At 62.9% G+C, this 111,353-nt stretch carries 114 protein-coding genes and 1 riboswitch (2 of these 115 cut by a window edge); of the genes, 39 read left to right on the top strand and 75 right to left on the bottom strand.

The features are described from left to right. The 7 genes from ACSBOX_RS03760 to ACSBOX_RS03730 form a co-directional block, all read right to left on the bottom strand. Positions 1 to 1,248 carry the 5' portion of an oligosaccharide flippase family protein gene (locus tag ACSBOX_RS03760; protein ID WP_442544872.1) on the bottom strand. Its footprint begins 144 nt before the window's first position, so 1,248 of the gene's 1,392 nt are visible here — the first part of the coding sequence; its start codon is at positions 1,246 to 1,248; its stop codon lies off the left edge, out of view. Positions 1,249 to 1,473: 225 nt separating this feature from the next. Then, positions 1,474 to 2,463, bottom strand: coding sequence for a glycosyltransferase family protein (locus tag ACSBOX_RS03755; protein ID WP_442544871.1), 990 nt, complete (start codon positions 2,461 to 2,463; stop codon positions 1,474 to 1,476). A 166-nt stretch (positions 2,464 to 2,629) separates the two neighbouring features. Continuing rightward, positions 2,630 to 3,184: an acyltransferase gene (locus ACSBOX_RS03750; RefSeq protein ID WP_442544870.1), complete on the bottom strand. Its 555-nt coding sequence runs from the start codon at positions 3,182 to 3,184 to the stop codon at positions 2,630 to 2,632. After that, the gene (locus tag ACSBOX_RS03745; protein WP_442544869.1) at positions 3,168 to 4,229 is read right to left on the bottom strand and encodes a glycosyltransferase family 4 protein; all 1,062 of its coding nucleotides are present in this window, start codon (positions 4,227 to 4,229) and stop codon (positions 3,168 to 3,170) included. The genes ACSBOX_RS03750 and ACSBOX_RS03745 overlap by 17 nt, the downstream gene beginning before the upstream one ends. Positions 4,230 to 4,273: 44 nt before the next feature. After that, a complete protein-coding gene (locus ACSBOX_RS03740; protein ID WP_442544868.1) occupies positions 4,274 to 5,608 on the bottom strand; it encodes an O-antigen ligase family protein in 1,335 nt (444 codons plus the stop codon). Further along, positions 5,605 to 6,459 (bottom strand): glycosyltransferase family 2 protein, encoded by an 855-nt coding sequence (locus ACSBOX_RS03735; RefSeq protein WP_442544867.1) that lies wholly within the window; start codon positions 6,457 to 6,459, stop codon positions 5,605 to 5,607. Before ACSBOX_RS03735 ends, ACSBOX_RS03740 begins: the two co-directional genes overlap by 4 nt. Positions 6,460 to 6,749: 290 nt before the next feature. Then, positions 6,750 to 7,580, bottom strand: a complete 831-nt coding sequence (locus ACSBOX_RS03730) for a WecB/TagA/CpsF family glycosyltransferase (protein WP_442544866.1) — start codon at positions 7,578 to 7,580, stop codon at positions 6,750 to 6,752. Positions 7,581 to 7,965: 385 nt separating this feature from the next. On the opposite strand from ACSBOX_RS03730, the gene gmd reads away from it, so the two are divergent. The 7 genes from gmd (at position 7,966) to ACSBOX_RS03695 (ending at position 16,407) form a co-directional block, all read left to right on the top strand. Continuing rightward, on the top strand, positions 7,966 to 8,994 hold the full coding sequence (gmd, locus tag ACSBOX_RS03725; protein WP_442544865.1) for a GDP-mannose 4,6-dehydratase: 1,029 nt from the start codon (positions 7,966 to 7,968) through the stop codon (positions 8,992 to 8,994). Beyond that, positions 8,994 to 9,968, top strand: a complete 975-nt coding sequence (locus ACSBOX_RS03720; protein ID WP_442544864.1) for a GDP-L-fucose synthase family protein — start codon at positions 8,994 to 8,996, stop codon at positions 9,966 to 9,968. Before gmd ends, ACSBOX_RS03720 begins: the two co-directional genes overlap by 1 nt. Before the next feature lie 26 nt (positions 9,969 to 9,994). Continuing rightward, entirely contained in the window at positions 9,995 to 11,443 is a 1,449-nt protein-coding gene (locus tag ACSBOX_RS03715) for a sugar transferase (protein WP_442544863.1), read from the top strand. 43 nt (positions 11,444 to 11,486) lie between these two features. Continuing rightward, entirely contained in the window at positions 11,487 to 12,800 is a 1,314-nt protein-coding gene (locus tag ACSBOX_RS03710) for a UDP-glucose dehydrogenase family protein (RefSeq protein ID WP_442544862.1), read from the top strand. 431 nt (positions 12,801 to 13,231) lie between these two features. After that, positions 13,232 to 14,689, top strand: coding sequence for a DUF4012 domain-containing protein (locus ACSBOX_RS03705; RefSeq protein WP_442544861.1), 1,458 nt, complete (start codon positions 13,232 to 13,234; stop codon positions 14,687 to 14,689). A 186-nt stretch (positions 14,690 to 14,875) separates the two neighbouring features. Next, positions 14,876 to 15,487, top strand: coding sequence for an LPXTG cell wall anchor domain-containing protein (locus ACSBOX_RS03700; protein ID WP_442544860.1), 612 nt, complete (start codon positions 14,876 to 14,878; stop codon positions 15,485 to 15,487). Between the two features lie 317 nt (positions 15,488 to 15,804). Further along, a complete protein-coding gene (locus ACSBOX_RS03695) occupies positions 15,805 to 16,407 on the top strand; it encodes an arsenate reductase/protein-tyrosine-phosphatase family protein (RefSeq protein ID WP_442544859.1) in 603 nt (200 codons plus the stop codon). Here ACSBOX_RS03695 and galU read toward each other — a convergent pair. Both galU and ACSBOX_RS03685 read right to left on the bottom strand, forming a co-directional pair. Then, the gene (gene galU / locus ACSBOX_RS03690) at positions 16,404 to 17,294 is read right to left on the bottom strand and encodes a UTP--glucose-1-phosphate uridylyltransferase GalU (RefSeq protein ID WP_442545952.1); all 891 of its coding nucleotides are present in this window, start codon (positions 17,292 to 17,294) and stop codon (positions 16,404 to 16,406) included. The genes ACSBOX_RS03695 and galU overlap by 4 nt on opposite strands. 76 nt (positions 17,295 to 17,370) lie before the next feature. Continuing rightward, the gene (locus tag ACSBOX_RS03685; protein WP_442544858.1) at positions 17,371 to 17,508 is read right to left on the bottom strand and encodes a hypothetical protein; all 138 of its coding nucleotides are present in this window, start codon (positions 17,506 to 17,508) and stop codon (positions 17,371 to 17,373) included. Positions 17,509 to 17,912: 404 nt separating this feature from the next. Here ACSBOX_RS03685 and ACSBOX_RS03680 point away from each other — a divergent pair, with 404 nt between their 5' ends. Next, on the top strand, positions 17,913 to 18,146 hold the full coding sequence (locus ACSBOX_RS03680; RefSeq protein WP_442544857.1) for a hypothetical protein: 234 nt from the start codon (positions 17,913 to 17,915) through the stop codon (positions 18,144 to 18,146). A 406-nt stretch (positions 18,147 to 18,552) separates the two neighbouring features. Here ACSBOX_RS03680 and ACSBOX_RS03675 read toward each other — a convergent pair whose 3' ends face one another. From ACSBOX_RS03675 to ACSBOX_RS03665, 3 genes are all read right to left on the bottom strand, one after another. Further along, entirely contained in the window at positions 18,553 to 19,035 is a 483-nt protein-coding gene (locus ACSBOX_RS03675) for a carboxymuconolactone decarboxylase family protein (RefSeq protein WP_442544856.1), read from the bottom strand. 62 nt (positions 19,036 to 19,097) lie between these two features. Further along, positions 19,098 to 20,390: an LCP family protein gene (locus ACSBOX_RS03670; protein ID WP_442544855.1), complete on the bottom strand. Its 1,293-nt coding sequence runs from the start codon at positions 20,388 to 20,390 to the stop codon at positions 19,098 to 19,100. Positions 20,391 to 20,546: 156 nt separating this feature from the next. After that, positions 20,547 to 22,226 (bottom strand): NRAMP family divalent metal transporter, encoded by a 1,680-nt coding sequence (locus ACSBOX_RS03665; RefSeq protein ID WP_442544854.1) that lies wholly within the window; start codon positions 22,224 to 22,226, stop codon positions 20,547 to 20,549. Positions 22,227 to 22,487: 261 nt separating this feature from the next. After that, positions 22,488 to 22,662: riboswitch (M-box (ykoK) riboswitch) on the bottom strand. A gap of 47 nt (positions 22,663 to 22,709) precedes the next feature. Between ACSBOX_RS03665 and ACSBOX_RS03660 the strand changes: the two genes are divergently transcribed. Beyond that, positions 22,710 to 23,069, top strand: a complete 360-nt coding sequence (locus tag ACSBOX_RS03660) for an ArsR/SmtB family transcription factor (protein WP_442544853.1) — start codon at positions 22,710 to 22,712, stop codon at positions 23,067 to 23,069. A gap of 52 nt (positions 23,070 to 23,121) precedes the next feature. Here the strand turns inward: ACSBOX_RS03660 and ACSBOX_RS03655 are convergent, their stop codons facing one another. Genes ACSBOX_RS03655 through ACSBOX_RS03645 form a run of 3 tightly spaced genes read right to left on the bottom strand, consistent with a single transcriptional unit; the run spans position 23,122 to position 25,537 of the window. After that, positions 23,122 to 23,805 (bottom strand): hypothetical protein, encoded by a 684-nt coding sequence (locus ACSBOX_RS03655; RefSeq protein ID WP_442544852.1) that lies wholly within the window; start codon positions 23,803 to 23,805, stop codon positions 23,122 to 23,124. Continuing rightward, positions 23,802 to 24,611, bottom strand: a complete 810-nt coding sequence (locus ACSBOX_RS03650; RefSeq protein ID WP_442544851.1) for an ABC transporter permease — start codon at positions 24,609 to 24,611, stop codon at positions 23,802 to 23,804. The genes ACSBOX_RS03655 and ACSBOX_RS03650 overlap by 4 nt, the downstream gene beginning before the upstream one ends. Continuing rightward, positions 24,608 to 25,537, bottom strand: a complete 930-nt coding sequence (locus ACSBOX_RS03645; protein WP_442544850.1) for an ABC transporter ATP-binding protein — start codon at positions 25,535 to 25,537, stop codon at positions 24,608 to 24,610. The genes ACSBOX_RS03650 and ACSBOX_RS03645 overlap by 4 nt, the downstream gene beginning before the upstream one ends. 38 nt (positions 25,538 to 25,575) lie before the next feature. Between ACSBOX_RS03645 and ACSBOX_RS03640 the strand changes: the two genes are divergently transcribed. Next, positions 25,576 to 26,091, top strand: coding sequence for a DUF2127 domain-containing protein (locus tag ACSBOX_RS03640; protein ID WP_442544849.1), 516 nt, complete (start codon positions 25,576 to 25,578; stop codon positions 26,089 to 26,091). 105 nt (positions 26,092 to 26,196) lie between these two features. Here the strand turns inward: ACSBOX_RS03640 and ACSBOX_RS03635 are convergent, their stop codons facing one another. Then, positions 26,197 to 26,862, bottom strand: coding sequence for a cation diffusion facilitator family transporter (locus ACSBOX_RS03635; RefSeq protein WP_442544848.1), 666 nt, complete (start codon positions 26,860 to 26,862; stop codon positions 26,197 to 26,199). 248 nt (positions 26,863 to 27,110) lie between these two features. Here ACSBOX_RS03635 and ACSBOX_RS03630 point away from each other — a divergent pair, with 248 nt between their 5' ends. Continuing rightward, positions 27,111 to 28,763 carry a DUF222 domain-containing protein gene (locus ACSBOX_RS03630; protein WP_442544847.1) on the top strand — a complete coding sequence of 551 codons (1,653 nt, stop codon included), beginning with the start codon at positions 27,111 to 27,113 and terminating at the stop codon, positions 28,761 to 28,763. A 97-nt stretch (positions 28,764 to 28,860) separates the two neighbouring features. Here ACSBOX_RS03630 and ACSBOX_RS03625 read toward each other — a convergent pair whose 3' ends face one another. From ACSBOX_RS03625 to ACSBOX_RS03570, 12 genes are all read right to left on the bottom strand, one after another. After that, positions 28,861 to 29,187 carry a hypothetical protein gene (locus ACSBOX_RS03625; RefSeq protein WP_442544846.1) on the bottom strand — a complete coding sequence of 109 codons (327 nt, stop codon included), beginning with the start codon at positions 29,185 to 29,187 and terminating at the stop codon, positions 28,861 to 28,863. A gap of 79 nt (positions 29,188 to 29,266) precedes the next feature. Beyond that, complete coding sequence (locus ACSBOX_RS03620; RefSeq protein WP_442544845.1) at positions 29,267 to 30,094, bottom strand: class I SAM-dependent methyltransferase; 828 nt, start codon at positions 30,092 to 30,094, stop codon at positions 29,267 to 29,269. A gap of 9 nt (positions 30,095 to 30,103) precedes the next feature. Next, the gene (locus ACSBOX_RS03615) at positions 30,104 to 30,934 is read right to left on the bottom strand and encodes a permease prefix domain 1-containing protein (protein WP_442544844.1); all 831 of its coding nucleotides are present in this window, start codon (positions 30,932 to 30,934) and stop codon (positions 30,104 to 30,106) included. Further along, positions 30,883 to 31,206 (bottom strand): PadR family transcriptional regulator, encoded by a 324-nt coding sequence (locus ACSBOX_RS03610; protein WP_442544843.1) that lies wholly within the window; start codon positions 31,204 to 31,206, stop codon positions 30,883 to 30,885. Before ACSBOX_RS03610 ends, ACSBOX_RS03615 begins: the two co-directional genes overlap by 52 nt. 78 nt (positions 31,207 to 31,284) lie before the next feature. Further along, complete coding sequence (locus tag ACSBOX_RS03605) at positions 31,285 to 32,064, bottom strand: enoyl-CoA hydratase/isomerase family protein (RefSeq protein WP_442544842.1); 780 nt, start codon at positions 32,062 to 32,064, stop codon at positions 31,285 to 31,287. Positions 32,065 to 32,075: 11 nt separating this feature from the next. After that, the gene (gene paaE / locus ACSBOX_RS03600; protein ID WP_442544841.1) at positions 32,076 to 33,311 is read right to left on the bottom strand and encodes a 1,2-phenylacetyl-CoA epoxidase subunit PaaE; all 1,236 of its coding nucleotides are present in this window, start codon (positions 33,309 to 33,311) and stop codon (positions 32,076 to 32,078) included. A gap of 10 nt (positions 33,312 to 33,321) precedes the next feature. Then, a complete protein-coding gene (paaD, locus tag ACSBOX_RS03595) occupies positions 33,322 to 33,861 on the bottom strand; it encodes a 1,2-phenylacetyl-CoA epoxidase subunit PaaD (protein WP_442545951.1) in 540 nt (179 codons plus the stop codon). Between the two features lie 8 nt (positions 33,862 to 33,869). Further along, a complete protein-coding gene (paaC, locus tag ACSBOX_RS03590) occupies positions 33,870 to 34,823 on the bottom strand; it encodes a 1,2-phenylacetyl-CoA epoxidase subunit PaaC (RefSeq protein WP_442544840.1) in 954 nt (317 codons plus the stop codon). Further along, on the bottom strand, positions 34,820 to 35,146 hold the full coding sequence (gene paaB, locus ACSBOX_RS03585) for a 1,2-phenylacetyl-CoA epoxidase subunit PaaB (RefSeq protein ID WP_442544839.1): 327 nt from the start codon (positions 35,144 to 35,146) through the stop codon (positions 34,820 to 34,822). The genes paaC and paaB overlap by 4 nt, the downstream gene beginning before the upstream one ends. Beyond that, on the bottom strand, positions 35,143 to 36,138 hold the full coding sequence (gene paaA, locus ACSBOX_RS03580; protein WP_442544838.1) for a 1,2-phenylacetyl-CoA epoxidase subunit PaaA: 996 nt from the start codon (positions 36,136 to 36,138) through the stop codon (positions 35,143 to 35,145). The genes paaB and paaA overlap by 4 nt, the downstream gene beginning before the upstream one ends. Before the next feature lie 896 nt (positions 36,139 to 37,034). After that, on the bottom strand, positions 37,035 to 37,427 hold the full coding sequence (locus ACSBOX_RS03575) for a hypothetical protein (RefSeq protein ID WP_442544837.1): 393 nt from the start codon (positions 37,425 to 37,427) through the stop codon (positions 37,035 to 37,037). A 250-nt stretch (positions 37,428 to 37,677) separates the two neighbouring features. After that, a complete protein-coding gene (locus ACSBOX_RS03570; protein ID WP_442544836.1) occupies positions 37,678 to 38,877 on the bottom strand; it encodes a sensor histidine kinase in 1,200 nt (399 codons plus the stop codon). A 755-nt stretch (positions 38,878 to 39,632) separates the two neighbouring features. Here ACSBOX_RS03570 and ACSBOX_RS03565 point away from each other — a divergent pair. After that, entirely contained in the window at positions 39,633 to 40,526 is an 894-nt protein-coding gene (locus ACSBOX_RS03565; protein WP_442544835.1) for a response regulator transcription factor, read from the top strand. Between the two features lie 10 nt (positions 40,527 to 40,536). Here the strand turns inward: ACSBOX_RS03565 and ACSBOX_RS03560 are convergent, their stop codons facing one another. The 12 genes from ACSBOX_RS03560 to ACSBOX_RS03505 form a co-directional block, all read right to left on the bottom strand. Beyond that, positions 40,537 to 40,992 (bottom strand): Hpt domain-containing protein, encoded by a 456-nt coding sequence (locus ACSBOX_RS03560; RefSeq protein WP_442544834.1) that lies wholly within the window; start codon positions 40,990 to 40,992, stop codon positions 40,537 to 40,539. Positions 40,993 to 41,118: 126 nt separating this feature from the next. After that, positions 41,119 to 42,003: a type II secretion system F family protein gene (locus ACSBOX_RS03555; RefSeq protein WP_442544833.1), complete on the bottom strand. Its 885-nt coding sequence runs from the start codon at positions 42,001 to 42,003 to the stop codon at positions 41,119 to 41,121. 8 nt (positions 42,004 to 42,011) lie between these two features. Beyond that, positions 42,012 to 42,944 carry a type II secretion system F family protein gene (locus ACSBOX_RS03550; protein ID WP_442544832.1) on the bottom strand — a complete coding sequence of 311 codons (933 nt, stop codon included), beginning with the start codon at positions 42,942 to 42,944 and terminating at the stop codon, positions 42,012 to 42,014. Between the two features lie 7 nt (positions 42,945 to 42,951). Then, the gene (locus ACSBOX_RS03545) at positions 42,952 to 44,478 is read right to left on the bottom strand and encodes a CpaF family protein (RefSeq protein ID WP_442544831.1); all 1,527 of its coding nucleotides are present in this window, start codon (positions 44,476 to 44,478) and stop codon (positions 42,952 to 42,954) included. Continuing rightward, a complete protein-coding gene (locus ACSBOX_RS03540) occupies positions 44,478 to 45,671 on the bottom strand; it encodes an AAA family ATPase (protein ID WP_415988049.1) in 1,194 nt (397 codons plus the stop codon). The genes ACSBOX_RS03545 and ACSBOX_RS03540 overlap by 1 nt, the downstream gene beginning before the upstream one ends. Further along, a complete protein-coding gene (gene cpaB / locus ACSBOX_RS03535) occupies positions 45,668 to 46,438 on the bottom strand; it encodes a Flp pilus assembly protein CpaB (RefSeq protein ID WP_442544830.1) in 771 nt (256 codons plus the stop codon). Before cpaB ends, ACSBOX_RS03540 begins: the two co-directional genes overlap by 4 nt. Positions 46,439 to 46,491: 53 nt before the next feature. After that, positions 46,492 to 46,869, bottom strand: coding sequence for a TadE/TadG family type IV pilus assembly protein (locus tag ACSBOX_RS03530; RefSeq protein WP_442544829.1), 378 nt, complete (start codon positions 46,867 to 46,869; stop codon positions 46,492 to 46,494). 101 nt (positions 46,870 to 46,970) lie between these two features. Continuing rightward, positions 46,971 to 47,201 carry a Flp family type IVb pilin gene (locus tag ACSBOX_RS03525; RefSeq protein WP_442544828.1) on the bottom strand — a complete coding sequence of 77 codons (231 nt, stop codon included), beginning with the start codon at positions 47,199 to 47,201 and terminating at the stop codon, positions 46,971 to 46,973. A 47-nt stretch (positions 47,202 to 47,248) separates the two neighbouring features. Beyond that, on the bottom strand, positions 47,249 to 47,476 hold the full coding sequence (locus ACSBOX_RS03520) for a Flp family type IVb pilin (RefSeq protein WP_442544827.1): 228 nt from the start codon (positions 47,474 to 47,476) through the stop codon (positions 47,249 to 47,251). Positions 47,477 to 47,932: 456 nt separating this feature from the next. Beyond that, positions 47,933 to 50,734 carry a PEP/pyruvate-binding domain-containing protein gene (locus ACSBOX_RS03515; protein WP_442544826.1) on the bottom strand — a complete coding sequence of 934 codons (2,802 nt, stop codon included), beginning with the start codon at positions 50,732 to 50,734 and terminating at the stop codon, positions 47,933 to 47,935. Between the two features lie 99 nt (positions 50,735 to 50,833). Then, the gene (locus ACSBOX_RS03510) at positions 50,834 to 51,514 is read right to left on the bottom strand and encodes a PAS and ANTAR domain-containing protein (protein ID WP_442544825.1); all 681 of its coding nucleotides are present in this window, start codon (positions 51,512 to 51,514) and stop codon (positions 50,834 to 50,836) included. Positions 51,515 to 51,739: 225 nt separating this feature from the next. Then, entirely contained in the window at positions 51,740 to 52,702 is a 963-nt protein-coding gene (locus ACSBOX_RS03505) for a plastocyanin/azurin family copper-binding protein (protein ID WP_442544824.1), read from the bottom strand. 416 nt (positions 52,703 to 53,118) lie between these two features. On the opposite strand from ACSBOX_RS03505, the gene ACSBOX_RS03500 reads away from it, so the two are divergent. The 7 genes from ACSBOX_RS03500 to ACSBOX_RS03470 all read left to right on the top strand — a co-directional run bounded on the left by ACSBOX_RS03500 (position 53,119) and on the right by ACSBOX_RS03470 (position 60,614). Further along, on the top strand, positions 53,119 to 53,442 hold the full coding sequence (locus ACSBOX_RS03500) for a hypothetical protein (RefSeq protein WP_442544823.1): 324 nt from the start codon (positions 53,119 to 53,121) through the stop codon (positions 53,440 to 53,442). A 24-nt stretch (positions 53,443 to 53,466) separates the two neighbouring features. Beyond that, positions 53,467 to 54,174 (top strand): LCP family protein, encoded by a 708-nt coding sequence (locus ACSBOX_RS03495; RefSeq protein ID WP_442544822.1) that lies wholly within the window; start codon positions 53,467 to 53,469, stop codon positions 54,172 to 54,174. Positions 54,175 to 54,343: 169 nt separating this feature from the next. After that, a complete protein-coding gene (locus ACSBOX_RS03490; RefSeq protein WP_442544821.1) occupies positions 54,344 to 54,964 on the top strand; it encodes a TasA family protein in 621 nt (206 codons plus the stop codon). Positions 54,965 to 55,042: 78 nt separating this feature from the next. Then, positions 55,043 to 56,065: a signal peptidase I gene (locus tag ACSBOX_RS03485; RefSeq protein ID WP_442544820.1), complete on the top strand. Its 1,023-nt coding sequence runs from the start codon at positions 55,043 to 55,045 to the stop codon at positions 56,063 to 56,065. A 97-nt stretch (positions 56,066 to 56,162) separates the two neighbouring features. Then, on the top strand, positions 56,163 to 56,615 hold the full coding sequence (locus tag ACSBOX_RS03480) for a hypothetical protein (protein WP_442544819.1): 453 nt from the start codon (positions 56,163 to 56,165) through the stop codon (positions 56,613 to 56,615). A gap of 66 nt (positions 56,616 to 56,681) precedes the next feature. Further along, positions 56,682 to 58,901, top strand: coding sequence for a S9 family peptidase (locus ACSBOX_RS03475; protein WP_442544818.1), 2,220 nt, complete (start codon positions 56,682 to 56,684; stop codon positions 58,899 to 58,901). A 54-nt stretch (positions 58,902 to 58,955) separates the two neighbouring features. Beyond that, positions 58,956 to 60,614, top strand: coding sequence for a sensor histidine kinase (locus ACSBOX_RS03470; protein ID WP_442544817.1), 1,659 nt, complete (start codon positions 58,956 to 58,958; stop codon positions 60,612 to 60,614). Between the two features lie 237 nt (positions 60,615 to 60,851). Here the strand turns inward: ACSBOX_RS03470 and ACSBOX_RS03465 are convergent, their stop codons facing one another. The 3 genes from ACSBOX_RS03465 to ACSBOX_RS03455 form a co-directional block, all read right to left on the bottom strand. Further along, a complete protein-coding gene (locus ACSBOX_RS03465; RefSeq protein WP_442544816.1) occupies positions 60,852 to 61,028 on the bottom strand; it encodes a hypothetical protein in 177 nt (58 codons plus the stop codon). Between the two features lie 82 nt (positions 61,029 to 61,110). Beyond that, positions 61,111 to 61,911, bottom strand: coding sequence for a response regulator transcription factor (locus ACSBOX_RS03460; protein ID WP_442544815.1), 801 nt, complete (start codon positions 61,909 to 61,911; stop codon positions 61,111 to 61,113). A 119-nt stretch (positions 61,912 to 62,030) separates the two neighbouring features. Continuing rightward, positions 62,031 to 62,585: a GNAT family N-acetyltransferase gene (locus tag ACSBOX_RS03455; RefSeq protein ID WP_442544814.1), complete on the bottom strand. Its 555-nt coding sequence runs from the start codon at positions 62,583 to 62,585 to the stop codon at positions 62,031 to 62,033. Between the two features lie 118 nt (positions 62,586 to 62,703). Between ACSBOX_RS03455 and ACSBOX_RS03450 the strand changes: the two genes are divergently transcribed. The 3 genes from ACSBOX_RS03450 to ACSBOX_RS03440 are packed head-to-tail and all read left to right on the top strand — an operon-like array spanning position 62,704 to position 65,202. Beyond that, positions 62,704 to 63,186 (top strand): hotdog fold thioesterase, encoded by a 483-nt coding sequence (locus ACSBOX_RS03450; protein ID WP_442544813.1) that lies wholly within the window; start codon positions 62,704 to 62,706, stop codon positions 63,184 to 63,186. Between the two features lie 7 nt (positions 63,187 to 63,193). Then, a complete protein-coding gene (gene paaK / locus ACSBOX_RS03445) occupies positions 63,194 to 64,546 on the top strand; it encodes a phenylacetate--CoA ligase PaaK (RefSeq protein ID WP_306959145.1) in 1,353 nt (450 codons plus the stop codon). A gap of 53 nt (positions 64,547 to 64,599) precedes the next feature. Beyond that, a complete protein-coding gene (locus ACSBOX_RS03440) occupies positions 64,600 to 65,202 on the top strand; it encodes a TetR/AcrR family transcriptional regulator (protein WP_059389547.1) in 603 nt (200 codons plus the stop codon). A 217-nt stretch (positions 65,203 to 65,419) separates the two neighbouring features. On the opposite strand, the gene ACSBOX_RS03435 is transcribed toward ACSBOX_RS03440, so the two are convergent. Next, positions 65,420 to 65,827, bottom strand: coding sequence for a VOC family protein (locus ACSBOX_RS03435; RefSeq protein WP_442544812.1), 408 nt, complete (start codon positions 65,825 to 65,827; stop codon positions 65,420 to 65,422). Between the two features lie 210 nt (positions 65,828 to 66,037). Between ACSBOX_RS03435 and ACSBOX_RS03430 the strand changes: the two genes are divergently transcribed. After that, positions 66,038 to 66,358, top strand: coding sequence for a GYD domain-containing protein (locus tag ACSBOX_RS03430; protein ID WP_442544811.1), 321 nt, complete (start codon positions 66,038 to 66,040; stop codon positions 66,356 to 66,358). 147 nt (positions 66,359 to 66,505) lie between these two features. Here the strand turns inward: ACSBOX_RS03430 and paaZ are convergent, their stop codons facing one another. From paaZ to ACSBOX_RS03410, 4 genes are all read right to left on the bottom strand, one after another. Continuing rightward, positions 66,506 to 68,608: a phenylacetic acid degradation bifunctional protein PaaZ gene (paaZ, locus tag ACSBOX_RS03425; protein ID WP_442544810.1), complete on the bottom strand. Its 2,103-nt coding sequence runs from the start codon at positions 68,606 to 68,608 to the stop codon at positions 66,506 to 66,508. 138 nt (positions 68,609 to 68,746) lie between these two features. After that, positions 68,747 to 69,472 carry a tyrosine-protein phosphatase gene (locus ACSBOX_RS03420; RefSeq protein ID WP_442544809.1) on the bottom strand — a complete coding sequence of 242 codons (726 nt, stop codon included), beginning with the start codon at positions 69,470 to 69,472 and terminating at the stop codon, positions 68,747 to 68,749. A gap of 104 nt (positions 69,473 to 69,576) precedes the next feature. Next, positions 69,577 to 70,215, bottom strand: a complete 639-nt coding sequence (locus tag ACSBOX_RS03415; protein WP_442544808.1) for a LysE family translocator — start codon at positions 70,213 to 70,215, stop codon at positions 69,577 to 69,579. A gap of 153 nt (positions 70,216 to 70,368) precedes the next feature. After that, positions 70,369 to 70,968, bottom strand: a complete 600-nt coding sequence (locus ACSBOX_RS03410; RefSeq protein ID WP_442544807.1) for a GNAT family N-acetyltransferase — start codon at positions 70,966 to 70,968, stop codon at positions 70,369 to 70,371. A 406-nt stretch (positions 70,969 to 71,374) separates the two neighbouring features. Here ACSBOX_RS03410 and ACSBOX_RS03405 point away from each other — a divergent pair, with 406 nt between their 5' ends. Next, complete coding sequence (locus tag ACSBOX_RS03405) at positions 71,375 to 72,058, top strand: endonuclease domain-containing protein (RefSeq protein ID WP_442544806.1); 684 nt, start codon at positions 71,375 to 71,377, stop codon at positions 72,056 to 72,058. Positions 72,059 to 72,129: 71 nt separating this feature from the next. Here the strand turns inward: ACSBOX_RS03405 and ACSBOX_RS03400 are convergent, their stop codons facing one another. From ACSBOX_RS03400 to ACSBOX_RS03380, 5 genes are all read right to left on the bottom strand, one after another. Beyond that, positions 72,130 to 72,993: a 3-hydroxyacyl-CoA dehydrogenase family protein gene (locus tag ACSBOX_RS03400; RefSeq protein WP_442544805.1), complete on the bottom strand. Its 864-nt coding sequence runs from the start codon at positions 72,991 to 72,993 to the stop codon at positions 72,130 to 72,132. Then, complete coding sequence (locus tag ACSBOX_RS03395) at positions 72,990 to 73,811, bottom strand: enoyl-CoA hydratase/isomerase family protein (protein WP_442544804.1); 822 nt, start codon at positions 73,809 to 73,811, stop codon at positions 72,990 to 72,992. Before ACSBOX_RS03395 ends, ACSBOX_RS03400 begins: the two co-directional genes overlap by 4 nt. Next, positions 73,811 to 75,034, bottom strand: coding sequence for a thiolase family protein (locus ACSBOX_RS03390; RefSeq protein WP_442544803.1), 1,224 nt, complete (start codon positions 75,032 to 75,034; stop codon positions 73,811 to 73,813). The genes ACSBOX_RS03395 and ACSBOX_RS03390 overlap by 1 nt, the downstream gene beginning before the upstream one ends. A 127-nt stretch (positions 75,035 to 75,161) precedes the next feature. Next, entirely contained in the window at positions 75,162 to 75,818 is a 657-nt protein-coding gene (locus ACSBOX_RS03385; RefSeq protein WP_442544802.1) for a pentapeptide repeat-containing protein, read from the bottom strand. Continuing rightward, complete coding sequence (locus tag ACSBOX_RS03380; RefSeq protein WP_442544801.1) at positions 75,818 to 76,276, bottom strand: SRPBCC family protein; 459 nt, start codon at positions 76,274 to 76,276, stop codon at positions 75,818 to 75,820. The genes ACSBOX_RS03385 and ACSBOX_RS03380 overlap by 1 nt, the downstream gene beginning before the upstream one ends. 73 nt (positions 76,277 to 76,349) lie before the next feature. Here ACSBOX_RS03380 and ACSBOX_RS03375 point away from each other — a divergent pair, with 73 nt between their 5' ends. After that, positions 76,350 to 77,075 carry a dienelactone hydrolase family protein gene (locus tag ACSBOX_RS03375; RefSeq protein ID WP_442544800.1) on the top strand — a complete coding sequence of 242 codons (726 nt, stop codon included), beginning with the start codon at positions 76,350 to 76,352 and terminating at the stop codon, positions 77,073 to 77,075. A gap of 83 nt (positions 77,076 to 77,158) precedes the next feature. On the opposite strand, the gene ACSBOX_RS03370 is transcribed toward ACSBOX_RS03375, so the two are convergent. Then, complete coding sequence (locus ACSBOX_RS03370) at positions 77,159 to 78,637, bottom strand: amino acid permease (RefSeq protein ID WP_442544799.1); 1,479 nt, start codon at positions 78,635 to 78,637, stop codon at positions 77,159 to 77,161. 202 nt (positions 78,638 to 78,839) lie between these two features. Between ACSBOX_RS03370 and ACSBOX_RS03365 the strand changes: the two genes are divergently transcribed. The 5 genes from ACSBOX_RS03365 (at position 78,840) to ACSBOX_RS03345 (ending at position 83,253) form a co-directional block, all read left to right on the top strand. Then, positions 78,840 to 79,568, top strand: coding sequence for a CPBP family intramembrane glutamic endopeptidase (locus ACSBOX_RS03365; protein WP_442544798.1), 729 nt, complete (start codon positions 78,840 to 78,842; stop codon positions 79,566 to 79,568). A 187-nt stretch (positions 79,569 to 79,755) separates the two neighbouring features. Then, complete coding sequence (locus tag ACSBOX_RS03360; RefSeq protein WP_442544797.1) at positions 79,756 to 80,193, top strand: VOC family protein; 438 nt, start codon at positions 79,756 to 79,758, stop codon at positions 80,191 to 80,193. A gap of 21 nt (positions 80,194 to 80,214) precedes the next feature. Next, entirely contained in the window at positions 80,215 to 81,168 is a 954-nt protein-coding gene (locus ACSBOX_RS03355) for a 1,4-dihydroxy-2-naphthoyl-CoA synthase (protein ID WP_442544796.1), read from the top strand. Between the two features lie 9 nt (positions 81,169 to 81,177). Beyond that, the gene (locus tag ACSBOX_RS03350) at positions 81,178 to 82,311 is read left to right on the top strand and encodes an AMP-binding protein (RefSeq protein WP_442544795.1); all 1,134 of its coding nucleotides are present in this window, start codon (positions 81,178 to 81,180) and stop codon (positions 82,309 to 82,311) included. A gap of 60 nt (positions 82,312 to 82,371) precedes the next feature. Next, positions 82,372 to 83,253 carry a 1,4-dihydroxy-2-naphthoate polyprenyltransferase gene (locus ACSBOX_RS03345; RefSeq protein WP_442544794.1) on the top strand — a complete coding sequence of 294 codons (882 nt, stop codon included), beginning with the start codon at positions 82,372 to 82,374 and terminating at the stop codon, positions 83,251 to 83,253. A gap of 195 nt (positions 83,254 to 83,448) precedes the next feature. Here the strand turns inward: ACSBOX_RS03345 and ACSBOX_RS03340 are convergent, their stop codons facing one another. Further along, positions 83,449 to 83,757 carry a DUF4229 domain-containing protein gene (locus ACSBOX_RS03340; protein ID WP_442544793.1) on the bottom strand — a complete coding sequence of 103 codons (309 nt, stop codon included), beginning with the start codon at positions 83,755 to 83,757 and terminating at the stop codon, positions 83,449 to 83,451. A gap of 81 nt (positions 83,758 to 83,838) precedes the next feature. On the opposite strand from ACSBOX_RS03340, the gene ACSBOX_RS03335 reads away from it, so the two are divergent. Then, a complete protein-coding gene (locus ACSBOX_RS03335) occupies positions 83,839 to 84,216 on the top strand; it encodes a PLD nuclease N-terminal domain-containing protein (RefSeq protein WP_442544792.1) in 378 nt (125 codons plus the stop codon). 142 nt (positions 84,217 to 84,358) lie between these two features. On the opposite strand, the gene ccsB is transcribed toward ACSBOX_RS03335, so the two are convergent. From ccsB to ACSBOX_RS03310, 5 genes are all read right to left on the bottom strand, one after another. Further along, the gene (gene ccsB / locus ACSBOX_RS03330; protein WP_442544791.1) at positions 84,359 to 85,423 is read right to left on the bottom strand and encodes a c-type cytochrome biogenesis protein CcsB; all 1,065 of its coding nucleotides are present in this window, start codon (positions 85,421 to 85,423) and stop codon (positions 84,359 to 84,361) included. Beyond that, on the bottom strand, positions 85,423 to 87,138 hold the full coding sequence (resB, locus tag ACSBOX_RS03325) for a cytochrome c biogenesis protein ResB (RefSeq protein ID WP_442544790.1): 1,716 nt from the start codon (positions 87,136 to 87,138) through the stop codon (positions 85,423 to 85,425). The genes ccsB and resB overlap by 1 nt, the downstream gene beginning before the upstream one ends. Continuing rightward, entirely contained in the window at positions 87,138 to 87,893 is a 756-nt protein-coding gene (locus ACSBOX_RS03320; RefSeq protein WP_442544789.1) for a cytochrome c biogenesis CcdA family protein, read from the bottom strand. Before ACSBOX_RS03320 ends, resB begins: the two co-directional genes overlap by 1 nt. Positions 87,894 to 87,907: 14 nt before the next feature. Then, the gene (locus tag ACSBOX_RS03315; protein ID WP_345449084.1) at positions 87,908 to 88,447 is read right to left on the bottom strand and encodes a TlpA family protein disulfide reductase; all 540 of its coding nucleotides are present in this window, start codon (positions 88,445 to 88,447) and stop codon (positions 87,908 to 87,910) included. Positions 88,448 to 88,578: 131 nt separating this feature from the next. Continuing rightward, the gene (locus tag ACSBOX_RS03310) at positions 88,579 to 89,241 is read right to left on the bottom strand and encodes a histidine phosphatase family protein (protein WP_442544788.1); all 663 of its coding nucleotides are present in this window, start codon (positions 89,239 to 89,241) and stop codon (positions 88,579 to 88,581) included. Between the two features lie 203 nt (positions 89,242 to 89,444). Here ACSBOX_RS03310 and ACSBOX_RS03305 point away from each other — a divergent pair, with 203 nt between their 5' ends. The 3 genes from ACSBOX_RS03305 to ACSBOX_RS03295 all read left to right on the top strand — a co-directional run bounded on the left by ACSBOX_RS03305 (position 89,445) and on the right by ACSBOX_RS03295 (position 91,901). Next, positions 89,445 to 89,993 carry a YceI family protein gene (locus ACSBOX_RS03305; protein ID WP_078107679.1) on the top strand — a complete coding sequence of 183 codons (549 nt, stop codon included), beginning with the start codon at positions 89,445 to 89,447 and terminating at the stop codon, positions 89,991 to 89,993. A gap of 184 nt (positions 89,994 to 90,177) precedes the next feature. Then, positions 90,178 to 90,849: a hypothetical protein gene (locus tag ACSBOX_RS03300; protein WP_442544787.1), complete on the top strand. Its 672-nt coding sequence runs from the start codon at positions 90,178 to 90,180 to the stop codon at positions 90,847 to 90,849. 233 nt (positions 90,850 to 91,082) lie between these two features. Further along, on the top strand, positions 91,083 to 91,901 hold the full coding sequence (locus ACSBOX_RS03295) for a hypothetical protein (protein ID WP_442544786.1): 819 nt from the start codon (positions 91,083 to 91,085) through the stop codon (positions 91,899 to 91,901). A gap of 62 nt (positions 91,902 to 91,963) precedes the next feature. Here the strand turns inward: ACSBOX_RS03295 and ACSBOX_RS03290 are convergent, their stop codons facing one another. Both ACSBOX_RS03290 and ACSBOX_RS03285 read right to left on the bottom strand, forming a co-directional pair. Next, positions 91,964 to 92,671 carry a redox-sensing transcriptional repressor Rex gene (locus ACSBOX_RS03290; protein ID WP_078107676.1) on the bottom strand — a complete coding sequence of 236 codons (708 nt, stop codon included), beginning with the start codon at positions 92,669 to 92,671 and terminating at the stop codon, positions 91,964 to 91,966. Positions 92,672 to 92,722: 51 nt separating this feature from the next. Next, positions 92,723 to 92,977 (bottom strand): glutaredoxin family protein, encoded by a 255-nt coding sequence (locus ACSBOX_RS03285; protein WP_442544785.1) that lies wholly within the window; start codon positions 92,975 to 92,977, stop codon positions 92,723 to 92,725. 77 nt (positions 92,978 to 93,054) lie between these two features. Between ACSBOX_RS03285 and ACSBOX_RS03280 the strand changes: the two genes are divergently transcribed. Then, entirely contained in the window at positions 93,055 to 93,873 is an 819-nt protein-coding gene (locus ACSBOX_RS03280; protein ID WP_442544784.1) for an HAD family hydrolase, read from the top strand. A 540-nt stretch (positions 93,874 to 94,413) separates the two neighbouring features. Here ACSBOX_RS03280 and ACSBOX_RS03275 read toward each other — a convergent pair. The 3 genes from ACSBOX_RS03275 to ACSBOX_RS03265 all read right to left on the bottom strand — a co-directional run bounded on the left by ACSBOX_RS03275 (position 94,414) and on the right by ACSBOX_RS03265 (position 96,199). After that, positions 94,414 to 94,512: a 30S ribosomal protein bS22 gene (locus ACSBOX_RS03275; RefSeq protein WP_003792170.1), complete on the bottom strand. Its 99-nt coding sequence runs from the start codon at positions 94,510 to 94,512 to the stop codon at positions 94,414 to 94,416. Positions 94,513 to 94,685: 173 nt separating this feature from the next. Beyond that, a complete protein-coding gene (locus ACSBOX_RS03270) occupies positions 94,686 to 94,898 on the bottom strand; it encodes a helix-turn-helix domain-containing protein (protein WP_078107672.1) in 213 nt (70 codons plus the stop codon). A 158-nt stretch (positions 94,899 to 95,056) separates the two neighbouring features. After that, entirely contained in the window at positions 95,057 to 96,199 is a 1,143-nt protein-coding gene (locus ACSBOX_RS03265; protein WP_442544783.1) for a 3-deoxy-7-phosphoheptulonate synthase, read from the bottom strand. Positions 96,200 to 96,523: 324 nt separating this feature from the next. On the opposite strand from ACSBOX_RS03265, the gene ACSBOX_RS03260 reads away from it, so the two are divergent. Beyond that, complete coding sequence (locus ACSBOX_RS03260) at positions 96,524 to 97,537, top strand: LacI family DNA-binding transcriptional regulator (protein WP_442544782.1); 1,014 nt, start codon at positions 96,524 to 96,526, stop codon at positions 97,535 to 97,537. Here ACSBOX_RS03260 and ACSBOX_RS03255 read toward each other — a convergent pair. Beyond that, the gene (locus ACSBOX_RS03255; RefSeq protein WP_442544781.1) at positions 97,527 to 98,231 is read right to left on the bottom strand and encodes a FadR/GntR family transcriptional regulator; all 705 of its coding nucleotides are present in this window, start codon (positions 98,229 to 98,231) and stop codon (positions 97,527 to 97,529) included. The genes ACSBOX_RS03260 and ACSBOX_RS03255 overlap by 11 nt on opposite strands. Before the next feature lie 79 nt (positions 98,232 to 98,310). Here ACSBOX_RS03255 and ACSBOX_RS03250 point away from each other — a divergent pair, with 79 nt between their 5' ends. Further along, positions 98,311 to 99,615, top strand: coding sequence for an alpha-hydroxy acid oxidase (locus tag ACSBOX_RS03250; protein ID WP_442544780.1), 1,305 nt, complete (start codon positions 98,311 to 98,313; stop codon positions 99,613 to 99,615). Between the two features lie 107 nt (positions 99,616 to 99,722). On the opposite strand, the gene gdhA is transcribed toward ACSBOX_RS03250, so the two are convergent. The 4 genes from gdhA to ACSBOX_RS03230 form a co-directional block, all read right to left on the bottom strand. Further along, the gene (gene gdhA / locus ACSBOX_RS03245; protein ID WP_442544779.1) at positions 99,723 to 101,060 is read right to left on the bottom strand and encodes an NADP-specific glutamate dehydrogenase; all 1,338 of its coding nucleotides are present in this window, start codon (positions 101,058 to 101,060) and stop codon (positions 99,723 to 99,725) included. Positions 101,061 to 101,321: 261 nt separating this feature from the next. Beyond that, positions 101,322 to 101,696 carry a hypothetical protein gene (locus tag ACSBOX_RS03240; protein ID WP_442544778.1) on the bottom strand — a complete coding sequence of 125 codons (375 nt, stop codon included), beginning with the start codon at positions 101,694 to 101,696 and terminating at the stop codon, positions 101,322 to 101,324. Positions 101,697 to 101,767: 71 nt separating this feature from the next. Then, the gene (locus tag ACSBOX_RS03235; RefSeq protein ID WP_442544777.1) at positions 101,768 to 102,355 is read right to left on the bottom strand and encodes an ArsR/SmtB family transcription factor; all 588 of its coding nucleotides are present in this window, start codon (positions 102,353 to 102,355) and stop codon (positions 101,768 to 101,770) included. A 96-nt stretch (positions 102,356 to 102,451) separates the two neighbouring features. After that, on the bottom strand, positions 102,452 to 103,663 hold the full coding sequence (locus ACSBOX_RS03230; RefSeq protein ID WP_442544776.1) for an acetoin utilization protein AcuC: 1,212 nt from the start codon (positions 103,661 to 103,663) through the stop codon (positions 102,452 to 102,454). A 110-nt stretch (positions 103,664 to 103,773) separates the two neighbouring features. Here ACSBOX_RS03230 and ACSBOX_RS03225 point away from each other — a divergent pair, with 110 nt between their 5' ends. Together ACSBOX_RS03225 and ACSBOX_RS03220 are read left to right on the top strand one after the other, a co-directional pair. Continuing rightward, positions 103,774 to 105,207, top strand: coding sequence for a TrkH family potassium uptake protein (locus tag ACSBOX_RS03225; protein ID WP_442544775.1), 1,434 nt, complete (start codon positions 103,774 to 103,776; stop codon positions 105,205 to 105,207). Positions 105,208 to 105,247: 40 nt separating this feature from the next. Beyond that, a complete protein-coding gene (locus tag ACSBOX_RS03220; protein ID WP_171983496.1) occupies positions 105,248 to 105,886 on the top strand; it encodes a potassium channel family protein in 639 nt (212 codons plus the stop codon). Between the two features lie 51 nt (positions 105,887 to 105,937). Here the strand turns inward: ACSBOX_RS03220 and proC are convergent, their stop codons facing one another. The 5 genes from proC to topA form a co-directional block, all read right to left on the bottom strand. Then, on the bottom strand, positions 105,938 to 106,768 hold the full coding sequence (gene proC, locus ACSBOX_RS03215) for a pyrroline-5-carboxylate reductase (RefSeq protein WP_442544774.1): 831 nt from the start codon (positions 106,766 to 106,768) through the stop codon (positions 105,938 to 105,940). 485 nt (positions 106,769 to 107,253) lie between these two features. Then, positions 107,254 to 108,090, bottom strand: coding sequence for a sugar phosphate isomerase/epimerase family protein (locus ACSBOX_RS03210; protein WP_078107659.1), 837 nt, complete (start codon positions 108,088 to 108,090; stop codon positions 107,254 to 107,256). Position 108,091: 1 nt separating this feature from the next. Next, complete coding sequence (locus ACSBOX_RS03205) at positions 108,092 to 109,156, bottom strand: Ppx/GppA phosphatase family protein (protein WP_442544773.1); 1,065 nt, start codon at positions 109,154 to 109,156, stop codon at positions 108,092 to 108,094. Between the two features lie 71 nt (positions 109,157 to 109,227). After that, entirely contained in the window at positions 109,228 to 109,743 is a 516-nt protein-coding gene (locus tag ACSBOX_RS03200; RefSeq protein WP_442544772.1) for an SseB family protein, read from the bottom strand. Positions 109,744 to 109,922: 179 nt separating this feature from the next. Further along, positions 109,923 to 111,353, bottom strand: partial view of a type I DNA topoisomerase gene (gene topA, locus ACSBOX_RS03195; protein WP_442544771.1) — the 3' portion only. It continues 1,296 nt past the right edge of the window; 1,431 of the gene's 2,727 nt are visible here — the last part of the coding sequence; its start codon lies beyond the right edge, outside the window; its stop codon occupies positions 109,923 to 109,925.

Raw genomic sequence — 111,353 nt, 5'->3', positions numbered from 1 at the left:
ACACTGGAGTGAAAACCAGAATGCTAGTGCTATGGAAGTGGAGAATCCTCCAGCAATAGCGTAGTGCCGCAGAAGTCTCCGTGCGTCGAGATACCCATGCCGGCTAAGCAAGAAAATATGCCAACCATGTCGTATCAAATTGGTTGCAATGAGCGCCCCGAGAGCCACCCAAATATCGCGGGCGACAAGGATCAGGCCGGCCGCAATAACCTGGATCAATATTAGAATGACTTCGGTTGACACCATCCACCGAAAACGCCCAAGGGCTTCCACACCGCTGCCTAGTAGCGTGGCAAGGATCTGTAGGCCGCCGACAACCGCAAGGGGTCCTGCGATTGTGGCCGCCATTCCCCAACCGTCACCGAAAAGTATCGGTATTATGGGGGGAACGAGGACGAGTGCAATAGCGCTTAACGTCATCGAAACCCATGCCGCGAGAATCAGCATATCCGTCCACACAGTCCTCGCTCGGGAAGACCCTTCGATGTCGTGTCGAAACTCGGGGTATACCGCACGGATCAGAGCGCTTTGTACTTGTTGCATGGGAATCAAAGTGAGCACCTCGGCCCGGTTCCAATGCCCGAGAATGGATGGGTCGATCCCTCTGGCGAGTGTGAACTTCACTATATTACCCGTGAGATAGGAGAGCATACTCGTAGAAACTAGTTTGCCGCTATATGAGATGTCCTTTCGACCTCCCCGAAGGTTCGCAAAGCCGAACAATTGACGATCGGTACCAAGCATCGCCCCGATCAATATAAACAACTGCGCCAAGGAAGCGGAGACGACAAGTGAGCTCGCCGAGTGCCAAACGATCACTGCAATGGCACCAATAGCCATTCCGATAATATTGCTCAGAGCGGTGATAACCGCCAGCCGCCGGAATTTTCCAGTTCGTGCCATCAGCCCAGTTGCGAGTCCAACAAGGGGGCTCAGCGACGCGCTTATCGTCAACCAACGAATCGGCTCGGACGCGGCTTCAGCTCCCCAAAGCGAGGCCCATAGGGGCGCGCTCAGTAGGAGGACGGTGCCTGAAACTGCCCCAAGAATCAATGCATAGCCAACTAGGGCTCGAATACGATAACGGTCGATCTCTAACATCCTAGAGACGGTCTGCCCCAACCCTCCGGAGGACAGGAGGGAAATCAATCCCGTCACGGTCAGGGCGATGGCGTACGCTCCAAATCCGCTAGGTGATACCGCCCTCGACGTCACTGCCGCGTAGAAGAATTGAACGACTACGGTCACGAGCTGGGCCCCGTATACCCATGAAGCCCCCGCCAACAGGCTGCGCGCACTTGTCATCATTGTTCCTGGTGTTGTAGTTGATCGCGGTGACTATTCGTGGGCCCGGTACCGGGACTCAATCCGAAAGACTCGCCGCGGCGCAGATCGCAAAACGCAATCCTCCCGAGACGATTTGGTGGTAGTTCATGAGATTAGTGAGCAAACCATGAAAGAACCCAGCCCAAGTCAAAGAGCCGAAAGCGAGTTTTCGTCAAGGTCCCAGGCTTCAGATGCTGCGATGGGATTCAGTCTAGGTCCTCGATAGTTGAAAAAGCTGACGAGCTGATCATCTTGCCGATAATGCCTGTACGCAAATTCCTGTCCACGAATGCCTGCTTGAATTCGTTCCTCTGGCGTCGTAGCGGATAACAGCTCTTCGATTGCATCAATCAAGCCGCTGCGCGAGTCCCGGTACAGTAGAAACTGCTTCGTCTCTTCCTGGAACAGATCCTCATAACCAGGATGCCAGGAGGTTGCATGAATAGATCCGGCCGCCAATGATATCGGCAATCGGTTGGAAAAATATTGGGGTTCGTGCGCGTAGTGATCCCAGTTTGCGCTCACCCAGGCCGAACGTATCGCTTCGTTCTGACGAGAGAACTCGATGGGTCCCATCGCGCCCACTCCGGTCCAGCCATGACCGTAGATTGCTAGTCGGTCGCCGAATCTTTCCTGCAGTCGCGTTACGAAATCAATTCGATCCCGCCAGTTCGGATGTCCCCTAAACCTGGGCCTGTTTCGATTGGCTACGACCACGACGTCGTGCTCCCTGAAGCTTGCATTCGACACAGGCGAGTACCTGTACCTGTCTGGTTCAAACACATGTGGGGACCAGCGCACGTCGTGGGAACCAGCCCTGCGGAAATTCTCGGCGAACACCCCTGAACCGACGGTAAATGTGACGTCAGCGGACCGTCCCGCAGCTCGGGCCGGTCCAGGCAAAGGGTGGAGGAATCGACTATACGGATCCGCCTCGTGGTAGATAAACTCAAATTTTGCTGCGGATCTCATCGCCCGAAAGTGTCCATCGGTGAGACCCGTCGACCCCAAATGCTGCATCAGTACGAAATTTGGCTGGAAATCCCGAAAATGTTCCACCATGTCCTGGCGATGCTGTTCGGGCTCGCCTCCATTACGAATACGCCATTGCAAACTGAATACGCTAACTTCATCCACCAACCCAGCGCTTAGAAGATTGGCAAGAGGGCGCCTAAACCCCAGCTGTCGAAAGTCATTAGCTTCATTTGGAACATACAGAAGTCGAATACCCAACGCGGCTACCTTCTATTCTCGGCGATTGCCCGGCAATACTCAGTCTCGGAAGGGTGGAAATACAAAGACACTACTCATCCCCGATATCGCCAGTTATACGCCTGATCCCACTCTGCGACAATATTCTCCAATGTTCTTCAAAAACCTTTGTTTCGAAACGGGTTCCTATGACGCGCCCCGGGTTTCCAACAACGATTGAGTTTTCAGGCACATCCTTGGTTACCACAGCGCCAGCTCCGATGACGGCGCTGTTACCAATGCTTACGCCAGACAAGACGATCGCCCCGTAGCCGATCCAGACGTCCGAGCCAATAGACACCGGGCGACTCAGTCGCTCCGGGAATCGACCGACCCATTCAGCATCGGGTATCGGAATTCCAACGTCAGTCGCTGCATGATCATCGCGCCCGACTATACCCGCCGAGTTTGCAATCAAAACCGAGTCACCGATAACTCCGTCCACCTCGACACGCACATTTGAACCCAAGTGGACACTATTTCCAATCCGAAGTTTCCTTGGAGCCCAAACAAACGAATTAAGACCAACGCGGAAATCCGAACCAACGGCAACATTTCTGGTTAAAGTTCTGCGCAGTTTGAGCTTTTCCCTAAGCCAAATTATCATTCACCCCTCCTTTAGAGAACAGCTTCCGGAAGGTCGAATCTGAGGCGATTGCTCCGCGATAAACATCGGCATACTCTTTTGCGCCTCTGGCGGCGGAGAAATCCACCTCACCTGAACCAACGCCCCTCCGGGTGCCGGGCCAATTGCGAACTGCTGATGACCAAGCGTCCTGCTCAGTCACCACTACCGAGACTCCTTCCATCGATCTCGCCCATCGAAGTCCAGGAGTATCGTTGACGATGGCCGGAACCCCAGCCACCAGCGCTTCGGCCAAGGCCACCGGCATCCCTTCGTGCCGGCTCGGCATCATAAAGTAGGAAGCCGTCAGCAGCGCATCCTGTGGTGGCTTGACCCCTCTATCTACAAGCCGTCCGTCATCTTCCAAAATACGCAAAAGCTCCAACTCCTCAGGACTCGCGTGGCTCTCGCTTCCTAAGTGAACTAGTTTGTGATCGGAATCAACGACAGCTCTCAGTGCTAGTTCGTGTTGTTTAATCGTGGAACAATTCCCGACGATTAGAGCAGTAAAATTATTGTTGCTAGGTTCTTCAGCTACTTGCCGCCGCTTACGTACCTCGAAGAATACATCGTCCACCCAATTGAAGATCACTCGGGCCTTACGAAGGAGCTTCTTCTCATTTTCGGCGACTTCCGGGGATGGTGCAATCAATGCATAAACTAGACGGTCGGCAATCTGTGCTTGAATAAATCGTTTAGCCCGCCAAAGGCCTCGCGCCTGAAAGACATTGTGCACCGTTCGAACCACCGCACCTTTTCGACCAACTGCCCACCTTGATGCAAGCGCTGTCCGAAGATAATCCCCCTCCGTGTGAATGTGAATAACATCAACCCGAAGCTGCTTAGATAGTTTTCGGAGGTCGCGCGCAGCCGCGATTGACCCGCCAACAAACGGAAGGATTCTCACGTCGTATCCAGCCGCACGAAGTTCCGATTCAAACGAGTGATCGCTGCCTTGACCAACGACAGTGCTGCGGATACTTTCTTCGGTAAAATATTCCGACGCAGTCGCGAGCATCCGTTCCATTCCGCTCGGCCTAAGCGGACCTAGTAAATGCAAGACGTGAACAGTCAACGCCAGTTCCTCCTTTCTGTAATTACTCCATTTTCCATTGCCTCAGGTCTTCGAGATTCGACATGCTGCATCTCATGCAAAGAAGATGGCTTATTCAATGCCTGTGAAATCCCCCATCCCAAAAAGGCACAGATGTACCAAGTCCACGAGTAGCTCCAGCCATAAACGATAAGAGCAGAAACGACGCCCAAAGCACCCATATTCTGACGCTGTTTTAAGAGCCTAAACATAACGATAAGGAGAAACATCAAAAATAAGGCCAAGCCTATAACACCGGTCCTGAGATACAGCGTTACGTACCAATTGTGTGGAGCAAATACGACCCAGCGACCCACACCCTCGAAACGGCCGAACCCGCTGCCCATGGGTTCCCCAAAGATCACGCTGACGGGCCCGTGAAATACGGACTGGTCGATGAGGTTACTCCAACTTGTTACCCTCGCGTCATAAGTGCCGCTGTTCGCGAGAGCGGACTCGAGTTCGGTGACTACCTGCGGCAGCAACTGCGCAGACAATATGATTCCGACAATCCATGCGGCTACCAGGCCGGATACGGCAATCACAGCCTTCGTTCCTGCCCTCGCGGCGATAAACACAATTAATAGGGCCGCAACTCCAACTGCCCACACCGTCCGCTGCTGGCTAACAATAACTACGGTTAGAAATGCCACGGCACTGATAAGCAAGGATTTGTGTCGGAGCCGCCGCCAATACCACATACACATCATTCCACAAAGAAGAACCATCAACGCCTGCCCGGAAACGAGTGGCCTGGTCGTTTGTTCAAGTCCGGTGCCAGCATCAACAAGTTCCGATGCCGTACCTAGTCCATGCAAGGAAAAATGATACGCAGCAACAATGGTTAGAGACCAGCCTAGAACCAGAGACGATCGCCTAATGAGTAGGTCTGTTGTTTCTTGATTCCAATTAAGGCACATGGCCCAGGTCAACGTTGCATACGGCTGAAGGAATGGCCTAAATTCATTCATCGTAGTTCCAAATGGATTAATTAATAGTCCGCTAACCAACGAAAAGACTAATAAGGCCCCTATGCCAATCCAGGCCCAGAGCGCTCCCTTTAGGCGACGAGCCAACACTGGGAAGCGCATCACCGCTATCACGAGCGCGGCAAAAGAGAAGATGTCCAAGAAATAGACACTAAATCCGCCGACATTTACAAGGGGAGGGACGTAGGGAATCTCCCAAGCGACGAGCACATTGGCTGCAATAGAAATAGCAGCAACGACAGGCCACCGCTTCAGTGCTAAGACGAAAAACGTGACCGCGGTTGCAGCGGCTAGTACGAGAAAGAAAATCCACAGGCCACTCATTTTATGACTCGACCGCTTCGAACGGCTCCTGACAGGCGCCGCAGCCACCATAGTCCGTAGGTAACGGCAATCGTCAACCACCAACTTAGTGGGTGGCTCTTTCGAAGAATCCGTCTAAGGGATGAATAATTGCCGCCGCCCTTCGGTCCGAGGAACCGCCGCCAGTCCTCGTTGATTCGCCCGATTCCCTGCGGCTCGTTGCGCCTGCACGTTCCGTATGTGCCTGCGCCGAGAATTATTGGAATTCCGGCTCGACCCAATCGAAGACCATAGTCAATGTCGGCGAATGCGTGCGCGAAGCCCCCATCGATTCCACCAAGTCTTCTGGCAACACCGACAGGAACCACCACGAGATTGCCGTTGAACGTTTCGACCGGCTGTGGAAGATCCGAAGGCGGAACCATTTCGAAGCTGAGGGGATGTAACCCGCTTCTTCGCATGCCCGAGTACGTGGTTTCTCCGGTCTCGGGGTCCCTCATCGCCCCGACGATGACCGATCCAGGCGCAAGGGCAATCGACGCCGCCAAAGAACTGAATGATTCCTTGTCAAGCACGACGTCATCATTGAGCCAAACTATTAGATCTTCTTCCAGATCGGACAGTTCTTCGAGCAGGGCCGCCTCTGCTTGCGCCATCCCGCTAGCCCAATATGCCGAACCATCGCCCCGTAGAGTCTGTATCGAGAACGGCAATTCAGCGACCGCTTCGGACGTGCCATCGGTTGACCCGTCGTCAAACACGGTGAATGCAATTGTGGCACCTGCGTGGACCGCCGCGGACCGTGCAGACTCAATGCATCGGAGCGTTAACTCTTTCCGGTTGTGGCATGCGATGAGTACAGATATTTTCATGGCTTCCTGAGTGAAAACGGGGCTCTGAGAAATAGTTCGAACCGGAGGATTACGGAGTTTTCGGTCATTCGTTCAGAATGCGGAGCGGCGGTCGCGGGGCCGGTCTCGCTGCGAGAATGCAAGATCCACGAACCGCTTGAACTGATCTATCCTCCCGACATCTCCCGCACACTCCTCTGTTCCGGTTGAGCAACGCGCGCAACGGTGTCTGACCAAACTGGCCGAAATTGCATCGAAAGAACATCAAAACAGGACCCGATTGAGTGAGGAGCAGCGGTCAAGTGTCCTCCTCATGTGACCCGTCCGGATGGTTTGCGGGGCTCACGGTTGGAATGACGCGAGAGAGACACCGCGAGTAGGAATCGCAGGTTGCCAAACAGGTACCGCCGCCAAAGACGCCGTGGTTCACTAGACAAGCGGAAGAGCCATTCAAGGCCGATGGCGGACATCCAGCTCGGGGCTTCCTTCGCGGAACCGGCTGCAAAATCGAAGGCCGCACCTATTGCCACAGCGACAGCCCGGTGCCGCAGCGCTAAGCGTTGGGCTTCAAAGTCTTGCTTTGGCGTACCAAGTCCAACCCACACGATGTCCGCACCGCTTGCCTGAATACGGCTGTCTTGCGCGTCAATTTCATTGGCCGAGAGGGGTCGGAACGGAGGACTTTCTGCACCTGCAATGATGATGCCAGGGAACCGCGCTTTCAAGTTGGTTTCAAGTGCTGTCAATACCTCAGGGGTTGAACCAAGAAGAAAGTGTTTGATTCCGTAGTGGCGACCCTGGTCAAAAGTGTCTAGGAAGAGTTGCGGACCTCGGATTTGTTCTAGCCGTGGTATTTGACGGCTGATGGCAGAGATCCAGCTGATCGGCTTGCCGTCCGGAAAGTTAAGAGCTGGCCGTGCCAGAACTCCTCTATAATTCGCCGACTTGTCTGCTAGTGCGACCGTGTATGCATTAGCCAAATGGACGTGCCGGCCAACATTTTGTGTCGCCCACTTGACAATCAGCCTCGCCGCCTCGTGACGATCGCTGGAAATGAACTCAATAGGACCCACCCATTGAGTAGCTTCATTCGAAGTCGCCACACGCTCAGTGCTGCTTCCCGCATCCGATTTCTCACTCAACAGCAGGCCCCCATGCATAGTTAATGTTCTAGTCGAGAACGCGATGCGCAGTCGGTTCGCGGAACCCGTCCGTTAAGAGGGACGACAGCTACCACCCGAGATTGGACCGCCGATCGCAATGATATCAGGACGCAACTCCTGCCGAGCCTCAGCCCCAACCTCCAGATTCTGCGCTCGTTCCTGTCGGTCGCTCCCCATTCTTCCGCCAGAACTTCAAGAAGAATTTAAACCGAAGCCGGATCATAGTCTTTCCGAACGCTCGACGACACACATTCGATCAGCTTGAGCTTCCGCACTATGATGTCCTCATCTTCTGCACGCCATCACTAGGTGGTTGAGGCGGAGAGTGCGATCGATATTACATTTCATGAAGCATGGGGGCAAAGTGACTAAGCGCGCGCTGATTACAGGCATTACAGGGCAGGATGGGTCATATTTGGCCGAACTGCTTCTCAAGAAGGGCTACGAAGTCCACGGGCTCATCCGCAGGGCTTCCACCTTCAATACTGCCCGCATCGATCACCTATACGTGGACCCGCACGACCCGCAGGCAAAGCTCTTCCTTCACTACGGGGACCTAAGCGATGGGGCCCGTCTCGTGACCCTGATCGCCCAAATCAGACCCGACGAGGTCTACAACCTGGCGGCACAGTCGCACGTGCGTGTGTCTTTCGACGAGCCCGAGCACACTGGAGACACAACTGGCGTCGGGTCCATTCGCCTGCTTGAGGCCGTTCGGATGTCTGGCATTGAGACCAAGTTCTACCAAGCGTCTTCCTCGGAGATGTTCGGTGCCACCCCGCCTCCGCAGAACGAAGAGACCCCGTTTTACCCCCGTTCCCCATATGGTGCCGCGAAGGTCTACAGCTACTGGGTGACTAAGAATTACCGTGAGGCATACGGAATGTTTGCCGTCAACGGAATCTTGTTCAACCACGAGTCACCCAGACGCGGTGAAACATTTGTAACGCGCAAGATCACCAGGGCCGTTGCAGCCATCAAGGCTGGCAAACAGGATCTGCTCTACATGGGCAACCTGGACGCGGTTCGTGACTGGGGCTACGCAGCCGAGTACGTGGAGGGCATGTGGCGCATGCTGCAAGTTGATGAGCCGGACGACTTCGTCTTGGCTACGGGCGGCGACTACACTGTTCGAGATTTCCTCCAAATTTCCTTTGAGCACGCTGGCCTGAACTGGGAGAACCACGTCCGCTTTGACGAGCGCTACCTCCGTCCAACGGAGGTTGACGCTCTGGTGGGTGATGCTTCGAAAGCCCAGGAGAAACTTGGCTGGAAGGCCACCGTCCACACTCCGGAGCTCGCTCGAATCATGGTGGATGCTGACATGGAGGCATTGAAGCACGCCGGAAACAACTGGATCGATGGCGTCGATCTCGATAGCTGGGACAACTGATGTCAGAGTCAGTCACTTTCACCCCGGGCAAGCTTGACCGTAACTCAGCCTTCTACGTGGCCGGACACCGCGGGTTGGTAGGCTCCGCTATCTGGCGCAAGTTTGAAAGCGAAGGCTTCACCGAACTCGTAGGCAAGACTTCCGCGGAGCTGGACCTCAAGGACCGCGACGCCGTCTTTGGGTTCTTTGCGCGGAGCAAGCCCCGCTACGTTGTGCTTGCCGCCGCGAAAGTGGGCGGCATTCTCGCCAACAAAACCTATCCTGTGGACTTCCTCAGCGACAATTTGCGTATCCAGGTGAATGTTCTGGACGCGGCCCGCGAACACGGCGTCGAACGCCTCCTCTTTCTTGGGTCATCCTGTATCTATCCGAAGTTCGCAGAGCAACCAATCCGCGAGGATTCGCTACTCACCGGTCACCTTGAACCCACCAATGATGCCTATGCGATCGCGAAAATCGCAGGCATCATGCAGGTGCAAGCAGTTCGCCGACAGTATGGGCTCCCGTGGATATCAGCCATGCCCACCAACCTCTATGGGCCTGGCGACAATTTCTCGCCGGAAGGTTCACACGTTTTGCCTGCGCTGATTCGTCGGTACGACGAAGCGGCCAGATCTAGTACCCCCGTCGTCACAAACTGGGGTACAGGGTCGCCACGGAGGGAATTCCTGCACGTGGACGACATGGCCGCCGCTTGCCTTCATCTGCTGGAGAACTACGACGGCCCGGAACAAGTGAACGTTGGAACCGGCACCGATGTGACTATCAAGGAACTGGCCGAGATCGTGGCAAAATCCGTCGGCTTCTCCGGTGCCATCGAATGGGACACTTCCAAGCCCGACGGTACGCCACGAAAACTGCTAGACGTTTCCAAGCTCTCCGACGCTGGATGGTCTGCTTCCATTGGTCTGGAAGAAGGCATCAAGGCCACCGTGGACTGGTACAGATCAAATTTGTCTGAAATCCGTAACTGAGAAGTCCAAGCGGCGCTCAAGGTGAAATGGGGGACTCTTTGAGTCAGGAGGCAAATTGGAGGGTACGCACGTCGCGCACTCTTCGACTAGTGGACGCCTTTGTCATTGTGTGGGCGGTGGCTGGTGCCTACAGCATTCGGTTCGGTCTGGACTCGAGCGTCACCACTTCCAGTCACGATTCGAGCTACGTTTGGCTCTCGGTCCTCCTGGCCATCATCTGGTGGCTCATGCTTGGGGCATGGGGCACCAGACAGAGTCGAATCCTCGGGTCTGGCCCCGATGAATACAAGCGGGTAGCGGCCGCATCACTTTGGCTGTTTGGTTTTGTCGCCATCTTCTCCTATGTATTCCGTGTGGATACCGCACGCGGTTACGTGGGAATCGCTTTGCCGGCCGGAGTTAGCGGACTGCTATTGGGCCGCTGGCTACTCCGCCAGCATTTGAGTGTCCACCGACAAAAAGGCCGGCGTATGTCCAGACTTATGCTTCTTGGTGGTCCGAGTGCAATCCTCCATCTGGCCGCAACCCTTGTGAGCGAGAAGCACGCGGGCTATTTACCCGTTGCCGCGTACACGCCCGGCAACGCATCCCCTTCCCAGGGATTGACTGATGTCGGGCTTTCCGTACTTGGCCATGAGCCGGAAACGCAGTCAATTCTTGCGGCGATCGAGCTATGCCAAGCAGATGCCGTGGCTATCTCAGCAGGCGTACAGCTAGATCCCAGGACCCTCCGCCAGCTCGGCTGGGAGTTAGCCAACCGGAACGTCGGGCTCATCATGGCCCCCGCCCTCACGGACATCGCGGGTCCACGCATCCACACACAGCAAGTTGCTGGGCTGCCCCTGATTCATGTCACGACACCAACACTCGAGGCCGGGCAGCGCGTCGCCAAACGCCTGTTCGACATTGTAGTTTCAACCGGGCTGATCACAGTGTTTTCGCCTCTGCTGGCGGTCCTGGCCTTACTTGTAAAGCTCGATAGCCCCGGCCCCGTCCTATTTAGGCAGGAACGAGTGGGGTTTGAAGGTACCCCGTTCAAGATGTTCAAATTCCGCTCTATGGTGGCTGATGCCGAAGCGCAGCTCGCTGAGCACGCCGACCGGAACGAAGGCAACGGGCTCCTCTTTAAGATCAGAAATGATCCGCGAATCACCCGCATAGGAGGCTTCCTGCGCAGGTACAGCCTTGATGAGCTTCCTCAGCTCTTCAATGTCCTGTCTGGCTCGATGAGTCTGGTAGGCCCGCGTCCTCCACTCCCGAGGGAAGTGGAGGCTTACGAACAGGATGTGCGCCGACGTCTGCTGGTCAAGCCCGGAGTGACCGGGCTCTGGCAGGTCAGCGGAAGATCGAATCTGTCCTGGCAAGACTCCGTCCGCTTGGATCTCTACTACGTGGAAAACTGGTCTTTGGCTGGGGACCTCATCATCTTGCTTCGTACCGCTAGGGCCGTCCTCGCCGGCCATGGCGCCTACTAACCACCTCTGAAGCAGAAACGACCCTCTTGGGGAAGGCAACACAATGCGCATTTCAGTCATCGGCTGCGGCTACCTGGGAGCCGTGCACGCCGCCTGCATGGCCAAACTGGGCCACGAGGTGGTTGGCATCGACGTGGACGAGCGGAAGATCAGCAGTCTCTCCGCTGCTCGTGCCCCGTTCTTCGAACCCGGTTTAGATGAACTCCTTCGAGACGTGCAGGAAACTGGCCAGCTGTCATTCACCACGGAAATGTCCGCAGCCGCAGGGAGCGATGTCCATTTCATCTGTGTGGGGACCCCCCAAAAGAAAGGCGAAAACGGCGCGGACCTCCGCCATGTGGACGCTGCAATGGAAGAGTTGCTTCCCCACGTGCGGCCGGGCGACATTGTGGTCGGCAAGTCCACGGTCCCCGTGGGAACTGCGGCCCGCCTCTCTGAAATCTTGTCCGAGCGCGAACCCAGCGCCCATCTCGTATGGAATCCTGAGTTCCTTCGCGAAGGGCACGCCGTCAAAGACACGCTTTCTCCGGACAGATTGGTCTACGGCGTGGCAGATGGCTCAGAAGATAACGCCGCCGTTTCAGTGTTGGACGAGGTCTATCTTTCTCCTCTCTCAGGGGGAACCCCTCGATTGGTCACCGACCACCCCACCGCGGAACTGGTCAAAGCCGCCGCCAACTCTTTCCTCGCCACCAAAATCTCCTTCATCAACGCTATGGCCGAGGTTTGCGAGGCTGCGGGCGCGGACGTGACCCGGCTTGCGGATGCCATCGGAATGGACGATAGGATCGGCCGGAAATTCCTTAATGCGGGAATCGGTTTTGGTGGTGGATGCCTCCCCAAGGACATCCGGGCCTTCATGGCGAGGGCCGGCGAACTCGGCGCCGACCAAGCTTTGACCTTCCTGCGAGAAGTGGATTCCATCAACATGCGCCGCCGCACGCGCGTTGTTGAGCTCACCCGCGAGCTCTGCGGAGGCAGCCTGCTGGGACACCGCGTCACAGTGCTCGGTGCTGCTTTCAAGCCCGAGAGCGACGATGTCCGGGACTCGCCTGCGCTAAGCATCGCTGCACAGCTCCAACTCCAGGGCGCGGTTGTTACTGTCACGGATCCGAAGGCACTGGAGAATGCCGCCAAGCGATTCCCCGAACTGCAGTATGAGCCGGACTTCGATACCGCGATCGCAGGAGCCGATACACTCCTCCTGCTCACCGAATGGCGGCAATATAAAGAACTCGACCCATTTGAAGTGAGCACCGGCGTTGCCGGTCTTCGGATCTTGGACGGAAGAAACGTACTGGACCCCGCAAAATGGCGTGCTGCCGGATGGCAGTACCGAGGACTCGGAAGGCCCTAGGCGTGACGGAATACGAAGTGTCCGAAACCGTCCCGCGCGAAGCCGAGCTGCGCCGGGGTACGGGGAAATCGCAACCACGCAATCGCCGTCGTCGCCTGTTGGCAGCCGGAATCTGCATTGGAGCCGGCTTGGTGGTCGCCGGTGGCGCCGCCCTGTGGCTAGGCGCGAAGGCTTCCACCATCAAGACTGAGCTTGAGGCATCCACCCAGTTGGTGCCTAAACTTAAAGAAGACATACTCCAGAACCGCCCCGCAGATGCCACAGCTGTTGCTGACGAACTTCGGCATCACACCGCAACAGCTCGCGACGCCGCCTCCGATCCGCTTTGGTCCTTGGCCTCGGCCACCCCGTGGCTCGGCGCGAATTTCTCTGCCACCGCCGAAATAGCCCGCTCAGCTGACGACGTAGCCACGATGGGGGTCGCTCCCCTTGTGAAGGTTTACGAATCCCTGAAATGGGACAAGCTGATGCCGAGCGCTGGCGGCACAGACCTAGCGCCAATCCGCAATGCCGCCCCCGCGGTGTCGTCCGCCGCTCAAGCCGTGCGCGCCTCGGCCCAGCGCCTAAACGGCATTGATGCCAGCGGGCTGCTACCCCAGATCGCAGGGCCCCTGACACAGGCCAGACAACAACTTAGCTCTGTCGTAGACGAGCTGGACACTGCGTCCGATGCTGCAAGCCTAGCCCCGGCCATGTTGGGCTCGGACAAGCCGCGGCGCTACCTGCTGCTCGTCCAGAACAACGCCGAGGCACGAGCCACGGGCGGCATCCCAGGCGCCCTAGTGGTTCTTACTGCGGACAACGGCAAAATCAGCATTTCCGCTGAAACCAGTGCTACAGAGCTTGGCCGTTTCATTCCCCCGGTATCGGTGGATGACGAGCAGCAACGTATTTACACCGACCGCATGGGCACCTTCATGCAGGACGTCAACTTCACACCGGACTTCCCGACATCCGCCACTACGGCGCTGGAAATGTGGCGACAAAAGAAGGGTGAGCAGCTGGACGGAGCGATTTCAATCGATCCGGTGGCTCTGGGCTACATCCTGGATGCCACGGGGCCTGTCAGCCTCCAGGACCCGCCGGTGCTTGCACTGACTGCAGGGAAACTTCCGAACCAGCTCTCCGGCAAGAACGTTGTAAAAACCCTGCTTTCGGATGTCTACGCACAAATCAAGGATCCAAAGGCGCAGGACATCTACTTCGCTAGTGTGGCCAAGGAGATCTTCGGGGCTCTCTCGTCCGGCAAAGGTGAGGCCAAAAGCCTTCTTGCCGGAGTCGGAAAAGGCGTAGAAGAACACAGGGTTCTGGTCTGGTCTGCAGATAACACAGAACAAACCGTTCTCGCGAAGTACACGCTCAGCGGTTCAATTTCCGGTCCTAGCGTGCCCGCAGCCCAATTCGGCGCCTACTTCAATGACGGCACTGGTGCGAAAATGGATTACTACGTGAAACGCACAGTTCAGCTTATCGAGCCGTGCACTGCTGCCGATGGTTACCGGACCGTCAAGGTTCGAATCACCAGCACCAATACCGCGCCTGCTGATGCGGCTACCTCCCTGCCCGCCTACGTCACGGGAGGCGGAGACTTCGGGGTGCCGCCGGGAACCGCACAAAGCAATGTGATCGCCTACGGGCCTGCCCAGTCTCAGGTGGTAACTGCTACCCAAGATGGGAACAAAGTCCCCTTCGGCGCACAGCAACACGACAATAGGCCGGTTGCAACCCTTTCAGTGCGGCTGGCACCTGGACAAAGCAGCACCGTGGAATTCGACTTTGGAAAAATCGTGCAGCACACCCAGCCCCAAGTGGTAGTGACACCAACCGTCGAATCCGTTGACAAGGTGGTTCTCCCTACCAAATCGGAGACCTGTGGGGCCGCCGGATAGACAGCGTGTTAACCCTTTGTAACGAGTTTGGATTTACTTTGCAGTAAGCACCCTTAGGATGATAGCTTCTCTCTTGGGTAGGTCTCAGATTTCAGTTCACGTGTTCGTGGTGAATGAAATCACATCATCACAATGAATTTCGTATCAGGTCTCAAGCACGTACCAAAGGTCTCAGGGGGACAAAAATTGAAGAAATCACTTGCAGTGCTCGCGCTTGCGGGCACCATTGCTCTTGGCGCTTCGGCACCAGCTATGGCCGTCAATTACCCGGCGCCGTCCCCGGGAACCGTTTCTAGCGGAACCGTGACTGTAGGCGGATTCGTAACGTTCTCCGGAACCGGCTTCACGCCCGGCGAAACCATCACCATCACCATTACCTTCACCGTTGCTCCTCAGGGCGCGGCAGCACCCGGCACGAGCAATGGCATCGCCATGGCAGTACCAGGCGCTCTTCACCTGGCACCCACCACGGTGACCGCCGTTGCCAACAGCTCCGGCGCTTTCTCCACCAACGTCTCGCTGAGCGCGGCAGGCACTTACCAACTGACCGCAGTCGGCGCAACGTCCGGCCACTCTGTCACGGCAACCGTGGTTGCTGCCGGAGTCAGCGGCGCGGGTCTTGCAAACACTGGCGGCACCGGCCTGGCCAACACCGGTGGTACCGGCCTGGCTAACACCGGTGTTGACTCGAGCCTGATCCTTTGGGGCCTGGTTGGCGCTGGCGCACTCGTAGCCGGCACGGCCTCTGTTGTGGTGGTTCGCCGCCGCGCAAAGAACGAAACCGTAGCAGCAGCGTAAACGCAACACAAGGGAGGGGTTGTTTCCGGTAATCCGGAAACAACCCCTCCTTGTTTGCGCGTACGGTAATTTATGAACATGGGGAGACATTGGCGACGCCGCAAGCGGCTGAGCTTCAGGGTGGAGTTGCCAGCGATTCCACGAATTCCAGGGATTCCGAGTCAAGCCTGGCCCGTCATTTTTCTGATCCTGCTGGCCGTGGTTTCCTTTGGCGTGGCTGCCTTCGCCCTCCTGAGGCACTAGTGATTATGACTCTCGTGTAACTTATAAAACACAGGTGTCACGCGCGCCTGCCAGCTAGTGAAAGAGCTATACCTTTGGAATCGCTCCACCCCGTTCGGATACTGACCGTTTGCACCGGCAACATCTGCCGCTCCCCCGTCGCCGAACGGTTGCTCCAGGCAGGCTTGGACCAGGTTCTCCCCGGAGGCTTTGAGGTTCGCAGTGCCGGCACCCGCGCCATGGTGGGCAGCCCCATTCAACCGCTGTCAGCAGACATCATCCGCACGTACGGCGGAACACCTGATGATTTTGCCGCGCGCCAGCTCACCTCGAAAATCCTCAGGGAAGCGGACCTGGTACTCACCATGGCGTCCCACCATCGCGGGGAAGTCCTTCAGCTGGACGCCTCCCTGCTCAAACGCACGTTCACCATCCGCGAGTTCGCGCGGATGGTGACGGCCCTTGAAGAACGAGGCGACGCGCCGCCGTCGGGCTCTGACTACACCCAACTATGGCGGGAACTGCCGGCACGGGCATCCTCCGTGCGCCACCTCGTCCTGGCGGCAAAATCCTCGGACAACGACGTCGCCGACCCCTACAAACAGGGCGCCGAGGCGTACCTGCGGATGGAAGACGAGCTGGCGCCCGCCATCCTCAGGATTCTTCGCTACGCCCGGCTAAGCATGCAGCCGTCCTAGCCCAGGAATTCCTTCATCCAAGTTTTGAGGTCCTCGCCGAACTCGGCCCGCTCGGACGCCAGCGTGATGACGGCCTTCAAGTAGCTGAGCTTGTCCCCGGTATCGTAGCGACGTCCGCGGAAGACGACCCCGTAAACGCCTGCGCCTTCACCTTCGCCCTTGGCGAGTGTCTGAAGGGCATCGGTCAGCTGGATCTCGCCACCGCGCCCTGGCCCGGTCTCTTCGAGGACATCGAACACAGCCGGGTGCAGGACGTAGCGCCCAATGACAGCCAAGTTTGATGGCGCTTCATCAACAGAAGGCTTCTCCACAAGGCTGTTGACCCGGACGTAGTCCTCCCCCGCGATCGGCGTAATGTCGGCGCAGCCATACGCGCTGATTTGCGACGGCTCCACCTCGATGAGAGCAATCACCGAACCGCCGGTCTTCGCCTGGACGTCGATCATGGTTGACAGGAGCTGCTCGCTCTCGTCAATCAGGTCGTCACCCAAAAGCACAGCAAAAGGTTCATCGCCAACGTGCTGCTTCGCGCACAGCACGGCGTGACCCAAGCCCTTCGGTTCGCCCTGCCGCACATAGTGGATAGGCCCAAGCCCGGAGGCATGCTGCACCGCGTCCAAGCGAGCTTCGTCGCCTTTCAGCTCCAGAGAGCGTTCAAGATCAGGTGCACGGTCGAAGTGGTCTTCAAGGGCGCGCTTGTTGCGGCCTGTAATCATGAGCACGTCGGTGAGGCCCGCTTTCACGGCTTCCTCAACCACATATTGGATGGCCGGTTGATCCACTACCGGCAACATTTCCTTCGGCATAGCCTTGGTGGCAGGCAAGAAGCGCGTGCCCAATCCGGCTGCCGGAATAACTGCTTTACGAACTAATCTCCCCATAGACATATGCAAATCCTACGAATGGATTATCGGAAGCACGAATCCTGAGGGCAAGATTGCGACATTTCCGGCCAAGAAGTCGTTAGCTCCGGGCCTTGCGCACCCGGTGCTCGCTCAGGATGGACAGGCGGTTGAAGGCGTTGATGCCGATGCACGCCATGCACAGCACGCTGATCTGCTCCTCGGCACGCCAGGTTAGGGTCACGTTCGGGGTCAACATGGCTCGTGACGCAACGCATCGGATCTGACACAAAACAAGTTCCAGTCGACCTATGCTCGCCTAAGAACAGGCAACGCTTCTTGAATCGGCCAAGTGAAATCATCGAGCGAGAGCCGTGCATCCGAGTCTCAACCTTCGCGAGTATATGATTCAGGCACTACTAAATAAGGGACGTCTAATTGAGAACAAAGGCTGTTGTCCTGGGTTTGTCGTGCGCCGTATTTCTCACCGCCTGCAGCGGCCAAGTGGGTGCGTCGGCACCGGCATCGACAATAACCCATACGGTCACCGCCCAGGCGTCCCCGGCCCCGACGGTAACCGTGACCGCAAGCGTGACGAGAAGGACGCTCACACCGGCTATGCAGAAAGACATGGTTGCGGCCATACAGGATCACCGTCCAAACATGGCCATGCTGCCCGACGTAGCCATTGTCGACTTCGTTGAGAAGATTTGCCAGAAGATGGATCAAGGGCAGTCTGCCAAGCAGGTCAGGATGGACCTTGTCGCAAAGACTGTGGGCCTGCCAGTTTCCGCAGCCTCGGAATTTCTGCATCTGATGGATCGGGGCACCCAGTACGCGTGCCCGGACCACAACGTGGAAGTCCTTGAAGACCTTGCTGCGGGTGGTTACAACTGACCCGCGGGGAAAAAATAGTTTCTAGCCCGTACGCACTAAGGTTCGCTAACCACTACCGGGGCGAAAGTAGGGCATCGGGCGTTACCCCCCGGGCCGTCTGATGCGTGGCCTTGAACGAGTTTCTCAGACACATGCCTTAACGTCGCGTTTGCTGACGTCCAAAGCGGCGCACCGTTCTCATAGCGCTTCCATCGCTCGCCCCTTCTCCTGCTTGTTTCGGCGTGCCGCCCGGGAAGGCCCGCAGGACGAAGCAACAATCCGCAGTTCCTGTCAGCCGCCTCCGGTCTCCGGACTCATCTACGGGCTCCAACCGCGCCAAGTCAACCCGGGGTCACCGGGCGACCACAGAACTTCCTCCATCCATAGCGAATGAACTCATGTGAGTAGCTCTCAAACCTCGCACGCGTCATCCCGACGAACGGGCCTTGCGCACCGGGTGCTCGCTCAGGATGGACAGGCGGTTGAAGGCGTTGATGCCGATGCACGCCATGCACAGCACGCTGATCTGTTCCTCGGTGTAGACCTTCCGCGCACGGGAAAACAACTCGGCGGTGGGACGGGCTGTGCTCATCCGCGTGATCTGTTCGGCAAGCTCAAGCGCCACCTGTTCGGCCTCATCGAAGAGCCCCACCTCGCCATGCACGGACACCAGGGAAAGCCGCTGCTCAGTCTCTCCGTAGCCGATGGCCCTACGGTGATGCAGATCCAGGCAGAAGGCGCAGCCGTTGATCTGCGAAGCCCGGTAGTTCAACAACTCGAGGGTGCGACGCGGGATCCCGGTCCTGTCCGCCTCCGCAGTGACCTGGCCCGCGTAGTCGGACAGGGCTTGATAAAGTCCGGGCTGTTGCTTGTCCAAGTAGCCAGCGAGTTTCGGGGTAGTTTCACTCATTCGCCGAGCCTATCGGAGGAACCTTCCTACTTTCTGGAGACCGCTTGCGCCATTTCGCTGCGCTACTTCACGCAGGCGATCGCACCGCCTTGGAGGGCCCCCGTGGAATCCGCATAGACGTTGCTTGCGGGTGCAGACGGAGTGGCTGAGGCTGCCGCTTCCGAGGCGGGTGGCGCTTCGGGTGCCGCTGCCGTAGGTGAGGCGGCCGCCGTCGTCGCCGGCGCCGTCGTCGTCGGTGTGGGAGCCGGCGGGACCGGGGTGAGAAGTTCCTTGACGGTGGCCTGGACCTGGTTGACGTCCACGGTGTTGATGGACGCGCCATCCGGGGACCAGCCGAAGCCCGTGATCGGCAGGGTGCTGAAGGAGATGTTGCCCCCGGTCAGGGACGTCGCCTGCTGGGCAAGCTGGATCAGGTTCAATTCCGAGTCCACCACGATGTTCTTGCTCACCGCGTCCAGGACACCCTGCATTTTCCCGATGTCGGTGAAGGTCCCGGCGTCTTTGAGCTGGTGGGAGACCGAGGCGATGAATGCCTGCTGGCGACGTTCGCGGTCCAGGTCCGAGAAGAGGTACGTCGGATCGGTGGTGTCCCGCCGCTGCCGCACGAAGGCCATCGCCTGTTTGGCGTCGATTTGCTGCATGCCCGCTTTGAAGTCGGCCCCGGAGAAGGTGTCCTGCGTTGCCCGGTTCACACACACCGTGATGGGCGCGATGGCCTGGGCCGTCTGGTAGAACGCGGCCATGGTGACTTCGAGGAAGTGATCGATGTGCACGCTGCCCAGGAACTTGGTCACCGTCGCAATTTCGGCTTTGCGCCCGGCGTCGCGCGCCGACTGGTAGGTCGCGTCGTCGTCGGGCTTTCCCGCGTTGATCAAGGAGGTCTTCTCCGCCGCGAAACCGTAGCCGTACGCCTCCTTGATTTTCGCTTTGAAGGGGCCGCTCCCGGGTATGCCGTCCACCTGGACGTAGTCATCCCGGGGAATCGAGATTCCCGTGGCTTTGGACCCGTCGGCGGGGATGTGGATGAGCATCAGGACGTTGGAGTTGTAGCCGCCGATATTCTCATCGCCCGCGTGCAAGGCGTCATACATCTCCGGAGGAAGAGGCTTGCCCTTCTCGTCAACTCTGGTGTCCAGGCCCATGATCAGGATGTTCGTATCCTGGCTCAGCTTCGGCACCGCTTGGGGCAGTGTTTTCAGATCCTTGAGGACATCCGAACGATGGACGTTGTTGTTGACCGCAACCGCCGTCGCGCCCACATACGTGACCGCGACGGCGACCGCCAGAGCCACGGTGGCAGCGACCGCCGTCGCCGAGATCAGGATGACGGACTTGCGCCGGGACTTGGGGCGCATATGGCGGGGACCTTGAGAGCTTGTGCGGTGCCCATCATTCATGAAATTCTCCTGTCCCCGCCGCGGTTGGCGTGGTGGCTGGGTCCGCGGCGCGACCAGCGGGTAAGCAGATTGTAATCGGCCATCCGGGTAATGGCCTCGATGACGCGGAATCCATCAGGCGCCAAGCGCGAGTTGGACCACCCGGACGATGACCAAGATCATCGCGATCAGGAGGTACGTTCGCAGAACCGTCAGGCCGATCCGATGCCCCGTGGACAGTTTCGGTGCCGTGAGCAGGGCAAGCGGGGGCATGCGCCAGGTGGACCGCTGAGACCGGTCGACTGCATCGGGGCTCGGCGCCGCGGGACGGATCCTGCGGTAGACTAGGAACACAACGCCCGCGACGGCGGAAACCGCGCCTCCTCCGATGAGGATGCCGAGGATGGCGTCCGAGCCCATGTCCGGGAACAACACCCCGGCGGTCAGGACCAAGGAAAGGATCACCAGGACCGCGATCACGGCCGAGGTGAAGAAGTTCATGAACCGCCCGTTCACCCAGGGTCCCAGCACTTGCTTCTCATTGCAGAGCAGCAGCAGGAACACCGTGGCAGAGGGAAGCAGAACCCCGGCCAGCACCTGGACACCAACCGTGAGCAAACCCAAAGGGCTGCCCGGGATCAGGACCACAATGGCCGAGAGGAGCAGGACTCCGGCGAACACTGCATAGAAGCCTTTGGCGTCGGACACTTTGCGGTGCAGGGAGTGCTTGAGCCCCAAAACGTCACCGAGCGCATAAGACGTGGAAAGCCCGACGGCGGCGGCTCCGATAATCGAGGCATCGATCAGTGCCAGCGCGAACAGGACGCCGGCAACTTTTCCGACGTGCTGTTCGAGCCCGACGGCGACACCGCCGGCGTCGGTGAAGTTGCCGAACTCGGGGGTACCGGCAAATGTGGCCGCCGTGAAGGAAATGATCGCTGCGGCGCCCACGATGACGATGGTGATTCCGAGCCAGAGATCTGCCTTCTCGTACTTCAGGAAGCGAGGGGTGATGCGCTTGTCGATGATGTACGACTGCTGGAAGAACAGCTGCCAAGGCGCCACGGTGGTTCCGACAATCCCGATGATCAGCAAAGTCACCGTTGACAGGTCCGCGCCTTTGGGCATGCCGGGTACGACGAAGTCGTGGGCGACTTGTCCGACGTCGGGATGGACCATGAAGATGATCGGCACCAGCAGCAGAGACCCGGCTACCAGGGTCAGGCAGACGCGCTCGAACCGCTTGAAGGAGCCAGTGCTCGCGGCGCCCACGATCACGGCTGTGGCCAGGAGAATTCCCGGGATCTTGGGGATGCCCAGGTAGTCCAGGCCCAGGCTGATGCCGATGAATTCGGTGACGATGGTCAGCGCGTTAAGGATGAACAGATCGATGACGCTGAACGCACCCCAGAACTTGCCGAAGCGCTCTAGGATCAGGCGGGCATGTCCCACGCCGGAGACGACCCCCAGGCGCAGCACCATTTCTTGGTTCACATACAGCACGGGCACCAGGAGCAGCAGTGTCCACAGGAGCGAGGTGCCATAGTTCTGTCCGGCCTCGGTGTACGTGCCGAACGCACCGGCGTCGTTGTCGCCGACCATGACGATCAGCCCGGGTCCGATGATCGCCAGCAGGGTCTTGAGGCGTGCTTTGAAGCCCGAGCGCGGCTTTTCGTCATTGACGCGGATGGTGCCAAATGCACCTTTGATGTCGCCGATGTGGGCGGTGTCGAGGGCTGCGGAGGGCGCTAGCAGGGTCTTGGTTTCGGTCATGATGTACCGGCCTTCTGCCCGGAAACGGGCACAAAAAGTCATGGATTAGCCTCGCCGGGGCGCGTGGCATGGGCGGGCGTTGTTGCGTTGCGTAGAGGGGGCACGTTGCGTGCCGCGTGGATCAGGCTCCGGCGTACTCAGGCTCCGGCGCGCCGGACGGAATCAGCGCGGGGCTTCAGGACGCTGAAGCGAAATCCGGAAAACGGGACGGGAGACTGGGTTTATGACCATCGTTCATGATGGAACCGTCACCTCCTGCTGCTGTTGGACGTGCCGCGGGGAGAGCGGGCATAGATGCCCGCACATGCCCCTCCTCGTAAGACCTTTGGCACTTCGCGGCGTGAACCCGGACTACGTCCAGGAGCCAATCGGGACCACCCCTTAATGCCGGGGCGGCCTGTCCTGACCCGGGGCGTCTCTCGACGTTGGGGGTCGCTGGCATGTTTCCGCGAAGGAGCCTCAGCTAACGAACGGCACCTTGCACAGTATATATACCTCATTTTATCCGTATGAAACAATATAAGCATGGATGCAGATAACGCTGTGTGCGGCCGGGAGCCTGACAGTCAGTACGTCGAACTCGCTGTCGAGGTCTTTGCGATGCTCGCCGACGCCACCCGGGTCCGCATCATTCTGGCGCTGCGCGACGGCGAATTGCCCGTCAACCAGCTGGCGGAACTGGTCCATAAATCCCAGGCAGCAGTCTCCCAGCATCTGGCCAAACTACGTCTCGGGCGAGTGGTCACCACAAGGCAGGCCGGAACCCGCGTGTACTACCGCCTCGCGAACGAGCATGTCCGCCAACTCGTCACCGATGCGATCTTCCAGGCCGAACACTCCCTTGACGGAACCCCGCGCCACCACCACGCCGACGTCACTGACTAGGTGTGAGCCGGGCGCCCGCACGGGCGAGCCGCACCGCCGTCGTAATTTTTCTCTAGCGGCGCTTGAGCAGCACCGCGACCGCGGTCCCGATGCACACCGCGACGGCGAGGACCCCAGGTCCGGTCACGGCCTGGCCACGCCATCCTTCCCATGGTGCAGCTGTCGGCAGAAGCAGCACCGCTGCGATCGCGGCCAGCACGAGCACCGCAATGTTGACCGCAACGCGCATTCCGCGTCCCGACGGCTCCGATCTCACGTGCTCCTGCAGCTCGGTGCGACGCCGCCAGTCCTCGGCTATGAGCCTCGGTACCCGCCTCGCGTACGCAAAGACGTGCACCGCGAGGGTGGCGAGCCAGATGAGGAAGCTGACAACGTGCACCCGGATCAGGATCTCGGGGGCAGGTCCGGTGATGGCCAACGCAATGCCGCTGGCGATGAGCACGAGCGTCGAGACCACCAGCAACGGGGCGATCACGCGCAGAAACGGCCGGGGCGGGCCCTTGCGGCGGTAGTCGGGATCCCGCGAGTAGTAGCGGATGAATCGCCACCCGGTACTGGCCGTCTTGGCCACCACCGGGCCGGCCAGGAGCACACCAACGAAAAAGTGCGCCACGATGAGGCTGCCCAAGGTCGGAACGGTGGCGATCTCGGCCACCGACAGCACCAGCACCACGGCCCCCGTCAGTGCGGTCAGGCGCTCGTTGCCGACGACGTCGGAGCGTGCTCTTTGTGTCACGCTTTGATGTCCTGGCGGGGGAAGACGACGGCGGTCACCACAACGAAGCCGACCATCCACAGCAGTGCTGCGCCCAAGGCCGCCGGATAACCTTGGAGGGGCGTCGGGCCAACCAGGGGCACGGCGGTGCCCACAATGGTGTTGAACACCCGGCCCGGGAACCACTGGCTGACCTGCGGCAATACCACCGCGATGATGCCTTCGACCACCAGGATGTACGCCAGAGCGATCCCGACGCTGGCCGCGACCGAACGGGTGAGCACGGCGATGACCATGCCCAGGGCGCTCACCCCGATGAGGCACAACACCTCATTGCCCAAGAACGCCAGGAAGACCTGCAGCCCGTCCGGAGAGGTCCAGGCATCCGTCTGGATCCCCTGGCCTTGAGCAACGACAAGGATGAATGTGCCGCCGATGAGCAGGGTGAGCAGCATCGAGAGAAGTACAAAAAGCACCAGCGCCAGCATTTTGCCCGCCAACCACCGCAGGCGGCGCGGCTCACAGACCAACAGGTTGCGCAGCGTCCCTTGGGACCATTCCGCGGCGAGATTCGCTGTCACCATCACCAGCGCGATCGCAATGATCACGGAGCGGGCCTGGCCAATGATCGAGACCAATCCCTGAGGCGTAGGGAACGCTGCAATAAGGCCGGTCATCTCACGGCCCGTGGCTCCGGATGCGATCTGGTGGAACGTCAGATAAGCGATAAAGGTGCTCACCACCAGCATCGCCCCCGCGACCGCCAAAACGCTCCAGCGGCGGAACTTGAGCACTTCGCTGCGAAACGCACGGATCACGGAAATCATGCGAGGTTTCCTTTCAACAAAGCCAGGAACAACTGCTCGAGGCTGGCTTCCCTTACTCGGATAGTCAGGTTCGAGGCGCCGGCTTCCTTGGCCTGCCGGTTCAGGGTCTCGGCAAAACCGGCAGAGCAGGCGATGCGCAAGAGCTGGTCCTCCCTCGCGACCGCATAGCCGGCGTCGCCCGCGATCCGGGCCACCACATCCAGTTGGAGCGCATCCTTGGCTTCGACAAGTACCTCGACGCGTTGGGCCAACAGCTCCCGCGCCGGCCCGCAGAACAGGGCCTTCCCCTGATTGAGCATGATCAGCCAGTCGGCGAGCTGTTCCAACTCGCCGAGCAAGTGACTGCTGAGCAGGATGGTCTTCCCTTGGCCGGCCAAGCGGCGCAACATCTCGCGCATTTCAATGATGCCGAGGGGATCAAGGCCATTAGCTGGCTCGTCGAGAATGAGCAGCTCAGGATCGGGCAGCAGGGCCATCGCCACCCCAAGGCGCTGCTTCATGCCCAGCGAATACGTTCCCACCCGGTCACGCGCCCGATCGGAGAGTCCCACCACCTCCAGCAGTTCGCCCACGCGGGAACCGGGATAGCCTCCAAGCCGGGCGAGTACCTCCAGATTGGTCCGCCCTGAAAGCCCCGGATAGAACGCCGGCGCCTCGACCAGTGCCCCGACGCGCGGCAGGTAGTGCTCGAATTCCGTGAGTGAGTGGCCCAGGACCGTGGCGCTGCCCGCGTCCGGCCGCACCAGCCCCAGAAGGAGGCGGATGGTGGTCGTCTTGCCTGCCCCATTGGGACCGATGAAACCGGCAATAGCTCCCGCAGGCACGCGCATGGTCAGGCCCTCGACGGCGGTATGGCCGCCAAAGCGCTTGCTCAGGCCATGTGTTTCAATGGCGAACACTCGTGCGGGCTCAGGAGAGAGGGACATAGGAAAGAATGTATCTTGAGGTACCGAAGGGAAGTGTCATGACAACGAAACCGGCGGAAACAACCCTGCTCGACCGGACATTTCGCGTGAGCCTCGTCCTGAAGGGGCTGGACGGTGTCCTGGAACTGATCGGCGGCGTCCTTCTTTTGCTCGTGACGCCCAAACAGATCAGTGATCTGGTCAGGTTCCTGACCCAGCACGAGCTCGCCCAGGATCCCCACGACTTCGTGGCGAACAGCCTGGTGCACATGAGCTCCAACCTTTCGGTATCCGCGTCGCTGTTCGGCGCGATCTACCTGCTACTCCACGGCCTGGTCAAAATCGTCCTGGTCTGGGCTGTCCTCAAGGACAAGCTCTGGGCCTACCCGTGGATGATCGCGTTCCTCCTGGTCTTCATCCTGTATCAGGGCTACCGGATCGCCGTCGCTTTCTCCTGGGGCCTTGTCCTCCTTACCGCCTTCGACATCTTCATCGTCTGGATCACCGCCCGCGAATACCGGCTCCACAAGGCGCGAAGTCAAGAGTCCTCCGCTGCGGCCGAGCCGACAGAGTAAGGCACCTTCTCCCTTTTTGTCACCTTCGGTTCGTGGGTGCAGGCCGTGGGCTGGGTTCCGGAACGCAGCGCTCGGACCTCCCCCACGATTTCAACAGACGCGGGCTCACGGTCGCGACACACTGCGCCGATGAGCGCGCAGGGCCTGGAAGATTTCGATCAGCAAGCGGACCGCGTGATATCCCACCACAAGGGCAATGATTGCCGCGACAACCGGATCAAGCCAGTAAAGGCCATGCGCCACATAGATGACGGCACCAGCCACGGCGACTCCGGCCGCAGCCGCTGCGTCGCCGGCGGTATCAAGAAGGACGGCACGCATGTTCAGGTCACCGCCGGCTTTGTTGTCGCCGTCGCCTTTGTTGTCGCCGTCGCTGCCGTCGCGGAGGATGAGGGCGCCGACGAACATCACGACGGCGGCAATCCCGCTGACGATGAGCACCGGCAGCCCGTGAACCTCACTGGTGCGGGTGACGAGCCGTACGGCCGCGCCAACCAGAATCGCGGTGCTCAAGACGAGCAACCAGCCGGCATTTACCCCTGCGGCCCACGTGGTGGCCATCGGATACCCCTGTGGACGCTTGGGGGTCGGCGGCAACTTCGACACACGGACAGCCAACAAGGACACCCCGATGGCCGCAGCATCGGCAAGGTAGTCCGCGCCCTCCGCGAGCACGCCCAACGAATTCGCCGAGATTCCCACAACAAGCAACCCGGCCACCAGCACCAGGTTCAAGACCAGGACGACGCTCAGCCGACGAGTACGAGTCACCCCTTCAGGGTAGCCATTAGAGACGGCGGCTCCTTGGAGACCGGCGAGGCTGTGGCCCGTCAAGGTGCCCAGGATCGACCCTTGGTCCCCACCCCCTGGCCTCCCGCATCTTGGTCCCCCGCTGAGGGGGTTCGATCCACAACGCTTACATCAGCGGTCCCGAAAAAAGTTCTAATAATTTTCCTACTTTTCGACGGGAGGGGCTTCTTGAGCCCAGAAATGTCAGACCCCCGTGACAGGGTTTAGTCATGGAAGGCATCGGTCAACTCGCGGCACGCCGGGCAGCCGCGCCCGACGGCGGGATCCCGTCGCCGGGGCGTGTTGCCCGCCGCCTGAAACCCGTCGCTGCCCGGCATGCCGAGCTGCAAAGCCGGGCCGCCGCCGCGCCGTCCCCCGCTGGTGGCCTTGACCGGGCCGTGGCGGTGATGGGTGCGCTGCGTTCAACCGCTCTCGCCGACGCCCGCCTGTTCGGCTTCCCTGAAGCCGCGGATTTCGCCGGCAAGGTCGAGGAGATCGCCCGGACGGTGGAGTTCCTGCAGATCGTCGCGGCGCAGGCTGTGGAACGGACGCGAAGCGAAGCGCAAGCGGCACGGCGGCCATCCCCGGCGCCGGGCTGGAGGACCGGCTGGACCGAGCCCGCGGAAACGGCGTCTGTCCTGGTGGCCGCGGCCGGCACGGAAATCCGGGAGGTCCCTGACGTCCCGGTCCCGGCTTCTGCCGCCAGCCTTACGTGCGCAGCCGATGCGGTCGACGACGGCTACCGGAACGCCGCCGAATTCCTGCGCGCCAGGCTGCGGATCGGCATCAGCGAAGCCAGGCGCCGGCTCACCCTGGCCTCAAGCGTGCTCCCGCAGACAGGAATCACCGGACAAGACGTCCCCGCACGGCACCCGGTCCTCGCCGCCGCCCTCGCCGCGGCGGCCGTGCCGTCCCGCTCGGCCACCCTCATCAGCATCGCCCTGGACCAGGTACGCCACCACGCCGACCCGGACACCGCCGCGCAGATGGAACACTCCCTGACCCGGACCGCCACGGAAAGCGATCCCGACTTCGTGCACCGGATGGTCAAACGCTGGGTCGACGCGATCGACCAGGACGGAACTGAACCCAGCGAAGAAGAACTCCGCCACCGCCAAGGCGCATTCATCCGCAAACCGCGCCACGGCCTGCACCACCTGGAAATCTTCGCCACTGCCGAACAATTCGAAACCCTCACCACCGCCATGAACACCGCCGCCAACCCCCGCCTCCAACACCCCGCCGGCACCGACACCGACACCGGCCCCGAACTGGACCGCCGCTCCCGTCCCCAGAAACTCCTCGACGGACTCACCGGGGCCTGCGCGGTGGCCCTGGCCACCGGCGAACTGCCTGCCAACGGCGGCCTCCGCCCCCAGGTCATGGTCACCATCGACTACCAAGACCTGCTCAACCGCCTCCAACACGCCCCCGGCACCACAAACGCCCGGCCCGGTACCGGAACCGCCACGTTCCAGGGCCCGATCCACCCCACGGCCATCCGCAAAATCGCCTGCGACGCGGACATCATCCCCGTCCTGCTCGGAAGCGAGGGCCGCGTCCTGGACATCGGCCGCACCACCCGCATCTTCCCGCCCCACATCCGCAAAGCCATCATCGCGCGCGACCAAGGCTGCGCCTTCCCCGACTGCACCATCCCCGCACCCTGGTGCGAAGCCCACCACATCACCTACTGGTCACAGGGCGGAACCACCGGCACCGACAACGGCGTCCTGCTCTGCAGCCACCACCACCACGTCATCCACAAAGAACACTGGACCATCACCCTGGACAACGGCACGGCATGGTTCAAACCACCACCCCACCTCGACCCCCGCCAAACACCCCGACGCAACCACTACTTCAGACCCACCCGCACATAAACCAGGACATAAACCAGGACATAAACCAGCCGAGGATGGGACACAGGGGTTGAGCGCCGTTGTGCAAGAGCAGGGCCGGTTGCGGGGCGATCACCGGCTAGGCGGGCGTCCCGCCGTCGACGTCTGCCATCGCCTGTCCACGGACGGCCGCCATCTTCTGGACGACTGTGACCGCGCTGGCGGCGGCGAGGACGACAAGGGTCACCAGCAAGGCGCCGACCACGATAACGGCGTCGGCCGAGACGTCCTCGACATCCGCACCCCCACCGGACACCACTACCGATCCACAGCACCACCCCTGCCAGGCACCGAGCCACCAGGAACCGGGCCACCAGGCACCGATCCACCTGTCTCCGCGCCACCACATTCCAGGCACCACCGGAGGCGACTCCGCCACCAAGCCAAGGCGCTGAAATACGCCCATCTCGCGGAACTCCAGTCCGCTTGAGACTCCGGCCCGATTGAGGAACGCCGCCAATGCGTCCCGGCGTTCGGCCGCGTCGTCAAAGGGTCGCGGTCACCAAATGGGTGCGGAGATTGCTTTGCTGCCCGGCGTCCCTGGCTTCCGGGGGCCTGGTCAGCCGGCCGAAGTTTGCTGCGGGCTGTCCTGCCTGGACCACCACGGCGTTCCTCCATCCGCCGGCTTGGAAGAGTGCCTCGGGGGAATCCGTACAGAACGGCAGCGGGCGGCCGGCACTGCTGCGGGCGGCGACCAGTGGGGCCATGCCCTCAAGCGTCAGAAGCCCGGTGCCAAAGATATCCGCCAGGAAGGTGGACCGTCCCGCGGAGAGGGCTGCGGCGTCGTGGACCACGGACTCGGCATCGGACGCGGTCAGGTAGAAGAAGAGTCCCTCCGCTACCCAGATGGTTGGTGCGCGTCGGTTAAAGCCTGCGTCGAGAAGGGCCTCGGTCCAGGGGCCGGTCAGGTCGGCGTGGACGCATCTTCGTTCACATCGGGCCCGCGTGGTGCCCAGAATGGATTCCTTGTCCGGGAACGCTTCTGCGTGGTCGATCTCGAACACCGTGCAGGAATCCGGGAGCGGCAACCGGAAGGCCCTGGTATCCAGACCCGCGCCAAGCAGGACGAGCTGCGAGTCCGGGCGTGCGGCTTCCATGATGCGGTCGTCAAAATATCGTGTCCGGACTGGCAAGAACGGGTTATAGTCCGCCGCCTCAAGGGCTGCCTTGCCGCTTTCTCCCGCCAGTAACTCGGCCCAGGGATCGCTGAAAAGCCGGTCCGGGCGGGCAGTCTCAAGTGCTCTTGCGGCGGCAATCCACCGGCCGGTGCCTACAACGGCTGCCCGTGCCCGGGCGTCATCAAACACCTCCACCGTGCGGCCTCAGGAACCCACGGGCTTCATGCGCATCCTGCGCAGGGCGGCTACCGCGAACACGACGGCGAGCGGCAAGGCGACGACGACGGCGCTCAGCCACGCGCCCGTGCCTTGCCAGCCTTGGACGGCGGCGTTGAGGGCCTGGACGCCTGTCGCCGCGGCGGCGAGCAGGAAAGCCGCGGCCGCGAGAGACGGTGCGAGGCCGGCTGGGAGAGCGGCGTCGCGCGGCAGGAGCCGCCATACGAGCAGAAGGACAAGGCCCAACACCCCGAGGACTACGCGGTATTCGACCACCTCGCCCCAGTGGTGCTCGGCGGCGGCCTGGGTACAGTCGAGGCCAGCATAGGGTGCCTGCAGAACCGCACATCTGGCGGCCGTGTAGGCGACGCTAGGGAGGTCGCCCGACACGAAGCCCGCGCCCCAGATCCGGCCGAACAGCTCCGACACGACGCCGCTCACGCCGACGGCGATCGCGCCCACAGCCGCAAGGCCAAGCAAGGGTCGCACGAACGCCCGCAACGGCAGCCGGGCGACGTCGCGAAGTGATGGGCGCAGGACCGGCGTCACGGTGCCGACCGGGCCGAATCGGCGGACAGCCTCGCGTTCGGCGTCCTCCACGTTCAAGCCTTGCCCACGAAGCCGGGCGGCGCATTCGCGCAAATGCGCCTCGGTCTCAGCGAGGAGCCTGCGGGCGGCAGCGGGGTCGCCGTCGCGCGCAGCTACGAACAGCTCATCGAGGTATGTGTCGATGGGTCCTTCTTCGGTTCCGGCGTCGTTCCCCGCGTTCACGATGCCGCCCCAAGAACGCCCCGCACCGCCGCCGAGAAGCCTTTCCACTCCTCCACCTTGCGGGCAAGTTCGGCGTGTCCGGCCCCGGTGAGCGCATAGACGCGACGTCGGCCGCCGTCGTCGTCCGCCCAGCGGCTCGCGACGCACCCCGCCGCCTCGAGCTTGTGCAGCGCGGGGTAGACCGAGCCCTCCTGAAGCTCAATCCGCGCGCCGCTGCGCTCGTGAATGCGGGCGATCAGCGCGTAGCCGTGTGCCTCGCCCGCTCCGAGCGAGCCAAGCAACAGCAGGTCAAGCTGTCCGTTCACTGAACTTCGTCCCATACCTAGAGAGTCTAGGTACGGGACGGGACGCTGACAAGATCAAACGGCCGGAATTTGGGCGAAAGCCACTGGCCCCTGCTACCCCTTGAAGATCGGCGCCCGCTTCTCTTGGAACGCCCGGAATCCTTCGGCGTAGTCCTCGGTCTTGCACAGCCGCGCTTGTTCGTCGTTCTCTTCGGACATGGCGGCCCACAGGCCAAGGCGCTGGTCGCGGATGTGGGCCACGAGCTCCTTGCTGGCCGTGAATGCACCGGTGGCCCCCGCGGCTACCCGCTCGACGATGATCCGTGTGGCCTCGAGCAAGGCATCATCGGGCATGACGCGGCTGAACATGCCCTGCGCCACGGCCTCGGCACCGCTGATCAGGTCCGCGGTGTAGATAAGGTCCAGGGTCCGGTGCATGCCCAGGCGTTCCGTGAAGTACCAGTGCCCGCCCGAGTCCAAAGTGGCGCCCAGCTTGGCGAACGGCGAACCGAACTTCGCGTTCTCCGCCACGTACACCACGTCCGTGGCGAGCAACAAGCCGAGCCCGACGCCGAGGCACGCGCCGTGCGCTGCCGCGAAGGTCGGGGCGGGGAAGGCTGCCATTTTCTTGAGAAGCGGCTCGACGAGACCGTTCAAGTACGCCTTCGCGTCGTCGCTCTCCGGCGTCACACCGGCAATGTCGCGTCCCGCGCAAAAGGCGCGGCCCTCTCCGCGGAGGAGCAGGGCCCGGACCATCCCGCGGGAGGCGGCGGCAGCGGCGTCGTCGTACGCCCTGTCCAGTTCCGCAAGCGCTGCCTCGTCCAGCGAGTTCAACTTTTCCGGGGCGTTCAGGACAACTTCGGCGATGCCGTTGGCGATGGAGAGCTCGATCATTCGTTTATTCCTTAGACGTCGAAATCGACCGTGACGGATTCACTGGTGGGGTGGGCCTGGCACGTGAGCACGTAGCCCTTGTCCAACTCATCCTGCTCCAAGGCATAGTTCTCGTCCATGCTGACCGTCCCCGTGACCAGTTTGGCGCGGCACGTGCCGCACACGCCACCGGCGCACGCGAACGGAACATCCGGGCGGACGCGCAACGCCGCGTTGAGGATGGATTCCCGCGCATGGGTGGGGCTGGCGACATCGCCGGTCAAGCCATCCAGCGTGAAGGTGATCTTGAAGGTGTCCTTCGAGTCGTCCTCCACAACGGGCCGGCCGGCGTTGCCCTCGGGGCGATCGGGGCGGCCGGTGGTGAAGAGCTCAAACCGCACGTGCTCGGGCTCAACGCCACGGGCAGCGAGGGTATCGCGGCACAACTGGACCAGTTCGAACGGCCCGCACAGGAACCATTCGTCCACATCCTGCGCATGGATGGCGGTGCCGAGCAGTTGCTGGAGCTTCTCGGCGTCGATGCGTCCCGTCATGAGCGGCGCGATACGCTGCTCGCGCGACAACACATGGTGCAGCGCCAGTCGCGAGGGGTACTTGTCCTTCAGGTCGGCCAGTTCCTCGAGGAACATGACGTCCATCGCGGCTTTGTTGGCGTAGATCAGGTCGAAGCGCGTGTCCGGGTTGGCGGCCAGCAGCGTGCGGGCGATCGCGATCACCGGGGTGATGCCCGAGCCCGCGGCGATGGCCACGAAAGAACCGGCGTCGCCGAACTCCCCCGCCATGTTCTGCGGATTGTTCATGGAGTTCATGACGTTCTGCTGGACAGTCTTGCCGTCCTTGCCATGCTTGGAAATGAACGCGCCCATGGGGCTCATGACGTCCAGGGTGTCGCCGGCTTTGAGTTCCGCGTTCGCCCACGTGGAGAAGATGCCGCCGAGGTCCTTCTTGATGGCCACGCGGATCTCGCTGCTGCCGTCCGCGAAGCTGCGCGGCTCTGCGCAGATGGAGTAGCTGCGACGGACCTCGTGCGGTTCCCCGCTTTCGTCGGGGAGCGTCGTCCGGAGCGCCACGTACTGGCCGGGAAGGTAGTCGTACTGGCCGGAAAGCTCTTCCGGAACACCGAACGTGACCTCGATGGCGTCTTCAGTCAGGCGGCGGACTTCCGAGACGCTGAGGGAATGAAAAGACGCACGACGGCGGCCGGTGGCCTGCGCTTGTTCGGCTGCGGTCTGGCGGACAACGGGCATGTCGGATTCCTTACAGGACTTTGAAGTAGTCGAACGGTTCCTTGCAGTCCTGGCAGACGAAGAGCGCCTTGCAGGACGTGGAACCAAAGCGGGTGAGTTCCTTGGTGTTCAGCGACGAACACTGGGGGCATTTCACGGCGAGGTTGAGCCTTACCGGGCCTGAGTGGCCGCCGGCTGCTGCCCTTCCGGACGGCGGCGCGATGCCGTATTCCTGCAGCTTGGCCTTTCCGTGCTCCGTCATCCAGTCCGTGGTCCAGGCCGGAGCGAGGACGAGCTCGACGTAGACGCTCGGGTACCCCTCTTTGTGGAACGCGGTCTTGAGGTCGTCGCGGATGGCGTCCATCGCGGGGCAGCCCGAGTAGGTCGGCGTAATGGTGACCTGGACCGCGGGGACCAGCCCGCCGTCGTCGAACAGTTGGACGTTACGAAGGATCCCCAGATCCTCGATGGTGAGGACGGGAATCTCCGGATCGCAGACCGTGGCTGCAATCCCCCAGGCCTTCTGCTCGGCGGTTTGCTTGGTCTTGGTTCTGGTTTCCTGAACGAACATGTCCACCGTCACCAGCTTGCGCCGGGATGTTCGCGTGCCAGCACCTGCATCTCGGCGAGCAGGTAACCCAAGTGCTCGGAATGCTTGCCCTGGCGGCCGCCCCCCAAGGATTGCGGGATGCGTTCGAGGCTGAGTTCTGTGTCCAGCCCGGCTTCGGCGAGGATCTCGCCCGTGAGCTGGTCGAAGTCCGCGCGGAGGCTGGAGGGCTGCACGCCCGCGCCGCTTTCGGCGAGGCGTTTGGTCAATTCGTCATCTTCGAAGAGTTCTTCCACGTACGGCCAGACGAGCTTGAACGCCTGGACAATACGACGGCGGGACTCTTCCGTACCGCCGGCAAGCCTGAGGACCCACTGGGCGCTGTGGTCGCGGTGGTAGTCGACCTCTTTGAGGGCCTTCGCGGCGATGGCCGCGATGGTTTTGTCGCTCGAGCCCATCAGCCGCTTGTAGAGCTCGAACTGGTAGTAGCTCACAATGAACTGCCGGGCGATGGTGACGGCGAAGTCCCCGTTCGGCTGCTCGAACAGGTGCGCGGAGCGGAACTCGTGCTCGCGGCGGAAGTACGCCAGATCGTCCTCGGACTTGTCCCACGCCGCACCGGCGTAGGTGAGGAAGGAACGCGCGTGGCCCAGCTGGTCGAGCGCGATATTGCCCAGGGCGACGTCTTCCTCAAGCTCGGGGGCGCGGGAGATCCAGTGGCCCAGGCGCTGGGCGAGGATCAGGCCGTCGTCGCCGATGCGCAGGGCGTATTCCGCGACGTCTTCGCTGGGCTTGACTTGTCCCTTGCGAATTTCAAGGGCAATGTCCTCGGGGCGCAAGGCGTTTCCGGGGGTAATGCGCGTGGCGCTTGCCGAACCGTCTCCGGAGGCACCCGCACCCTTGACGCCCACGGAGATGTCGCCGTGGCCCTCAATGGCGAAGTCTTTGATTTCGTTTTCGTTTGCGGGGTTTTCGGGGGCGGTCACAGGTGCTTCACGCCTTCGCTCTTGGTGTAGTACGTCGCGTGGCGGTAGTCCTTGCCCTGCGGGGATTCGAAGAAGGAGCCCTTGGAATCCGGGTCGCTCGAGGAAATAGCGTCGGCCGGAACCACCCAGATGGACACGCCTTCGTTGCGACGGGTGTAAAGGTCACGGGCGTTGCGCAGCGCCATCGCCGCGTCAGGAGCGTGCAAGGAGCCTGCGTGGACGTGCGACAGGCCGCGGCTGGAGCGGACGAAGACTTCCCAGAGGCTCCAGGGGGTCTCGTGGGGTTCGTTGGCTTGGTTCGCCTGCGAGTCGTTGGGGCTCATGCTGCGTTTTCCTTCTCTGCTTGCTTGCGGGCGTACTCGGCGGCCGCTTCGCGGACCCAGGCGCCGTCGTCGTGCGCTTCGCGGCGGCGCTCAAGCCGCTGCGCGTTGCAAGGGCCCTTGCCGGCGAGAACGTCTTTGAACTCGTTCCAGTCCAGGGGGCCGTGCTCCCACTTCTTGGTTTCTTCGTTGAAACGGATGTCCTTGTCCGGGAGCGTGAGGCCCAGGACCTTGATCTGCTCCACCATCATGCCGACGAAACGGCTGCGGAGCTCGTCGTTGCTGAACCGCTTGATGTTCCAGGCCATGGACTGCTTGGAGTTGGGTGAATCGTCATCGGGCGGGCCGAACATCATGAGCGCCGGCGCATACCAGCGGTTGACGGCGTCCTGGGCCATCGCCTTCTGGGCGGGCGTGCCGTTGGAGAGTTCAAGGAGGATCTCGAAACCCTGGCGCTGGTGGAACGACTCTTCCTTGCAGATGCGCACCATTGCGCGTCCGTAGGGGCCGTAGGAAGCACGGCACAGGGGAACCTGGTTGCAGATCGCGGCGCCGTCGACCAACCAGCCGATCGCGCCCATATCTGCCCAGGAAATCGCGGGGTAGTTGAAGATGGACGAGTATCGCGCTTTGCCGGCGATCAAGTCGCTGGTCATCTTGTCCCTGCTCTGGCCGAGGGTCTCCGCGGCCGAGTAGAGGTACAGCCCGTGGCCTGCCTCGTCCTGCACCTTTGCCATGAGGATGGCCTTGCGCTTGAGGCTCGGAGCCCTGGTGATCCAGTTGGCTTCCGGCTGCATTCCGATGATCTCCGAGTGCGCGTGCTGCGAGATCTGGCGGAGCAGGGTCTTGCGGTAGGCCTCCGGCATCCAGTCGCGGGGTTCGATGCGCGAATCCTCGGAGATGATGCGGTCAAAGTACGCCTGACCGGCCTGTTCCCGCTCAAGCTCTTCGGGGGACAGCTCAGCGGGCACAGACTGCAGATTCTGCGATGCCATGGTTGCTCCTAAATATTTACCGACCGTTCGTTCAGAATATGCGGAAGGCGCGAGATGCGTCAAGCGTTCGGGTCGGCTGGGGGCAACCCGGACGCTCGCTCACATATACGGCCCTCTCCCCCGACGCCCGCTCACCTATATGGCCAAATGCCGAAACGCTCGCTCACGTATATCGCCAAACGCCCGGACGCCCGCTCACCTATACGGCCAAACGCGGCGACCCTCGCTCAGATCATGTGAGCGAGGGTCGGCGGAAAACGCCTCATAGGTGAGCGAGCGTCTGAGGGGGGAACGGCACACAAGGCGGGATGACGGCGCGACAGGGTTGCCGTCATCGGGCACTAACGGACCGGCAACGTTGCCTGCGTATCAGCCCGGACGCTCGCTCACGTATAGGGCCAAATGCCGCAACGCCCGCTCACCTATAAGGCCAAGCGGCGGAACGCCCGCTCAGATCAAGTGAGCGAGCGTCGGCGGAAAACGCCCCATAGGTGAGCGAGCGTCTGAGGGGGAACGGCACAAAAGGCGGGACGACGGCGCGACAGGGCTGCCGCCGTCGGGCGCTAACGGACCGGCACCCTTCCCGGCGCATCCACCCGGACGCCCGCTCACATATATGGCCAAATGCCGCAACGCCCGCTCACCTATAAGGCCAAACGGCGGAACGCCCGCTCAGATCAAGTGAGCGAGCGTCTTAGGGGGACCGGCACAAAAGGTGGGACCACGGCGCGACAGCGATGCCGCCGTCGGGCGCTAAGGAACCGGCACTGTTCCCGGCGCATCAGCCCCGACGCCCGCTCACATATATGGCGAAACGCCGCAACGCTCGCTCAGATCATCTGAGCGAGCGTTGGCCGGAAAACGGCTCAAAGGTGAGCGAGCGTCTGAAGAGGCGGCTAGGCCGAAGCCGACACCGGGACGAAGGCGGGTCGCGGGGTCAGTTGCTTCCGCGCCCAGCGGGCCAGCTTCTTGCCTTTGCCTTTCCACCAGCTGTCCTCGTCCTTGTCCTGGTGCCAGCGGAAGATGATCATCACGATTACGAAAACGCCCATGGCCACGTCGGTCCAATTCCATTGGAGTGCCTTAGCCAGGACACTGACGCCCATGACGAGAATCGACGGCACCGCCAGGGTCTTGAAGATGGTATTGGCGACGTAGCGTCGATGCGATCGGGGCACGGACACGGCACGGACCATGTCGAAACACACGCACACCACCACCATTGCCTGGCCGAAATCCATCAGGATCAGCCCGGGCAGGGACCCGGCGAACATCACGGCCGCGCTCAACGGACTGCCTCCGTCGCCGTGAGACTCGCTATGAGACTCGGAAAGGACAGAACAGGATTGCAGAAAGCACACATACGGATAACCCCCAGAGACCAGGAACTGCGTTTGAGACCAACTGAGTTCCATTGAATCGGCTGCCTCTAGGGCCGGTCACGAGTAGTGGGTACTCTAATTTACCCGCCCGGCTACTTGCACGGCTGGCAGCTACCCGGTCCGGGACCCGGCCTCGCGGTGCCGGATTGGTGCCGGATTAATACAGCGCGGGAATGTCTGTTTGAGACGGCTCTTGGGGCGGACCGACCGGCAGTGCAACCGTGAAAGTGCTTCCGCTGCCGGGCTCGCTGCGGCACGAGATGCTGCCTCCATGCCGCTCCACGATGGACTTGGTGATGGACAGCCCGAGGCCGACGCCGGGAATCGCGGCCTGACGGGCGGCGTTCGTCCGGAAGAAGCGGGTGAAAATCCTGGCCGACTCGTCCGTGGTCATGCCCATTCCCGTGTCCTTCACTTCAAGCCGGACCCAACCGTCGTTCCGCTCGGCCCGAACGGTCACTAGTCCGCCACCGGGCGAATACTTGATGGCGTTGGATACCAGGTTGTCCAAGGCCTGTCCCAGCCTCAAGGGGTCGGCGTTTGCCCACAGGGGTGCGGGAACGTCGGCGACGAGGCCCACGTGGGCGGCGTCGGCCTGCGCGCGTGCAGAACCCAAGCTGTTTTCGACCAACCCTGCCAAATCCGTGCGCCGCAGATGTACGCTCTCTACTGCCGCGGCCGACGAGAGCAGATCCTCCACCAGGGCCCGGAGCCGCTCGGCATTCCGCTCCGCAATTTCCAAGCCAAGCCTTGTTGCTGGTTGGAGCTCCTGGGCGCCGCGCAGCACAAGGTCGATGTTGCCCAAGATCGATGTCAGGGGCGAACCGAATTCGTGCGAAACGTTGGCAACCAATTCGTCCTTGGCCGCAAGGGCATCGACAACATCCGTCACGTCTTTGAAAACGATCACCGCGCCGCCGAACCCGTCGTCGACGTCGCTCTTCATACCCCGCGCGGCGGTTGAGATGACCCGTTGGTCGGTACCGGCGCCGAACCAAAGGAGATAGTCGGAGAATGTTTCCCCTTGAACGGCCCTCCGAACCGGACCCTTTTCAAGCGGAATCGGCGTCCGCCTGTCCTGGCCGAAAACCAGCCAATCCTGTTCCGCTGGACCCCGCGAGCCTCCCCCAGGCATCGCCATCTTGAGGAATGCCTTTTGTTGATTGTTGATCAGGAGGGTTTCGCCCCTCGAATCGACGGCGACAATTCCGACGTCGATCGTGTCCAGGATTGTCTTGAGCAGCGTTTCCCGCTCCCGGCTGGCGGCCAACAAATGCCGCAGGGACTGGTCGCGCTGGCTTACCCGCCGTTGCTGGAGACGGGCATTGGAGCCAGCAAGGCGAATGGACACTGCCATTGCGAACATCATGAGGGGCAAAAGCAGCACCGAAGAAATGTCCGACGGAGTAGGACGCGGCAAGTGCGTAACCACCGGCGGAAACGCAATGACAAATGGACCCACAAAACTTAGGACCAGGCTTGTCTTCGAAAGCATGCCTGAGGCGGACAACCAAATCACGGGAAAGATAGCCAAAGTGATGAGGCCCGGTATCGCACTGAAAGCGCCGTTTCGGGTGAACCAGAGGGCGACAAAATCCAATACGGGGATCGCCAGGCCCGCGCTGGGCGACAATCGCTCCCAGGGAACCAGCAGGCAGCCAAGGAACAGCGCCCCATGAAGGAAAACTCCGGTAACAAACAGCCAATTCTGGATTAACCCTGGCCAAACGGTTGGGGCTGCGATCGCAAGGCCGGCGACGATGAGCGTTAGTGGTAATTCGCAGACAGCCAGGCGGGCACGGGGTGTGAGTTTTCGGAAGAAACGGGCGGCCGCGCGGAAAAATGGCTGCTCACTCAAAGTCAAGACCCTTCCTTGGAGAATCGCGAACCAATTACTGCTCCACGCGCTTCCCTAAGGAAGCACCCGGAGCCCACTATTCCCCCAAGGAACCACAATACGACGGCCCGAACGATCCAACTGGAAGTTCGAAGCAAGCGCTTAATCCACATATTAGATGCCAGATGGCTTCAATGCTTGTATCGTGAGTATTTGGGTGGCATTTACCGCATTGCGCTGGGCTGTGCGGCCATGTTCACCCTCGAGGAAGTTCTATGAGCGAGCCTGGGGTAGCTGTAGTCATTGAGGATGACGAAGATGTGCGAAATCTGGTTGACGCCATCCTTAAAGAAGCTGGATTTGTGGTGCACTCTGCCGCCACCGGACGCGAAGGCGTGGAAGTCGTGCGGGACCACCACGCCTCCGTGGTGACGCTCGACGTCGGGCTCCCGGACATGGACGGCCACGAGGTCCTGCGGCGAATTCGGCAATTCAGCGACGCATATGTGGTGATGCTGACGGCCAGGCGCGACGAGCCGGACACGTTGACGGCTTTCCTGACCGGCGCAGACGACTACGTCAAGAAGCCGTTCCTGCCGCGTGAATTGCGGGCCCGGGTCACGGCCATGATGCGGCGGCCTCGCGCGGACGGCAGGCTTGCGCTGCCCGAGGAGGATCGCTCTGGTTCTGCGCCCGACGGCGGTGCTTACGCCGTCGCTGGTTCGGGCGGGGCCGGTTCGGGCGGTTCCGGTTACGGGCCCGACGGCGGCTCGGCCGGCGGCTCCGCCGGCGTCGCGGCCCGCGGCGCGGCTGGCGGCTCAGTCGGCGTCGACCGTGCTGTGATCAGGCACAATGGCTTGGCCCTGAACCACAAATCACGCACCGTGACGCTTCAAGGTTCGGCCGTGACTTTGACGCGAAGCGAGTTCGATCTGCTCCTCGACTTGCTTCGGGCCAATGGCGAGGTGCGGACGCGTGCTGACCTGGTGCGGGCGGCGCGCGGTGACTACTACGACGACGATGCGTACATCAGCGACGCCGACGAACGGGCTGTTGAGACCCACATCGGGAACCTCCGCCGAAAGCTTCGTGAAGATCCACAATCGCCGCGCTTTCTACAGACTGTCCGAGGCGTCGGCTATCGGCTGACGCCGAAAAGTTCGGATTAAGCGGCGGCCGTCAATCGTTCCTGAGTACGTAGCTGTCCTTGAGTTCCTGGACCGTTAGGTGCCCGCATTCTGCAACCTCCTCGAGGAGCGGCCGGGCTTCACGCAGTTCGCTTTTTCGAATGCGTTCCTCCAGTTGCGCTGCAAGTACCGCGAGGCGGACGCCGCCAACCATAATTGACGAGGTTCGGAGGCTTAGGACCGCGTTCAGGGCCGCGGCGACGTCGCCGCGCTCGACGGCGGTCGCCAGGATTTCGTATCGCTTCGCCCAGAGTTTCGCGAAGTCGCCGGCGAACGTTCGCGCGATCAGCGGGTTGTCCACTTGATCTTCCAGGAGTTGGAATTCAGCCAGGTCCAGTATGGGAAGTTCGATAAGCGGGACGACGGGCAGCACAGCGGAGTCTCCGACCGACGCCGTATGGCTGGGGTCTGAATCCTCGTTGACCTCGCTGGAACCTGAACTGAACATAGCCCAATGCTACTTTCTGAATTCCGGAAAAACCGAACTTATGCTTATCTTAAGGAAATCTTAGGCCTTTCTTGATTTAACTCTTTTCCCTCCCGTGCGCCCCATTCGGAGAATGTGATATTGCTCTTAGCCTCCGCTGAAGGTGGCTATAGCGTTGATGACAGCCGGCCCCAGTATGGCGATGAACAGCACGGGGAAGATGAAGAGCAGAAGCGGGAAGAGGACCATCACCGGCAACTTCATCGCCTTCTCCTCGGCACGTTGGCGGCGCTTGACCCTCATAACCTTCGCTTGGACCCTGAGGACCCGGCTGATGGCAATGCCGTAAGTGTCCGCCTGAATCACGGCCTGCACAAAGCTTCGAAGCTCCGGGACGTTGGTTCGTTCGGCAAGAGCCAGATAGGACTCGCGGCGGCTTCGTCCAACCTGCATGTCCTGCAGCGTCCGCACCAGCTCCTCGGCCAGCGGTCCCTTCCCGTTTTCTCCAGCCCGGGCCATTGCTCCTTCAAAACCGAGGCCCGCCTCGACCGAAATGAGCATTTGGTCCATGGTATTTGCGAGTTCCAATTGCATGGCCTTTTGACGCTCTTGCCCTTTGCTGTACAGCATTAGGTCCGGGATAAAGTATCCGAGTAATACAACAAATATCCCCACGAGCTTAAGGATTCCGTTTGAGCTGTTGGCGCTGATGAGAAGCCCAAAAAGTGCGCCGAACAATCCGAGCACGGGTTTGGCTGCGAGGACGCGCCCCAAGGGGAGCGACGGCGGGCGGCCGGCCAACGAGAGGAGCCGGTCCAGCTTTTGGACGTAGCTGCCGGGAGTCAAACGGTAGCCAATGAGCTCGAGTGCACTGCCACGACTTTGTGGACCAGCTTCGGCAACGGCTGCGCCTTGGGTCAAAAGATCCCGGACCGCACGCTGGGCTTTGCGGTCAACCGACAGGAATGACCAGGCGAGGTAGGCGATAGGCAGAGGAACCAGGAGGAGGGAGATAAGAAGAGAGGGATTCACTCGTCACCTCAAAACTTCAAGTCGATGATCTTGCGCATCCAGAGACCGCCGATCGTCATGAGTATGACTGACAACGCGATCATTCCCCAACCAAGCGGCTGGGTGAACATCACATTCATGTAGCCAGGGTTGACAAGCAAAAGCATGGTGACGATGCCGAAGGGAAGCGCCATCAGGATGTATCCCGAGAATTTTCCTTCCGCGGCCAGGGATTTGATGTGTCCCTTGATCTCGCTGCGTTCGCGTATGGTCTCGTTGACTTGATCCAGGACCTCCGCAAGGTTTCCGCCCACCTCGCGGTTGATTTGGATCGCTTGCGCTATCCATACGAAGTCCTCGCTCTGCATTCGCTCCGCTGTGTCGTTGAGCGATGCCTCAAGATCGCGGCCAAGGCTTGTCTCCGTAATGATCCGGCGCATTTCCTCGGACGTTGGGCTGGCAGATTCCGTGGCGGCAGCGTCGATGGCACGCAGGATACTGTGCCCGGCCCGCAAGCCACCAGCCAGTAGTTGGAGCGTGTCCCCCAGCTGTGCATCGAATTTCGAGCGTCTTTTGCCGGCCAAGGAGCTCAGGATGACCCGTGCTACGAGGGGCGCCGGGATAAAGAACAGGAAGGCCACCAACGGACCGCCGATGACCAGCCCGATCAAGGCACCCACGAATGCACCGGCAATGACAAGGATGAAGAAATCCGCCTGGCTCATTCGCAGCCCGGCATTCTCCAGTTGTTCGCGGTTGAAGAGCTGGACATTGCGCCTGGTCAACACCCCGTGGACTGCGTCGGCGGCAGAACCCGCAAAACGCGTCAGCTGGGAGCCCGAGCCCACGTGGTAGGGCCGGCGTCGATCGAACGGAACTTCAGGGGTTTTCGGCAGGATAACGGCCACGCCGAGGAGCAGGATGGCTGAAAGCATCAGGGCCATTCCGGTCAAGAGCATCATTTTCCGCTCACGTCCTTGCTCCTGCTGCGGTTGCCAAGGGCGCGGCGAACACTCCGGGAGATACATGGATGCCCAAGTCATCGAAGCGGTCGATGAAGCGCGGACGGATACCCGTTGGGACCGGCCTTCCCAGAAACCTTCCGTGGGCGTCGACGCCTGCCGAGTAATCGAAAACAAAGGCGTCTTGAAGGGTGACAATGTCGCCTTCCATGCCCTGGACCTCGGTCACGTGGGTGATGCGGCGTGTTCCGTCCCGCAACCGGGAAATCTGGATGATGAGATTCACGGCGGACGCTATTTGCTCACGGATTGCCCGCAATGGCAGGTCCATGCCTGCCATGAGCACGAGGGTTTCGAGGCGCGCCACGGCGTCGCGAGGGGAATTCGAGTGCACTGTGGAGAGGGAACCGTCGTGGCCGGTGTTCATGGCCTGCAGCATGTCGAGGGACTCTCCACCGCGAACCTCGCCGACGACGATCCTGTCCGGGCGCATACGAAGCGAGTTCCTGAGCAGCTCCCTGATGGTCACTGCACCTTTGCCCTCGGTGTTCGGCGGCCGGCTCTCAAGCCTGACCACATGTTGCTGCTGGATTTGCAGTTCCACGGCATCTTCGATGGTGACAATCCGGTTGTCTTCCGGGATAAACGACGAGAGGACATTCAACAGCGTCGTCTTGCCGGTTCCGGTACCTCCGGAAACAATAATGTTCAACTTCGCCTTGACGCACGCATTGAGGAGCTCCGCCATTTCGGGCGTGAGCGTTCCGAAATCGATTAGATTCCTGATGGTCAACGGTATTTTGCTGAATTTTCGGATGGTCAGCGACGAACCGCCCACCGCAAGCGGAGGGATCACCGCATTCACTCGGGACCCGTCCTCAAGCCGCGCGTCAACGAGCGGGGACGACTCATCGATCCGACGGCCCACTTTCGAAACGATGCGTTCGATGACTCTCCGGAGGTGCTCCTCGGAGCTGAAACCGGAGTCCGTGAGGATCAGCTTGCCTTTTCGTTCGACGTAGATCTGGTCCATCCTGTTGACCATGATTTCGGTGACTTCCGGGTCGTCCAGCAAGCGTTGGAGCGGCCCATAGCCAAGGACGTCGTCCGCCACGTCCGCGACCAGCCGGCTACGCTCGTCCGCGGACAGCGGGACCTGTTCGGCGTCGATGATCCGGATGAGTTCTTCCCGGGCAGTTGACCGCAACTCATGCTCGCTGACACCCGAGTCGTTGAACCTCGCCCCCAACCGCTCGAACAACGCGGTGGCGGCGCGCACCTTGAGAGCAGCGAAAGCGTCCACGGGTTGCTGGGCCCTGAGCTTCGGCGAATCAGGGACGTCGGACAGCTTGACCGAAGTGTGGGGTTTCACGGCGCCGCCGGGCTTCCCGTCGGGAACTGGCCTGAATTGCTGGGTGGACTCAGCGAACGTCGGTTTAGGGGTTGAGGGTGCGCTCGCGCCAAGATCCACCCGGGGACCGGGAGAGGCTTCGGTCTTGTCCTCGGCGGCATGCAGCCGTTGAGACAGCTTCATTAGACGACGACCCTTCTGTGCAGTTTGCGCTGTGCTGTGGCACGCCACGTGGGATTGAAGCGGTCGACAAGTTGCTTGAGTCCTTTGACGGCAGGATCCTTCACCGAATCCTGGAGCACGGGAATCCCGCGGTTGGTGGAGAACGCTACGGCCTTCGATCGGGGGATGCTCACGTCAACCGGCGCACCGACTGTCGATTCGACGTCCTGGACCGACAGCCCCGACTTGGAATCAGCCATGTTGAGCACCACGTGCCGGGTTTCCGGAAGGAGGTTCAGCCTGCGAAGGATGTCCAGCCCCGAGCGAAGGCCCCGGACGCTTGGAACGTCCATACCGGTCACCCAGACGGCGTCGGAGCACTGCTCGAGGGCGGCGAGCCCGATTTCGGGCAGTCCGGGTGCCGTGTCGACAACCACGTACTGGAATTCATGGGCGAGCTGCTCGAGGAGCCTGCCCACTTGTTCCGGGGAGATTTCATCAGCTTCGACCGGGTCCTTCGGCGCACACAACGCATAGATGCTTGCTGGGTGAACGGTGAGAAAGGCCTTGAGTACCAGCGAATCCTGGCTGGCCGACGGCGTGACGGCGTCGGTAACGGTGTGCTCCGGATTGAGGTAGAGCCCGGAGGCAACATCGCCGAATTGCAGGTCGAGATCCACGATCACCACGCTCATCGGCGCGATCTTGCCCAGGCCCACGGCGATGTTCGTGGCAATGGTTGTCTTGCCCACGCCACCCTTGGGCGAAAAAACGCCGATCACCAGGCCCTTCGGCGAACCCGATTGCTTTGGTTCCCCGGTGCGCTGTCGGCTGGCGAAAGACTGGCACGCGCGCTCAAGCATGACCCGTATCTGGGCCAGGTCAGCATCCGGGCTCATGATGTCGCGGATTCCCGAGCGCATGGCTTGGAGGACGAACGCGGGATCCAGTTCACTGACAAGGATCACGCTCAGTTCCGGCAACTGCACATCGAAAACCGTGGCCAGGCGCAGGGCATCCTCCACGGGTACGTCGGGCCCAAGAATCAACACCTCGAGTTGTTCCTGATTGAGAGCGCCGAATAGTTCGGCTGGATCAGCGGGCAAAATGCTTGTGAAGAAGGTCTGCACGCTTCCGGGCAGGCCACCCGCAACGGCTTGGCGCAACCGTTGATCAAAATCGGTGTTGGGCGTTATCAGGACGAAGCGGCTCACTTGTATACCCCGCTCTGCTGCATGACGGTTGGGCCACTGTCTTTGGCATCCAACGGCTCTTTGCTGAGCCAGATCTTTTCGAACTCCGCGGCGAACACAATCTTGGACGCGTCAACATCACTCACGGCAACGGTCAGCAGGAGGGATCCCGTGGGGAATGCGCTGTCCTTCGAGCCGGCCGCACCGCCAGTGGGATTCGGCGTCGCTTGTGCGCTCGCGCCTGTTTGGGGGGCGCGTTGGACCATGGTCACGAGGACCTTGTGAATCGCCAGTTCGGTGGTTTGCTTGTCCGGCTTCGCCTCGATTCCGCCGCCGGACATGGAGATGAAGATTCCAATGTGGTCGCCGGGAACCAGCAGTCCCCCGACTACCCGCTGGGGTTCCAACTGGAACGAGACCTCCTGCAGCCCTGCCGGTACCTTGACGTCCCCGGGCGTCTTGAGTGCATCCGGGGCCACCAAGCGTTCGGCCACCAACGTCTCGCCAGCGACGAGGTCGACGGCGGCCACCTTGCCTGCCGAGTCCCCCAACGTGTGCAGCGCGGTCTTGGGGACCGCCGATTCCGGGAGTTGCTCGGTAACCAGAGAGTCCTTCATGGCGTCCACGGAAGTGCCGGCCGGGATGGCCGTCTTGACCACCAAGACGTCAACAGGGGCCAGGTTCTGGACTGCCCGTTGATCCGCGCCTTGAGCGTAGGAGAAGACCAGAATCACCCCGACGAGGGCCAGCACTGCCGCTGCCGACCCGGCCAACAAGCGTGACTTCACTTACAACTCCTGTGCTCAAAGAACGGATGAAAACTAGTTGGGGTCACGGGTCATCAGCCGCCGCACACCATGACTCCTACTCCTTGCATGGGGAAAGGCCCCGCGATTCCGGTGAGGGTGCTGAGGGTGTACTTGATGGTCACGGACATCTGGGCTCCGGCGACCGTGCAGCTGGCCGGACTGAAGGTGAAGTTCGCGTCTGCCAGTTGTGGATTCAATGACACCGCTACGTTTTTTGCCGCTGTCTTGGCGGCGGTCTGGTCATTTGAAATCGCCATGACGCGGACACCTTCGCGGGCCGCGTTCGAAAGCGACACCTGGACGTTGTAGGCCCTGCCGAATTCCATGATGCCGAGGAGCAACATGATCAGGAGCGGTGCAAGGATGGCGAACTCAACTGCCACGGCACCGCGCTCTGAAGACCTCGGCATAATGTTGCCCTCCCAGCGAACAGATGGTTCGGATCAAGCAGAGTGGCGGCCGCGTGAATGCTGCCGCCACTCGGGATTGCTTGGTGTGCCTTGCGGGCACTCTACGGTGAGCAGGTGCCAGTACCACCTTGGGTGGTGGCGGCCGCCCAAGTCTTGCCACTGGCTGAACACTGGACTTGGGAGAACGTCTCCCTGATCGTGCCGCCTAGCGCCGTGACGGCGAAGATGATGACAACTGCAATGAGCGCGACCATGATGCCGTATTCGACGGCGGTAGCGCCGGTCTCGTCGCGCCGCGCGTGAGACGCGGACTTCAGGAAGGCGGAAAACATTGATGCTCCTTGGTGTCTGGTACGAACGGTCAGGCGGTCGGAAACTATTACGGGCAGGTGGCCTTGCCGGGACCCGATCCTGCACTAAAGGTAGTTTTGCCAGACACGGAACACTGGACCTTGGTGAATGTATCTTGGACCGTCCCGCCCAGCGCCGTGACGGCGACGATGATGACAACAGCAATGAGGGCGACCATGATGCCGTATTCGACGGCCGTGGCGCCCTTCTCGTTGCGACGGATGCGAGACGCAGCGTTGGAGAAGAAAGTAAGCATGTGAAACTCCTGAGCGAGTTGAGGGTGGGATGGTCCAGCACCACCCCACAAGCAACTTAGCAACGCCCAACACACCGCGGCGCAGTCCTTGGGACATCCTGTGTCAAGACTCGCGATCCTGCGCATTTCTTGGGTTAAACCTCGGGAAACCGTTCAACCTTGGGCCCCCCTGCCGCACCCAAGGCCGGAAAACAGCGCAACGGAACTGCCGCCGTCGGGCCCTAACCGACCTGTCCGCGCCCCTCCAGGACGCTCGCTCACATAAATGCCCAAATCCCAAGACCCTCGCTCACATATGAAGGCGAATCTCAGCACCCTCGCTCACATCAACCGGGTGAGGGTCCGCCGGAAACCCACATATGTGAGCGAGCGTCCGCCGGAAACCCCACACAAGTGAGCGGGCATCCGCCGGAAAGCCCACATATGTGAGCGGGCGTCCGGGGAGGGAGCCCCCAGTTAGCCGGCTGGATGTTCGACGGTCACGGTGCCGGCGTCGCCGTCGACGGTGATCTGTTGGCCGCTCGTGAGCCGCTGGGTCGCGACTCCGGTGCCGAGCACCGCGGGTATGCCGTACTCCCGGGCCACGATGGAGCTATGGCTCAGCGGGCCGCCGACGTCGGTGACCACGGCGGAGGCCATGGCGAACAGCGAGGTCCACGCGGGAGTGGTGATGCGCGCAACCAGGACCTCCCCGGGCGCCATCTGGCCGAAATCCTGCGGCCCGGTCAGGACGCGCGCAGGAGCAGTGACCCGGCCCGCGCTGGCGCCGACCCCTTTGATGACGTCGCTTGGCTGGTCCTGGGAGCGCGCCGGCATCATTGATTCGAAGACGCCCTTCATCCAACGGGTCTCGGGCAATAGTTGCGGGGCAGCCGCCTTGGCCTGGCCCCGCCAAAGCATCTTGCGTTCCTCGACGACGTCGGCCCGGACGGGTCGGGCCGCCCCCGTAATCGCCACCGCCACCGGTGCGAGCGGCTCCGTCGTGCCCGACGGTTGCGGTGCGGCGAGGCCGAACTCGACGGCGCTTCGCAGCTCCTGCTGACGCAGCCAGAACACGTCGGCGGGACTGGCGATGATGCCGGAGTAGACCAGCCGTTGCCCGAGTTCGAGCAGCATCCGCCGGATCAACGGCCAGGCGAGCCCGACGTCGGCGAGCGCGTCTTCGCGGACCGGCGCGGACTTCTGCGCCCACCGGAGCAGACTGATGAACGGCGCCCTGCGACTCCGCCCGAGCCGGGTCCGTCCCAGGCGTGCGAGAATCCGCTCGGTCTGGTCTTCCCGTCGGGCGGCCGAAAGCCGCTGGCGCTCGTGCGGGTCTTTTCCGCGCCCCCGCAGGTAGAACTTCACCGTATCCAGCAGCGCCGAAGGATCGTCCGCCGGCACCTGGCTGGCGAAATCCAGATTGTAGACCGCATGGCCGAAGCGATCGAGATGAGCCTGGAAACGCGGACGCCACTGCTGCCACAGGGCCGGTTCCATCCCGGCAGGCGGGAGCCAGTTTCTCTGCGACTCGGCCAGTGCCGCCGTCGGTTGATTGAGGATCGCCGGGACCAGCCCCTCAACCTCCCGGGCCCATGCCGCGAGGTCGTACAGCGATTTCTCCGCACGGATGGGTTCACTGTCATAGCCCAGGAGGAATGTCTCGGCTGGAGGATCTCCCGCACGACGGATGAGTTTGTCGTAATACGCGCGGAAGGAGATTTCGCTCGTGGCCGCGATCGGAATGACTGACTCCACGGCTGTGTAGTACACGGTTCCGGCGTCGAGCAGCATCCGGACACCCTCAAGGAGTTCCTCTCCTGACAGCTCCCCCAGGGATTTCGCCGACCAGTCTTTGAGCACCTGCTTGTAGCGCGGATGCGAGAAATCACGCCAGCCTGCCATACCCATGTGCGCCTCGCCGCGGACCAGCGCGCGCACCGCGGGGACCACCTTGCCCATCACCCGCCACATTGCCATGGTGCGGTAGTAGTAATAGGCGTAACCGTTGATGGTGGGCAGTCCGACGTCGCCGTCCCTGACGACTTCGCTGCCGACGGCCTCGTTCATCAGGGCCTTGAGCGAGCGGGTCACCGAGCCGTCGATGAGGTCGGCGAACAGCGGTGAGAGCGGATCCGGCAGTTGTTCCACGATGCTCGCCCGGAAATAAAGCCCCTTCGGATACGGCAACGGCCAGGTGTCCGGAGTGTCCGCTACGGGTTCAGGAAGTGCCGTGATGGGCCGGGATTGCAGCATGAAGAAATCGCCGTCGGCCTGCGCCCACTCGATGTCCTGCGGGGTTCCGAAGTAGTCCGCAATCCGCGTTCCGTAACGGGCCAGCGCGGCAGCAGCTCCGTCGTCGAGCACGGCCCGGTTCCGAAGCGTCGCCGGGACCGGCTGCTCGGTGGTCCCTCCTTGATCCGGGACGACGCCGGAGCCGCTGCCGGAGCCGCGGTCCGCGTGGTCCGCGTAGACGGTCATGACTTCCTTGTCGGCCGTCCGGCGCGAGAGTACGCGGCCGGTTCGCGCCTCCACAACAAGGTCATCCGTGGTGACGGTTCCACTGACCACGGACTCCCCCAGGCCCCACGCGGCGCTGATCGCGATCTGGTCCCGCCGCCCGTTGGCCGGATTGGCGGTGAACATGACCCCCGCCGCCTCGGCCTCGACCATCCGCTGGACGACGACGGCGAGGCGGACATCGTCCGGCGCGATCCCTTCACGGTCCCGATAGGCCATGGCCCGCGCCGTCCACAGGGAAGACCAGCAATCAATGACGGCCGCATCCAGTGCTTCCGCGCCGCGGACGTTGAGGTAGGTTTCCTGTTGCCCGGCGAAACTGGCCGAGGCAAGGTCCTCCGCTGTGGCGGACGAGCGCACCGCAACAGGCGCACCGTCGCGGTCGCCGTTCCGAGCGCCGCCGACGGCGAGCCGGTCGCCGTCGCGGTCGTCGTCGCGAAGGCGCTCATACGCGGCGGCGAGCTCGTAGGCGATGGCGGCAGGCATGGTGCCGCCGGTGAAAAGGGCCCGGATTGCTGCCGAGGCGTCCTCGTAATCCTGCGGCGCCGCGTCCGACTTGAGCGCCGCCAACTCCTGGATGCGCGCCTGAATCCCATTGGCATCCACGAAGGCCCCATACGCCGCGGTGCTCAGCACGAACCCGGGAGGGACCGGCAGCCCGGCGCGAACCAGGTTGCCCAGCCCGACGCCCTTGCCGCCCGCCACGGCGACGTCGACGTCGGCCGCTTGGACATCGGCGAAGTTGTAGATGTAGGTCATGACCGTCGCTCCTTGTCGCGGAGACGCCCTCATCGAGCCTGACTCACAACATACTGCCACGCTGCCGGGCGGGAGGCGATGGCTGCGCTGGCCGGCTTCCTACCCCGGGTCCAACGCGCGGTTAATCGCCGCCTGGTCGCAAGCCTGGAGGACGCGAATGAACCCGTCCATGGCTTCCGGCCCACGATCCGTGTCCGCCACGCGTACAAGATGGGAGGCCAGGACCGCGACCTTGACGTTCGTCATGCTGCTGCAATTCACCAGCAGTTTGAAGGCGGCGTCGGAGCTAAGGAGCAACCGCCCCATCAGGATCCCGCGCGCCTGGTTGATGACGCCCCGCGTAGCGTTGGCGCCCGCGACGGCGTCACGCGCCGCCTGCTCGGTTTCCCGCCGCAGCGTGGACGTCAGGTCGATTGTTGTCCCCTCTACGGCGACCGTTCCCGAGGGGCCCAGTTGCGCATTCCCCGCCGTCAGCACACGACGGACATGTCCCTGCGCGTCGATGATCCGGTGGTAAATGCAGAAGTGTCCGCCCTCGCGGAATACCTGAGCCAGGATCTCCATGGCCGGCGGCCTGTCATCCGGGTGCTTATGGGACATCAGCAGCTCGAGCGTGGGCACAACTTCCCCTCGCTCGTAACCGTGGAGATTGAAGAGCCCGTCGGACCATTCCGCTTTCCCCGAGGATGGGTCAAAGAGGAAGGTTCCGGCCAGAAAGCCGGGGGCGCCCAGTGCACTCGAGTACGTATGGGGGCTGTCCAACATGGCGCAAAGACTCATTTCCTAAGCGTGCTTATTAATGCAGGGTAAAGGTACAGAATACAGCGCGTGTACGACGCCGGCCCTCACCACCGGCTCGCACCCGGACTCACGCCCTGCCCGCGCTCCGACCCCCGGCGCCGGCCCGCGCTCCGCTCCGGGGCTTGTTTCCCAGCCGGGCGCTTTTGGCGCCGGTACGGGAAACAAGCCCCGGTATGGGTTCAACTCAGCGGCTTAGTCCACGGTTCAGTCCTTCACCACCACCTTGCCGACCATTCCAAAGTAGTCATGCAGTGCGCAGATGTAGTCATACACCCCTGCCTTGTTGAATGTCACGGTGAACGTCACACCGGGCGGCAAAAGGCCCGAATTGAGCTGCCCGCCCGTGTAATTCGTCGGATCGCCCAGCGGCGGGAACGGGTTAGCCGGCTCGGTACCGAAAGTGATCGTGTGCGGCTCACCCATGCCGTTATTCACGAAGCTCACTTTCTCACCAACGTGAATGACCACTTTGGGGTCGATGAACCGCATGACCATGGCGACGCCGTCGTCGGTCCCGGCAATCACGGTGTGGCTGTCCGCCTGATCGCGGGCGTCGCTCCATTGCTGGTAGCCGTCACGGATGATGGCCCGTTCAGCCCGCTCCGTCCGGTTGTTGTACTGCTCCTGGCTGTACGGGTAGTCCGTGCCCTTGGCCCGCACATGCACGGTGCCCTTCTGGGCCGCCCCATGAACCAGGCAGTAGTACGTGAAATCGCCGGTATCCGGGAACGTCAGGGTGTAGGAATCAACTTCGGCGAACCCACTGTCCGAGACGTTCGAGATGACGCCGGAGTTGTAATAGGAGTGCCCGTCGTAGGACGTGCCGCCCTGCGCGGATATGTAGAGGGGGCTGAAAGGATTGAAGGGCTGGGTTGACTCGATGGTTTGCCCGGCGGCCAAGAAGGTGACCGTATGGATTTCGGCCGAGTTGGCCTCCCACGTGACCTTGTCACCGGCATTGATGAAAATGTTCCCCGGCAGGAAGGACATTCCTTGGATGGCCTGGTCCGACGATTCGGAGCCGACCTGGACAGTCCACGTCTTTGCGGATTTGCCGCTGTCCGCGGCTGCCGTGCCGCTGAGCGCCACTGGAAGCACCAAGGCAAGAAGCAAGATCATGAGCGCTCGAAGGCGCGGAAACATAAGGGGTTTTGGATGAGCAGTCATAAGACTCATTCCTTAGGTCTTTGCTGACCGGCTGTTTTCAGCCTGGAAATTTGAGGCGCCGGAGACCATGGCGTCGTTTGACGGTGACTCGGTTTCCTTGAACTTCCCTATGAACTTCAGCTCGCAGCTGCTGCCCATCCCCTGCATACGGTGCAGCACCACGACGATGGGGCCATGCAGGATCCTCCCTTGCTCGCAGGGATAGACGTCCAGCTCCGTGGGCTAAGAGCCCCCCATTACGGAACCGAAAGGACACGGCGAAGCCGGCCCATGTGAAGGCGAGAGATTTATCTCCCATCGTGCTCCTGGAACGTTATTTTGTCGAGACAAAACGGACTTCGTTGCGGCCGCTTTTGTGGCCGAATTGAGGCTTTCCCGGGGGCGTTTTTAACACAGCTGAGCGGTACTTTCCGGACATGGACAGACGACGGCGACTGTGGCTATCGGCGGGACTCGCCGTCCTGCTGGCGCTCGTGGTGGTCCTGGCCGCGGTCATCGCCGGCATCGGCAGGACATCGTCCGGGCCGTCGCCCTCCAGCGCCTCGGCGGGTGCTTCGGTTAGCCACACTCCATCCCCTACGAAGTCCCCCACCAAATCCCCGGCGCCGGCCGCTGCGGCACCCGCCCCGCCGACCATCCCCGAGCTGCCCGCGACCCCCATGAACATCCTGGTGATTGGCAGCGACAGCCGGGCAAGTGCGAGGGACCAAAACAACCAGACGGTCACAACGGGCCAGTAGTCGGACCAACGTTCGGATTGCCTGATGCTGATCCACGTTCCCGCGGACCGGCAAAAGGTCTACGGCATTTCGATCATGCGCGACAACTGGGTGAGCATCCCGGGCTATGGCGCATCCAAAATCAACGCCAGCCTTGAAGTTGGAGGCATCCCCCTCGTGGTCCGGACCGTCGAGGAGCTATTGGGTACGCACATCGACCACACCGTCATGCTGGATTTCCAGGGCTTCAAGGTCCTCACGGATGCCCTCGGCGGGATCGACGTCAATGTCACGCTGCCCTTCACCGCGAGCTTCGACACCCATCATGTCTTTGTTGCCGGCGTCAACCATTTGGACGGGGAAGCTGCCTTGGAGTTCGTCCGCGAGCGCTACTCGTTCGTGGACGGAGACTACCAACGCGTCCGCAACCAGCAAACGTTCCTCCGCGCACTCCTGGGCAAGCTCAGGGGCGGAATCCAGACTCCCGCCGCCGTCCTTGGCCTGGTCAACTTCGCCACGAACTACCTCACGGTGGACCAGGGATACAATCCGGCCTCAGTCGCAATCCTGGCCTACGCCCTCCGCACGGTGGATCCCGGCGCTTCCGTCTTCTTCACCCTGCCCACCGCAGGCACAGGCACCTCTGCGGACGGGCAATCCATCGTGGTGCCCGACTACGCAGGAATAGGGCAAGTGGCCGCTGCCCTGCGGGGCGGCACCCTGCCGGAGTACGTGGCCGCACATGGTTACTGAGTTTCTGATCAACACTCGCAAAGATCTTGATTGAATATTTAACTAATCTTGAAGGGAAGCTTGGGGAATCCTTGCGCCTTCCTAAAATTCCTGCCGGAAAGTAGAGGTCATCGGGCAGCAAAGTCCGTGAAATCCCGGTCTCAACGGGCTTCAAGAAACGGAAAACATCATGGGTCTCAACCTGAAAACCACCACCGGTAAAGTCATCGCATCCCTGGCCCTGGTCGGCACTGCTGCCGGCGTGGCGGGACTGGGAACCTACGGTGCCTTCACCTCCAGCACTTCGGCCAGCAACACCGTCGCCTCCGGCATCGTGAACATCGCCCTCGGCTCAGCAGGCCCCGCGAACCGGCTCAGCGTCGCCGCCTCCGGCCTGGTCCCCGGCGACACCGTCCAGCGCGTAGCCACCCTCGCCAACGCCACCGGAAACCAGAACCTCTCAGCGATCACCCTGACCACCGCGGCCTCCCCCACCTCCCTGCTGGACACCAACACCACAATGGGCCTGCAGGTTGTCGTCGATGCCTGCTCCGTCGCCTGGACCGAGGCCGGCACCGCCCCCGCATACACCTACACATGTGGCGGCACCACCACCAGCGTCCTGGCTTCCCGCCCCGTTATCGGCGCCAACGTGGCCCTCTCCAACCTCACCTCGGTCACCGCGGGACAGACCGACAACCTGCGCGTCACGCTGACCCTCCCGGCCACGGCCGACAACACCCTCCAGAGCCAGAGCAGCACCATCGGGTTCACCTTCACGGGCACCCAGCGCACCGCCACCGCCAAGTAACCCCCAGCCAGCCCTCCGCCGTCGATCCCCCCTGAAAAACGACGGCGGAGGGCCTTCCACAGGAACGGAGACCAAGCCATGACCGCATCACTGGTCCGCCACCGGCGGGTCTCCCGGACGGCCACCACGACGGCGGCACCCGGCTCTGAGAAGCCCGACACCGAAAAGCCCGGCACCGCCAAGACCCGGGGCACCGGATCGAAGGTTGCCCGGGCCATCGTCAGCGTCATCACGACCACGGTGATGGTGGCCGCCGTCGCGGCGTTCCTGTTCCTCGCCGTCGGGCCTCGCGTCCTCGGTTACCAGACCAGCACGATGCTCACGGGTTCCATGTCTCCGCTGATCAATCCGGGAGACGTGGTGGTCACCGTTCCCGTCGCGGTCCAAAACCTGAAGGTCGGCGACATCATCACGTACCACATTCCCGTGGAGGACCAGCGGGTGGAAACCCACCGGATCATCGACTTGGTCGTGAACAGCCAAGGCACCGCCACGGTCCGCACCAAGGGCGATGCCAACAACGGTGCCGACCCCTGGACAGCGACCCTGGCGGCAGGACAGGTGGACCGCCAGGTGTTCACCGTCCCTTACTTGGGCAACGCGATCCGCGCCCTTCGTGATCCCATGGTCCTGAAGGTCCTGATGTACGGCGCTCCGGCCGCCCTGGTGGTCATGGTGCTCGTCTCCATCTGGAGGAAAAAGCCCGAGGACGACGACGCCGCGGACGCCGGCACCGCTGAACGCTCCCTGCCGGCCTTTGACCGCCGCCCCCTCAAGCGCCTGGCCAGGGAAATGAAGAGCAAGGAAGCCGCTGCGAAGTTCGCTGCCGCGTACGCCAGGATGCTGCCCCAGCGGGTGGACAAGATCAGCCGAGCCCTGAGCACCGGCGATAGCGACCTCGCGATGGATGCGGTGCTCAGCCTGAAAACCAGTTCCTCGATGGTCGGGGCGCTCCGGATGGAACAGCACTGCGTGCGCCTCGAACACGCCCTGGTCATGACCGACCACACCGAGGCGGTCCGGGCCGGGGAACTCGTACGGCAACACCAGCCGCAGTTGGAAAAGGCCTTGGGCGGTCACACCACCCGCCGCGTTGCATGAAATCCCCTTCAAAGAACCGAACCGGATCCGCTGCCCTTACCGCGTGAAAGCGGCAAGAATGGAATGGACCACCGGGCCCGACAGAAAGCCGCCCACCTTGCGTAGAAGCCGGAGCACCGCCGACGCCGGGCGGACGCCTGCGTCCGGACGCGTCGCTGCGGTCCTGGCGGCGGCCGCCATCCTGGTCTTCGCTCCCGGCATCGCCCAAGCGGCGTTCAACTCGACGGCGAGCGCAGCGCTCCCCGTGTCTTCCGCCAGCTTGGCGTCGACCGCCACGGTCACCGCATCCTGCCAAGGATCAACCCTCACCATAAGCGTCACTTCGTGGGCAATTTCGGATCCACGCTTCACAGGGGTCTTCGCCGTTTCCAGCGGGGGAAGCAATGTATTCACGGGCACCAGCAAGCAAAGCGGCGGCGCAACCTATACGGCCAGGATCACGCCCCACACGGGTACCTGGACTTGGAACGTCCAAAACCAGTATCCAGTTCCCGGCACGAGCAACACCTGGACAGGAACACCCACCACGGGCCAGTTCACCTGCACCTAAGGGCACACCGCTACCCCCGCAGCGAACGCGGGCGCCGATGTCGCACGCCCTCTATATATTGAGAGGATGACCCAGACTTCCGGTTCCGCCCAGCCATCCCACGTCGACAGCCCAACGGCCCCCGTCGCCAAGAGGGTGCCACACACCCGCGAGCACCACGGCGATGTTTTCGTGGACAACTACGAATGGTTGCGGGACAAGGAGTCTTCCGAGGTCATTGAGCACTTGAAGGCCGAAAATGCCTATCAGGAAGCCGTCACCGCGCACCAGGAACCACTGCGCGAGGCCATCTTCCAGGAAATCAAGGGCCGCACCCAGGAGACCGACCTCTCCGTCCCGAGCCGCAAGGACGGCTGGTGGTACTACACCCGTTCCGTCGAGGGCAAGGAGTATGGCATCCAGTGCCGCGTCCGGGCTGCGAACTCCGGCAATCCGGTGGCGGACTGGACGCCGCCGGCGGTGGAACCCGGCGTCGAACTCCAGGGCGAAGAGATCCTGCTGGACGGCAACGCCGAGGCGGAAGGCAAGCCGTTCTTTTCCGTTGGCGGCACCGCCGTGACGTTGGACGGCAACCTCTATGCCTACGCCGTGGACAACTCCGGCGAGGAACGCTTCGCGCTCCGCATCAAGGACCTGCGCACGGGTGAATTGCTGCCGGACGTCATCGAGAACATCTTCTACGGCGTGGCTTTCTCCCCCGACGGCACCCGGATCTTCTACACCGTGGTGGACGATTCCTGGCGCCCATACCAGGTGAAGTCGCACGTCCTGGGCACACCCGTCAGCGAGGACGAGGTCATCTACCAAGAGGACGACGTCGCCATGTGGCTCGGATTCGAACTCTCCTCGGACCGGCGGTACCTCGTGCTCGGCATCGGCTGCTCGGAATTCAGCGAGACGCGCCTGCTCCGCTTCGACGACTTCGACGCCGGCCTGTCCACCGTGATTTCCCGGGACGAACGCATCCTCTACGAGGCCGAGCCGTTCCTCCTCGAGGGTGTTGAGACCATCCTCCTGACCCACAACAAGGACGCCATCAACTCGATGGTGTCCATCGCGGACCCGGCCGAGTTCGCCAAGCCGCTGTCCGAGCAGGACTGGCGCACCGTCGTCGAGCATTCCGACGCCGTTCGCGTCAACGGTGCGGGCGTCACGTCGACGCATCTGGTGGTGTCGGTACGGCAGGACACGATCGAACGCGTGCAGGTGCTCCCTCTCGCCGGGCTGGGCACCGCCGCGCAGGGCGCCGCCGTGGAGCCCGCCTTCGATGAGGAGCTGTACACGGCTGGTGTGGGCGGAACCGATTATGAAGCGCCGGTGATCCGCATCGGCTACACCTCCTACTTCACGCCGTCGCGGGTGTACGACTTCGTGCTGCCTACCGCCGAATTGCCGCAAGGCGAACTCCTGCTGCGGAAGGAAAGCCCCGTGCTCGGCGGCTACACCGCGTCCGACTACGTGGCAACACGCGAATGGGCGACGGCGGCGGACGGCACGCGCGTGCCGCTGTCCGTCCTGCGGCATGCCTCCCTTGTGCAGGATTCGAGCGCCGCGGGCCTGGTCTACGGCTATGGCTCGTACGAGGTCAGCATGGATCCCGGCTTCGGCGTGGCCCGGCTGTCACTCCTCGACCGCGGAATCGTCATGGTGATCGCCCACATCCGCGGCGGCGGCGAGCTCGGCCGGCGCTGGTACGACGACGGCAAGAAGCTCAACAAGAAGAACACCTTCACGGACTTCATCGCGGCCACGGACTGGCTCGCGTCCTCCGGTTGGGTGGCGCCGGAGCGGATCGCCGCGATGGGTGGCTCCGCGGGCGGCCTGCTGATGGGCGCTGTGGCCAACCTCGCGCCGGAAAAGTATGCGGCAATCGTGGCAGCCGTGCCGTTCGTGGACGCGCTCAACACCATCCTGGACCCGGAACTGCCGCTCTCCGCGCTCGAATGGGAAGAATGGGGCAACCCCATCACCGATCCCGAAGTATACGAATACATGAAGTCGTACACCCCGTACGAGAACATCCGCGCCGTTTCGTACCCGCGGATCGCAGCCGTCACGTCCTTCAACGACACTCGCGTGCTCTACGTCGAACCCGCCAAATGGGTCCAGGTATTGCGTTCCGAGACCACCGGCACGGCGCCGATCGTCATGAAGATCGAGATGGACGGCGGACACGGCGGAGCCTCGGGGCGGTATGTGCAGTGGCGCGAGCGCGCATGGGACTATGCCTTCGTCGCGGACTCGCTCGGCGCCGTCGGCCTATTGCCCGGGGCAGGGCTCAAGTAACGTTCTCGATAGTAGGCTTCCAAGGGGGACCGATCCGGACAGTAGGAGCGTAGCTTGACTAACGACTCAACGGTGCCAAACCGCGCTTTGGTGGCCGACCCCGACGCGGCCCGCCTCGCCGAGACGGTCACTGCGTTTTCCGCCGCAGGGTTCTTGGTTCATTCAGCGTCCGACGCCGGTTCGCTTGCGGTCGCGCTGGACAGCGAACCAAGCGACGTGCTGGTGGTGGACAACGACTTCCGCGAGTTCCTGCCCAGGAATGTCGGCCCGGTTCTGCTCATGCTGGATCCCGAGGACGAACTGGATATTGCCACCTTGGAAGGCTGGGCCATTGCGGATTTCATCTACAAGGGCCAAGCTCCGTCCTTCCGGGCATCCAGGGCTCTTGTGCTGATAGCCCGTGCCGCCGAACGCACGCGGCGCCGTTCGGAAGCCGAGTCGCTGCGGGAGAGCCTGCGGAAGGTGTCCGCGGCGATCCGGTCCACCATTGACCCGGACCGGATTGCGCAGCATCTGGTGGAGGGAATCGGCGAGGCCCTTGGCGCGGAACACGTCTGGTTCACGACGTTCCCGGACACGCGGGTGCCGCAGGTCAGCGCCGAATGGAACGCTCCGGGATTGGTACCGGGAGTCCTGCCCGGCGAGCTCACCGGCGACATCGCCACGTTCGAGATGGCGGAACGATTGTGGGCGGAAGCGGAGGTCCAGCCGCTGCCGAAACGTGCTCCCGCGGGTGACTCCGGGGGTGCGGGTGCGCTGGGTGGCGCGGGCGCGCCGGGAGGTGCGGGAGGTGCGGGCGCGCCGTCGGCGTCTGTTGTGGTGCCGGTAGGCGAGGGAGAACTCGTGCTGGGGGTCATGTGGATCGCGCGCCCGGACACGGCGCAGGAATGGACCCGCGCCGAAATAGGCCTGATCCAGCACGTCTCGGGGAACTTGGCGTATGGCCTGATGCAGAGCCACCTGATCGGCGCGCAACAGCAGGTCATGTACAAGCTCCAGGAGCTCGACCAGGCCAAGACAGACTTCCTCACAACCGTGAACCACGAACTTCGAACACCTTTGACGTCCATCACGGCCTATCTGGACATGATGCGCACTGGCGCCGGCGGACCTCTTCCCGCAGGTGTCGAGCGCATGGTCGACGTCATTTCACGAAATGCCGAGCGGCTCCGACGGCTGATCGAAGACATGCTTACCGTCTCGCACCAGGACACGTCCGGCGACCTCCAATTGAGCCGCGTGAATGTGGGCACCCTGCTCAGGCTTGTCGTCTCGACCTTGCAGCCGCTCGCCGACTCCCGTTCGCTGTCCCTCACCGTGATGCACGCGCCAGGAACCATGACTGTCCAGGCCGACGAAGCCAAGCTCGAGCAGGTCTTCGCCAACATCATCAGCAACGCGATCAAGTTCACGCCCGACGGCGGCCACGTGGCGGTCAGCAGCGGGATCACCTCGGACCCAGGCGCTGTTCCCAGCGTCGTGGTCAGCGTGGAGGACACCGGCGTCGGGATCCCCGAAACGGAAATCGAGCAAGTGTTCACGAGGTTCTTCCGCGCCTCAAACGCCTCCACCGCGGCCATCCCCGGGAGCGGGCTTGGCCTGGCAATCGCCCACGACATTGTGGAACGCCATTCCGGCCGGCTCGATGTCGAGTCCGCCCTTGGCGTGGGAACCACGGTTTCAGTCCGGCTGCCGCTGGATACAGAGAGCTAAGGCGCGCTGCTGATTCCGTCCTGACCTTCTTTGAATTGGGAAAGCGCTTACGACACGGCGAGTCGCGTCATTCCGGGGCTCAACCGCGGCAAACAGGGTCAGGAACGGCAGCCCCCGGCCTCGGACAAACAAAACACCGCCCCAGAGCGGTTGCCCGGGGCGGTGTTCTTTGTGCGTCTACCCAAGTAACTGGCAGTAGATGCCGTTATGAGGCGTCTAAACGGCATCTAGTGCGAGCTAGTTGGGCCACCAACCGATCGAGGCGTAGTGGACAACAGTGCCGGGGTTAACCGTCGTTACTGTGGCGCTCGTGGTGCTGGTGGTGTCGTGCTTCGGGGCGGCGTTGGCGGGGGTGACAAATCCGCCAATAGCGAGCACGCCCGTCATGAGAAGTGTTGCGGCGAATTTTTTCATGCAGTGCTCCTTTGAGCCGTAAAAATCCGAAGTTGACTTTCCCAGCGTAAAGAGGCTTGTTAAAGGTTCGCTTAAGATTGGCTCAGTTTTGCGACGTCTTTGCTGCCAGCCGGTAACCGACGCCGCGCACGGTTTCAACCCAACGCGGCGACTGCGCCGAATCACCGAGTTTCCGCCGCAGATTGGCGATGTGTACCTGGATCGCACGCTCTTCGGATTCGCTGACGTAGCCGCCGGTTTCGTACTCCCTGGCATGGAGCCAGCGGGCGAGCCCCGTTGTGCTTCTGACAACGCGTCCGGCTTCCATGAGGGCCTGAAGAAGGTCGAACTCGGTGCGGGTCAATTGCACCTCTTCGTCATCCACCCGGGTAGTCCGCGTGGCGACGTCAAGGAAGAGGCCGTTGTGTTCCAGCCCCGATGGCTCGGTCCCCGGAATCACGGGTGTGGGTGCGGTTGGTGAGTTCGGCCCCTGGGCGGGCGGCAGCTCCGCCGTCGTGCTCCCCGCGGAACCGCTCACAAGCTTGCTGCCTCGCGGCCGGCGAAGGAGTGTCTCGACCCGGGCCAGGAGCTCGCGGGGGCGGAAGGGCTTGGTGACAAAGTCGTCGGCGCCAACGGACAGCCCTTGCAGGGTGTCCACTTCGCGCGCGCGGGCCGTGAGCATGATGATGTAGGCGTCGCTGAACTCCCGGACGCGACGGGTGACCTCAATCCCGTCAATGTCCGGCAGGCCAAGGTCCAAGGTGATCACGTCGGGGTTGTGACGGCGGACCGCATCCACGCCGTCGATGCCGTTTCCGGCCGCGTAAACCTCCAGGCCCGATGCCTCGAGGACGGCATGGACTACCTCACGGATGTCATCGTCATCCTCGATTACTACAGCCACGCCCGATGCGCCCACGACAAGATCCCCATCTCTCTTATGCTCAGCCCACCTTAACACCGGCGGTACCCGCTATTCTCGCGCATGTCGGCGTAAGTCCCGCTTTGTCCGTGTAGCGGATGCTATTTCCGGGCCCGCCACTCAGTGTCGAGCATCGCGTAGATGACTTCGGTGGACCACTGGCCCTTGTAGTGCCAGTTGTCCACGAGCTCGGCTTCGCGGCGCATTCCGAGCCGCTCGCACAATCCCGACGACGACGTGTTCAGGGCATCCAGCTTGGCGTCGATCCGGTGGAACATGAGGTTCTCGAAACCCAAGCGGAGCACGGCCTCGGCCGCCTCGGCGGCGTAGCCCTGGCCTCGGCTTTCCGGCGCCAGGATCCAGCCAATTTCGGCCTGCCCCGTGCCCGGCAGCCATTTGAGCACCACTTCGCCCAGCAACCCCGGCGAGTCCGCGCGCTCGATGGCGAGGCATGCCCAGTCGCCCTCCTGCTCGAAGGCGAAGTTGGCGTAGCGGCCCAGCGCCTCCATGGATTGGGTGAGGGTCAGCTCCTGCCTGAGCAGGAACCGGGCAGTCTCGGCCAGTGACTGGTAGCCGTGGAATCGCTCCAGGTCAGTGGCCTCGAATCGGCGAAGCACGAGCCTCGGAGTCCGGATGGGCAGTTCGATGAGGGGCATGATTCGAGGCTACTACGGGGGTCCGGAGCCGTCCCGCCGAACGATCACCTCTTGACAGTTCAATCAATCTGGGATTACCTAATGAACATTCGGTAAATAAAGCTGGAGGCAACGACGCATGGTTGAGACCACCCTTTCTGGCGCAGCGCAGCACCAGATCCTCAAGAACGACTACGCCTCCGAATGGATGGGCCTGGAGGTGCTCAAGGTCGACGACGGCCACGCCACCGTCCGCATGAAGCTCCGGCAGGAAATGCTCAACGGCTTCGGAATGGCCCACGGCGGAATGATCTTCGCCTTCGCCGATTCAGCGTTTGCCCTCGCGTGCAACCCGGCCAACCCTTCACCGTCGGAAGCCGACACCATAACTGTCGCCGCCGGCGTCGACATCAACTTCCTCAAGCCGGCCTATCAAGGCCAGGTGATCACCGCCGTCGCGAACCGCCGCGCCAACAACGGCCGCAGCGGCCTGTACGACATCCAGATCTTCGCGGCCGACCCCAGCGAGCTTGCCAGCGCCGGAACCCCAGGGGATCCGGCTAGCTGGGGCGAGCTCATCGCCGAGTTCCGTGGCCGCAGCCGCACCATCTCCAAGAAGTAGGAAGACCATGACACAGAACACCGTCGCCGCTCCCGACGCACCGCTTAACACCGCACAGCTGGATCGCGAAGAAACCATCTCCCGCGACGAGCTCGAGGCCCTGCAGCTCAGCCGCCTCCAGCACACAGTGGCCTACGCCTACGACCGCGTGCCGCTGTACAAGCGCAAGTTCGACGACGCCGGCGTCCACCCTTCCGATCTCCGCGAACTGTCCGATCTCGGCAAGTTCCCGTACACCACCAAGGAAGACCTCCGCCAGGAATACCCCTTCGGCATGTTCGCCGTGCCGCAGGACGAAGTAGCCCGCATCCACGCGAGCTCCGGCACCACTGGCCGGCCAACCGTCGTCGGGTACACCAAGAACGACCTCGCCAACTGGGCAACGCTCGTGGCCCGCTCGCTCCGCGCGTCCGGCGTCCGACCGGGCATGAAGGTTCACAACGCCTACGGCTACGGCCTCTTCACCGGCGGACTCGGTGCCCACGCAGGTGCCGAAGCGCTCGGATGCACCGTCATCCCGATGTCCGGCGGCCAGACCGAGCGCCAGATCCAGCTGATCCAGGACTTCAAGCCGGACGCCATCCTGGCAACCCCGACTTACCTGCTTACCATCGCCGACGCAATGGCGCACATGGGTGTGGATCCGGCGTCGACCTCGCTCAAGTACGCGGTGCTTGGCGCCGAACCGTGGACCGAGGAAATGCGGCACGAGCTCGAAACCACCATGAACATCAAGGCCTGCGACATCTACGGGCTCTCCGAGGTCATGGGCCCGGGCGTCGCGGGCGAGGCCGTCGAGACCCAGGACGGCTGCCACATCTGGGAAGACCACTTCCGCCCCGAGATCATCGATCCGTTCGATCCATCCCGCGGGGAAAGCGCCGTGCTGGCCGACGGCGAACCGGGCGAACTCGTCTTCACCTCCCTCACCAAGGAAGCGCTGCCGATCATCCGGTACCGCACCAAGGACCTCACCCGGCTGCTGCCCGGCACCGCCCGCCCTGCGCACCGCCGCATGGGCCGCATCACCGGCCGCAGCGACGACATGATCATCCTGCGCGGCGTGAACCTCTTCCCGTCGCAGATCGAGGAAATCGCCCTGCGCATCCCCGAGCTCAGCCCTCACTTCCAGCTTGAGCTCACCCGTCCCGAGGGCAAGCGCATGGATTCGCTGACGGTCAAGATTGAGCGCCGCGAGAACGTTTCCGTCGAGGCGGGCACGACGGCGGCACACGCCTTGCGCGAGCAGATCAAGATCCACGTGGGTTCTTCTTGCGTCGTCGACGTCGTGGAGCCGGGTTCGCTCGAGCGCTCCAACGGCAAGCTGCGCCGCGTCTACGACATGCGACCCAAGAGGTAACGTGGCCCGGCGGATGCACGGATCAACCGAACGTTCATGAGAAAATGGCCAGCATGCCTAGTGAAACAGTAACCAAGCGGGGACGCCCCGGATACGACCAGCAATCAGTGCTGCTCATCGCCGTCGACGTCTTCAACCGCCACGGTTACGACGCCACGTCCATGGGCATTCTGGCCGAAAACCTCGGGATCTCAAAGTCGGCGATCTACCACCACGTGCCGTCCAAGGGCGACCTCCTGAAGCTCGCCCTCGAGCACGCACTGGGTGGGCTCGAGGCCATCCTCGAACAGCCCGAGGCTGTGACCGGGGCAGCAGACGCCCGACTGGAATTTGTCCTGCGGCAGACGATCGCCGTATTGGTTGACCGGCTGCCGTTCGTCACGTTGCTCCTGCGGCTCCGAGGCAACACGGAGATCGAGCGCGACGCCCTCGAACGGCGTCGTGCCTTCGACCACAAGGTGGCCGCGCTGATCTCGGCCGCGCGCGAAGAAGGCACCCTGCGCCAGGACATCGATCCCCGCACCGTGACCCGGCTCCTGTTCGGGACCATCAACTCGATCGTGGAGTGGTACAAACCGGGCGGCTCGCTCTCCCCGCAGCGCCTGGCCGACGACGTCATCACCATGGCGTTCGACGGCCTCCACGCCTCGGCGTAGGTCTCTCCTCCGCCTCCACCCCCTCGCTTTCCCCCGGACGCCCGCTCACATATACGGCACTTTCAACCGACGCCCGCTCACGTATGCGGCACTTTCAACCGACGCCCGCTCACGTATGCGGCACTTTCAACCGACGCCCGCTCACGTATGCGGCCATATGGCAGAACGCTCGCTCACTAAAAGTGAGCGAGCGTTCTTCGTGGTGCTCGCGAGTGTTTCAGAGCTGGTATTCGGCCTGGATACCCAAGCTTTCATGGACGCAGAGGACGTTGTTTTCCGTGTCCATGAACCAGGCGCAACGATCGGCGTCGGTAGTACAAATGTGGTGTTCGGTCTTGAGATCAGGGAGATCGTAATCCCGGAATTCGACGCCGCTCGCCTCCATTTCGTCGACTGTCCGCTCGATGTCGCTGACTTCAAAGGAAAGGGCAGTGTGCGATGAATGCATGCCGTCCTTGATGGGCATCAACTGCAGCATGGGACCACCGTCGATGCCGAACAAATCATTTCCATCCCAGGTCATGCCGCGATGAGGGAGGCCGAGTTTCTCAGCGTAGAAGCTGCGGGCTCGGTCCACGTCGTCGATGGGCAAGACGGTTGTGGCTGTTCTCAGTGCTAGGTTCACTTCGCCACCTCCTACGCAAAAAATCTTACGCCGCACGGGATCGGAAAGACCTTGTGAGCAAACCTTGGTCCAGCCCCGTTGTCAGGGCGACAGCCTCGGCCTACGATGTGCACAGCCCCTCGCAGGGGAACAACTCCGGGACCTTCCCTCAACAGGTGATGGGAGCACCGTAGGAGGCCCGAGTCCTGGACATCACGGGACGGGAAGACCATGACGAAATATCTATTCGAAGCAAACTACGTCGGCGACGGGATCAACGGGCTGTTGCGCGAGGGCGGCACCAAACGCCGCGATGCTGTGGTCGATGCACTCGAATCCGTAGACGGATCGCTCGAATGTTTCTACTACGCTTTCGGGGAGACCGACGTCGTCGGGGTCTTCGAGATCCCCGATGCGGCTAGCGCTGCTGCACTCTCCCTCATGATCAACGCGACTGGCGCTGTGCGCCTGCATTTGAAGCCGCTCATGACGGTTGAGGATCTCGACGAAGCTGCCAAGAAGACCCCGGCGTACCGCGCCCCCGGGCAATAGAACTCGTCAGACACGGAACGCTCCCCAGTGATGGGGAGCGTTCCGTGTGCAGTACATAAGTGAGCGGGCGTCCGGCCAAACACCCACATACGTGAGCGGGCGTCCGGCCAAACACCCACATACGTGAGCGGGCGTCGGAAGGGGTGGCTACTTCTTCACGAGGGTCAGGACGTCGTAGGTGGCTACGATTTCGTCGTTCTGGTTGGTCAGGACGGCATCCCAGGCTACTTCGCCGTATTCGTCGGTCTCGCGCGGCGTGATCTTCTTGGCCGTGAGCGTGACGCGGATCGAATCCCCCGCGGCCACGGGTGTGATGAAGCGCAGGTTCTCCAGGCCGTAGTTGGCCAGGACGGGGCCCGGGGCGGGTTCCACGAACAGCCCGGCGGCCCAGCTGAGCAGCAGGTACCCGTGCGCCACGATTCCCGGGAAGAACGGGTTGGCCTCGGCCGCTTCCTGGTTGGTGTGGGCGTAGAAGGTGTCGCCAGTGGAGTTGGCGAAGGCGGTGATGTCGTCCAGGGTGACCTGCCGCAGTTCGGACCGCACGGCGTCGCCGATCCGCAGGGTTGCAAGCGACTTCCGGAACGGGTGCGTTCCTTCCGACTCCACGGTGAAGTTGCGGTCCGCGCCTGCGTGCCAGACGCCGGTCACAGCGGTGAGCATGTTCGGCGAGCCCTGGATGGCGGTGCGCTGCATGTGGTGCATGACGGAGCGGATACCACCGAGTTCCTCGCCGCCACCGGCGCGGCCCGGCCCGCCGTGGACCAGGTGCGGCACGGGCGAACCATGGCCGGTTGACGAGCGGGCGTCCTCGCGGTTGAGCATCAGGACACGGCCGTGGTGCGCCGCGATTCCGGTCACCAATTCACGGGCAACCGCAGGATCGTTGGTGCATACGGAGGCTACGAGGGAACCGCCACCGCGGGCGGCGAGGCGGACGGCGTCGTCGAGGTCCGAGTACCCGATCACGGACGACACCGGACCGAAGGCCTCGAGCGAGTGGACAGCTTCCGAGTCCACGTCGGCCCAGCTCAGGACCACCGGAGACATGAACGCGCCGCCCTCCACGACACCGACGGTGCCGTCGAGCGAGGTGACCGACGGCGAATCGAGCGTCCCGTACGCAAGCTCGCCACCGGCGTCGAGCATTGACTGCACTGCGGCGCGGACGTCGGCGAGCTGCTCGAGGGACGCGAGGGCGCCCATCGTGACGCCCTCTGCGCGCGGGTCGCCGACCACGACGCGCTCGTCCACCCGCGCACCGATGGCCGAGACGACGTCGGACACCAGCGACTGGGGCACGATAGTGCGGCGGATCGAGGTGCATTTCTGGCCGGCCTTGACCGTCATCTCGGTGACGACCGACTTGATGAAGGCGTCGAACTCGGGGGTGCCGGGCACGGCGTCTGGGCCGAGGATGGCGGCGTTGAGCGAGTCGGTTTCGGAGGTGAAGCGGACGCCGCCCTGGACCACGTTGACGTGGGACTTCAGCGAGTTGGCGGTGGAGGCGGAGCCGGTGAAGGCGAGAAGGTCGCGGTAGTCGAGGTGGTCCAGCAGGGTGCGGGCGGATCCCGAGATGAGCTGCAGCGAGCCTTCCGGGAGGATGCCCGACTCGACGATTGCCTTGACCACGACGGCGGCAACGTAACCGGTGGGGGTGGCTGGCTTGACGATGGTGGGGACGCCGGCGATGAACGCGGGCGCGAACTTCTCGAGCATGCCCCACACGGGGAAGTTGAAGGCGTTGATCTGCGCCGCGACGCCCGGGATGCGGGTGTAAATGTGCTCGCCGGCGAAGGAACCGTCCCTGGACAGGACTTCCATGGGACCGTCCACCACGACCTGCGAGTTCGGCAGTTCGCGGCGGCCCTTCGATCCGAAGGTGAAGAGCACGCCGATGCCGCCGTCGATGTCCACCATCGAGTCGATCTTGGTTGCGCCGGTCTTGAAGGAGGACGTGTAGAACTCTTCGCGGCGGCCGTTGAGGTACTGGGCCAGTTCCTTGAGCTTGAGGGCACGCTGGTGGAAGGTGAGCTTGCCGAGCTCGCGCTGGCCCACCGTGCGGCCGTAATTCACGACGCCGGCAAGGTCCAGTCCGTCGGTGTTGACCGTTGCAAGGATCTCACCCGTGCTGGCGTCGCGGACGGGCACGCCCGCGGAGGCGTCGGCGCTGGGGGTCCACCACTCGCCCTGGACGAAACTGGGCACGGTTTCAACGGTTGTGGCTTCCGGAGCGACTGCGGTACTGGTCATCGTCGACGGGTCCTTCCAAGGCACGGGCACGAAATGGACAGAACGACCGCAAATTACTGACCGGCCGTTCGGTAATACAACCCAGAATACATGAGAGGCCCGATCTGCACACTAGATGGCCCTCGGGGCTGCGTCCCTCTACCGCCCCGGAGCGTTGAGTTTGGCCCGGATGGCGGCGACTTCCACCTCGGAGACGCCGTTCGCTCCCAGGAAGGCGAAGGTGTCCAGGGAATGTGCGAATTCCAGGAGGCTGGCCGTGCGTACGGACAACATGGCTTCGAGCGCGTCTTCCTCGAGGAAGGGATCATGGGCGTGCGGGGCGCGATGGTGGCGGTGGCGCTCGTTGATTCCCCGCATTCCCTGCTGGTAACCCCGCACGATTTCCTCATCGCTCGCTCCTGCAAGGTTCTGGAGCATCACGGCGATGATCCCGCTACGGTCCCGCCCGGCCGCGCAGTGCACCACCACCCCGCCGGGTGCCGCGGCGATGGCCTTGAAAACCGCGGCGAGCTTGTCCGGGAAGAGCCGCACATAGTCGGCGTAGTGGGCAGGATCTTTCAAATACGGACCAAAGAGCTCGGTGAACTCCTTGTCCTCCGGGTCCTCGGTGGGGCAATGGACGATGTCGAAACGCGCAGTCGCCTCCGCTGAAACCTCGGGATCGATCTCCCGGGGCTGCTGCTCACGAAGGGTCCGCAAGTCGATCACGGTGCGGATGCCGGCGTCGTACATTTGCTGCCACCCGGCGTCGGTGAGCCATTCCCGCCGCCCCATCCGGTACACGCTTCCGGCGATATGCCAGGCGTTCACCGCACCGTCCCAACGGACGCCCCGCTGCTTGGCGGCGGTTGAGATCCCATCCATACCGGACAGCTAACCACACGCGGGATAGGTGAGCGAGGGTTTCCGGGGAGGCGGATATATGTGAGCGGGGGTTGAAAAAGGGCGGGCTGTTAGCTGCGCGGCCGTTAGCTGGAGGCCAGGGATTTCGTCAGGATTGTCCCGCCGACGCCGATCAGGACAGTCCCGGATCCGCCGGTGATGATCCGCTTCACGCGTGGACGGGCCAGCGCGGTGGAGATTCTCTTGAGCGCATGCACCAGCGCGACATACCAAACCAGCGCAGTGAGCAGGAAGATGCCCGCCATCAACGCGTGCTGGCCCAGAGGGGGCAGCGGTGCGAGGTTGAATTGGGGGAAAAGGGATAGGTAAAAGACGGCGACCTTGGGGTTGAGCAGATTGCTGACCATTCCTTGCAGGAACGGTGAGTTCCCTCGGAATCCAAGCCGGGGTTCGGGGGCCGCAGTGGGTTGATTCCGGGGGCGTCCGAAGGCCTCGATCAGGGCGCGGGTCCCCAGGTAGAGCAGGTACGCGGCACCGGCGATCCTGATGACGTTACCCAGGACTTCCGACGCGCTGAGGAGCGCGGTGACGCCGAGCACGGCGAGAAGGGCAAGGATCGTGTTGCCCACCATGATTCCGATCGCGGTGGTGGCCGCTGAGCCAGGTCCGCGGGGTGCGTTCTTCAGCACCAGGGCAAAATCGGGTCCGGGAACGAGGACGACGACGACGCAGGTCAGCGCGAAGGCCATGAGTTGTTCGACCATGTGGGACTGCTTCCGGAGGAGGGATGTGGCTCGGGCTAACCCAACTAACTCGCACTTAATGTCGTTATCAGCGCTGAAAACGACATCAATTGCGTGGGCCCACGCCGCCAGGGTTCCCTGGCCGAGCTTGCGAGGGGAGGGTGGCGGTGGGGACTACTTGGGGAAGCGCTTCTCGAGCCTGAACTCGAGGCCTGTGCGGACAGCCGGCCACTCGTGTTCGAGGATCGAGAAAACCACCGTGTCCCGGAGCACTCCGTCCGCAGTCCGCGAGTGGTTCCGGAGGACGCCGTCCTGTTTGGCGCCCAACCGTGCGATGGCCTCGCGGGACTGGTGGTTGAGCCAATGCGTGCGGAATTCGACGGCGGGGCAGCCAAGGGTTTCGAAAGCATGCCCCAGGAGCAACAGTTTGGAGTCCGGGTTGCTCCCGCTGCCCTGTGCCGAGGCGGCGTTCCAGGTGGAGCCGATCTCGACGCGCGGAGTGGCGGCGTCGATGTTCATGTAGGTAGTCATGCCGATGATCTTGCCGTCCGCCTTCAAACGCGTGGCGAATGGAAGCATGGATCCTTGCTCCTGCAGCCCGAGCCGGCGCTTGATCTCCGCGGCCATGCCCTCCGGCGTCGGGACCGAGGTGTACCAGAGCTTCCACAACTCGCCGTCTTTCGCGGCTTCCACCAAGCCGTCGTGGTGCTCGGGGCTGAGTGGTTCCAGGGTTACGAAGCGGCCATCCAGGGTCACGGGTGCAATGAGAGTCACCCAGCCAGCCTAACCGACCCAACTAACTCGCATTTGTTGTCGTTTTGGAGGCTGTAAACGACAACAACTGCGAGTCAGTTGGAGTGCCGGGGCAATTGCCTGTGGATAACTCAAAATGGCGTTCCAGGATTTGCAACGATAAGGCATGAGGACCCCGCAACCCTTGCCGGCGCTACTGGCGAACGCCCCGTTTACCTTTCAAGAAGCGGTCGACGCCGGTGTGAGCCGACGGCGGTTGCGGCACCGATCGCTCCCCTCGCCAAGCCGGGGCATCCGGATTCCGGACCACGCATTGGTCCCTGGGCAGGCGGCGGACGTCGGTTTCGTCCGTCCTTTCACTGCGGTGACCGGGTTCTCGGCTGCATCACACGCGACGGCGTTCGCTCTGTGGTCGTTCCCTGGATTTTTGCCCGGGACCGATGATCCGGGCATTCACATCTCGCGTCCGGACACCATGGCCATTCCTCGGCGAACCGGGGTGGTTGGGCATGTCGGGCAGTTTTTCGACGACGAAATCACGAGTCTTGATGGGCTTCTGGTCACCACGCGCACCCGGACCTGGCTCGATGTGTCCAGGAAGATGAGTGTGGATGAATTGACCGTTGTGGCCGATCATCTGGTGCGGATGCCGCGGCCGGAGTTTGAAGGCCGGACAGAGCCGCACGCAACATTGGAACAGCTGGCCGACATGCTGGACCGGCACAAAGGCACGCCAGGAATCCGCAAAGCGCGCCTGGCTCTCGAACAGGCACGGATCGGCTCGGACTCGGCGCCCGAAACCCGGCTCCGGCTGGCCCTCGAAAACGCCGGGCTGCCCGAACCGCAACTGAACGTAGCCACTGAGCTAGGTGCCGGCGTCGTGCGTCAACCGGACTTGGGCTATCCGGAACACCGTGTGGCTGTCGAATACGACGGCGAACCGCATTCCGGGCCGGCCCAGATAGTCAGGGACATCGCCCGCGAAGAGGATTTCGCCGGTGCCGGATGGCACCTGGTGAGGATCTCCAAACGGCACATGGAGAACGACGCACGGTCCGCCGTCGCGAAAGTCAGTGCCGTGCTTCTGGACCGCGGCTGGGCGCCCAAGTAACTCGCAGTTGTTGTCGTTATGGGGCCTGAAAACGACATTAAATGCGAGTCAGTTGGGAGACACGGAGGCAGCTAGTCAGTCCAGTCGAAGAAACCCTTGCCGGTCTTGCGGCCCAGCTCGCCGCGGGCAACCTTGTCGCGCAGGATCTGCGGCGGGGCGAACCGCTCCCCCAGCGTCGAATGCAAATATTCGGCGATGCCGAGGCGCACGTCCAGGCCCACGATGTCCGTGGTCTTGAGCGGTCCCGTCGGGTGCTTGTAGCCGAGCACCATGGCCGCGTCGATGTCCTCGGCGGTGGCCACGCCTTCCTCAACCATGCGCATCGCCTCGAGCGCGATCGCAACACCCAGCCGCGAGGAGGCGAAGCCGGGCGCGTCGTTGACGACGACGGCGGTCTTGCCGAGTGCCTCGGTCCAGCTTTTCGCTGTGGCGGCGAGCTCCGGCGAAGTCTCCTTGGCCAGGACCACCTCGATGAGCGTGGAGGCCGGGACAGGGTTGAAGAAGTGCAGGCCCACGAAATTGGCCGGCCTCCGGAGCTGCGAAGCGAGGCCTGTCACGGAGAGCGACGAGGTGTTGGAGGCCAAGAAGGCGTCCGCCGAGAGGTGCTCCTCCACGGCCTTGAGGGCCGCAACCTTGAGTTCGTAGTCCTCGGGCACGGCTTCGACGACGAGCCCGCAGTGGACGAAGGAGTCATAATCGGTGGAGGTGCTGAACCGGGACAGAGCTTCTTCGGCGGTTCCCGTCAGGGTGCCTCTGGCTACGGACTTGGCCACGGCGTCGGCAACGCGACCTTGCGCGGCTGCGGCGGACTCGTGATCGCGTTCGACGACGATCACGGTGGCGCCCTTGATCAGGAAGGCGTGGGCGATGCCGGCGCCCATGCGGCCACCGCCGAGGACGCCGACAACATGCGGGATAGCGGGCGTTGCTGTCATTTTCGGGTCCTGTCTGGGTTGCCGCTGGAGGGGTTGTCGCTGGAGGGGTTGTCGCTGGAGGGGTTGGCGCTCTTCTTGTCCAGGAACGCCTGCATGCGGTCGAACTTGGCCTGCGATTCGAAAAGCATGCCTTGGGCCAGTGTGTCGATCACGGGATGCGCTTCGGCCGGAGCGTGGAACACGGATTTGGTGATCCGGACAGCCAAGGGGTCCTGCCGGCCGATCCGGTCGGCAAGGTTGTGGGCCGCTTCCATCAGCACGGGGGCTTCGTGGATCTGGGTGATCAGATTGATGCGCAGGGCTTCCTCGGCGCGGAGAACGGCGCCCGCCAAGAGGATTTCCTTGGCAATCGGCTCCCCCACGAGTTCCTTGAGGCGCCACGTTGCACCGGCCGCGGCCATGATGCCCAGTCCGGTTTCCGGGTTGCCGATCCGCAGGCTGGGCGTGCCGATCCGGAAGTCCGCGGCGTAGGCGAGTTCGGCCCCGCCGCCCAGGCAATAACCGTCCAGGGCCGCGATGACCGGCATGGGCAGCTTCGCGATCCGCACGAAAATCGTGGAGTTGATGCCGCGCAAAGCGTCGTCGCGCCGGCGCTCCCTCAACTGGCCGATATCGGCACCTGACGCAAAGACGCCTTCGACGCCGGCAATGATCAGGATTTTCGGCTCGCGTTCAAGGTCATCGCACACCCGATGGAGTTCATCCACCATCTGCTGGTCGATCGCGTTGCGCACCTCGGGCCGGTTCAGCAGGACGGTGACGCGGTCCTCGCGCTCTTCAATGAGCAGGGTTCCGAATTCCTCGGGGTTCAACGCCATTACACGCCTTCCAGGAGAATGGCCGCGCCCTGCCCGACGCCGATGCACATCGTCGCGAGGCCGATCTTGCGGTCGGCGCTGCCCAGCTCGCGTTCCATGCGGCCCAGCAAGGTGATCGCGATACGCGAGCCGCTGGAACCCAGCGGGTGCCCCAGGGAGATCGCACCGCCGTCGAGGTTGACGATGTCCGGATCGAGGCCCAGACGTCGCATGCTCGCGAGCGATTGCGTCGCGAAGGCTTCATTGAGTTCGACGGCGCCAAGGTCACCGACCGTGAGCCCGGACCGGGCCAGGATCTTCCGGGAAGCCGGAACGGGGCCGATGCCCATGATTTCCGGTTCGCAGCCGGCCGAGCCACCGTCGATGATGCGGGCCCTCGGGGTGAGGCCGAACTTCTCGATGGCAGCCTCGGACGCAACGATGATGGCGGACGCGCCGTCGTTGAGCGAGGAGGAGTTGCCCGCCGTGACAACGGAGCCCCCGGCGACCACTGGGCGGAGCCCGGCGAGGACCTCCATGGTGGTCCCCTCACGTGGGCCTTCGTCGGTGTCCACGACCGTCTCTCCCTTGCGGGTCTTCACCGTGACCGGCACGATCTCTTCCTTGAAGCGGCCGCCGGCAATGGCCGCAAGCGCGCGTTCGTGCGAGCGGACGGCAAAGGCATCGGCGTCCTCGCGGGAGATGCCGTCCACACGGGCGACTTCCTCGGCAGTTTCCGGCATGGAATAGGTCATCTTGCCGCCGCGGGACAGCTCGCCCTTGCTGAAGAGGGGGTTGGCGAAGCGCCAGCCGATGGAGGTGTCGAAGATCTGGCCCGGCTTGGCGAAGGCCGTGGTGGGCTTCTCCTGCACCCACGGGGCCCGGCTCATCGACTCGACGCCGCCCGCCACCACGATGTCCGCAGCGCCGGCCTTGATCATGTGGCTGGCCATGACGATGGCGCTCATTCCGGAAGCGCAGAGGCGGTTGACCGTGATGCCGGGGATGTGAAGGGGCAGCCCCGCGAGAAGGGTGGCCATGCGGGCAACATTGCGGTTTTCCTCGCCGGCGCCGTTGGCGTTGCCCAGGATGACCTCGTCGATCGCGTCGGGGTCGACGCCGGCACGGGCCACGGCTTCGCGGACCACGAGGGCTGCCAGGTCATCCGGCCGGACCGCGGAAAGTGCGCCGCCGTAACGGCCTACAGGGGTGCGGGCACCGCCAACAAGAAAAGCCTCGACCATGAGAACATCCTTCGCGAAGGGAGCGGGGCCGGCGAATAATTTACCGACCGTTCGTTCTATAAAGATTACACGGCGCCGCCCCGCGGTCAACCGTCATTCGGTCAACGGCGCCGCGGTCAACCGTCACTCAAATCACCCGGATACCCAGGTGTCCGGCCAACAGGGGTGCCAGCAGGCTGAGCTGGTAATCATCGATGACGACGCCGGACAGTCCACCAAGTCCGTTGATCATCCGGAAGTCCGAGCCACGCAGGTCCACATCCTTGAGCTTGGCCCCGGCGACGTCCAGCGTCCCGATGGTGCAATCCTTCAGCACCATGCGCGTCGCCGTACAAGCCCCGAGGTCCAGCTCGTTGATGATGCAGCCCGTGATCACTACATCCGTGAGCTTGGATCCACGCAAGTTCAGGAAGTCCAGCTTGCCGCCGTCGATCTTTACCGAATTCCAGGCGCCCTCGTACATCTCCGCTGAACCCCAACGCGGGTTGCTGATCTCCACTTCACGCCACGAGGTCCGCGCAGCCTTGAACACCGGCGCGTACGGCTCATTTAGGATGCAGTCCCGGAAGGTCGCGCCACGCAGTTGTGCCTCGTTGAAAGACACCTGGTTGAATTCACACTCTATGAAGTCGGCCCCGCTCAGCTCCGCTCCGTCGGCCACGGCGCGGGTGAGGCGGACGCCGTCGTAACGTTCACCACGCTGGAAGTCCGGGGCAGGTTCGTCACGGAGTTCGTCGAGCCTGATCGGGGACATCCGGGGTGCTGCCACCTTCGCGAGCGCCATCAGAGCGTCTCCGCTTTCGCCGCGATCTCGACGAGATCCTTCGCAAGCGCCTTGCGGGTGACGCTCATTCCGAGCTTCCCGAACGCGGCCATCATGACCCTGCTGAAGAATGTCGGCTTGAGGACCTCGGCGCCGAAGAACAACGCGAGCTCGGTCCCGCCGTCGCGCTCTTCGAGGGTGAAACGGGTGGTGTAGTCCGCACCGCCTTGCCTGGCCTTGACCGTGGTGGCGCGCGGAGGATCGCACTCGGAAACGTGCATTTCCACGGTCTCCTCCCTGCCCATCATGGCGCGGGTTTCCTTCCAGCGCGTGCCCTCACCATAGGGTCCCTCGCTGAGCATCTGAATGGCCTTGACTCCGGAAAGGGTCCTGGGCGAGCCCGGAATATCGGAAATGACGGCCCAGACTTTCTCCCGTGAGGCGTTGACGTGCTGGCTGAGCGTGGTGCTGTGGTCCATGCATCGAGCCTAACGGCGGCCGCTGACAAAAGCCTCTGCCCAAGACATTTGCGTGGTCTGGCAGGATTGCACCATGGTGCACATCGACTTGAGCGCGGAAAGCGCGGTGGCAGGAGGCTCGAAGACCCTGCGGGGTTACCTGGCCGAGCCCGATGGCGAAGGGCCGTTTCCCGGCGTCGTACTCATCCATGAAGCCTTCGGGCTCGACGCGGAGATGCGCAGGCACGCGGACCGGCTCGCCGCGGCCGGCTACTTGACGCTCGCCGTCGATCTTTACAGCGACGGCGGCGCGAGGCGTTGCCTCGTGGCAACCATGCGCTCCTTGGGTGCGGGCACGGGCCGGGCATTCACGGATGTGTCCACGGCACGTTCCTGGCTCCGCAGCGATGCACGTTGCACAGGGAAGATGGGCGTCATTGGATTCTGCATGGGCGGCGCCTTCGCCCTGCTCATGGCCCACGACGATTTCGACGCCGCCTCCATCAACTATGGCCAATTGCCACGGGATCCGGAGAAGGCTTTGGAAGGCGCGTGCCCCGTGGTGGCCAACTACGGAGCCAAGGACCGGTCGATGCCGGGAGCGGCCGCGAAGTTGGAGGCCGCCCTGACGACGCTCGGGATCGAGCACGATGTCAAGGAATTCCCGACGGCGGGCCACGCCTTCATGAACGACGTTGCGGTCGGGCCCCGGCCTCTGCGGCCGTTGATGCGGGTGATGGGCATCAAGCCCGATCCGGCTGCAGCACCGGAAGCCTGGCAGCGGATCGAGGACCACTTCGCAAAGCACCTGAAGGACTAGCCGTCGTCGAGATCGCCGGAACGCGACCGGCTCGCCGGAAGGTTCGGGCGAGCCGGCACCGTTCCGGCGAGTTCGCGTCCGGCTTAGCTAAATAGTTCGCTCTTCGGTTCGTTGTTCTTGACCTTCTGCCAGCCAAGCCACAGCACCAGGGCGAAGAACGGGATGGTGGCCAGGGTCCAGAGGCCCAGGGGGAATACCTCACCCGTGGCCTTGTCCGTCATGGTGTCCATGCCGATCAGCACCGTGATGGCCAAGAGGGCCACCAGGCCGACCCAGCTGGTCCACGGCGAACCCGGCATGGGGAGGCTGGAGACGTTGCCCTTCTTCTTGCGCAGCGCGATCTGGCTGGCGAAGATGGAGCCCCACGTGAAGATGACGCCAATGGATGCGGTGTTCAGCGCGAGGTCGAAGGCGTGCGAACCGCCCAACCAGATGTTGAGCAGGATGCCCACGAGGTACACGGCGCCGATAGCCAGAATGGCCGCATACGGCACGTGGCGGGTGGACATCTTGGTGAGCCACTTGGGGGCATGTCCATTGTTGGCCATGGTGCGGAAGATGCGGCCGATCGAGTACAGGCCCGAGTTGCATGAGGACAGTGCGGCGGTGATGACGATCATGTTCATGACGTCGCCCATCCACGGCAAGCCCATCTGGCCGAAGACCGTGACGAACGGGGAGGTTCCCGCGTGGTACTGGTCCGAGGGCAGGAGCATCGCCAGCAGGGTAACGGAACCGACGTAGAAGACCACAATACGGATCACGACGGCGCGGATCGCCTTGGGCACTTCGCGTTCCGGGTTCTGCATTTCACCGGCGGTAATGCCGACAAGTTCGATGGCGTTGTAAGCGAAGATCACGGCGTTGAGGACCAGGATCATCACCAATCCGCCCTTGGGGAACATGCCGCCGTCGGCAGCGAAGAGGTTCCCCACGGAAGCGTGGCCGGTGCCGACCTGCGCGTTCGTGACCACCATGAACGTGCCCACGGCCAGGAAGATCAGGATCGCGGCGACCTTGAGGCAGGAAGCCCAGAATTCGAACTCGCCGAAGGCCTTGACGCTGAACAGGTTCACGGCCACCAGCAGCACCAGCGCGGCGATGGCGGACAGTTCAACGGGAACATTTGGGAAGAAGAACTGGAAGTACAGGCCGATGGCAATGAGTTCGGCGATGCCCGTCATGGCCCAGTTGATGAAGTACATCCAACCGGAGAGGAAGGCGCCCTTCTTGCCGAACATTTCTCCGGCGTAGCTCACGAACGAGCCGGAGGTCTGGCGGTACATGATCAGTTCGCCGAGCGCCCGCATCAGCAGGTAGGCGATGACGCCGGCAATGGCGTAGGAGAAAATCAGGGCCGGACCTGTGGAGGCCAGGCGTCCACCCGCACCCATGAAGAGCCCGACGCCGATCGCGCCGCCCATCGCGATCATCGTGACGTGGCGGCGGCTCAGGGTCTTCTGGTAGCCCTCGGCGCTGAGGTTTGCGGAAGTTGTAGCGGTACTGGGCGCAGCCAGGGTTCCCGGCTCACGCTGAAGGTCGGTTGTGGTGTTTTGAGGCACAGCTGTTCCTTGAGGGTTGAGTAGATGCCGGCCCTGGCTTCACGCGCATTGGCACGGAACAATTCGAGCTATCGACCTCTTGGCGAGTCGAATCAGTAGCGAAAACGCGGAAGCGTCGAAGGTAAATCCGGCAGAACCATCGTACCCGGTGATTTCCGCGGACCGTGACGCGGGCAACAAACAGGGGCGTTAAGCTGGACATATGGGCACCATTCCGCCAGCCGGCAGGCTATACCGTTTCACGGGCTTGGACGCCGCGGCTTTCGGACTCTATGTGTCATTGGCCGCTGTCCTGAGCCTCGCCACCGCGCCTGTGACGGCTTTCGTACAACAGATTTTCCCCGACCCTGCCACGGCCGTCTTCGCCATCAACCTCGGGTTCTATGCTTCCGTGGGCCTGTTCGCGGTGGCGGCTGCGTGGCGCGTCATAGCCCGGGATTTCCTGATCCTGGCCACCCGTCCGTGGTTCACGCTCGCCATGATTCCGCTGTCCATCGTGGCGATGCTGGTGATCACCGCCATCCTGGTGACGGTGACCGGTTTGGCTAAGGAGTCGCAGAACCAGCTGACCCTCCAGTCTCTGGTCCTGCAACTGCCGCCGTGGTTCGTGGTGCCGTTGCTGGTGGTGTTGGGTCCCTTCGTGGAGGAGTACCTGTTCCGGCACCTGCTCATCGGCAAGCTGTCCCGTCGCGTCAATATTTGGCTCTGTTGTGTCCTGTCCGTGCTGTGCTTCGCCGCTATCCATGTGGTGGGACGGGAGGGCTTGGTAGTTCCCGCACTGGCCCCGTACCTCGGAATGGGCGTGGTCCTGGTGGCCGTCTACGTCTGGACGGGCAAGAACGTCATGTTCTCGTACTTCGTCCACGCCGCCAAGAACCTGCTGGCCGTCGTGCTGATCTACGCGCTCCCGCCGCAACTCCTCGGCGGCTAGCCCCACCCCCTCCGGCCAATCCAAGCCCCGGCCCACCCAACGCCCGCCCGGCCCACCCAACTGACTCGCAGTAGATGTCGTTATCAAGGCCCAAAACGACACTTACTGCGAGTCAGTTGGGCAACCCGGACCGGAACTGTCCGCTAGGCACTTCCCCGGCCACGCGCCGTCGTCGTAGGTTCAGTCCATGGCACTGAACTTTCAGGTAGTGATCGACTGCAGGAATCCGCACGCCCTGGCCGATTGGTGGGCCGAGACGCTCGAGTGGATCGTGGAGCCCCAGGACGAGGCGTTCATCCGGTCCATGGTGGATCAAGGTTTCGCCACGGACGAAGAGACCACCACCCACAACGGCAAGCTCGTATGGAAGGACGGCGCGGCCATCGGCCCCGAAGAAGACCAGGACAAGGACACCCGCCGCCGCTTCCTGTTCCAGACCGTTCCGGAGGACAAGACCGTCAAGAACCGCGTCCACTGGGACGTTCGCCTCAACGGACAGGACAAGGACGAGGTCCGTGCCGCGTTGGAAGCGCGGGGCGCGAAATTCCTGTGGACGGCCAAGCAAGGGCCACACGAATGGCACACCATGGCCGATCCCGAAGGCAACGAGTTCTGCATCAGCTGAGTGGATTACTAGACTCTGAGGGTGAGCAACGACTTCCCCGCCAAGGTATCCGACGTCTTTGACCCGTCCCGCTGGCGCACGGTGTCCGGTTTCGACGATTTCCAGGACATGACGTACCACCGGCAGGTCGAGCGGGACGCAGACGGAAAAGTGGCAAAGGACCTTCCCACGGTCCGGATCGCCTTCAACCGCCCGGAGGTCCGCAACGCGTTCCGCCCCGGCACGGTTGACGAGCTCTACCGTGCCATGGACCACGCCCGGATGACTCCCGATGTCGCCACAGTGCTCCTCACCGGAAACGGCCCCTCCCCCAAGGATGGCGGCCATTCCTTCTGTTCCGGCGGGGACCAGCGGATCCGCGGCCGGGACGGCTACCGCTACGCCGACGGCGAGACCCAGGAAAGCATCGACCCCGCCCGGGCCGGCCGCCTGCACATCCTGGAAGTCCAGCGGCTCATGCGGACCATGCCCAAGGTGGTCATCGCCGTCGTGAACGGCTGGGCAGCAGGCGGCGGCCACTCACTTCACGTCGTGAGCGACCTCACCATTGCGTCACGCGAGCACGGCAAGTTCAAGCAGACCGACGCCACTGTGGGAAGTTTCGACGCCGGTTACGGCTCGGCGCTGCTCGCCCGCCAGATCGGCCAGAAAGCCGCCCGCGAGATCTTCTTCCTGGCCCGCGAATATTCCGCGGAGGACATGGTCCGCATGGGTGCCGTCAACGAAGCCGTGGACCATGAGCGCCTCGAGGAGGTCGCGCTCGAGTATGCCGCGGACATCGCACGCCAATCCCCGCAGGCCATCCGCATGCTCAAGTTCGCCTTCAACCTCGCCGACGACGGCCTGGCCGGGCAACAGGTGTTCGCCGGGGAGGCCACGCGCCTGGCCTACATGACGGACGAAGCCGTCGAGGGCAAGGAAGCCTTCCTCGAGAAGCGCGATCCGGACTGGTCCAACTTTCCGTACTACTTCTAGGACTCGCCCGTGAACATCGATCCCGTTCTCAAAGCCCTGGCCACCGCCCTCCACGAGGAGGGACCCGCCGTCGAAATCATCATCGCGGAAGACGGCACCCCGGCGGCCGTCCCCGTTGAAACGCCCGGTTTCGAGGACGCCGCAGTGGTGGTCCGCACGTCGGGTTCCACCGGCACGCCCAAGGCCACCGTGCTGACGGTCGATGAACTCGCCGCTTCTTCCATGGCCACGGCCATCGCACTCCGCGGTGAGGGCCAGTGGCTCCTGGCCCTGCCGCTGCAGTACGTTGCCGGAGTCCAGGTCCTGGTCCGCTCGCTCTTCGCCGGCACGCGTCCGTGGGTCATGGACCTCTCGAACGGCTTCACGCCGGAGGCCTTCACCGCCGCCGCGGAGGAACTGACGGACACCATCCGCTTCACTTCCCTGGTTCCGACGCAATTGCTGCGGCTCCTGGACTCGCCGTCGCCTCGGACCCTCGCCGCCTTGCGCCGCTTCAATGCCATCCTGCTGGGCGGCGCGCCCGCGGCCACCGCACTCCTGGACGCCGCCAGCGAGGCCGGACTGAAGGTGGTGACCACCTATGGCTCCGCTGAGACGTGCGGCGGTTGCGTGTACGACGGAAGGCCGCTGGAGGGCGTTCGGGTCATGCTCGACGACGACGGCCGGGTCCTTCTTGGCGGCGACACCGTGGCTTCCGGTTACCTGGACGCGCCCGAGGCAAGTGCCGAGGCATTCTTCGACGAGGACGGCACCCGCTGGTACCGCACCAACGATCTTGGCGAGCTCGCCGCCGACGGCACGCTCACAGTGCTTGGACGGGCCGACGACGTCATCATCACCGGCGGTGTCAAAGCCTCCGCCGCGTTCATCCAAGCGGAGCTTGAAAAGTTCGACGGCGTCACGGCGGCTTTCGTGGCCGGGGTACCTTCCAGGGAGTGGGGCCAGGCGGTGGCAGCGTATGTTGCCGTCGAGGACAGCTCCCCGGAAAGCGTCGCGGACTACAAGGCCCGCTGCCAGGAATCCCTGGGGACCCTTGCTCCCAAAACGGTGCTGACCACGGATGGACTCATCATGCTTCCCAATGGAAAGCCGGACCGGCTGGCGATGATCGAGCTTCTCACCGAGGTGCATCAGGGAGAATAGATAGGTCCTCCCTGACCGTCATTTGCCTTCCCCAACGCGAAACAACACGAGGTACTGAACGTGGCAACAGCTGCACAATGGATTCAAGGCGCCCGCCTGCGCACCCTGCCGGCGGCGATCGCCCCGGTGCTGATCGGCACAGCGGCCGCCTACGAGCTGCAATCTTTCCGGCTCCTGAATGCCATCCTCGCCGCCCTCGTGGCGCTGCTGCTGCAGGTCGGGGTGAACTATGCCAACGACTATTCGGACGGCATCCGTGGCACCGATGAGGACCGCGTGGGTCCGCTCCGGCTGGTCGGTTCCGGCGCTGCACGCCCGGACCACGTCAAGTGGGCCGCCTTCGGCGCGTTCGGCCTGGCCATGATTTTCGGCCTGGTCCTGGTGATCATCACGCAGAGCTGGTGGCTGATCCTGGTGGGCATCGGCTGCGTCCTCGCTGCCTGGGGATACACCGGCGGCAAGAACCCCTATGGCTACATGGGCCTGGGCGACCTGTTCGTGTTTGTCTTCTTCGGCCTGGTGGCAACGCTGGGCACCACCTACACGCAGGCGGGCCAAGTGAGCCTTCCGGCCGTCATCGGCGCCATTGGGACCGGATTGATCGCCTGCGCCCTGCTGATGGCCAACAATGTGCGGGATATCCCCACGGATACGGCGGCGGGCAAGCGGACGCTGGCCGTGCGGCTTGGCGACCGCCACGCCCGCGAGAGCTACGTCCTGATGCTTGCAGCCGCGATTCTGTTGGTAGTGGTGCTTGCGCCCACCAAGCCGTGGATGCTGATAGTGCTGCTGCTGATCCCCGCGTGCCTCATGCCGGCCTGGCTCATGGTCAACGGCCGGAAGCGAAAAAGCCTCATCCCGGTGCTCAAGCAAACCGGATTGATCAACCTTGGCTACAGCGTGCTGTTTTCCGTGGGCCTCGTCCTAAGCCACGGCTTCTGACCCTCGCTCACATATGGGCCGATTTTCGCCAACCCTCGCTCACATGATGTGAGCGAGCGTCCGCCGGAGACACCATAAAAGTGAGCGAGCGTCCTTCCCCCGACGCCCGCTCACATATAGCCCGGTTTCCCCCGACGCTCGCTCACATATAAGCCGGTTTTGGCCAACCCGCGCTCACGTATGGGCTTTGAGTTTCTAGGCTTCTTTGGGGCGTCGGTCGTTCTCGACCGTGACCACAGGGTTTTCATCCACCAGCCGGTCCTCGATTGCTGCATCTTCGATCTCCAGCGCGGAGCGGATGGGCTTGGCCCGCCCGGAGAAACGCTCGCGCATTGATGCCGTGGCGTCGTCGCGCTGCTTCTTGAAAAACAAGTAGCTGATGGCGAACGCGATAAGGCCCGCGAAGATCGCCGCCAGCAACAAACCCGTGTGCAAGAGGGCAAAGAGGACGAAGAGCGGCACGAAGAGCGCCAGGCGGATCAGGGAGTATTTGAGGAAAGCCACGGATCAAGTTTAGCCTCACAGCCTGATTGCACTCTGTGCGCACAGCTATCACCGGACCGCGCGGAGACTAGACTTGACGTTATGCTCCGCGTTGTTGCAGTTGTGGCCGTCCTGCTCGTATTCGTCTATGGGCTGGTGGATGTCATCCGCACCGACCGCCGCGCCACCCGGGGAATTTCCAAAACCGCGTGGATCGTAGTGATGATCCTGCTGCCGGTTCTCGGCGCGGTTCTCTGGTTCCTCATCGGCCGCCCCTACAACATCGGCCCCGCCCCGCAACCGGCGAGCCACCCCACGGCGCCCGACGACGACCCCGACTTTCTCCGCAACCTCGAGGCCCGCCGTCGCAACCAGGCAGAAGCCGAACGGCTGAAGAAACTCAAGGCCGAACTCGAAGCCAAGGAACGCAAGCTCAAGGGCGAGTCCAAAGCCGACGACAGCGGCGACCTCAACAGCTGACGGAAACCTACGGCACGAGTGGACTCCCTTCCTGACCTCTTTTGAAACGCGAACGACGGCGACACGCCCGCAAGTGCGGAGTGTCGCCGTCGTCGTCGGTTCAAAAAGGGTCAGGACGGCAAGGCGACCGTCCTGAGCAGTCCTACTGCGGAAGCCCCGAGTACGAGTGCAGGCCGTTGAAGAACACGTTGACCACGGTGAAGTTGAAGATCACGCACAAGTAGCCCGCAATCGACAACCAGGCTGCACGGGTTCCCGTCCAGCCGCGGGTGGCGCGTGCGTGCAGGTAGCCTGCGTAGACCACCCAGATCACGAACGTCCACACTTCCTTCGTGTCCCAACCCCAGAAGCGGCCCCAGGCTTTCTCGGCCCAGATGGCGCCAAACATGAGGGTGAAGGTCCAGCCCACGAATCCCACGGTGTTGATGCGGTAGGACAGGTTCTCCAGGCTCAACGCGTTCGGTACGAGCCGCATGAAGCCCAGCCGGTCCACACCGCCGGCAGCCAAGGTCTTCTGGCGGTGCGATTGCAACAGCTGCAGTGCTGACATGGCGAACGTCAAGGTGAACAAGGACGCGGACATCACTGCGATGGAGACGTGGATGACCAGCCAGTAGCTCTGGAGTGCTGGAACCAGGTGGCCCACCGGGGTCCAGTACGTCACGGACGCGGCCACCATCATGATCACGGCGAGGCCCAGCACGAAGGTGCCCAGGAAGCGCAGGTCGCGGCGGATGAGCGAGAGCAGGAAGACAGCCACCACCAGGAAAGCGCCGGTGGTCAGGAACTCGTACATGTTGCCCCACGGCACGCGGCCTGCGCCAAGCGCACGAGTGATTACCCCGGCACCATGGATGACCACGCCGATGATCGCGACTGCCACCGCGACTCGGGCGGGAATGCGGCGCTTGGCGGCGTACTTCATGTCACCGCCGGCGGTCTGGCTGACGGAGGTGATCGCCGACGTCGGGCGCTCAGTACGGCCCGCAGGTCCCCCGACGTCGTTTCCACCGGCACGGCCGGCGGCGACCGGAACCTTGGCCTCGGCTGCCACCGAAGAGGCCGCTTTCAGGTCCACCGCTTTCAGCATTTTGCTGCTCTTGGCGAGGTCCCACGCGAAAGCGATGAACGCCACCGTGTAGGTGCCGGCCGCGAGCAGCATGAAAAGCTCGCTGTACTGGCCCATGGTTTCGTTGATGGGGAGCATTACTGGTCCTTCGAGGTTGAGGAAGAAACGGTTTCGGTGGACTGTTCGGTGGTGAGCAGCCATTCTCGTTGCAGCAGTTCGCGGATCGCGGCGGCTTCGCCGGCCAGCCTATGGTCCTCGCCGCGGGCAAGGAGGCCGTACTCCACCATTGTGCGCCCGTCCTCGTGGGTTCCGGTGCGGACCCAGACGCGGCGGCGGTTCAGGTAGAGGGAGAGAATCAATCCGGCGACCGCCAGCAGGGCGAACACGAGCGCGGTGGCCTGGCCCGGATTGTGGTGGATGTCGACGCCAACGTATTTCTTGACGCCGTCGAACGTGATGCTGCCCTTGCCGTCCGGAAGCGTGTACGTGCCTCCGGGCGCGATCGCGATGGCCTTGTTAGCCATGCCGCGGCCGTTGAGCGGGGTCAGCTTTGCGACGTCGAGCTCGAAGACGTTCTGCGGGGCACCCTTGTTCAGGCCAAGGTCGCCGTAGTACGAGTTGAGGTTCAACTGCGGGTTGATGAGCGAAGGATCGCCGCTGTAGGCGAGACCCTGGTCCGTCACCATCGCCGTGGGCAGGAAGAACCCTGCGAAACCGAGCTGATCGGGCTTGGCATCGGGAACCTTGATGACCACCGAGGAGTAGTAGTTGTCGCCTTGCAGCTTGGCCACCACTGGACCCTGCATGGCGACGTTGCCGGCGCCGTCGCGGACGGTGACCACGGGAGCGTAGCCGTTGCCCGTGAGGTAAATGCTGGTGTCGCCGAGCATCACGGGGTCGTTGACCTTGAGGACCTGCTTCTTGGCGGGTGAATCAGGCGTGTCCTTGGTGGTCACGGCTGCCGTGAAGTCGATCGGTTGGCCGAAGTGCCCGGGCGATTCACGGTCGAACTGGACGTCGAACTTGTCCAGCTGGATGGAGTACGGCTGCAGCCAGCTGCTCTGGAAGTTGGTGCCCGGGCTGAATTGGTCATAGCCCACCAAGGTGTTGACGAAGGTATCGCCTTCAACGAGGATGCGCTGGCCGCTGTAGCCGAACAGCCCGCCGACCGCCACCGAAACCAACACTCCGATCAGCGAAGCGTGGAACACCAGGTTGCCCACTTCCTTGAGGAAGCCCCGCTCGGCGCCGAGGGAAGGCATGGCGCCGTCGGCGTCGCGCACCTCCACACGGTAGCGGCGCTTCTTCAGCACCGCTGCGGCGTCCGCGATAGCCTTCGACGCCGGGATCCCGGCGTCGGCGGGCAGCACCAGGGTGCCGTACTCCGGGAGACGGGAGAGACGCTTGGGGGTCCGCGGCGGCTGGGAGCGCATTGCCTTGTAGTGGGCGATGGCCCGGGGCGTCACGCAACCGATAAGGGAGATGAACAGAAGGATGTAGATCGCCGAGAACCAAGCCGAGGAGTACACGTCGTACAGCTGCACCGAGTCCAGGAGCTTGCCGTAGTCCGGGTGGTCGCTGATGTACTGCGTCACGATCGAAGGGTTCGCCGGACGCTGCGGGAAGAGCGATCCGGGAACCGCTGCGACGGCGAGGAGCAGCAGCAGGAACAGCGCAGTACGCATGCTGGTCAGCTGGGTCCAGGCCCAGCGCAGCATGCCTACGATCCCCAGGACCGGGAGCGCCGCTTCGGCCTTGGCCTTATTGATCGCCTTGTCAGCTCCGTTGTCAGCTTTCGCGGATTTGCTGGCGGACTTGTTGGACTTCTTTTTACCTTGCACGGGCTCGCTCATCAGATCGGCAACTTCACATCGGTTTGGAACCAGTACTGCAGCCCGGTGACCCAGGCGCCCCACACTCCCGTGGCCATCAGGATTCCCAGGAGTATCAGGATGCCCCCGCCCACCCGCTGGATGGCCAGGCGGTGCTTGCGGAAGAAGGACATCACTCCCATCCCCCGGCGCACCGCGAGGGCTATCAACAGGAAGGGAATGCCAAGGCCAAGACTATAGACAAACGCCAGGAGGGCCCCCTTCGCCGCGGACGATCCCCCGGAAAGGCTCAGCAACTGGACTGCGGAATAGGTGGGGCCAATGCAGGGCGCCCAGCCGAGTCCGAACGTGATGCCCAGCAGCGGGGCACCCCACAGCCCGGCAGGCGGCTTGGCGTGGATTTTGGCGTCACGCTGCAACCACCCGAAGCCACCCAGGAAGACGACTCCCATGATGATCACCAACACGCCCAGCAATTGCGTGACCCACGCGTTCTGCGGGCCGGTGATGAGGGTTCCCAATTGGCCGAAGGCGCCACCGAGCAGGACAAAAATCACGGAGAATCCGAGGACGAACAGGCCGATTCCGGCGAGCATGCGCCCGCGCCTTTGCTTCTGGAGGTCGACGCCGGTCAGCCCGGTCACGTAGCCAAGGTAGCCAGGCACCAAAGGCAGCACGCATGGCGACAGGAAGGAGACGAGTCCTGCCAGCAAAGCCACGGGAATGGCCAGCAGCAAGGAACCGCTCAGGATGGTCTCGGCGAAAGGACTGTTCACGCTGTCGGGGCCACCTACTCGGCAACCGCGGTGGTGATGAGCGCCTTGAGCGTGCTCTTCTCGATCTCGCCCAGGACGCGGGCGGCAACCTTGCCTTCTTTGTCCAGGACCAGCGTGGTGGGCACCGCGCCGGGAGGCACAATGCCGGAGACGGACAGCAGCACGGCGCCGTCCTTGTCGTTGAAGCTGGGGTACGTGAGCTTGAACGTCTGGTCGAACGCGTCGGCCGTGGCCTTCTCGTCCCGGAGGTTCACACCGTAGAACTGGACACCCTTGCTCTTGAACTCCTGGTGCAGTTCCTCGAGAATCGGCGCTTCAACCCGGCACGGCGCACATGCGGCGAACCAGAAGTTGAGGACGGTGACCTTGCCAAGCAGGTCCTGCGGGGTCACTGCAGTTCCATCGAACAAAGTGCCTTTGATCCCGACGGCGGCCTTGCGGTCCGCTTTGGCGAATTCGGTCACCGAGCCGTCGCCGGCGACGTAGTTCTTGTTGTCGCCGGCTTTGGCCTGCTGGGCCAGGGCGTCTTCCTGGGCACAGGCGGACAGGCCCATGGTGAGCGCAGAGAGCGCCACTCCCCCGACGGCGAGGAAGCTGCGGCGCGAGGTCAGCGCTGCATTGAGCTTCTGGCCGCTGGTTTTGCGGCTGGTGGTGTTGCGGTGGCTGGAGGCGTTCCGGTCCATGGTCATGCTCCGGGGGTCTTGGCGGCACCGGGCAGCAGCACGGCGGCGGGCTCGCTGTACTCCACCCGCGCAACCTTGCCGTCGTTGAACACCAGGGAAGTCAGGGACGTCAGCGTGCACTCGCGTTTGCGCGGATCGTGCCACAGGCGGCGGCCCTCGGCGCTGAGGCGCGTGGCATAGATGGGAAGCTGATGGCTGACGAGGATGGCTTCCGCGCCGTCGCCGCCGAGTTCGATCGCCTTCAGCCGGGCGTCCTCGACGGCGGCACGCATGCGGGTGACCTGGTCCTGGTAAGACTCGCCCCAGGACGGACGCAGCGGATTGCGGTACTCGATCCAGTGCTTGGGCTTGATGAATTCGGAGAAATTGGCCTTGAGCCCCTCGAAGTGGTTCTCGGCTTCGATGATCCGCGGTTCCGTGTGGATCGGCAGGTCCAACGCCTGGGAAGTGGGCAGGGCTGTTTCCTGCGCGCGGGTCAACGGCGAGGACACCAGATGGACGATGTTCGCCCCCTGCGCGGCGCGCGCAGCGAAGTGGTCCGCGAGCATCTTGGCCATCTCGCGGCCGCGTTCGGAGAGGTGGAATTCGGGCAGTCTGCCGTACAGAATGCCGTCGGGATTGTAGACCTCGCCATGGCGGAGCAGATGGACAGTTGCTTGGGGCATGTTTACCAGTTTCTCAAAGAAGGCGGGCGATCTGAAATCTTCTACGTTTCGTAGAACTGAAAGTTTCTTCAGAATGTTCCCTGAAGGTGGAATAAAAGATGCATTTGCATGTTTATACTGGACACAAGGTTCGGTTGATACTTCAACTAAGTATCGCCGGACGACCGATGAAGCTACGATCACACCTTCCCAAGGAGAACCCCATGACTCTTCCCGCAAACGTCACCACCGGCGTCTGGACCCTCGACAACTCCCACAGCGAGATCGGCTTCACCGTCCGCCACGCGGGCATCAGCAAGGTCCGCGGCCAGTTCACCGAAGCCGAAGCGACCCTTGACCTCGGCAGCAGCCTGGCCGATTCCAAGGTCGCCGCAACCATCGCGACCGCCAGCTTCGACTCGGGCGACGCCAACCGCGACGGCCACGTCAAGGGCGAGGACTTCTTCGACGTCGAGAAGTTCCCCGAGATCACCTTTGTCTCCCGCCACGTCAAGGCCAATGGCGACAGCTTCGACCTCGTGGGCGATCTGACCATCAAAGGTGTCTCCAAAGAGGTCACCATCGAGACCGAGTTCAACGGCGTCGCTGTTGACCCGTTCGGCAACACCCGCGCGGGCGTCTCCGGTGAGACCACCATCAGCCGCAAGGACTTCGGCTTGACCTGGAACGCTGTACTCGAAGCCGGCGGCGTGCTGGTCAGCGACAAGGTTGTCATCAACCTCGAACTGGCCTTCATCGCACCTGCCGCCTAGTCCAGCGTTTTTCCGGACTGACCCGCGCCTTCGGGGCTGCACGCGATCCCGTGTGCAGCCCGGGAGGCGCCGTTTTTTTGCTTGCGGAATCACCCGCCCATTGTTCTGGGAAAAGCCGATACTTAGCGGCGAATTGGCCAAGAATTTCCTATGAATCCTTAAACCTCAGGTCTAAAGTGATGCCATGAGTAACCCAAACGAAGCTCCGCAGCCTCAGCAGCCTCAGCAGCCCGGAGCCCAGCCACCGCAGCCCGGCAATGTCCCGCCTGCGGGTTACCAGCCTCCGCAGGGATACCAGGCACCTCCCTCCTACCAAGCACCGCCTTCCTACCAACAGCCCGCCCCCGGCTACCAGCAGCCGGGCCAGCCCCCCTATGGCGCGCCGGCAGGTCCCAACGCCGCCCCACCGGCCGGGCTCGGCTACGCAGCGCCGGCACGGAACACTTTCGGACTCCACTTCAACAGCGTCGCGCAGCGCTTCCGGAACACCACCGGAGTGCCGCAGCAGCTGACCATCTCCTACTGGTTGTGGGTCGCGGCTGCCGCTTTGGGTGTTCTTGCCAGCTTCATCAACATCTTCACGCTGCGAGACGTCTTCGGAGGGATGATGGTGGGCGCGGGCATTGTGGGCCTGATTTTCAGCCTGGTGTTCGCAGCCCTCTACGTCTTCATCGCAATTCGGCTCAAGGAAGGCTCCCGCTGGGCACGGCTGGTCCTGACCATCCTGGGAGCGTTTGCGGTAATTTCCCTTTTGCTCCAGGTGGTTACCCTCAACCTCAACTTCATCGGATCGGCGGCAGCCGTCGCGGCCGCCGTCTTGATGTGGCTTCCGGAGTCCCGGAAGCATTTCGTCTAGCAACACCGCAGCACCAAGGCTGAAGGCCGCGGCAGGTCCCCAGAGGACCCCGCGGCCTTCCCTTTGTCCGCCTGCGATTCGCGGGAGATCCGCCGGACCCCGTTAAGCGAGAATTCTTGGCACGAATCCTCATCAGCGCCGCGCCGCCGGGGTACGGTGGGATTAAGCCGAGCTGGGGGCAGGGCACGATGCACCCGGCAGCCGTATCTGCAGTCGACACGCAAAGGAATGCCATGAGCACCCCTCCGTACCCGCCGTCCACTCCGGGCGAAAATCCCACACCTGAGCAGCCGAAATACGGGCAACAGACACCCCAGCAGGGTCAGCAGCCGCAATACGGCCAGCAAGCTCCGCAGTACGGCCAGCAGACGCCGCAATACGGCCAGCAGTCACCGCAGCAGGGTCAGCAGCCCCCTTACGGCCAACCCTCCGCACCGCAATACGGCCAGCCTTCCGCGCCCCAATATGGGCAGCAGGCTCCGCAGTATGGGCAGCAGGCACCTCAGCAGCCGCAGTACGGCCAGTCTCCCGTCCCGCAGTACGGGCAGGGCGGCCCCACGTGGCCGAGCCAGCAGCCCGCTGCGACGTCCGGAGTCCCCCAGTTGGTCAACATCTCCTTCTGGCTCATGATTGCCGCCGGTGTACTGACCTTGATCGGCATTCCCTTCACTATCGCGACGCTGAACTCGCCTGCAGGCAAGAGCATGTTCGATCAGGCCTTGTCGGCGCAGGGAAACAACGCTTCAGGCATCGACTCGAGCACCTTCATCAGCATTGCGATCACCTTCCTGGTCATCTTCTCGGTGATCTTTGCCGGGCTCTACGCGCTGGTTGCGTTCAAGGTCCGCAAGGGCAAGAACTGGGCCCGCATCCTGGGCACGGTGTTTGCTGCAATTTCCCTGTTTGGACTGACCCAGCTCAGCATGGGCACCATCACCATCCTCCTGGGCATCGCCGCGATCGTGCTGCTGTATTTGCCGGCTTCGGCACCGTATTTCCGGAAGGCCCAGCCGTTCGCTAACCCCTATGGCCAGGCGCCGTACGGCCGATAGGCCGAAAGCGGCCGAAAGGCCGATAGCTAAGAGACCAACAACGGGTGCAGACCCGGCTCGGCCTAAATGGCCTGGCCCGGGGTCTGCGCCCGTTGTGCGTGATACGCCAGGATCTGAAGCTCGGTGGCCATGTCCACTTTGCGCAGGTTCACGTAGGGCGGCACCTGCAGCAGCACCGGAGCAAAGCTGAGGATGCTGCGGATACCCGCGCTGATCACGCGGTCGCAGACGTCCTGTGCCACCGCGGCGGGAAGGGCCAGAACAACCATGTTGGTGCCGGTCCGCTGAAGGACCGCTTCAAGATTGGCGGCGTCGCTGACCCGCAGCCAGCCGACTTCGTTCCCGATGACCATGGGATCGGCGTCGAGGATTGCCACGACGTCGAAACCGCGCGACTCGAATCCGCCGTACCGTGCCAAGGCTTTACCTAGGTTGCCGGCGCCCACAATGGCCACTTTCCAGTCGTGGGTCAGGCCGAGCGCCGCCGCGATGTGCCGGCTCAGGTACTGGACCTCGTATCCCACGCCCCGCGTTCCATAGGAGCCGACATAGGAGAGGTCCTTGCGCAAAGTGGACGAACTGACTCCCGACGCCTCGGCCAACGCTTCGGAAGAAACCCGTTCCACGCCTTCGCCCAGCAGGGAGTTCAGGGCGCGCAGGTAAAGCGTCATCCGGGCCACAGCCGCGGGCGGTATCTGCTTCGCCGCAGAGTCCTTGTCCCCGGGTACGGCTTCGGCGGACGGTTCCAGCGCAGTCACGTTCTTCTCCATTGCGTCGCTTTGTTTTCCCACTCTATTGCCAACAAAGCACCGCACGCATGTTCAGGCTGCGATGGCCTTCTTCAGGAGCCGTGCCAATCGTGCCTCATCGATTTTCCAGAAATCCCGCTGGATTCCGTCCACGAAGACCAAGGGGATCTCCTCGGCGTAGCGCTCGCGCAGTACCGGGTCGGTGTCGATCGATTGTTCCGTCCACGTGAGCCCGAGGCTTGAGGTCACGCGTTCGACGGCGTCACGCGCCTCGGCGCAAAGGTGGCAGTCAGCTTTGGTGAGGAGTACGACGTCGGGATTTGGCATGGTTCAACGGTATCGCTTCCGCGTCGACGGAGCCGTCGCGAACGGCAGGAGGCCGGGCGATTGACTAGACTCATGGCATGCCCGTCGAGAAGAACGCCGCTGTGGCCACCGCGCCGGCTGCAACGCAGCAACACGGCGAAGCCGCATTCTTCGACGTCGACAACACCCTCATGAAGGGTGCCAGCCTCTTCCACGTCGCCCGGAAAATGTACGAACGCAAGGCCTTCACGCTCTCCCAGGCCGCTGGTTTTGCCTGGAAGCAGTTCAAGTTCGTGCTGCGGGGCGAAAAAATGGAGGACGTCCATTCCGTCCGGGATTCCGCGCTGGTCCTCGCCGCCGGCATCAAGGTGTCCGACATCAGGGAGCTGGGCGAAGAGGTCTACGACGAGATGATCGAGTCGCGGATCTGGCCTGGTACCAAGGCCTTGGCGGAACAGCACCTGCGGGTTGGCCGGAAGGTCTGGCTCGTGACCGCGACGCCCATCGAAGTTGCCACCGTCATCTCCACGCGGCTCGGCCTGACCGGCGCCCTGGGTACCGTGGGCGAGGTTGAAGACGGTGCCTACACGGGCCGGTTGGTGGGCGAGATCCTCCACGGGCCGGCCAAAGCCGTGGCTGTGCGGCGCGTAGCGGACGAGGAAGGCCTGGACCTGAAGCGCTGCTGGGCCTACAGCGATTCACATAACGACATCCCGCTGCTCACGCTGGTGGGCCACCCGGTGTGCATCAATCCCGATTCCCGGCTGCGCCGCCACGCACGCGAGAACAACTGGCCTGTTTACGACTTCCGCTCCGGCCGTCGGGCAGCGACGCTCGGCCTCAAGGCCGCGACCGTCGGAGGCGCCGTCTACGGTCTGTGGCGGGGTTTCTCCAAGTTCCGCGGCCCGCGGGGCTAACCCCCGCTCACATACCTGAGCGAGCGTTATCGAAACCGCTCACATACCTGAGCGAGCGTTATCGAAACCGCCCACATACCTGAGCGAGCGTTATCGAAACGGCCCACATAGGTGAGCGAGCGTTCGGGGAAAAGCCCTCACATGTGAGCGGGCGTCGCCGGGGCGTGGACGCAAAAATGCCCGCCGCCGTGAGGCAACGGGCATTCACGCTGCAGGGAGTATCTCTACTTCTGATTGCGACGCTGGTTGCGGGGTTTCTCCAAGTTCCGCGGCCCGCGGGGCTAACCCCCGCTCACATATCACCGCATCTCCGGCAACCCCCGCTCACATACGTGATCGAGCGTTGTCGAAACGGCCCACATACCTGAGCGAGCGTTATCGAAACGACCCACATACCTGAGCGAGCGTTATCGGAACGGCCCACATACCTGAGCGAGGGTTCGGGGAAAGCCCTCAAATGTAAGCGGGCGTCACCGGGGCCGGGACGCAAAAATGCCCGCCGCCGTGAGGCAACGGGCATTCACGCTGTAGGAAGTATCTCTACTTCTTATTGCGACGCTGGTGGCGGGTCTTGCGAAGCAGTTTGCGGTGCTTCTTCTTGGCCATACGCTTGCGGCGCTTCTTAATAACTGAACCCACGTAAGTTCCTTACCAAACTAGATTGAGATTCTGTCTGCTGGGTGAGGTCCTTGAACTGAGCAACAGACTTTACAACTGACAGATTCTTACAATGACGTAAAACGTTCCTTAACAGGGTACCGCCTATCGGGGGCACCCAATGACCGCCGGCTCCTTGGGGAGCCAGGCAGGACTCAAGCGGTCTCCGAGTGTCCGTCGACAACCGCGCCCTTGAGGTACTGGCTCACAGCTTCTTCGGGGACACGGAATGATCGTCCAAATCGGACGGCCGGCAATTCTCCCGAGTGAACCAGACGGTACACGGTCATTTTGGAAACCCGGAGGACTTCGGCAACTTCAGCCACGGTCATGAAACGCGCGTTCGAGAAGTTAGTCTCTGCGGACATTTCTCCATATTCCTTTGCTCTCAGCGGTTAGCGGCGAACCCCAGCATTCATTACCTGGTGTGCCGATGCTGAGCCATCAAACAACCATGTGCTAGATACTCTAGAGGCTGCTGGTACCAAAGTGAAAGTCTTTCGGCGAACTGGAGACGAGGATTTCTCTAGTTGGAAGCAGCCATCCGACGCTTGCGGGCCGAGGCTGCCAGCTGGTCAAGGACAGACGCCGTGACGTCCCACTCCATGCACGCATCGGTGACGCTCTGGCCGTACACCAGCTCTTGTTCGCCAGCCAACTGCCGCTCGACATCCAGGTTCTGCGCCCCGCCAACAAGGAAGCTTTCCAGCATGACGCCGGCGATCGGCGAAACAACGTCATTTTCCAGCTGCGCGCCGATCTCCAAGGCGACTTCAGCCTGGCGATGGTGGCTCTTGCCGCTGTTGGCATGGCTCGCGTCAACGATCAGCCGCGGGTTCAGACCCTTCGCCGCGAGCTTCTCCGAGGCAGCAGCCACCTGGTCGGCGGCGTAGTTCGGACCCTTGCGGCCACCGCGCAGGATCACATGTGCGTCGGGGTTGCCCGATGTCGCCACCAGCGCGGCGCGGCCGTCGCCGTCGATCCCCAGGAACGCCTGGGGTGCCGCGGAAGCACCGCAGGCGTCGATCGCGACTTGGAGGTCGCCGTCGGTCCCGTTCTTGAATCCGATGGGCATGGACAGTCCGGAGGCGAGCTGCCGGTGGATCTGGCTCTCGGTGGTCCGCGCACCGATGGCGCCCCACGCCACGAGGTCGGCCATGTATTGCGGGCTGATGGGCTCCAGGAACTCGGTGGCGGTCGGCAGGCCCAAGGCCGTGACTTGCTGAAGGAAGCCACGCGCCGCCCGGAGCCCGGCCGCGATGTCGTGGCTGCCGTCAAGGTGGGGATCGTTGATGAGGCCCTTCCAGCCCACCGTGGTGCGCGGCTTCTCGAAGTACGCCCGCATGACGATGAGCAGGTCTTCCTTGTGCTTCTCCGCCTGGCTGACCAGCCTGCGTGCGTATTCCAGGCCCGCCTTGGGATCGTGGATGGAGCACGGGCCCACGATCACCAGGAGCCGATCGTCTACGCCGTCCATGATGGCGCGGACTCCATCGCGTCCGCGCTCGACGACGGCGGAGGCCCTCGCGTCAAGCGGCAGTTCCGTGATGATTTCCTGCGGCGTGGGGAGCGGCTCGAAGCGGCTGACGCGCAGGTTCGACGTCGTTTGGGCGCCGGTATTCTCGACGTCGGCACTTACTGTGGTGGGCTCTGCGGCGATGCTGGTCATGAAAGGGGTCCTGTTCCGGAGAGGAGCGGACCCTGCTCAGAGCCCGCCTGGAAATGGCGAAGGGCAGAGAATGATCTCTGCCCTGTTGGCTCTGAAGGAAAGTTGGATGCGTGTCAGTTAGACGCGGGCCCCTCCAGAGCCAACGAAAAATACGCATACCAACGGTTAGTCATAGCGAAACCATAGCGCCAGGCTTCGGATGCCCGCAAATCGAAATGCAACGACATCAAGGGAAACCGTTTCCCCACGCACTATAAACTTCACTTCAGAACAAAAATCGAAGCCGCATGGGAACAGCGCGGCCCCAGCTCCAGGAAGGAAATCATGCCAGGCAGAAGGAACACCCGGCGGGTGGGCATCGCAGATGTGGCATCCATGGCCGGTGTTTCGCATGCCACGGTTTCCCGCGTCATGAACGGAAACACCACCGTGGACGCCGACATTGCCGCTCGCGTGCGCGCAGCCGCTTCCGAGCTGAAGTACAAGCCGAATCCGGTTGGCCGCAGCCTGGCCTTGGGGAAAACGGACACCATCGGAATCGTGGTCCCGGACCTGTCCAACCCCACGTTCCAGGCCATCCTTCGCGGGCTGAGCATTGCCGCCGCCCGCGACGGTTACCGCGTGCTGATCGCGGACTCGTCCGAGGTCTCCAGCGAAGAAGCGATCCTGGCCGGGGAAGCCCGGAGGCGATGCGACGGCGTCGTTCTGTGCGCGCCCCGCATGAGCGACGCCGAACTGGAAGAACTCGCTCCCTCGCTCTATCCGCTCGTCCTCATCAACCGGACCACAGAGTCGGTACCCACTCCCAGCCTCGTGGTGGATTACGGCCAAGGCATCCAGGAGCTTGGCGCCCACTTGGTCGAGCTGGGCCATCGCAAACTGGCGTACCTGACGGGGCCGGACCGCAGCGCGTCAAACGTGCAGCGCCTGCGCGGGCTCGAGAAGTTCACGGCCGACTTCCCGAACGTCGAATTGCAGTTCATTCCCGGAGGCAACACGTTCGACGCCGGTTTCGAGTCGAGCGATGCCGTCGCCTCGTGCGGCGCCACCGGAATCCTCGTCTTCAACGACGTCGCCGCGATGGGCCTCTTGAGCGGACTGAGCCAGCGCGGGATCCGCGTGCCGGAAGACTTGTCGCTCACCGGCTTCGACGACATGCCCTTCGCCCGGTATACCATGCCTCCGCTGACTACCGCCGCCGTGCCGATCTCCGACCTCGGGGACCTTGCGTGGCGCCGCATGCGGGAGCAGATCCAGACCAACGACGCCGTCTCACCCACGAATTACTTCCCGCCGCGGATTGAGCTCAGGGGAAGCACCGGACCCGTCAAGGCATAGTTTCCGCAGGGGCCTTCCCCAGCCCGGCCTCACGGTAGTACCCCTCGATGTGCGCGGCAACGAGCGTCGCCGCGCGGCCGCCGTCGCCGTCGTTGACTGCGTCCAAAATGGCGCGGTGCTCGGATCGGAGGCGATGGGCGGTGCTGTCCCAATCCGGCAGGTTCGCCGTCAGCGCGGCGGCGTATCCCTCGATCGCTTCGCGGAGCGAGCCCATGATGGTACTCACGACCGCATTCCCCGCGGCTTCCGCCAGCGCCAAGTGGAAGGCGACATCCAGGGCGAGGAAATCGTCGACGGCGGGGCTTGCGTCCATTTCGTCCAGGAGCCTCGCTGCTTCCTTGAGTTCCGGGGCATCGGCCTTGGCGCGGGACACCGCCCATGATTCGAGCAGGACCCGCGTTTCCACGATGTCAGCGACGGGCAAATGCTGCGTGGCCACGTGGAGGCGTAACGCTGAGCCGAGTGCGGTGGCCGGTTCCGCGATGACCACCGTCCCCGCGTCCTTGCCGGAGCCGACACCTGCCCGCACCAAGCCCATGGCCTCCAGGATCCGGATGGCTTCGCGGACGGAGGTCCGGGAGACTTCCAGCTGTTCGGCCAGCGCCCGCTCGGCAGGGAGCCGCCCACCAAGGACCAAGTGCCCGTCGGACAATTGCTTTTCGATCCAACTCAGGACAAGCTCGTGCGTGCGCATGGATAAATAGTAGTTGATGTGGTTGGACCACATGGCCTAGAGTGTGGTCTAACCACACAAGCACACGGGAGACAGCATCATGACGCAGACCGTCCAGCCGAGCAGCGCCCCTTCCCTTGAGGTCCCCGCGAACGCACCCGCCGCCGTCGGGCGTCCTGCTGCCCTCAAGCGGCGGGTTCCCAAGTACGCGGACCTGGCGCCGCTCATGAAGTTCAAGAAGCCCGAGTTCAGCAACGCTGCGAAGCTGCGCCGCGCGTCCACCATTTGGGAACTGCGGGAGATGGCCAAGCGTCGCACTCCCCAGGCGCCGTTCGACTACACGGACGGCGCGGCGGAGGCGGAGATCACCCTTCGCCGGGCCCGCCAGGCGTTCCAGGACATCGAGTTCCGGCCGGGGATCCTGCGCGACGTCTCCAGCATCGATCTCAGGACCGGGATCCTGGGCAAGGACTCCAGGCTTCCGTTCGGCATCGCGCCCACGGGATTCACGCGCATGATGCAGTCCGAGGGTGAGTACGCGGGCTCGCAAGCGGCCGAAGCGGCGGGCATTCCATACACCCTCTCCACGATGGGGACGGCCTCCATCGAGGATGTGGCCGCGGCGGCCCCGCACGGCCGCAACTGGTTCCAGCTGTACCTCTGGACAAACAGGGACCGTTCCCTGGAACTGATCGAGCGCGCCGCCGAGGCCGGAAACGACACCCTCATGGTCACGGTGGACACCGCCGTCGCGGGCGCCCGGCTGCGGGACGTCCGCAACGGCATGACCATTCCGCCGGCGCTCACCGTGAAAACCGTCCTGGATGCCTCGTACAGGCCCGCTTGGTGGTTCAACTTCCTCACGCACGAGCCGTTGACCTTCGCCTCGCTCTCCCGCTATACGGGCACGGTGGCCGACCTCATCAACTCCATGTTCGATCCCACCCTGACCTTCGACGACCTCGACTGGCTGCGCGAAACCTGGAAGGGCAAGCTCGTGGTCAAGGGCATCCAGACAGTGGAAGATGCCCGCAAGGTGGTGGACCACGGCGCGGACGGCGTCGTGATCTCCAACCATGGCGGGCGCCAACTGGACCGGGCACCGATCCCTCTGCACCTCGTTCCGGAGGTCTCCGCGGCGCTGAAGGCGGACAACAGCGACGCAGCGATCATCCTGGACACGGGCATCATGAGCGGTGCCGACATCGTGGCTGCCCTGGCCCTTGGTGCCGACTTCACGCTGATCGGCCGGGCGTACCTCTACGGGCTCATGGCCGGCGGGCGCGCCGGCGTGGACCGCACCATCCAGATCCTGGAGAAGGACATGGCCCGCACCATGGCCCTGCTCGGAGTCACGAAGATTTCGGAACTCACTCCGGACCACGTGCGCCTGCTGCAGCACTAGGCCGGGCTTGCCCAACTGACTCGCAGTAGGTGTCGTTTTGGGGCCTCAAAACGACATCTAATGCGAGTTAGTTGGGTGGGTGGGTGCGCGTGGGTGGGTGTGGCGGGCTAGATGAGGCCCTGCGCCAGCATCGCGTCGGCGACCTTCACGAAGCCACCGATGTTGGCGCCCAGGACGTAGTTGCCCGGCGCGCCATATTCCTCCGCGGTTGCGGCACAACGATCGTGGATGCCCACCATGATTTCCGTAAGGCGTGCTTCGGTGTATTCGAAGGACCAGGAATCGCGGCTGGCGTTCTGCTGCATCTCCAACGCCGACGTCGCCACACCACCGGCGTTGGCTGCCTTGCCCGGGGCAAACAGGATACCCGCGTCCTGGAAAACGGCAACGGCTTCGCGGGTGGAGGGCATGTTGGCGCCTTCGGCGACTGCCAACAGGCCGTTGCTGACCAGCTTCGCCGCAGCGTCGCCGTCGAGCTCGTTTTGCGTCGCGCACGGCAGTGCCACGGTGCCGTTGACGTCCCAGACCGAGCCGCCGGCCACATAGTTGGCACCGCGGCGACGCTCCGCGTATTCGGTGAGCCGGCCACGTTCGACTTCCTTGATCTGGCGGAGCAGCGCGACGTCGATGCCGGCCTCGTCAACCACATAACCCGCGGAGTCGGAACAGGCGACCACGGTGGCGCCAAGGGCCTGGGCCTTCGCGATCGCGTAGATGGCCACATTGCCCGAACCGGAGACCACGACGCGTTGGCCCTCGAAGGACCGGCCCCGCGTCTTGAGCATCTCCTCGGCAAAGATGACCGTGCCGAAACCAGTGGCTTCCGGACGGACCAAGGAGCCGCCCCAGGACATTCCCTTGCCCGTCAGCACGCCCGACTCGTAGCGGTTGGTGATGCGCTTGTACTGGCCGAACAGGTATCCGATCTCCCGGCCTCCCACGCCGATGTCACCGGCAGGAACGTCCGTGTATTCGCCGATGTGGCGGTACAGCTCGGTCATGAAGGACTGGCAAAAGCGCATGATTTCGGCGTCGGAGCGGCCTCGTGGATCGAAGTCCGAGCCGCCCTTGCCGCCACCTATCGGCATACCCGTCAGGGCATTCTTGAAGATCTGCTCGAAACCGAGGAACTTGACGATCCCGAGGTAGACCGAGGGGTGGAAGCGCAGTCCACCCTTGTAGGGGCCCAAGGCTGAGTTGAACTCGACGCGGAAACCACGGTTGACGTGAACGCGTCCGGCGTCGTCGGTCCACGGGACGCGGAAGATGATTTGGCGCTCCGGTTCGCACAGGCGCTCAAGGACGGCGCCTTCGAGGAATTCCGGGTGCCGGTCATGTACCGGGCCAAGGCTTTCGAAGACCTCGGTGACGGCCTGGTGAAATTCCAGCTCACCCGGGTTCCGCGCCAAGACGGTGTCCCGGACTGCTTCCAGCCTCGAATCCATGTGACTCCCTACAACTTCTGCGCCGAACGGCGGATCTGCAACGACCCCGCCATGCTCGCATCAGAAGCGCGCCAGTCTCCATCCGAACCGATTACGACCAAGCAGCACGTCGACCAATTTCCCGGCGAAGTCGGCATCTTTTGCTGTCGAAAAGGACCAATGACCCAGGAACAGATCCTCGCGAAGTCAGCCGTCCCACAACTTCAGAAAGGCGACACTAGATCCGAAGGGCTGCGCCAGCGGGCCTCCGGCCCTGCACATTCATATTGCTAATGATTCCGGGATGCCGAATCGCCTCGCAAGGAGTATGCGGATGGCCGCGACTAAAGGCTGGTCTTCTAGCTCAACGCCCTCGTCCCCGTAGTACACGCCCGTTTCATCGCCCACTGCTTCGATGTCAAAAAGGTTGAGGACCTCGGCCACGCGAAACTGATACTCGGTATCTGTCATTTGGCGAGACACGCGAACTGGAATTGTGCTGAGTGTGCGCGCGACCTCAGCATCGGATTCATTCATTTGGGGGGTCACCAGGTTCGCGTTAGCTGTGCACTCGTCGCTCAGCTGGTCAGAGGACTTTTTGAGAAATCCCGCAATCGACGTCGGTTGGCCACCTAATGTCCTCGTAACCTTCTCCATGCATGACTCTGAAAGTGGCGGGCATCGGGCAGAAGCCAATCGCGGCGTGACCGGGATCACGCCAAATGCCGCTACTTCTTCCGCCCGAACTTCGGCAGGTTGGGTAGGTTCGGCAGGTTCGCCAGGAGGTCCGCAGCCTTGGTGGCGGCACGGCCAACCGTGCGGCCGATCTGCTGCGGCCTGGTGTCGTCGAGTCCAGCCCCGGGGACGGCAGATCCGGAGGCGGGAACGGTTTCCGGCAAGCGCTCGACGTCGGTGCTCTCCGGAGAAGCGACGAGCGGCTCGCCGTCGGGCTGCGTCCGCCCGGCAGACGGCTGGCCCGCTGCGCCCTGCTGCCCACCCGTGCGGGGACGGGGGCTGCGGGCCGGCGTGGCGGCCTCGGCGGCTGGCTTCGCGGGACCGACGTCGAACGTCTCCAGCCAGCTGGCAACCCCGGCGAGCGGTTTCGGGTTCAACGCGTAGTAGCGTTTCTGTCCCTGCGCGCGCATGCTCACGAGATCCGCCTCGCGAAGCACCTTCAAATGCTTTGAAATGGTGGGCTGGCTCGCTGCGAGCTCCTCCACCAGTTCCCCCACAGCCTTATCCCCAGAGCGGAGGGAAACCAGAATGTCACGCCGGGTTGCCTCAGCAATGACGGCAAATACGTCGTCAGTCACCATGCCCTCCACCCTAGCGACATATACGCCAAAAGGCATCAACTATTTCGCCTCTGCGCGCGGCGCCGACCCGGGCCATCCCCGCGTGTCGGACGATCGTCAGTCGAACCAGGGATCCAGCCCGTAGAGCGGAAAGATCTCCTTGCGGGTGGCGATGATGGTGCGGTCCACGGCGTCGGCGGGGTTATACCCGACCTCCCACGAGCGCCACCACGTGTCAACGCCGTCGCCCATGAGTTCCGGGACCGACTCCCCGTACTTTTCCCTGACATAGCTCCGGAAAGCCTCCGGGACCGGAGCCGTCAGCCGGACGGGGTGTTGGGCCACGATGCCTATCAAATGGCTCCAGGTGCGCGGCACCACGCCCGTGATGTCGTAACCCCCTCCCCCGGTGGCGATCCAGCGGTTCTCGCAGAACCTGGCGGCAAGGCCCGCGACGGCGGTGGCCGCCTCGCGCTGGCCGTCCACGCTGAGGTTGAGATGCGTGAGGGGATCGAGTTTGTGGGAGTCGCAGCCATGCTGGCTCACGATGACTTCCGGCTCAAAGGCCTGCACGAGTTGCGGGACCACGGCATGGAAGGCGCGCAACCACCCGGCATCGCCCGTCCATGCCGGCAACGCCACGTTGACGGCCGTGCCCAGCGCGTCCTCGCCGCCGATCTCGTTGGCGAATCCCGTACCGGGGAACAACGAGAGCCCGCTTTCGTGCAGGGAGATCGTGAGGACCCTGGGATCGTTCCAGAAGATGCTCTGCGTGCCGTCGCCGTGGTGGGCATCGACGTCGATGTACGCGACCCGGCGGACACCGCCGTCGAGCAGCCTCTGCACGGCGAGTGCGGCGTCGTTATAGATACAGAAGCCGCTGGCCCGCTCACGGGAGGCGTGATGCATGCCGCCGCCGAAGTTGACAGCCCGGACCGCTGTCCCGGACAAGACCGCCTCGGCCGCAAGCAAGGATCCGCCGGCAAGCCGGGCGCTGGCTTCGTGCATCCCCGCAAAAGCGGGATCATCGTCGGTGCCAAGCCCGCGTTCCGGGTCCGGCGTGGTCGGATCTTCGCTTGCGCGCCGCACCGCGGCGACATATTCGGCACTGTGCACAGACAGGAGTTCGACGTCGGACGCCACCCCGGGCGCTTGGACGGACACATGCTCCAAGTCGAAGAGTCCGAGCGCCGCGGCGAGCCGGGCCGTGAGTTCGAGCCGCGCGGGGGCCATCGGATGCGAGGGACCGAAATTGTACGCGGTCATGGCGGGATCCCACGCCACCGTCGTTGGCAGCGGGGACGGACGGAGGCCTGCCCAGGAAGTCATCAATGACAGGCTACCCGAGCGGCGGGAGCGCACTGCCCGTGACAGCGGGCGATTAGTGGTTTACTACTCAGGAAAGCAGAATCAATCGACCAGAAGCGAACAGCACCGCCATGACCCAGAGCCAGTCGAGGTCCCGAGACCCGGCCAGCTGGCAAACCGTCCAGCCGGAGCGGGGAAGCCTGTGGATTTTCACGGGCATCCGCGACTTCATCGACAACATCGCCAACTCCTCACCGGCCCGGTTGGCGCTGACGGCATATGTCTTCGCGATTCTGCTGTTCACCGGCCTGCTTTCCCTGCCAGCGGCATCGGCCGACGGTACGGTTACTCCCATCCACCAGGCGTTGTTCACCGCTGTTTCCAGCGTTTGTGTCACCGGTTTGACCGTTGTTTCGACGGCGACGCACTGGACCTTTTTCGGCCAGCTCGTGATTCTCGTGGGCATCTTCGTGGGCGGGTTGGGTACCCTGACACTCGCATCCCTCTTGGCGCTCATGGTCAGCAAACGGCTGGGCGTGAGGGGCAAGCTCATCGCCCAGGAGGCCATGAACAACGCCGGACGCTTGGGCGAAGTGGGTACGTTGTTGCGGATCGTCATCTCGACGTCCGTGACCATCGAGGCGATCCTGGCCATCGCGATGATTCCGCGGTTCCTGACACTCGGAGAGGGCTTCTGGCAGGCCGTCTGGCACGGAATCTTCTACTCGATTTCTTCCTTCAACAACGCCGGATTCACGCCCCATTCCGACGGAATCGTGCCGTACGAGACCGATCTGTGGATTCTTGTGCCGCTCATGCTGGGAGTGTTCCTCGGCAGCCTCGGCTTCCCGGTGATGCTGGTGCTCCGGCGGCACGGCCTCAATTGGAAGAAGTGGAGCCTCCACACCAAGCTGACCATCCAGGTTTCCTTGATCCTCCTCATTGCCGGCGCAGTCCTGTGGGCCCTGATGGAGTGGGACAACACCAACACCATCGCCAACATGAGCGTCGGCGACAAGATCACGCATTCCATATTCGCTTCGGTCATGACGCGCTCCGGCGGCTTCAACCTGGTTGACCAGAGCCACATGGATGCCACCACCAGGCTGCTGTCGGACGCGCTCATGTTCGCCGGCGGCGGTTCGGCGTCGACGGCGGGCGGCATCAAGGTGACCACCGTCGCGGTCATGTTCCTCGCCATCGTCGCTGAGGCCCGGGGCGACCAGGACGTCAAGGTCTACGGCCGCACGATCCCCGAGGGCACCATGCGGGTAGCTATCTCGGTGATCGTCGCTGGTGCCACCTTGGTGTGCGCGGCCGCATTCTTGCTTCTGGCGATCAGCGGCGCCAGTCTGGACCGGGTACTCTTCGAAACCATTTCAGCCTTTGCAACCGTAGGCCTCAGCACGAACCTCAGCGCCGAACTGCCGCCGTCGGGGGTCTACGTCCTCGCCGCCCTCATGTTCGCCGGCCGCATCGGCACCATTACCCTTGCCTCCGCCTTGGCCCTCCGCCAGCGCAGGCAGCTATTCCATTATCCGGAAGAGAGGCCGATCATTGGCTAATTCAACAGGCGCCGCCAACCGGCCGGCGCACAACGCGCCCGTGCTGGTGATCGGCTTGGGCCGGTTCGGTGCGGCCACCGCCGAGCAGCTCGTCAAGCAGGGACGCGAAGTCCTGGCCATCGAGCGGGACCGCACGCTCGTCCAGAACTGGGCCTCCGTGCTGACGCATGTCGTCGAGGCGGACGCCACCAACATCGATGCCCTCCGCCAGCTCGGCGCACAGGAATTCAGCTCTGCCGTGGTGGGCGTGGGAACGTCGATCGAATCCTCGGTGCTCATCACGGTGAACCTCGTGGACCTGGGAATCGAACACCTCTGGGTGAAAGCGATCACTGCCTCGCACGGCAAGATCCTCACCCGCATCGGCGCCAACCATGTCATCTATCCCGAGGCCGACGCCGGAGTCCGTGCGGCGCACCTGGTCTCCGGGCGCATGCTGGACTTCATCGAGTTCGACGACGATTTCGCCATCGTGAAAATGTACCCGCCCAAGGAAACAGTGGGCTTCACGCTGGATGAGTCCAAGGTCCGTTCGAAGTACGGCGTGACCATTGTCGGCGTGAAATCCCCGGGCGAGGACTTCACCTACGCCCGGCCGGACACGAAGGTTTCCGGCCGCGACATGCTGATTGTGTCCGGGCACGTGGACCTGCTGGAACGGTTCGCGGCGCGGCCGTAGCTGCGATCCTCGTTCGCGGCCCGGCCGTAGCCGCGGTCCCCGTGAGTGGGACTAAGCGAGCTGCTGTGTGATTTCCGCGGCGCGGGCGGCTGCGGCGCGGGCTCCGTCGGCGATGATCGCGGGTATCCCGCCGTCGTTGAACGCTGCGATGGCGCGTTCGGTGGTGCCGTTGGGGCTGGTCACGGCGATGCGCAGCGCGGTGGGGTCGGCTCCGGGCTCTGCGAGCATGAAACCGGCACCTGCCACGGTTTCGCGGGAAATCTTGAGGGAGAGCTCGGGATCCAGGCCAAGCTCGACGCCGGCGGCAGCCATGGCTTCTGCGAGGTAGAAAGCGTACGCGGGGCCGGAGCCGCTGATGGCGGACAGGGCATCCACCTGTTCCTCGGGGATTTCCACCACGGTGCCTGCGGCGGCGAGGATGTCCTTGGCCTGCTGGAGCTGCTCGGGGGTGCAGTTGGTTCCGGGCGAAACGGAGACTACCCCGCGGCCGAGCTTTGCGGGCGTGTTGGGCATCGTGCGGAAGACCGGCTGGCCTGCCGGCAGCGCAGCTTCCAGCTGGGCGATGGACACGGCTGCGGCAACGCTGATCACAATGGTGTTCTTGGCCAGCGCTGGTGAGATTTCCCGGGCGAGATCGGCAATGCCCGCAGGTTTGACGCCCAGGATGACAACCGAAGCGCCCTTCGTGGCCAGCTTGTTGTTGTCAGGTTCCTCGGCTCCGGCGATGGTCATGACATGGTGGCGCTCAGCCAGTTCGGCGGCGCGTTCTGCGCGACGGACAGTGGCGACGACGTCCGAGGGATCCGTTCCGGCAGCCAGCAGGCCACCCAGGATGGCCTCGTTCATGGACCCACAGCCAAGGAATGCGATTCGGTTGCTCATGGCTCCATGATGCCAGTTCAGCTGCACCGCTGCCGAACGAGTTTCGGAGGTTGTTCGGACACTCCAGGATTCCCAGCTGGTTCCCAAGGTTATCGCAGGCTGCACCCAACATCGATCCGTAACTTAGTAATTACCTCATTGAGGGTGCGAGTGATGAGGCGGGCATGGGGATGTCCGCCACAAGCACCGGTGGTCGAACGGGTTTCCCCCCATTTTCCCGTATCGACCGCCGGTGCTTTCTCGTTTAAGGGGTGTTGGCGGACACTCGCAGGGAGCGTCATGTCCGTCCGGGATCTTCTTCGCTCGGATGTCGGATTCTGCTCAATCATTCGGCTGGACAAACGCCGGGCCCGCGGAATCACAAGGCCGGCAACGTCGGCGAAGAGAATGATCCAGCAGAACCCGACGGTGTCCATACGGCGGAGACCGGCCGCGACGACGCGACCCAGCCGCCCGACGTCGTCGGGCCCTGAATCTCGGCGAACCTAGATCTCGAAGGCTCCCACGAGCGGCGCTCCCAAGTGCTGGCGGGCGAAGCGCAGCGTTTCGGCGAGCCACTCTTCGCGTTCACCGGCAGCTTTGGCCTTGCGCGTCGAGATCTCGGCAACCACGGTGCCTTCGAATCCATTGGATGCCAGATACTGCAGCGCCTCGGCGCACTGTTGGGTACCGTACCCGGGGATCAGGTGTTCGTCCTTGCCGGAGCCCGAACCATCTGTGAGGTGGACGTGCCGCAGCTTGCTCCCGAGCGCCTGGATCGCCTCCAGGCTGTTGGCACCCGCGGTGGCCGCGTGCGAGAAGTCCCAGGTGACGTCGTCGTAATCCTGGCCCATCGGATCCCAGTGCGGAAGGTAAGCGAGTGCCTCCCGGCCGCGCACACGCCACGGGTACATGTTCTCTACGGCGATGTGCACTTGGTACATCGCCGCGATTTCGCGCACGCCGGCAGCGAAGTTCTCCGCATAGTTGGACTGCCACCGGAACGGCGGGTGGACCACCACGGTGTTGCAGCCCACTTCGCGCGCCATCTGGCAGGACATCTCGATCTTGTTCCACGCCGGACCCCAAACCTGCTGGGTCAGCAGCAAGGTGGGCGCGTGGATGGAGACGATCTGCTGGTCGTAGCGATGGCTTAGCTGGATGAGGGCATCCGGGTTCTGGCTGGTGGCGTTGTTGGTCACCATCACCTCGACGCCGTCGTACCCCAGGTCCTGGGCCACGGCAAAGGCGTCATGGACGCTGAGCGGATAGACAGAAGCGCTGGAGAGCGCCACCGGGATCCTCGGCGTGTCTTCTTCGGAGTGCTCGACGTCGGTGCTCATGTTAGTTGGCCTGCCTCCCGGCGATGGGGATTGGTATGGATACTGCCGCGGGCGCGGCCTTTCCGGTGTTGGCGCCCAGGCGTGGTACCGGTACCGCGCCTCCGAGCCCGACATGCGGGGCCGGGGCGAGCGGGCCATCGAAAATCAGCTGGTCGAGCCGGCGCAGGATCAATCCCTCGCGCAAGGCCCAAGGGCAGATCTCCATGCTGGGAAACTCGAACAATTCCAATGCGGCCTCGGCAACCAGGGCACCCGCAAGGATCTGCGCTGCCCGTGCATCCGAGACGCCCGGGAGGTACAGCCGGTCCTCGACGGTCATGGCCGAGATCCGCTGCGCCCAAAGCCCCAGGTCCGTGGCGTGGAGTTCGCGCTTGACGTAGGGCCCGGCGCCACTGGGAGCCGCACCTGCGATGCGTGCAAGTGAACGGAAGGTCTTGGAGGTTCCGGCCACCAGGTTGGCCCGGCCCAATTGCTTGAACTCCCGCACCACCGGCTTGAGTGTGTGGCGGATGTACTTGCGCAACTCTTTGACGCTCTTAGCCGTGGGCGGGTCATTGTGAAGCCAGTCCCTCGTCAAACGGCTGGCTCCAAGCGGCACCGACACCGCGAGTTCGGGCAGTTCATCCTGGCCGAACGCCATTTCGAAGGAGCCGCCGCCGATGTCCAGGTCGAGGATCGGACCGGCGCCCCAGCCGTACCAGCGTCGAACCGCGAAGAACGTCATCGACGCTTCTTCGCTGCCCGTCAGTTCCTGCAGGGTCACGGTGGTCTCGTGCTTCACCCGGGCGAGGACCTCCATGCCGTTGGTGGCTTCGCGGATGGCCGAGGTACAAAAAGCCAGGAGGTCCTCGGCCTTGTGTCGGGCTGCGAACTCCCAGGCTTCGAGGACGAACTCGATCAACTCGTGTTGTCCGGCGTCGTTGATGTTGCCGTCGGCGTCCAGGAACTGAACCAGCGAAAGCGGTCGCTTGTGGGAGGCAAATGCGACCGGGCGTGCGCCCGGATGCGCATCCACCAAAAGCAAATGGACGGTGTTGGAACCGATGTCTAGGACGCCAAGACGCATTCTGCCATTATTCCCCGATTCGAAGCGTGTGAAGCAAGTACGACTGCCGATTCGTGCCGTCGGCTAGTCAATTAGTCCCGGGGTCCGTCGGTGCGTGATTCAGCGTCCGCATCTGCGGCTGGGGCGGTGGCTTCTGCGGCAGGAGCGGTGGCTTCGCCCGCGGCTTCCTCGGCTTCGTCCGCGCGGGTGAAGTCGCGGCGGACGTTGGCGATGCCTTCCGGGCCCATCTCGAAGCCGTGCTCGCTGCCGGGGTTGATCACCAGGCCAAGCTCGTCGCCGATGCTGTCCAGAATCGCCGAGCCGTGGGTGCCCAGGACGTTGGGTGCGGCCTCGAGGAAGTGCGATTCCACCCGGCTCGGGTGGCTGAACACGGCGAGGACCGGCTGGCCCTCGGAGTTGGCGAGGACAAGCGGTTCCACCGCGGCGTCAGGCTTGTCCAAGGAGTCGGTGCTCAGGATGTAGACCTCGTTGTTCAGGAAGGCCAAGATGACGTCCACAGGATTTGCGTCGGGTTGTCCGGACTTTGCGAGCTTGGACTCAAGGTCGTTCAAGGGCAGGGATTCCGGGGCTGCAGGCTGATCTGTCATGGTTCCACTCGATCACGGTTCCCCTGCCGGAAGCAATTCCCGGCCGGCTGCGTGCTGCCGCTCGCCCGCACTGAGGACACGGATAATTCCCCGCGATACGCATATTTCCTGACGACACTGGAATTCCGGTGTCCCCAGGAAATATGCGCATCGTCAACGCGTTTGAGCTGCGCCCGGAGCTACTTCTTCGCCGCAGCCCTCTTCGCAGGCGCCTTGCGGGCCGCGGTGGTCCGCTTGACCGGACCCTTGGCGCGCTTCTCGGCAAGGAGCTCGATGGCCTGCTCCCGGGTCAGCTCTTCCAAGGACGTGGCACGCGGAACAGTGATGTTGGTGACGCCGTCGGTGATATACGGCCCGAAACGGCCTTCCTTCACCACGATGTTCTTCTCCGACACCGGGTCCGGGCCGAACTCGGCCAGGGGCGGTACGGCCGCACGCGCACCACGTTGCTTCGGCTGGGAGTAGATCTCCAGTGCCTGTTCCAGGGTGATCGTGAAGATCTCTTCCTCGGATCCGATGGACCGCGAGTCCGTGCCCTTCTTCAAGTAAGGTCCGAAGCGGCCGTTCTGCACCGTGATCGGGTTGCCTTCGGCGTCTGCGCCGAGGACGCGTGGCAGGCTCATGAGCTGCAGGGCTTCGTCGAGCGAGATCGAGTCAACCGTCATTGACTTGAACAGAGATCCCGTGCGCGGCTTGGCCTTGACGGGCTTCTTCGCCGGCTTGGGTTTGCCGTTCTTGTAGTACTCCACCGGCTGGTTTGCCAGTTGCTCCTCGGTCATCTCCGGGATGACCTCAGTGACATAGGCGCCGTAGCGGCCGTTCTTGGCAACCACCGTGTGCCCGGTGTGCGGGTCCGCGCCCAGGACGCGTTCCTCGGGGGCAGCCGTTTCCATGAGCTCCACGGCCTTGGCCGCAGTGAGCTCGTCCGGAGCGAGGTCCTCGGGGACGTTGGCTCGCGCCGATTCCACGACTTCGCCGGTCTTGGGGTCGACAGTGGGGATCGAGCTCTCCAGGTACGGGCCGAACTTGCCCACGCGCAGCGTGATGCCCTCGGCAATCGGCACCGAGTTGATCTCGCGTGCATCGATTTCACCAAGGTTGTTGACGATGCTCAGCAGGCCTGGATCGGCGTCTTCACCGTAGTAGAAGTGCTTGAGCCAGGCCGCCCCGACTGCCTGGCCGTTGGCGATCTTGTCGAGGTCGCCTTCCATGTCTGCCGTGAATTCGTAGTCCACGTAGTCGGTGAAATGCTGCTCCAGCAAGCGGATGACCGAGAATGCGATCCAGCTGGGAACCAGGGCAGACCCCTGCTTCCGGACGTAGCCGCGGTCCTGGATGGTGGAGATCGTGGACGCATACGTGGACGGGCGGCCGATGCCGCGCTTTTCCAGCTCCGCCGTCAGCGATGCTTCCGTGTACCGCGGCGGTGGCGAGGTCTCGTGGCCGATGGCAATGATGTCCGACGCCGTGAGGGAATCGTCCTTGGCCACGTTGGGCAGGCGCCGGGCTTCGTCGGAGTCGTCGTCGCCGCGGCTCTCGTCCTTGCCTTCTTCGTAGGCGGCGAGGAAGCCCGGGAAGGTGATGACGGTGCCGGAAGCCGAGAATTCGGC

The sequence above is a fragment of the Arthrobacter sp. KN11-1C genome, from assembly GCF_052180225.1.
Classification (GTDB): domain Bacteria; phylum Actinomycetota; class Actinomycetes; order Actinomycetales; family Micrococcaceae; genus Arthrobacter.
The sequence above is the reverse complement of the archived record's forward strand: the minus strand, read 5'-3'. Positions and strand labels throughout refer to the sequence as shown.

What these genes read in the sequence shown, in the direction of transcription:
- ACSBOX_RS03750 (WP_442544870.1), bottom strand. Translation starts at nt 3,184, where the DNA reads ATGATAATTTGGCTTAGGGAAAAGCTCAAACTGCGCAGAACTTTAACC.
- ACSBOX_RS03745 (WP_442544869.1), bottom strand. Translation starts at nt 4,229, where the DNA reads ATGGAACGGATGCTCGCGACTGCGTCGGAATATTTTACCGAAGAAAGT.
- ACSBOX_RS03740 (WP_442544868.1), bottom strand. Translation starts at nt 5,608, where the DNA reads ATGAGTGGCCTGTGGATTTTCTTTCTCGTACTAGCCGCTGCAACCGCG.
- ACSBOX_RS03735 (WP_442544867.1), bottom strand. Translation starts at nt 6,459, where the DNA reads ATGAAAATATCTGTACTCATCGCATGCCACAACCGGAAAGAGTTAACG.
- ACSBOX_RS03720 (WP_442544864.1), top strand. Translation starts at nt 8,994, where the DNA reads ATGTCAGAGTCAGTCACTTTCACCCCGGGCAAGCTTGACCGTAACTCA.
- ACSBOX_RS03715 (WP_442544863.1), top strand. Translation starts at nt 9,995, where the DNA reads ATGGGGGACTCTTTGAGTCAGGAGGCAAATTGGAGGGTACGCACGTCG.
- ACSBOX_RS03710 (WP_442544862.1), top strand. Translation starts at nt 11,487, where the DNA reads ATGCGCATTTCAGTCATCGGCTGCGGCTACCTGGGAGCCGTGCACGCC.
- galU (WP_442545952.1), bottom strand. Translation starts at nt 17,294, where the DNA reads ATGTCTATGGGGAGATTAGTTCGTAAAGCAGTTATTCCGGCAGCCGGA.
- ACSBOX_RS03685 (WP_442544858.1), bottom strand. Translation starts at nt 17,508, where the DNA reads ATGTTGACCCCGAACGTGACCCTAACCTGGCGTGCCGAGGAGCAGATC.
- ACSBOX_RS03680 (WP_442544857.1), top strand. Translation starts at nt 17,913, where the DNA reads ATGGCCATGCTGCCCGACGTAGCCATTGTCGACTTCGTTGAGAAGATT.
- ACSBOX_RS03675 (WP_442544856.1), bottom strand. Translation starts at nt 19,035, where the DNA reads ATGAGTGAAACTACCCCGAAACTCGCTGGCTACTTGGACAAGCAACAG.
- ACSBOX_RS03670 (WP_442544855.1), bottom strand. Translation starts at nt 20,390, where the DNA reads ATGCGCCCCAAGTCCCGGCGCAAGTCCGTCATCCTGATCTCGGCGACG.
- ACSBOX_RS03665 (WP_442544854.1), bottom strand. Translation starts at nt 22,226, where the DNA reads ATGACTTTTTGTGCCCGTTTCCGGGCAGAAGGCCGGTACATCATGACC.
- ACSBOX_RS03660 (WP_442544853.1), top strand. Translation starts at nt 22,710, where the DNA reads ATGGATGCAGATAACGCTGTGTGCGGCCGGGAGCCTGACAGTCAGTAC.
- ACSBOX_RS03650 (WP_442544851.1), bottom strand. Translation starts at nt 24,611, where the DNA reads ATGATTTCCGTGATCCGTGCGTTTCGCAGCGAAGTGCTCAAGTTCCGC.
- ACSBOX_RS03645 (WP_442544850.1), bottom strand. Translation starts at nt 25,537, where the DNA reads ATGTCCCTCTCTCCTGAGCCCGCACGAGTGTTCGCCATTGAAACACAT.
- ACSBOX_RS03640 (WP_442544849.1), top strand. Translation starts at nt 25,576, where the DNA reads ATGACAACGAAACCGGCGGAAACAACCCTGCTCGACCGGACATTTCGC.
- ACSBOX_RS03630 (WP_442544847.1), top strand. Translation starts at nt 27,111, where the DNA reads ATGGAAGGCATCGGTCAACTCGCGGCACGCCGGGCAGCCGCGCCCGAC.
- ACSBOX_RS03625 (WP_442544846.1), bottom strand. Translation starts at nt 29,187, where the DNA reads ATGGGCGTATTTCAGCGCCTTGGCTTGGTGGCGGAGTCGCCTCCGGTG.
- ACSBOX_RS03610 (WP_442544843.1), bottom strand. Translation starts at nt 31,206, where the DNA reads ATGGGACGAAGTTCAGTGAACGGACAGCTTGACCTGCTGTTGCTTGGC.
- ACSBOX_RS03605 (WP_442544842.1), bottom strand. Translation starts at nt 32,064, where the DNA reads ATGATCGAGCTCTCCATCGCCAACGGCATCGCCGAAGTTGTCCTGAAC.
- paaE (WP_442544841.1), bottom strand. Translation starts at nt 33,311, where the DNA reads ATGCCCGTTGTCCGCCAGACCGCAGCCGAACAAGCGCAGGCCACCGGC.
- paaD (WP_442545951.1), bottom strand. Translation starts at nt 33,861, where the DNA reads ATGTTCGTTCAGGAAACCAGAACCAAGACCAAGCAAACCGCCGAGCAG.
- paaB (WP_442544839.1), bottom strand. Translation starts at nt 35,146, where the DNA reads ATGAGCCCCAACGACTCGCAGGCGAACCAAGCCAACGAACCCCACGAG.
- paaA (WP_442544838.1), bottom strand. Translation starts at nt 36,138, where the DNA reads ATGGCATCGCAGAATCTGCAGTCTGTGCCCGCTGAGCTGTCCCCCGAA.
- ACSBOX_RS03570 (WP_442544836.1), bottom strand. Translation starts at nt 38,877, where the DNA reads ATGGCAGTGTCCATTCGCCTTGCTGGCTCCAATGCCCGTCTCCAGCAA.
- ACSBOX_RS03565 (WP_442544835.1), top strand. Translation starts at nt 39,633, where the DNA reads ATGAGCGAGCCTGGGGTAGCTGTAGTCATTGAGGATGACGAAGATGTG.
- ACSBOX_RS03560 (WP_442544834.1), bottom strand. Translation starts at nt 40,992, where the DNA reads ATGTTCAGTTCAGGTTCCAGCGAGGTCAACGAGGATTCAGACCCCAGC.
- ACSBOX_RS03550 (WP_442544832.1), bottom strand. Translation starts at nt 42,944, where the DNA reads ATGATGCTCTTGACCGGAATGGCCCTGATGCTTTCAGCCATCCTGCTC.
- ACSBOX_RS03545 (WP_442544831.1), bottom strand. Translation starts at nt 44,478, where the DNA reads ATGAAGCTGTCTCAACGGCTGCATGCCGCCGAGGACAAGACCGAAGCC.
- ACSBOX_RS03530 (WP_442544829.1), bottom strand. Translation starts at nt 46,869, where the DNA reads ATGCCGAGGTCTTCAGAGCGCGGTGCCGTGGCAGTTGAGTTCGCCATC.
- ACSBOX_RS03525 (WP_442544828.1), bottom strand. Translation starts at nt 47,201, where the DNA reads ATGTTTTCCGCCTTCCTGAAGTCCGCGTCTCACGCGCGGCGCGACGAG.
- ACSBOX_RS03520 (WP_442544827.1), bottom strand. Translation starts at nt 47,476, where the DNA reads ATGCTTACTTTCTTCTCCAACGCTGCGTCTCGCATCCGTCGCAACGAG.
- ACSBOX_RS03515 (WP_442544826.1), bottom strand. Translation starts at nt 50,734, where the DNA reads ATGACCTACATCTACAACTTCGCCGATGTCCAAGCGGCCGACGTCGAC.
- ACSBOX_RS03510 (WP_442544825.1), bottom strand. Translation starts at nt 51,514, where the DNA reads ATGAGTCTTTGCGCCATGTTGGACAGCCCCCATACGTACTCGAGTGCA.
- ACSBOX_RS03505 (WP_442544824.1), bottom strand. Translation starts at nt 52,702, where the DNA reads ATGACTGCTCATCCAAAACCCCTTATGTTTCCGCGCCTTCGAGCGCTC.
- ACSBOX_RS03500 (WP_442544823.1), top strand. Translation starts at nt 53,119, where the DNA reads ATGGACAGACGACGGCGACTGTGGCTATCGGCGGGACTCGCCGTCCTG.
- ACSBOX_RS03495 (WP_442544822.1), top strand. Translation starts at nt 53,467, where the DNA reads ATGCTGATCCACGTTCCCGCGGACCGGCAAAAGGTCTACGGCATTTCG.
- ACSBOX_RS03490 (WP_442544821.1), top strand. Translation starts at nt 54,344, where the DNA reads ATGGGTCTCAACCTGAAAACCACCACCGGTAAAGTCATCGCATCCCTG.
- ACSBOX_RS03485 (WP_442544820.1), top strand. Translation starts at nt 55,043, where the DNA reads ATGACCGCATCACTGGTCCGCCACCGGCGGGTCTCCCGGACGGCCACC.
- ACSBOX_RS03475 (WP_442544818.1), top strand. Translation starts at nt 56,682, where the DNA reads ATGACCCAGACTTCCGGTTCCGCCCAGCCATCCCACGTCGACAGCCCA.
- ACSBOX_RS03465 (WP_442544816.1), bottom strand. Translation starts at nt 61,028, where the DNA reads ATGAAAAAATTCGCCGCAACACTTCTCATGACGGGCGTGCTCGCTATT.
- ACSBOX_RS03455 (WP_442544814.1), bottom strand. Translation starts at nt 62,585, where the DNA reads ATGCCCCTCATCGAACTGCCCATCCGGACTCCGAGGCTCGTGCTTCGC.
- ACSBOX_RS03450 (WP_442544813.1), top strand. Translation starts at nt 62,704, where the DNA reads ATGGTTGAGACCACCCTTTCTGGCGCAGCGCAGCACCAGATCCTCAAG.
- paaK (WP_306959145.1), top strand. Translation starts at nt 63,194, where the DNA reads ATGACACAGAACACCGTCGCCGCTCCCGACGCACCGCTTAACACCGCA.
- ACSBOX_RS03440 (WP_059389547.1), top strand. Translation starts at nt 64,600, where the DNA reads ATGCCTAGTGAAACAGTAACCAAGCGGGGACGCCCCGGATACGACCAG.
- ACSBOX_RS03430 (WP_442544811.1), top strand. Translation starts at nt 66,038, where the DNA reads ATGACGAAATATCTATTCGAAGCAAACTACGTCGGCGACGGGATCAAC.
- paaZ (WP_442544810.1), bottom strand. Translation starts at nt 68,608, where the DNA reads ATGACCAGTACCGCAGTCGCTCCGGAAGCCACAACCGTTGAAACCGTG.
- ACSBOX_RS03420 (WP_442544809.1), bottom strand. Translation starts at nt 69,472, where the DNA reads ATGGATGGGATCTCAACCGCCGCCAAGCAGCGGGGCGTCCGTTGGGAC.
- ACSBOX_RS03415 (WP_442544808.1), bottom strand. Translation starts at nt 70,215, where the DNA reads ATGGTCGAACAACTCATGGCCTTCGCGCTGACCTGCGTCGTCGTCGTC.
- ACSBOX_RS03400 (WP_442544805.1), bottom strand. Translation starts at nt 72,993, where the DNA reads ATGACAGCAACGCCCGCTATCCCGCATGTTGTCGGCGTCCTCGGCGGT.
- ACSBOX_RS03395 (WP_442544804.1), bottom strand. Translation starts at nt 73,811, where the DNA reads ATGGCGTTGAACCCCGAGGAATTCGGAACCCTGCTCATTGAAGAGCGC.
- ACSBOX_RS03390 (WP_442544803.1), bottom strand. Translation starts at nt 75,034, where the DNA reads ATGGTCGAGGCTTTTCTTGTTGGCGGTGCCCGCACCCCTGTAGGCCGT.
- ACSBOX_RS03385 (WP_442544802.1), bottom strand. Translation starts at nt 75,818, where the DNA reads ATGGCGCTCGCGAAGGTGGCAGCACCCCGGATGTCCCCGATCAGGCTC.
- ACSBOX_RS03380 (WP_442544801.1), bottom strand. Translation starts at nt 76,276, where the DNA reads ATGGACCACAGCACCACGCTCAGCCAGCACGTCAACGCCTCACGGGAG.
- ACSBOX_RS03375 (WP_442544800.1), top strand. Translation starts at nt 76,350, where the DNA reads ATGGTGCACATCGACTTGAGCGCGGAAAGCGCGGTGGCAGGAGGCTCG.
- ACSBOX_RS03365 (WP_442544798.1), top strand. Translation starts at nt 78,840, where the DNA reads ATGGGCACCATTCCGCCAGCCGGCAGGCTATACCGTTTCACGGGCTTG.
- ACSBOX_RS03360 (WP_442544797.1), top strand. Translation starts at nt 79,756, where the DNA reads ATGGCACTGAACTTTCAGGTAGTGATCGACTGCAGGAATCCGCACGCC.
- ACSBOX_RS03335 (WP_442544792.1), top strand. Translation starts at nt 83,839, where the DNA reads ATGCTCCGCGTTGTTGCAGTTGTGGCCGTCCTGCTCGTATTCGTCTAT.
- ccsB (WP_442544791.1), bottom strand. Translation starts at nt 85,423, where the DNA reads ATGCTCCCCATCAACGAAACCATGGGCCAGTACAGCGAGCTTTTCATG.
- resB (WP_442544790.1), bottom strand. Translation starts at nt 87,138, where the DNA reads ATGAGCGAGCCCGTGCAAGGTAAAAAGAAGTCCAACAAGTCCGCCAGC.
- ACSBOX_RS03315 (WP_345449084.1), bottom strand. Translation starts at nt 88,447, where the DNA reads ATGGGCCTGTCCGCCTGTGCCCAGGAAGACGCCCTGGCCCAGCAGGCC.
- ACSBOX_RS03310 (WP_442544788.1), bottom strand. Translation starts at nt 89,241, where the DNA reads ATGCCCCAAGCAACTGTCCATCTGCTCCGCCATGGCGAGGTCTACAAT.
- ACSBOX_RS03305 (WP_078107679.1), top strand. Translation starts at nt 89,445, where the DNA reads ATGACTCTTCCCGCAAACGTCACCACCGGCGTCTGGACCCTCGACAAC.
- ACSBOX_RS03300 (WP_442544787.1), top strand. Translation starts at nt 90,178, where the DNA reads ATGAGTAACCCAAACGAAGCTCCGCAGCCTCAGCAGCCTCAGCAGCCC.
- ACSBOX_RS03295 (WP_442544786.1), top strand. Translation starts at nt 91,083, where the DNA reads ATGAGCACCCCTCCGTACCCGCCGTCCACTCCGGGCGAAAATCCCACA.
- ACSBOX_RS03290 (WP_078107676.1), bottom strand. Translation starts at nt 92,671, where the DNA reads ATGGAGAAGAACGTGACTGCGCTGGAACCGTCCGCCGAAGCCGTACCC.
- ACSBOX_RS03285 (WP_442544785.1), bottom strand. Translation starts at nt 92,977, where the DNA reads ATGCCAAATCCCGACGTCGTACTCCTCACCAAAGCTGACTGCCACCTT.
- ACSBOX_RS03280 (WP_442544784.1), top strand. Translation starts at nt 93,055, where the DNA reads ATGCCCGTCGAGAAGAACGCCGCTGTGGCCACCGCGCCGGCTGCAACG.
- ACSBOX_RS03270 (WP_078107672.1), bottom strand. Translation starts at nt 94,898, where the DNA reads ATGTCCGCAGAGACTAACTTCTCGAACGCGCGTTTCATGACCGTGGCT.
- ACSBOX_RS03265 (WP_442544783.1), bottom strand. Translation starts at nt 96,199, where the DNA reads ATGACCAGCATCGCCGCAGAGCCCACCACAGTAAGTGCCGACGTCGAG.
- ACSBOX_RS03260 (WP_442544782.1), top strand. Translation starts at nt 96,524, where the DNA reads ATGCCAGGCAGAAGGAACACCCGGCGGGTGGGCATCGCAGATGTGGCA.
- ACSBOX_RS03255 (WP_442544781.1), bottom strand. Translation starts at nt 98,231, where the DNA reads ATGCGCACGCACGAGCTTGTCCTGAGTTGGATCGAAAAGCAATTGTCC.
- ACSBOX_RS03250 (WP_442544780.1), top strand. Translation starts at nt 98,311, where the DNA reads ATGACGCAGACCGTCCAGCCGAGCAGCGCCCCTTCCCTTGAGGTCCCC.
- gdhA (WP_442544779.1), bottom strand. Translation starts at nt 101,060, where the DNA reads ATGGATTCGAGGCTGGAAGCAGTCCGGGACACCGTCTTGGCGCGGAAC.
- ACSBOX_RS03240 (WP_442544778.1), bottom strand. Translation starts at nt 101,696, where the DNA reads ATGGAGAAGGTTACGAGGACATTAGGTGGCCAACCGACGTCGATTGCG.
- ACSBOX_RS03235 (WP_442544777.1), bottom strand. Translation starts at nt 102,355, where the DNA reads ATGGTGACTGACGACGTATTTGCCGTCATTGCTGAGGCAACCCGGCGT.
- ACSBOX_RS03230 (WP_442544776.1), bottom strand. Translation starts at nt 103,663, where the DNA reads ATGACTTCCTGGGCAGGCCTCCGTCCGTCCCCGCTGCCAACGACGGTG.
- ACSBOX_RS03225 (WP_442544775.1), top strand. Translation starts at nt 103,774, where the DNA reads ATGACCCAGAGCCAGTCGAGGTCCCGAGACCCGGCCAGCTGGCAAACC.
- proC (WP_442544774.1), bottom strand. Translation starts at nt 106,768, where the DNA reads ATGAGCAACCGAATCGCATTCCTTGGCTGTGGGTCCATGAACGAGGCC.
- ACSBOX_RS03210 (WP_078107659.1), bottom strand. Translation starts at nt 108,090, where the DNA reads ATGAGCACCGACGTCGAGCACTCCGAAGAAGACACGCCGAGGATCCCG.
- ACSBOX_RS03205 (WP_442544773.1), bottom strand. Translation starts at nt 109,156, where the DNA reads ATGCGTCTTGGCGTCCTAGACATCGGTTCCAACACCGTCCATTTGCTT.
- ACSBOX_RS03200 (WP_442544772.1), bottom strand. Translation starts at nt 109,743, where the DNA reads ATGACAGATCAGCCTGCAGCCCCGGAATCCCTGCCCTTGAACGACCTT.